We start from the raw sequence: 112,793 nt of genomic DNA on the forward strand, positions 1-112,793 counted from the left end.
TCGGGCTCCGCCTCGGCCTCCGCCTCGGGGCTGGACTCAGCCATGGCCGAGCTGTCGTTGTGGACCTTCACGTCCTGCTCGGGCTCCGCCTCGGCCTCCGCCTCGGGGCTGGACTCAGCCATGGCCGAGCTGTCGTTGTGGACCTTCACGTCCTGCTCGGGCTCCGCCTCGGCCACCGCCCGCGACGCGGACTCCGGGCCCGCCGCCGTCCGCTCCGCCTCGTCATCGCTGCCCGAGGGCGCCTGCCAATCGTCGGACTGCTGCGACACGTCATCTTCATGCTGCTGATCACCATCGGACGCGTCCTCGTCGTCCACACCAGCGAGAGCGTTGGCGAGCGCGGGAGCCTGCTCGGACCGGGACAGACCCGCACCGAATGCCGCGCCGTGAGCGCCCACCGTGAGGGCACAAGAGGTCAGGCCCGCCAGAAGCAGACCAGAGCCACGGATTTTCATGATGCTCCGTTCTTATGATCGACCCACTTGTCGTCATAGTCGGAACAACCAAGCCCTCAACGTCCACGCAACACCGGTAACTCACCGTTATGGCGGATCAAATAATCCAGTCCGCCGCGGGCCGTCGAAGGGCGGCCGACAGCGACCAACGAAGACCAACGACGACTGCCCGGCTACTGGGAAGACGTGTGCTGTGGAGTACGGACCGCGTACCGTTCCCGGCGATGCCGTTGTGCGGGAGGGGCGAGCATAGGACGCGGGTGGGGTTGGCTGGGCATCGCCGTGGGCGCGGCCGCGGTGCTGGGGCTGCTGGCGATACCCAACGGCGGCGGTGGGGGCTACGGGTACGGCGGCGCCTTATGCGCGTCGGTGATCGGGGGTCCGGATGGTGATCAGCCCATCGTCCACCCCGTGGGCGGGGTCGACGAGGCGGACACCAGGGAGGGCATCCGCACCGCCCTGCTGGATTGCGAACGCCGCCGCGGCAGCCGCCTCGGCTGGGCCCTGGCGGTGGCCACCCCCACGGCCATGCTTCTCGGCGGCCTCCTGGCCACCCGCCTGCCCCGGGGCCGCCGGGCGGCGGAGCCGGGCTACCGCTGATCCACGGCTTCCGTTTCCGTTCGCACCGCGTGGAGGGCGGAGCGGTACCGGCCCCGGGCGATGCCCTCTTGGCTGCGCGACGAACCCCGACATGTGAACTGTCAGCCGATGAGTCCCCGGCCGAAGGGGTGCCGTCCTCGCTCCGACTCAGGTCACTGGATTCCGGTGGCTCCGGTCACCATGCGTTGATGACCGGCGCGTCGGGTTCGTGCTGCCGCCAGCCTCATTGATGCGCGCGAGCCGGTCCGCGGCGGCGATGCCGCGCAGGGACGCGACCTTGCCGTTGCTGACTTCGAACGCCACGGCGCCCACGATCCGGTCGTCGACCGCGTCACTCGTAGTGACGAATGGAGCTGCTGTCCTGTCCCGCGGAGAAGTTCCGTCGTTTGGACTACTCCATCCAGACCACTTGTCGCGTTTGCTCCGGGCTCAAGACGGCTAAGCGTCGGCACAGCGGGCGCTGTTGATCAATGGGCACGAATGCAGGGCGGCAGACAGCCCGAACGGTCTCGACGCAGGTGAGTCGCGTAGGAGGAGCCGATGGGTCCGGTACACCGCAGGTACACGAATGCCTGCTTGGTCGTCGCCGCTGTCATCGCGGCAGGCGGCGTGGATGTGGGCGCTGCGCGCGCACATGAGGTCTGGGGCCATGCGCAGGCCGCACGGTCCGCACAGAGGCTGGCTGATGCGGTGCACCAGGTAGGTGTAGCAAGTACGGGCAGCCGGAAAGTTCAGGAGAAGCGACGCCCCGTACCTGCAGCAGCTCTCTACACCACACGCACTGTGCGTCAGCCCTCGCGTTGGATTACCCCTGCCGCATCCAAGACGCGGCAGGCTTCACCCAGGTCGGCTGTGCGAACGGGTTACACGCGGACTGCGCAGACTGTGATTCGCATCGGAAAGTGGTCTCGGGTGGTGAAGAAGGGAGGCCAGGGGCTTGTCAATGGGTGCCAGTACGCCGTGCTGTGGGCTGGACCTATGCCGGGTGCCGATACTCGCGGTACGGCGGTCCTGGTTGGCCATAACTACTGTGGATTTGAGCGGTTTGCCACGGTGCCGGTGGGCACGGCCGTCACGGTGACGGGCCCGACCTCCGTGGCGGAATACCGGGTTTACGGACACCGGGTCATCAACCGGCAGGGCGGATCCGGTGCGGGCCTATATGACGGCGATTTGACCTTGCAGTCCTGCTTGGGCCGCAGCACTGGTTTTTCCTACCTCAAGCGCATCGCTTGATGTCTAGCAGGGATGAGAAGAGGGTTCCGCAGAAAACGGTTTGTCGAGCTGATGCGCAAGGAGCTGGCGTTTCGGTGAGCTTGGCCGCGCAGTCGGTGGGGGCTTCTGGGTGACTTCGCTGTTTCACGCGAAGCTGCATGCGAATCGACCTGACCTGCAGGAATCCCACGCCGCGTACGTCGAGGGCTACACCGACAAGAAGCTTCGAAGGGTCGGTCTCGGTGACCAACTCCGCCCACGACTGATCAGAACGGGCGCGTAACGACCCGTCACCAGCTCGTGAGCCAAGCGGCATTGAGGCGCTGAGAGACCCAAGGGGTGTCAGTGCCGTGCGTCAGAATGGTCCACGCGGCCACGGCCCCTCCGGAAACGGCGGGGCCTCCTGGTCCTAACGCAGGCCCATGGCCTCCTCCGGAAACGGCGGCGGCCCCCACGACTTTGGCCACGGAACGTCGGTTCCGACTCTCGCCGACCGGGCCGCCGCGCTGCAGCGGCTCGGTTACGCGCCGACCACGGGCGAGGAGTGGGCATGGACGGAGGCCGGCGATGCCCCCGGCGATCCCGCTTCGCCGGTCACTTTGATCGCTGCCACGCGGGTGCGGCTGCTTGAGGGGGACGCATGAACGCCGTCCTCAATCTGCACGGTGGTCCGTGGGCGTGGCTGCTGCCCCTGGCCGGCGCCGTCGCCGCTCTGGCGGTGGTGGTCTGGGCTGTGGGGCGGCTGCGTAAGTCGTCGTGGCTGTCGGGGATCGGTCCGCAAGCCGTGGTCGCCCTGGGCGGCGTGGCGGTCAGTGTGCATGGCCTGTGGGGTTTTGCCACGCAGACCAGCGCGCTGCCTGCGTCGCTGGCGGTGGCGTTCATCGCGGTGTTCGACGCCGCGGAAATGACGCTGCTGGTCATGATGTACCGCGCCGCCGACCCCGAGAAGGGCTGGACGCGGGAGCTCCGGCTGATGCACCGCACTGCGTGGATGCTGGTGTCCTTCTCCGCGGCGATGAACGCGGTGCACGCCCCGAACTGGTGGGCCCGCCCCGTGCTGGCCGCGGTGCCGGCGCTGGCAGCGTGGCTGATCGAGCTTCAGCTCCGCAGCAAGCTGCACCACGTCAAGCCCGGTCAGGACGACGAGAGCGGGCGGCCGGGTCCGGCCCGGCTGGTGGCGCTGCTGTGGCAGCACGCCTGGGCGGAACTGTTCGCCCTGCTCGGTCTGGACGCGCGCACGTCGTCGTCCGCGATCGCGCGGGCGGCCATGGTGCAGCGGGCGGCGCTGCGCGTCTACCGGCTGCGCCTGGCTCTGGCCGCGGGCAAGACCCGCCGGGTGCGCCGCTGGCGCCGCAAAGCCCAAAAGGCCCTGGACCGGGCGGACGTGGCCACCGACCGTGAGCAGGCCCTCGCGCTGGTGCGCCGCCTGGCTGCGCTGACCCGCGTGGACGAGGTCGCCAACCTCGACTACGGCACGCCTGCCGCTGTCCTAGCCCTGATCGAGGACCTCGCGGTGACACCGGCTGTGGAACGCCAGGAGGCATCCACGCTGACGGCCCAGGCCGAGGATGCGCGGCAGCGCGCGGAAGCCGCGCGGCAGGAGGCTGAGACCGCGCGGCAGCGCGCGGCAGAGGAACTGGCTGCCGCGCGGGAGGGGCTGGAAGGGGTTCGTCGGGAGCAGGCCGCCTTGCTGGAGCAGGGTGAGGATGCGACTGGGCGCGCGGCTGCTGCGCGGCAGCACGAGGAAGCTGCGCGGCAGCGCGCGGAGGATGCGCGGCAGGATGAGCAGGCCGCGCGGCAGCGCGCGGAAGGCCTCATCCAGCAGGCTCAACAGCAGGTTGGCGCCAAGCGTCAGCAGCTCGATGCGCTCACCGTCCAGGCTCAGCAGGCGCGGGCCGCCTACCAGTCCCACGCGGAGGCGTTGCAGCAGCTCAATGGCCAGATCACCGAGGCCCGGACGCTGTATGAGCGGCTGTGCGGCGACCTCGCCGGCCTCCGCCCGCAGGCCCCCGAGGGCGCCCTGGAGGGTGGGGAGACGGTCTGGAAGTCGCCTGCCAAGCAGGACGGCTGGACCTACTACCTCCACGCTCTGACCGCCCCTGGCGGGCAGGAGCCCACCGCCGCGGAACTAGCCGAGCGGTTCGGGGTGGACCCCGGAAACGCGCGGAACTGGCTGCGGGACTTCCGCGCCGCGCGCGCCGCGCAACTTGCCGCGCAGCCGCGCAGCCTGACCACCGCCTGACGCCATGAGCAGCATCCCTGTCTACCGATGGCGCCTGGCACCGGACGGCTTAGCCACACGCCGCCAACTCCGCGCGCAAGGACTCCGGCCTGGCGGTCAGGACGTAGTGGCCCAGGTCGAACGCCTGCGGCGGCGGCGCGGCCCCTTGGTCGCCTACCTCTACTCGATCGAGCACGCCAAGCCCGTCCGGCCGATGACGCCCGCGAAATGGGCGGCCCTGGCCAAGGCAAACGCCGCTCGCCGCAGTTGCCCCGAGTGCCTGCGGGATGCCGGATACGTCATCCCGGCCTCGCTCGGCGTGTGCGGCCCCTGCGCCTACTCCGAAGAACAGCGCGCCGCATAAGCCCTGTTGGCAGGCCCGGCCAATCGCCTCCTACAGCCCCGGCCGGGCCCTACTCCACTAGAGGAGTGCTCTCAGCATGACGGAACTCAGCACCGAGCCGGTAGCCGTCGAGGCTGCCCCGACCACTCCGCCCCCGCCGCCCGACCGCATGCCCGCCGCGGTCAAGGACGTGAAGGAGGTGGAGCACACGCCCGGCGGCTGGCCGGTCGTTCCCCTCGCTCTGACCGGGGCGAACAGCACCGTTAGTGCGGTCGCCGCCGCATCCCTGGCCGGCGGCCCGATCGCCGCCATGGTCGCCGCAACCGGCGCCGTGGTCCTGGGCACGTTCACCGCAACCCGCTCCCGCAAGCCCAACCCGCACCGCGAGGCACGACGGGCCGCCGCGCGCGCCGCCGGCCACAACGCCGCCCGTAACGCGGCCCTACGCCGCGGTGGCACGGGAGCAGGCAGCAGCCGTAGCGCAGGTGGCCGTTCGGGCAGCTCTCGCGCCGGTCGCAGCGGTGGCCGATCCGGCAGCGTGCCGGGCCAGCACCGCCGCGGCACCGGCCCGGCCGCACGCCACAGCAGCACCGCCACCAGCGGGAAGACCAGTAGGAAGGCTGGTCAGGGCTTCTCCAAACACGCGGCCGGCAGCGCGGGGAAGAGTGCTGGCCGGATCGGTCAGATAAGGGGTTTGCGAGCGTCGCAGCAGGGCGCGGCCGGGTCGCGTGCCGATCGGCGGGCACACACCACGGCGGCCCGCCGCGCGGTCGCCGACGCCCGCCGCAACGCCAAAGCCGCAGCTGGCAACAGCCGGTTGGGAAAGCGCAGGAACGGCGCAGGCAGCCGGGCCGCTCCACAACCTGTGGACCCGGCCGGTGTAGGCGGGCCGAAGGTCGCCGCCCGCCAGGGCGTCCTTTCTGTCCTTCGTTCTGAGCAGTTCCGGGCCGACGAGGCACGCCACGGCACGGAAGACCCGACGCCGGACCAGCCCGGCATCCGCATCTACGCCCCACCGGTCTACCGCCACCACTGGGACGGAGCCCGCTGGTCCAAACGCCACGGGGACACCCCCACCGCCGCCTACGCCTGCACCTGCACCTGCACCTGCACCTGCGGACAGACCGGCACCGCCACCGACCCCCGAGCCGTCGCCGCCCTGGTCACCGAGTACGACGCCCACAAATCCGCCTGCACCGGAACCCCCGCAACGCTCCCCGAAAGGAGGAACGCCGCATGACCCCCACCATCGACGGGGCCGCGCTGCTCAACGAGGTGGAAGCCTTCCACCGCCGCTTCAACGTCTTCCCCACCGAAGCCGCCTACGTGGCGGTCGCACTGTGGGACGCACATGCGCACCTGCTCGACTGCTTCGACTCCACGCCCCGTCTGGCCTTCCTGTCCCCGGAGCCGGGATCAGGCAAGTCCCGCGCGCTGGAGATCGTGGAAACCCTCACCCCTCGCGCTGAGGCCACCGTGAACGCTTCCCCCAACGCCCTGTTCCGGCTGGTGGAGGCAGCGGAGGGACGACCGACGCTTCTCTTCGACGAGATCGACACCGTGTTCGGCCCCAAGGCGGGGGACAACGAACCCGTCCGCGGTTTCCTCAACTCCGGTTACCGGCGCATCGGAACCATGCTGCGCTGTGTGGGCGACGGGGCGAACCAGAGCGTGCAGCGGTTCTCCTCGTTCTGCGCTGTCGCCATGGCCGGGCTCGGCTCGCTGCCGGACACGATCCTGACCCGTTCCGTCATCATCCGCATGCGCAAGCGCGCCCCGAACGAGCGCGTGGAGCCCTACCGGCAGAGGCTCAATGAACGCGAAGGCCACGTTCTGCGAGACCGCCTCGCCGAGTGGGCCGACAGCGTCCGCGAGCAGGTCACCGGGGCCTGGCCCGACCTCCCCGAAGGCGTCACCGACCGACCTGCGGACGTGTGGGAGCCCCTGCTCGCCGTCGCGGACGCCGCCGGGGGCGAGTGGCCGGCACGAGCGCGCACGGCCTGCCTGGAGCTGGTCAACGCCGCCCACGACAACGACGAAGCCTCGCTCGGGGTGCGGCTGCTGACCGACCTGCGCGACAAGGTGTTCTGCGGCGCGGACCGCATGCCCACCGCCGTCATCCTGGAAATGCTGCTCGCCCTGGACGACGCCCCGTGGGGCGACGTGGACGACAAGCCGCTGAACTCGCGGATGCTGTCCAAGCTGCTCGGGCAGTACGTCACCCCCGCCAACAAGCCCATCAAGCCGCGCGGCATCCGCACCCCGTCTGGCACCCCCAAGGGCTACTACGCGGAAGACCTCTCCGACGCCTGGCTCCGCTACTGCCCCCGCCCCCTCAGAAATCCGCAACATCCGCAACACCGCAGGTCAGCGGGGGTGAATCTGTGGCGGATAGCCCCTTCGCGATCCGCCACAGCCCCGCGGAAACCGCCACACCGCTCTTCCGCGTGGCCGGCTGACCCCGTCCGCCCGATAGGTGCCGCCACACCGTGCGTGTGGCGGCACCTATCCGCAACAGAACCGCTATCCGCCACAAAAGCAAGCCGCTGACCTGCAATGTTGCGGCGTGGCGGATGTTGCGGATTCCCCAGAAGAGAGACCGAGACAAGGAGTCGCACCTTGGCCCGCCCCCAGATGCTCAAGCTCCCCGAAGTCCTCGAAGAGATCGGCATGAGCCGAGCCGCCTTCTACCGCATGCGCGCACGCGGCAAGGCCCCCAAGCTCATCAAGCTCCCCAACGGGCAGATCCGGTGCCGTCGCAGCGACCTCGACGCCTGGTGGGATCACTGCGAGCTGAGCGCTGCCTGACCTGTCAGCACCTGCGGGCCCGCCGGGAATCCGGCGGGCCCCTGTTCATGGAGGAACATGTCCCTCACCTACGACGCACGCCTTTACGCCATCGAAGTACGCCGCGAGCGGCCCAAGCCGTATCGAGTGCGCTGGTTGGTCGGGAAGCGGAAGCACTCCAAGAGCTACCAACTCAAGGCTCAAGCCGACGGACGCCGATCCGAACTGATGGCGGCCGTCCGCCGCGGTGAGCAGTTCGACGAGGACACAGGCCTTCCAGTCTCCGAGCTGCGCGCGGCGCAAGGCGCCGTCACCTGGTACGAGCACAGCCAGTCCTACGTCGAGCGCAAATGGGCAGTGGCGCCGGCCAAGTCACGCAAGAACTACGCGGATGCCTTGGCATCCATCACGCCGGTTCTGGTGAAGTCGACCGCCGGCCGTCCAGACGCGCGAGTCTTGCGCACGGCGCTTTACGGCTGGGCGTACAACAAGAACCGCTGGAGTGAGGAACAGCCTGCCGAGATTGCTGCGGCCCTGCGCTGGCTCGCCAAGAACTCACTGCCTGTCTCCGCCCTGGAAGACCCGGCCACCGTCCGCCTAGCCCTGGATGCCCTCGCTCTCAAGCTGGACGGCACTCCTGCGGCTCCCCGCACCGCTCGACGCAAGCGAGCCTGTCTGAGTGACGTGCTCGGCATGGCAGTGGAAGCCCAGTACTTCACCGCTCCGGTCAATCCGCTCACGACCGTGAAATGGACCGCCCCGAAGTCGGTGGAGGAAGTCGACCCTCAGAGCGTCGCCAATCCGCGCCAGGTCCGTGCGCTGCTCAAGGGTGTGCGGGAGCAGGGGACGCGTGGTGAGCACCTGGAAGCGTTCTTCGGCTGCCTTTACTACGCCGCGATGCGGCCAGCCGAGGCAGCAGCACTCGCTCTGCCCCAGTGCCACTTGCCCGAGACCGGCTGGGGAACGCTGACACTGCGCCAAGGGATCGTGCGCGCTGGCACGGGTTGGACCGACGACGGCCGGGCCCATGAGGACCGCCATCTGAAAGCGCGCGCGAAGAGGGACTCCCGCCCCGTTCCGATCCCCCCACACTTCGTTCAAATCCTGCGCCAGCATATCCAGCGGTACGGGACCGCCCCGGACGGCCGGCTCTTCCGGACCAACCGCAACGGGGTGCTCCAGGAGACCGGTTACGGCGAGGTGTGGGCGAGATCGCGGCAAGAAGTACTCGGCCCGGCTGAGGCAGCCTCGCTCCTGGCCCGCCGCCCATATGATCTTCGCCACGCGGGGGTATCCCTCTGGCTCAGCTCGGGGGTGGACCCAATGGAGTGCGCGCGGAGAGCCGGTCACAGCATCGCGGTGCTCTTCCGGGTGTACGCCAAGGTGCTGGCACAGACCCAGCACCGAGCAAACGAGCGGATCGAGGCTGCGCTGAAAGAGTGGGGCTAGCCGTGGGCTAGCCGGGCCCGTCCCCTGGGGGACACGCGCTGATCAGGGTTGGGATTTCCGCGTGACGAGGTGAGACAAGTCGCCACTTTTCGGGCCCGATCGAACAACGGCGTCGGATAACGAAGAGACCCCCTCCGCTCTGCGTTTCCGCAGTTCGGAGGGGGTCTTTCCCAGAGTGGCGGCGCCAGGATTCGAACCTGGGAAGGCTGAGCCGGCAGATTTACAGTCTGCTCCCTTTGGCCGCTCGGGCACACCGCCTTGGGATGCCGCCGGTCGTACCGCTTTTCGGCGGTGCTCTCCGGCAACGACGTAAACAATACCCGATGGCGAGGGGTGCTCCGCCACCCTGTTGATCGGCGGTCGGCACGCCCCAGGATGGCTAGGCTGGAGCGGATGCGACCCGCGGCCCGCAGGCCGGGATCGGCGGCCTCCCCCACGCCCGCCGGCACGCATCCGATACACACCCCGATACAAGGAGCCACAGGACATGGCCGACTCCAGTTTCGACATCGTCTCGAAGGTCGAGCGGCAGGAGGTCGACAACGCCCTCAACCAGACCGCCAAGGAGATCTCGCAGCGCTACGACTTCAAGGGCGTGGGTGCCTCGATCTCGTGGTCCGGTGAAAAGATCCTCATGGAGGCGAACTCCGAGGACCGGGTGAAGGCAGTCCTCGACGTCTTCCAGTCCAAGCTGATCAAGCGCGGCATCTCGCTGAAGGCCCTGGACGCGGGCGAGCCGCAGCTGTCCGGCAAGGAGTACAAGCTCTTCGCGTCGATCCAGGAGGGCATCTCCCAGGACAACGCGAAGAAGGTCGCCAAGCTCATCCGCGACGAGGGGCCCAAGGGCGTGAAGGCCCAGGTCCAGGGCGAGGAGCTGCGCGTCAGCTCCAAGAGCCGCGACGACCTCCAGACCGTGATCGCGCTGCTGAAGGGCCAGGACTTCGACTTCGCGCTCCAGTTCGTGAACTACCGGTAGGACAGAGAGAACAGAGAGAAGGGTGGGCACCTGCGCGGTGCCCACCCTCTTCCCACTCGGCCGCGTTTCCCCTCAGTCGCGTGAGTTGCGGGAGAAGATGCGGTAGGCGATCAGCAGCACGAGCGAGCCGCCGATCGCGGCGACCCAGGTGGCGCCGTCGAAGAGTTGTCGGCTGATCGGGTGGTGCAGCCAGCGGGCGGAGATCCAGCCGCCGAGGAACGCACCGGCGACTCCGATGAGGGTCGTGACGATGAAGCCGCCCGGGTCGCGCCCCGGCAGTAGGAGCTTCGCTATGGCGCCGGCCAGGAGCCCCAGGATGATCCAGCTGATGATGCCCATGCTCTGAACCTGCCCTTCCACGCCGTGCCTGCACTGTCCCGGTGCTTCCCGTTGGGTTCGGACAGGCTGTGCTGGTGCGCCCGCAGGCAGCGCGTCGTTCTGTCGTGCTGGTCACGTGTTGTGATCGTGCCTACCACACGCGTGTTCCTCCCGCGCCAGGAGCGCGTCGTGGAGGAGGACGCCCCGGCCGTATCCCGCGGTTGCACCGTTCAGCCGCCATCACGCCGGTCAGTAGGGTTCGGACCATGACTCGGCCCGCTGCCCCGTCCCCGCCCGAGCTGCGGCGCACCCTCGGAGTCGGGGACGCCGTGGTCATCGGGCTCGGCTCGATGATCGGGGCCGGGATCTTCGCCGCCCTGGGGCCGGCGGCCCGCGCGGCGGGCTCCGGGCTGCTCCTCGGGCTCGCGGTCGCCGCCGTGGTGGCCTACTGCAACGCCGCCTCCTCGGCACGGCTGGCCGCCCGGTACCCGGCCTCCGGCGGCACGTACGTGTACGGGCGTGAACGACTCGGCATGTTCTGGGGCCATCTGGCGGGCTGGGCGTTCATCGTCGGCAAGACGGCCTCCTGTGCGGCGATGGCCCTCACCGTGGGCGCGTACGTCTGGCCCGGGCAGGCGCACGCGGTGACGGTCGCGGCCGTGGTGGGGCTGACCGCGGTGAACTACGGCGGCGTGCAGAAGTCCGCCTGGCTGACGCGTGTGATCGTGGCGGTCGTGCTGGCGGTCCTCGCCGCCGTGGTCGTGGTGTGCCTGGGGTCCGGTGCCGCTGCCGCCGACCGGGCGGCCGTCGGCGGCTCCGTCGGCGCCGGGGGCGTCCTTCAGGCGGCCGGGCTGCTGTTCTTCGCCTTCGCCGGGTACGCGCGGATCGCGACCCTCGGCGAGGAGGTGCGGGATCCCGCGCGCACCATTCCGCGCGCGATCCCGCTCGCCCTGGGCATCACCCTGGCCGTCTACGTGTGCGTGGCGGTGGCCGCGCTCAGTGTGCTGGGGCCGGACGGGCTGGGCCGCGCGGGGGCACCGCTGGCCGACGCGGTGCGGGCGGCCGGGGTGCCGGGGCTGGTCCCGGTGGTACGGACCGGTGCCGCCGTGGCCGCGCTGGGATCGCTGCTCGCCCTGGTCCTGGGCGTCTCCCGGACCACGCTGGCGATGGCCCGGGACCGGCATCTGCCCGGTGTGCTGGCCGCCGTGCACCCCCGTTTCCGGGTGCCGCACCGGGCGGAGCTGGCCGTGGGCGCGGTGGTCGCGGTGCTGGCCGCGACGGTCGACGTCCGGGGCGCGATCGGCTTCTCCTCCTTCGGCGTCCTGGCGTACTACGCGGTCGCCAACGCCTCCGCCTGGACCCTCGATCCCGCTCCCGCCCGGCGCGCGGTGCCGGCGCTGGGCCTCCTCGGGTGCCTGACGCTGGCGTTCGCCCTGCCGTGGTTCTCGGTGGCCGTGGGGAGCGGGGTGCTGGCGGCGGGCATGGCCTCGTACGGCGTACGGCGGTGGTGGGCGGCGCGATAGCCCTCGGGTCGCCCGTCGCGCCCTGTCCGTCAGCGCGTCGCGAACGGCTGGTTCGTGGGAACGATCTCCCGGCCCAGCGGGAACAGGGCGACCGGAATCATCTTGAGGTTGGCGATGGCGAACGGAATGCCGATGATCGTGACGGCCAGCGCGATGGCGACGGCGATGTGCTCGAGCGCCAGCCACCAGCCCGCGAGGATCAGCCACAGGACGTTGCCGATGAGGGAGGGGGCACCCGCGCCGCGGCGCTCGACCGTGGTGTATCCGAAGGGCCACAGGGCGTAGACGGCGATGCGGAACGCCGCGATGCCGAACGGGATGCCGATGATCGTGATGCACAGCAGCACGCCCGCGAGGAAGTAGCCGAGGAACAGCCAGAAGCCGCTCAGGACCAGCCAAATGACGTTGAGGATTGTCTTCACCGGTGACGACCTGCCATCTGCTCGAGTCGGGCGATGCGCTCCGCCATCGGGGGATGCGTGGAGAACATCTTCGACAGTCCCTGGCCGGGGCGGAACGGGTTCGCGATCATCATGTGGCTCGCGGTCTCGATGCGCGGCTCCGGGGGCAGCGGGAGTTGCTGGGTCCCCATCTCCAGTTTGCGCAAGGCACTGGCGAGGGCAAGTGGGTCGCCGGTGAGCCGGGCGCCGGACGCGTCCGCCTCGTACTCCCTGGAGCGGCTGATGGCCAGTTGGATGAGGGAGGCGGCGAGCGGGCCGAGGATCATGATCAGGAGCATGCCGATCAGGCCGGGGCCCTCGTCGTCGTCGGAGCGGCCGACCGGGATCAGCCAGGCGAAGTTGACCAGGAACATGATCACGGACGCCAGGGCGCCGGCGACGGAGGAGATGAGGATGTCGCGGTTGTAGACGTGGCTGAGCTCGTGGCCGATGACGCCGCGCAGCTCGCGCTCGTCGAGGATGCGCAGGATGCCCTCCGTGCAGCACACGGCGGCGTTGCGCGGGTTGCGGCCGGTGGCGAAGGCGTTGGGTGCCTCGGTCGGTGAGATGTACAGGCGGGGCATGGGCTGGCGGGCCTGGGTGGAGAGGTCGCGGACCATGCGGTACAGGGCCGGGGCCTCGAACTCGCTGACCGGGCGGGCCCGCATGGCACGCAGCGCCAGCTTGTCGCTGTTCCAGTAGGCGTACGCGTTGGTGCCGAGGGCGATGAGGACCGCGACGACCAGGCCCGTTCGGCCGAAGAAACTGCCGATGAGGATGATGAGTGCGGACAGTCCCCCCAGGAGGACTGCGGTCCTGAGCCCGTTGTGCCGGCGGTGCACGGTACGCCCTCCAAGTGGTGCGGCAGGGGAACCCTTCGCTTCACTGCGCTTCGACTCCACCGGTGCCGTGTGGCGTCACGTCCAGTGGACCCTTCCGAACTGGTCAACGCCAGGCGGGGGCCACGGGTTCCCTGGTCCGTGCGACGGCGCGCGGGCCGTCCGGGTGAGTGGGGCGCCGGTCGGCACGCGCGCGTGAGGCCGCGCCGCGCCACGCGCGCGTGGCGGGGCGCGGGTGCTCAGAACAGGCCGGTGCCGGCGAAGCGGAGCACCAGTTGGGGTGCTCCGGAGAGGGCCGCGCCGAGGACGGCGGTCAGGGCGAGGGCGGCGGTGAGCGGGGCCGGGACGCGGTGCCGGACGGGTTCGCCCTCGGGCGCGCGGAACAGCAGGGCCGCCCACTGGAGGTAGTAGAACAGCGCGATGACGACGTTGACGGCCATGACGACGGCGAGCCAGCCGAGTCCGGCGTCGACGGCCGCGGAGAACACGGTGACCTTGGCGAACAGCCCGATGACGCCCGGGGGGAGGCCGGCCAGGCAGAGCAGGAAGAAGGCCAGCACCAGGGCGGTCAGCGGGTTCGTGGCGTACAGGCCGCGGTAGTCGCTGACGCGGTTGCGTTCCTTGGTACGGCCCACGAGCGCGGCCACGGCGAAGGCGCCGATGTTCACGGCGGCGTACATGAGCGCGTAGGCGACCGTGGATCCGATCGACTTCTGCGGGTCCCTGGAGTAGCCCGCGGCGGCGATCGGCACCAGGAGGTAGCCGGCCTGGCCGACGGAGGACCAGGCGAGCAGCCGTACCGCGCTGTACGCGCGCGTGGCCTGCTGGCGCAGGGCGCCGACGTTGCCGACGGTCATGGTGAGGGCGGCGAGCGCGGCCAGCGCGGGACCCCAGGCGCCGGAGTACGACGGGAGGGCGACGACGGTGACGAGGATCAGCCCGGTGAAGCCGACGGCCTTGCCGACGACCGACAGATAGGCGGCGACCGGCAGGGGGGCGCCCACGTAGGTGTCGGGCACCCAGAAGTGGAAGGGGACGGCCGCGGTCTTGAAGGCGAAGCCGACGAGGGTGAGGACGACGCCGGTCTGGGCGAGCGTCTGGAACTGGCCGTCGACGTGCTGAACGCGTTCGGCGATCCGGGTGAGGTACAGGGTGCCGGTGGTGGCGTAGACGAAGCTGACGCCGAGCAGGCTGACGGCGGTGGCGGTGACCGAGGACAGGAAGAACTTGAGGGCCGCGTCGGAGGACCTGCGGTCGCCGTGCCTAAGGCCGACGAGGGCGAAGGCGGGCAGGGAGGCGACCTCCAGGGCGACGACGAGGGTCGCCAGGTCGCGTGCGGCGGGCAGGAGCGCGGCGCCGGCGGCGGAGGCCAGCAGCAGGAACCAGAACTCCCCTTCGGGCAGTGTCCTGCGCCCGTCCTTCAGTGCGGTGACCGACAGCAGCGCGGTCAGGAGGGCGCCACCGAGGACGAGGAACTGGATGACGAGGGTGAACCGGTCGGCGGTGTAGCTGCAGACGTCGGGGTGGCCGGTCTGGCAGAACGTGGCGCGGTCGCCGTCGAGGAGCGGCAGGAGCAGCAGCGCGGCGGCGGCGAGTCCGGCGACGGAGAGCCACCCGAGGAGGGGCTTGCGCGCCTGAGGCACGAAGAGGTCGGCGACGAGGACCACGAGGGCGATCACCGCGGTGAGGGTGGGCGGCGCGACGGCGAGCCAGTCGACGGACTGGACCATCGACTCGGCCGCCGTCTGGGCCAGGGCGCTCATCGGGTGCCTCCTGCGAGGAGCTGCTGCACGGCCGGGTCGGTGAGCCCGAGCAGGGCCTTCGGCCAGAGTCCGGCGAGGACGGTGAGGGCGACGAGCGGGGTCCAGGCCGCGAACTCGTAGCCCCGGACGTCGGCGAGCCGCGGCGCCTGCCGCGGTACGGCGCCCATGCAGACGCGGCGGACCACGACGAGCATGTACGCGGCGGTCAGCAGGGTGCCGAAGGCGCCGATCGCCATGAAGGTGAGGAAGGCGGGCCGGCTGAGGCCGGCGGCCGGCTGGAACGAGCCGAACAGGGCGAGCATCTCGCCCCAGAACCCGGCGAGGCCCGGCAGGCCGAGGGAGGCGACGGCGCCGAAGGCGATGAGTGCGCCGAGACGCGGGGCCTTTCCGTACAGCGCGGCGCCGGACTTCTCGGCCAGGGCGTCGAGGTCGGTGGTGCCGGTGCGGTCCTTGAGCGCGCCGACGAGGAAGAACAGCAGGCCGGTGATGAGGCCGTGGGCGATGTTGGCGAAGAGAGCGCCGTTGACGCCGGTGGGGGTCATGGTGGCGATGCCGAGCAGGACGAAGCCCATGTGGCCGACCGAGGAGTAGGCGATGAGCCGCTTGAGGTCGCCCTTCGCACCCTGCCTGACGAGGGCGAGGCAGGCCAGGGATCCGTAGATGATCCCGACGACGGCGAGGGCGGCCAGATAGGGCGCGAACGTGTGGAAGCCGTCGGGTGCGATCGGCAGCAGGATGCGGACGAAGCCGTACGTCCCCATCTTCAGCAGGACGCCGGCGAGGAGCACCGAGCCGACGGTCGGGGCGGCGGTGTGCGCGTCCGGCAGCCAGCTGTGCAGCGGCCACATCGGTGTCTTGACCGCGAGTCCGAGACCGATCGCCAGAACGGCGATGACCTGCACGGACGCGGTCAGTGACCGGCCGTTGTCAGTGGCGAGTGCCACCATGTCGAACGTGCCCGCCCTGAGCCCGACGAGGAGCAGGCCGAGCAGCATGACGACCGAGCCGAGCAGCGTGTAGAGGATGAACCGCCAGGCGGCGGCCCGACGGCCCTCGCCGCCCCAGCGGGCGATGAGGAAGTACATCGGGATGAGGACCGTCTCGAACGCGAGGAAGAACAGCAGCAGATCGAGGACGGCGAAGGTCGCGAGGGTGCCGGACTCGAGGAGGAGCAGCAGCGCGACGAAGGCCTTCGGGGTGGGACCCGCGGGCGGCTTGAAGTAGGAGTACAGCGCGCAGAGGAAGGTCAGCAGCGCGGTCAGCACGACGAGGGGGAGGGAAATGCCGTCGACGCCGAGGTGGATGCGCACATGGAGTGCGGGGATCCAGCTGATGTCGGTCGTGGCCTGCATCCTCGACGGGTGGGCGTGGTCGAAGCCGAGCGCGAGGACGATCGCCGCGGCGAGGATCACGCCGGTGACGGTCACGCCGTGCCGGAGGACGGCCTGCTCGGGTGACTTCCCCTTCAGCCCGGGCGGCGCGGGCAGGAGGGCGGCGAGCGCCCCGAGGAGCGGGCCGGCGACGAGGAACGCCAGAAGGAACTGCATCACGGACTCGTTGATATCGATCACGCCTGCTCACGCTCCCGTGGCGACAAGGACGGCAGCGACCGCCAGGACGACGGTGCCGGCGAGCAGCGCGCTCACATAGGTCTGCACATTGCCGGTCTGGGCGCGCCGTACGACGGCCCCGAGCAGTCGGGGTGCGGCGCCGGCGCCGCGTACGTAGGTCTCGACGACCTCCCGGTCGAGGAACCGGACGAGGCTCGCTCCGGCCAGCACCGGCCGGACGAACAGGGCCGCGTACACGGCGTCGAGGTGGAAGCCGACGGCCGCGTGCCGGTGCAGCGGTCCGAGCAGCAGCCGTCCGGGGTCGGCGAGTCCGGCGCCCTCGGGGTGGGCGGCGAGCGCGGTGGCGTGCTGCCAGGCGCCGTAGGTGACGATGCCGCCGACCAGGGCCACCCCCGTGCCGAGCACGGAGGTGATGAGCGTGGGGGTCAGGTCCCGGCCGTCGAACCATCCGGGCAGGACGCGGAAGGCGAGGCCGCCGAAGGCGAGGGAGGGGAGGGCGAGCACCCAGAGCACCGCGTTCATGACGAGGGGCTGCCGGCCGTGGTCGGGGGCCTCGGCGCCCCGGCCGCGGAAGGCCAGCAGCCACAGGCGCATGGCGTAGGCGCCGGTGAGCAGGGCCGTGAGGAGGCCGGCCACGAGGACGGTCCAGCCCGCCGCCACGGGGGCATGGCTGGTGTTCCCGGTGGCGACGTGCTCCGCGGCGCCGAGGACGGACTCCTTGGAGAAGAAGCCGCTGAACGGGGGGATCGCGGCGAGCGCGAGGAGCGCCACGGTCATCGTCCAGTAGGCGTCCGGGACGCGGGCCCGCAGGTTGCTCATGCGGGACATGGCGGCCAGCGAGTTGGTGCCGGCGGCGTGGATGATCACGCCGGCCGCGAGGAACAGCAGCGCCTTGAAGGCGCCGTGCGACAGGAGGTGGAAGACGGCCGCGCCGCGGTCGCCGACGGCGAGCGCGCCGGTCATGTAGCCGAGCTGGCCGGTCGTCGAGTAGGCGAGGACGCGTTTGATGTCGTCCTGGGCGAGGGCGGCGAGCGCCGAGCCGGCCATCGTCACGGCGGCCATGACGGCGAGGACGACCATCGCGGCCGAGGAGGCCTGGAAGACGGGGAGGAGCCGGGCGACGAAGTAGACACCGGCGGCGACCATCGTCGCGGCGTGGATCAGCGCGGAGACGGGCGTCGGGCCCGCCATGGCGTCGGGGAGCCAGGTGTGCAGCGGGAACTGCGCGGACTTGCCCGCCACGCCGGCGAGGAGCAGCAGCCCGATCAGGGTCGGGTGGTGCAGTCCGCCGCTCGCGACGGTGCCGAGGACCTGGGTGATCCGGAAGGACCCGGCGTCGGCGCCGAGCGCGAACAGGCCGATCAGGAAGGGCACGTCGCCGAGCTTGGTGACCAGGAAGGCCTTGAGGGAGGCGGCGCGGGCCTGAGGGGTCTCCCAGTAGTGGCCGACCAGGAAGTAGGAGCAGATGCCCATGACCTCCCAGCCGACCAGCAGGACGATCAGGTCGCCCGAGTAGACGACGAGCAGCATCGCGGAGGTGAACAGGGAGACGAGCGCGGCGTACGAGGGGTAGCGCGGGTCCTCGCGCAGGTAGCCCATGGAGTAGATCTGCACGCAGGTGGCGACCACGCCGACCAGGACGGCGACGAGCGCGGCGAAGCCGTCGATGTGCAGGGCGAGCTCGATGGGCACCGAGCCGGTGGGGGTGAGCTCGGTGGCGGCGTCTACGGCCCGGCCGCCGCCCTGGTCCGCGGCGACCAGCACGGCCAGGACCAGGGAGGCCAGGGGCGGCAGTACGGCGAGCGGGCGGACGAAGCCGGGCGCGGTGCGGCCGAGCAGCAGACCGGCCACGGCGCCGAGGAACGGAAGGAGGGGAACGAGGACGGCGAGGGTGGTCGTGGTCACGCGGTGGCCTCAGCCTTCTCAGCGGCCTGAGCGGTCGCGGCGGCGCTGTGGGGGCCGTCGTCGGAGTCGTCGGGGCCCTCGGCGGAGTCGCGGAGCCGGTCGATGTCCGAGGTGCCGCGGTTGCGGTGGACGGCGAGGACGATCGCCAGGCCGATGCCGATCTCGGCGGCGGCGATGGCGATGGTGAACAGGGTCAGGGCCTGACCGGAGTGCAGGGTCTCGATCGCGGCCCTGCTGAGCCAGACGTCGAAGGCGACCAGGTTGAGGTTGACGGCGTTGAGCATGAGCTCGACGGACATCAGGACCAGGATCGCGTTGCGGCGGGCGAGGACGCCGTACAGGCCGGTGCAGAACAGGAGGGCGGAGAGCACGGCGGGATAGGCGAGGTGCATCAGCGGACACCTTCCTTCGCGCCCGGGCCGCCGTGGGCCCCCGGGGCCCGGGGCGCGGCGGCCTGGGGGGCGGCGGCTGCCTTCGCCTTGCGGGACAGGACGATCGCGCCGACCAGCGCGGCCAGGAGCAGGACGGAGAGGGCCTCGAAGGGCAGGACCCAGTTCTGGAACAGGCTCTCGCCGGTGGCCCTGGTCGATCCGGCGGCGGCGCCGTCCAGGTCGACCCAGGTGGTGCGGAAGGCGTCGACGACCACCCAGACCAGGGCGGCCGCGGCGGCGACGGCCACGGTCAGGGCGGCCCAGCGGTTGCCGGAGTCGGCGTCCGGGGAGCGGCCGATGGGGGCCTTGGTGAGCATCAGTCCGAACAGGAGGAGGACGACGACGGAACCCACGTAGATGAGGACCTGCACCCAGGCGATGAACTCGGCGGTGAGCAGCAGGTACTCCACGGCGATGCCGCCGAGGGCCACCACCAGCCACAGGGCGGCGTGCACGAGCTGCCGGGTGGTGACGGTGACGAGGGCGGCGCCGAAGGTGACCAGGCCGACGAGAAGGAAGGCGATCTCGACGCCGGTCGGGGAGAGGAAGCCGTGGCTTGCGGCGGCGATGCTCACGCGTCCTCCCCCTCCCGCGGTTCGGCCTGCGCGGCCGCCAGCTTCTCGGCGGTCTTGCGGGCGGCGGCGATCTCCTTGGGTTCCTCCGCGCCGGGATCGAGGGCGGGCGGCGCGGGCACGGTCCACATCCACTCGCGCAGCTTGTCGCGCTCGTGGGTCAGCTCGCGGATGTCGGTCTCGGCGTACTCGAACTCCGGGGACCAGAACAGAGCGTCGAAAGGACAGACCTCGATGCAGATACCGCAGTACATGCACAGGGAGAAGTCGATGGCGAAGCGGTCGAGGACGTTGCGGCTGCGGTCGCGGCCGCCGGGAACCGCCGCGGGGACCGTCTCCTTGTGGGAGTCGATGTAGATGCACCAGTCCGGGCACTCGCGGGCGCACAGCATGCAGACGGTGCAGTTCTCCTCGAACAGGCCGATGACGCCGCGGGTGCGGGGCGGCAGGTCGGGCTGGACGTTGGGGTACTGCTCGGTGACGGTCTTCTTCGTCATCGTGCGGAGGGTGACGGCCAGGCCCTTGGCCAGGCCGCTGCCGGGGATGGGGGCCATGGCTACTGGATCACCACCTTGACGATGCCGGTGAGGGCGATCTGGGCGAGGGAGAGGGGGACGAGCAGGGTCCAGGAGAGTTTCTGGAGCTGGTCCTCGCGCAGGCGGGGGTAGGTGACCCGCAGCCAGATGACGACGAAGGCGAGGATCGCGGCCTTCAGCAGGGTCCACAGCCAGCCGAGGCCGTCGGCGCCCCAGGGGCCGTGCCAGCCGCCCAGGAAGAGGACGGTGGTCAGTCCGCACAGGACGACGATCCCGGCGTACTCGGCGAGGAGGAACAGGGCGAAGCGCAGCCCGGTGTACTCGGTGTACGCGCCGAAGATGATCTCCGAGTCGGCGACGGGCATGTCGAACGGCGGGCGTTGCAGTTCGGCGAGGCCGGCGACGAAGAAGACGATCGCGCCGACGATCTGCCAGGGCAGCCACCACCAGTGGAAGGCGTGGACGATGCCGGGCAGGGAGACCGTTCCGGCCGCCATCGCCACGGAGGCGGCGGTGAGCAGCATCGGCAGCTCGTAGGCGAGGAGCTGGGCGGCGGTGCGCAGGCCGCCGAGGAGGGAGAACTTGTTGGCGGAGGCCCAGCCGGCCATGAGCGAGCCGAGCACGCCGACGGCCATCACCGCGAGCACGAAGAAGATGCCCGCGTCGAGGACCTGGCCGACGGCTCCCTCACCGGGGCCGATCGGGATGGCGAGCAGCACGAGGAGGTAGGGCAGCAGGGCCACGGCGGGGGCGAGCTGGAAGACCCGGCGGTCGGCACCGGCCGGGACCACATCCTCCTTCTGTGCGAACTTCACGCCGTCCGCGATGAGTTGGGCCCAGCCGTGGAAGCCGCCGGCGTACATGGGGCCGAGGCGGCCCTGCATGTGCGCCATCACCTTGTGCTCGGTCTGCCCCACGATCAGGGGGAAGGTCAGGAACACCACGAAGACGACGACCAGTCGCAGGGCGACATCGACGACACCGTTCACCGCGGGCCTCCTTCCGGTTCGTCGGACGTGGCGGGGGGTTCGGTGGCGTCGGGTTCGTCGTCCTCGGACCTCGGCGCGGACTCGTCGAACGCCGGACGGGCGTGGTGCCAGGGGGCGTCCGAACTGCGCGGCGCCGCCGACGGCTTCGGGCTCGCCGCGTCCCGCCGGCCGGCGTCTTCAGGCGCGCCCTCGGCGGGCGGCCCGGCTTCCGGAGCCGCCTGCGGCGTGGTCGCGGCGCGCTCGGCTGCCGTCACGTCGGCCTGCCCGGGCGCACCCTCGTCGCGGCGAGCCGCCTGACTTGCCGAGCCCTCGCTCGCGCTGCGTGTCCGCCGGGGCCGGGCGGCGGGAGCCGCGGGCTGCTCGGGGCCGGGAGCCGCAGGAGTCGTGGCCGCCCGGTCGGCGGAGCCCTCAGCGGGCGCCGTCGCACCCTCGTCGCGGCCGGCCACCTGACTCGCCGAGCCCCCGCTCGCGCTGCGTGTCCGGCGGGGCCGGGCGGCGGGAGCCGTGGGCTGCTCGGGGCCGGGAGCCGTGGGGGATGTGGCCGCCCGGCCGGCGGAGCCCTCCGCCGCCGTGCGCGTTCGGCGGGCCGGGCGGTCGCTCGCAGGCCGGGCCGCGCCCCGCGCCGGGCGGGACGGGGCGGGCGGGAGCTGGCCCTTCTGGGGGCCCCACTCGTTGGGGTCGGGCACGCCCGGCGGCAGTATCTGGCGGCGCTTGGGCCCGCCGTGGGCGGCACCCGCCGCGGGCTCCCCGGGTTCCTTGGCACCGGGCCACGCCTTGGCGACGCGGGCCGCGAGGACAAAGTCCTTGCGCAGGGGGTGGCCCTCAAAGGTCTCGGGCAGGAGGAGGTGGTCCAGGGCGGGGTGGTCCCGGAAGGAGACGCCGAACATCTCGTGCGTCTCCCGCTCGTGCCAGGCCGCGCCGGCGTAGACGTCCACCGCGGTCGGCAGGACCGGCGCCTCGTGCGGGACCGTCGTACGCACCAGTAGGCGCCGGACCGGGGCGAGGGCGACGACGTGGGCCGAGACGCGGAATCCCGTGCCCGGCTCGTCGACGGCGCTCAGCCAGTCGAAGTACGTGCAGCCCAGCTCGTCGCGGGCGGTCAGCAGCGCGGAGATCCAGGTGTCCGGCGGCACGTCCACCGTCAGGACCGCGTAGGCCTCCTCCGCCGTCGCCCCGGTCCCGAACAGTTCCTCGACGGGCGCGGGCAGCCAGCCGGCCCCACTCATCGCGGGTCCCCCTCGCCGGTGGCCGCGCCGGCCGGCGGCCGCACGAGGCCGCTCTGCAGCGCCGCCGTCGAAGGACGGGCCGTCCCGGTCGCGTACCGCTCCCCCAGCGACTCGTGCGCGATCTTCTCCTGGAGCTTCAGGATGCCCTGGAGCAGCGCCTCGGGGCGGGGCGGGCAGCCGGGGACGTAGACGTCCACCGGGATGATCTGGTCGACGCCCTTGGTGACGGAGTACGAGTCCCAGTACGGGCCGCCGCAGTTGGAGCAGGCGCCGAAGGAGATGACGTACTTGGGCTCGGGCATCTGCTCGTACAGCCGCCTGATCGCCGGGGCCATCTTGTCCGTGACCGTGCCGGACACCACCATCAGGTCGGCCTGGCGGGGCCCGGGCGCGAACGGGATGACGCCGAGGCGGATGAAGTCGTGCCGGGCCATCGACGCGGCGATGAACTCGATCGCGCAGCAGGCGAGGCCGAAGTTGAAGACCCAGAGCGAGTAGCGCCGGCCCCAGTTCAGGACGACCTTCATCGGCTCCGGGGCGAGCCGGGCGAGCGTGCCCAGCCGCTTCGGCTCCGGCAGCGGTACCGGTTCGGGGGTGATGGGGGTCACGTCCATGTCAGGACGCCCTTCTTGTATGCGTACAGCAGGCCCACGGTGAGGAAGCCGAGGAAGATGAACATCTCCACGAGCGTCGTCGCGCCGTAGCCGGGGGCGGCGAAGACCGTCGCCCAGGGGAACAGGAAGATCGAGTCGACGGCGAAGATCACGTACAGGAACGCGTAGACGTAGTAGCGGACCTGGGTGTGTGCCCAGCCCTCGCCGACGGGGTCGACACCGCACTCGTACGTCAGCAGTTTCTCCGGGGTGGGGACCACCGGGCGCAGCAGGCGTCCCGCGCCGAAGGCGACGGCGACGAACAGCACGCCGACGACGGCGAGCACGCCGACGACCGAGTAGGACTGGAAGTAGTCCGCCGCGACGACGGCGGTCGACCCCCGCAACGTCTCCCGCACCGTCCGTTCCTCACTCCCTGGCCCTGGCGGACCTGTTTTCCCGGCCCCGTACGGCCCCGTACTGTTCGGCTGTTCGACGATCTGTACGCACGGGAGTCTAGGCCCTGATAAAGGACGGGTAAGCAGCCCGTCACACCGTGGGACGCGAAGGTGGGGTTTTCCCCAGTGTCCGAGGGCGGCCCACCTCATGGCGCCGACGGCCGCCGCACGGCACGCTGGCCCCTATGACCGCTCGCATCCCCGCCGCCGATCCGGCGGCAGCCGGCGCCGAGGACCGGCTGCCCCCAGCCCGTTTCGCCTACGACCTGCCCACCTGGAGGGAGATCACGCATCTCCTGGTGAATCTGCCGGTGTCGCTGCTCGGCTTCGTCTATGTGGTGACGGTGCTCCTGACCGGCAGCGCGCTGACGCTCAACGTGATCGGCTTCCCGCTGCTGGCGCTGGGGCTTGCGGGCTCGCGTCTGCTGGGCCGGCTGGAGCGGGCTCGGGCGCGGGCGCTGCTCGGGGTGCGGATCGACGAACCGAGCCCGCTGTCCCTGCACGGTTCGAAGGGGCTGGTCGGCCGGATGTGGATGGCGTTGAAGGACCCGGTGGGCTGGCGCTCGGCGCTGTACCACTTCATACGGCTGCCCTGGGGTGTGTTCACCTTCGCGCTCACGCTGACCTCGCTCTTCGTGCTCTGGCCGGTGCTGCCCTTCCTCGCGCGGGGCCTGGCGAACGTGGACCGGGCGATGGTGCGCGGCCTGCTGTCGCCGTCCGACGAGCTGGAGCGGAGGATCGCCGAGCTGGAGTCGGACCGGGGGATCGTGGTCGACACGGCCGCCGCGGATCTGCGGCGCATCGAGCGGGACCTGCACGACGGGGCGCAGGCCCGGCTGGTCAATCTGGCCATGGGTCTGGGCCTGGCCAAGGAGAAGCTGCTGGAGGGCCAGTCGGACGAGCATGTGGCCGCGATGGTCGAGGAGGCGCACGGCGAGGTGAAGCTCGCGCTCCAGGAACTGCGCGACCTGGCCCGCGGTATCCATCCCGCCGTGCTGACCGACCGCGGCCTGGACGCGGCCCTGTCGTCGGTGGCCTCGCGGTGCACGGTGCCGGTGCGGGTGACGGTCGACCTGGAGTCGCGTCCGGCCGCGGCCATCGAGGGCATCGCCTACTTCACGGTCTCCGAGCTGCTCCAGAACGTGAGCAAGCACAGCGGGGCGCGGTCCGCCTCCGTGGAGGTGTGGCGGACCGACGACCGACTGCTGATCCAGGTGTGGGACGACGGCCGCGGCGGCGCCCGGCTGGACGGCGGGACGGGCATGCGCGGTCTGGCCGAGCGGCTGGACGCGGTCGACGGCCTGTTCGTCGTCGAGTCGCCGCCGGGCGGTCCGACGACCGTCACGGCGGAGCTGCCGTGGCGGGACCGTACGGACGGCGCCGGTCCCGCCGGGTCCGGCGTGGCCGCCTCCGGCAGGGGCGCCACCGGCACGAGGTAGGGAAAACCCCCCGCCCAGGACGCCGACGTGCTCCATGGTCCCACCGCCCGCGGCCGAGCACGCTGGATGTACGGCGGGACAGCCGCAGGAAGCACGGACGAGGAGACGGGACGACGCCGATGGCCACCCAGTACCGATCGCAGGACGCACCGGGGTACGGGCCCTACAGCGCGGGCGGATTCCACGACGGTGGCACCCGCCGGGAACGGCACCTGCTGCCGGCCGGGCTGCGGGCGCCGTTCGAGGCCCGCAGTTGGCGCGAGTTCGGGTACGTGCTGCTCAACCTGCCGATCGGCATCATGCTGTTCACGTACGCGGTGACCATGGTGTCGCTGAGCGCGGGCCTGCTGGTGACGTTCCTCGGTGTCCCGGTGCTGGCGGCGGCGCTGGCCGGCTGCCGCCTGTTCGGCGTGCTGGAGCGGGCGCGGGCACGCCGTCTGCTCGGCCTGGAGGTGGCCGAGCCGCAGCCGCTGCGGGCGAAGCGGCGGGGCCTGATGGCCTGGACGGGGGCCCTGCTGAAGAGCGGCACCTCCTGGCGGGCCCTGCTCTACGCGGTCCTGCACTTCCCGTGGGCGGTCTTCTCCTTCTCGGTCTCGCTGGTCTTCTGGACGCTGGGCTGGAGCCTGCTGACGTATCCGCTGTGGTTCTGGGTGTTCCCGATGTGGGCCGGTCAGGGCGGGATCCAGCTCTACGGCGACGGCCAGCACGGCATCTACCTCGACAACCCGTTCGAGATCACGGTGACCGCGCTGGTGGGGCTGCTGTTCACGCTGGCCACGCCGTGGATCGTGCGGGCTCTGACGATGGTGGACCGGGTGCTGGTGTACGGGCTGCTGGGGCCGTCGCGGCTGTCGGCGCGGGTGGTGGAGCTGGAGTCGGACCGGGGGGTCGTGGTCGACACGGCCGCCGCGGATCTGCGGCGCATCGAGCGGGACCTGCACGACGGGGCGCAGGCCCGGCTGGTCGCGCTGGCGATGGATCTGGGGCTGGCGAAGGAGAAGCTGGCGGAGGATCCGCGGGCGGCGGCGCGGATGGTGGACGAGGCGCACGGCGAGGTGAAGACCGCGTTGCAGGAGTTGCGGGACCTGGCGCGGGGGATCCACCCGGCGGTGCTGACGGACCGCGGCCTGGACGCGGCCCTGTCCGCGGTCGCCTCGCGCTGCACGGTGCCGGTGCGGGTGGAGGTCGATCTGGCCGAACGGCCGGCGGCGGCCATCGAGGGGATCGCCTACTTCACGGTCTCCGAGCTGCTCCAGAACATCAGCAAGCACAGCGGGGCACGGTCCGCCTCGGTGGACGTCTGGCGGGCGGAGGACCGGCTGATGCTCCAGGTCGAGGACGACGGGGTCGGGAACGCGGACGTGTCGAAGGGGTCGGGCCTCGCCGGGCTGGCCGAGCGACTGGACGCGGTGGACGGGATCCTGCTCGTGGACTCGCCGGCCGGGGGCCCCACCCGGGTGACGGCGGAGCTTCCCTGGCGGCGCTGAGCGCGCCCGGCGTCTTCTGACGGCGGCCTGCCGCCGCGGCCACACCGGTCGCGGCGGCAGGCCGAAACGTGTGGTCACCCCTCCCACTTGCCCTGGCCTGGGCGCGGCACGATCCGAATACTGGAATGCTGGACCGTGTCGCACGGAGGGCCGTGGGGCGAGGCTGTGGGGGGCCGAGAAACGTGGAGGACAGGGTGCGAGTGGTCATCGCCGAGGATTCAGTGCTGCTCAGGGAGGGCCTGACCCGGCTGCTGACCGACCGCGGACACGAGGTCGTGGCGGGTGTCGGGGACGCCCAGGCGCTGATCAAGACCATCGCGGAGCTGCACGACCAGCAGGCGCTGCCGGACGTCGTCGTGGCGGACGTGCGCATGCCGCCGACGCACACCGACGAAGGGGTCCGGGCCGCGGTGCAGCTGCGCAAGGCGCACCCGGCGCTGGGCGTGCTCGTGCTCTCGCAGTACGTGGAGGAGCGGTACGCCACCGAGCTGCTGGCCGGTTCCAGCCGCGGGGTGGGCTATCTGCTCAAGGACCGCGTGGCCGAGGTGCGCGAGTTCGTGGACGCGGTGGTGCGGGTGGCCGAGGGCGGTACGGCCCTGGACCCGGAGGTCGTCGCCCAGCTGCTCGGCCGCAGCCGCAAGCAGGACGTGCTGGCCGGGCTCACCCCGCGGGAGCGGGAGGTGCTGGGGCTGATGGCCGAGGGGCGGACGAACTCGGCGATCGCCCGGCAGCTGGTGGTGAGCGACGGCGCGGTCGAGAAGCACGTCAGCAACATCTTCCTCAAGCTCGGACTGTCCCAAAGTGACGGGGATCACCGGCGTGTTCTGGCCGTGCTCACCTATCTGAACTCGTGATCGTCGACACTGTTTCGGACCGTGCGAACCGTCTCATCTGTCCGTCCGGCATGCGAACGATGCAGGGAAGGCGACCCTCACGGTCGTAGGGTTGAAGCCGGGGAAAGGTCTTCGGGAAGGCCGCTCCCACACAGCCGCCTCGAAGGAGGTCCAGTTCAGTGACCAGCCAGGTCAGCAGTCCAGCGGAGCAGGCCGACGGAACTGTCGTAGGAGAGCAACGCAGGGCGGCCGGGACGAAGGACGTCCGCCGCTTGGACCGGGTGATCATCCGGTTCGCGGGTGACTCGGGTGACGGTATGCAGCTCACCGGTGACCGCTTCACCTCGGAGACGGCGTCGTTCGGGAACGACCTGTCCACGCTGCCGAACTTCCCGGCCGAGATCCGGGCCCCCGCAGGCACCCTGCCGGGCGTGTCGTCCTTCCAGCTGCATTTCGCGGACCACGACATCCTCACTCCCGGGGACGCGCCGAACGTGCTGGTGGCGATGAACCCGGCGGCGCTGAAGGCGAACGTCGGCGACCTGCCGCGCGGTGCGGAGATCATCGTCAACACCGACGAGTTCACCAAGCGCGCGATGCAGAAGGTCGGCTACGCCGCCTCCCCGCTGGAGGACGGCTCGCTGGACGGCTACCACCTGCATCCGGTGCCGCTGACCACGCTGACGGTCGAGGCCCTCAAGGAGTTCGACCTGTCCCGCAAGGAGGCCGAGCGCAGCAAGAACATGTTCGCGCTGGGCCTGCTGTCGTGGATGTACCACCGGCCGACGGAGGGCACGGAGAAGTTCCTGCGGACGAAGTTCGCCCGGAAGCCGGACATCGCGGCGGCGAACGTGGCGGCGTTCCGCGCGGGCTGGAACTTCGGTGAGACGACGGAGGACTTCGCGGTCTCCTACGAGGTGGCCCCGGCCGCCAAGGCCTTCCCCGTCGGCACGTACCGCAACATCTCGGGGAACCTGGCCCTGGCCTACGGTCTGGTGGCGGCGTCCCGTCAGGCGGACCTGCCGCTGTTCCTGGGCTCGTACCCGATCACCCCGGCCTCGGACATCCTGCACGAGCTGTCCAAGCACAAGAACTTCGGTGTGCGGACCTTCCAGGCCGAGGACGAGATCGCCGGCATCGGCGCCGCACTCGGGGCCGCCTTCGGCGGGTCCCTCGCCGTCACCACCACCTCCGGCCCCGGCGTGGCCCTGAAGTCGGAGACGATCGGTCTCGCGGTGTCGCTGGAGCTGCCGCTGGTGGTGGTGGACATCCAGCGCGGCGGCCCGTCCACCGGCCTGCCGACCAAGACCGAGCAGGCCGACCTGTTGCAGGCCATGTACGGCCGCAACGGCGAGGCACCGGTCCCGGTCGTCGCCCCCCGCACCCCGGCGGACTGCTTCGACGCCGCCCTGGAGGCGGCCCGGATCGCGCTGACCTACCGCACCCCGGTGTTCCTGCTCTCCGACGGCTACCTCGCCAACGGCTCCGAACCCTGGCGCATCCCGGACCTGGACGAACTGCCGGAGCTGAGCGTGCAGTTCGCGCAGGGCCCCAACCACACGCTGGACGACGGCACCGAGGTGTTCTGGCCGTACAAGCGCGACGCCGAGACCCTGGCCCGCCCGTGGGCGATCCCGGGCACGCCGGGCCTGGAGCACCGGGTCGGCGGCATCGAGAAGCAGGACGGCACCGGCAACATCTCCTACGACCCCGCCAACCACGACTTCATGGTCCGCACCCGGCAGGCCAAGGTCGACGGCATCGAGGTCCCCGACATCGAGGTCGACGACCCGGACGGGGCGCGCACCCTCGTCCTGGGCTGGGGCTCGACCTACGGGCCGATCACGGCGGCGGTGCGCCGGCTGCGCGCGGCCGGGGAGTCCATCGCGCAGGCCCACCTGCGCCACCTCAACCCCTTCCCGAAGAACCTCGGCGCGGTCCTGCAGCGTTACGACAAGGTGGTGATCCCCGAGATGAACCTCGGCCAGCTCGCGACCCTCGTGCGGGCGAAGTACCTGGTGGACGCGCACTCGTACAACCAGGTCAACGGCATGCCGTTCAAGGCGGAACAGCTCGCCACGGCTCTCAAGGAGGCCATCGATGGCTGAGACGTCCACGGAAGGCACGGGCACGGCCGAGGCGCTCTCCCTGGTGCCGAAGGCCCAGGCCCGGCAGTCCATGAAGGACTTCAAGTCCGACCAGGAAGTGCGCTGGTGCCCCGGCTGCGGCGACTACGCGATCCTGGCGGCCGTCCAGGGCTTCATGCCCGAGCTGGGGCTGGCCAGGGAGAACGTCGTCTTCGTCTCCGGCATCGGCTGCTCCTCCCGCTTCCCGTACTACATGAACACCTACGGGATGCACTCCATCCACGGCCGCGCCCCCGCCATCGCCACCGGCCTGGCCACCTCGCGGCGCGACCTGAGCGTGTGGGTCGTCACCGGTGACGGCGACGCGCTGTCCATCGGCGGCAACCACCTCATCCACGCCCTGCGCCGCAACGTCAACCTCAAGATCCTGCTGTTCAACAACCGGATCTACGGTCTGACCAAGGGCCAGTACAGCCCCACCTCCGAGATCGGCAAGATCACCAAGTCGACGCCGATGGGCTCCCTCGACGCCCCCTTCAACCCGGTCTCCCTCGCGATCGGCGCCGAGGCGTCCTTCGTCGCGCGCACCATCGACTCCGACCGCAAACACCTCACCGAGGTGCTGCGCCAGGCCGCCGCCCACCCCGGCACGGCGCTGATCGAGATCTACCAGAACTGCAACATCTTCAACGACGGCGCCTTCGAGGCCCTCAAGGACCGGCAGCAGGCCCAGGAGGCCGTGATCCGCCTGGAGCACGGGCAGCCGATCCGTTTCGGCGCGGACCGCGAACGCGGTGTCGTCCGGGACGCGCGCACCGGTGACCTGTCCGTCGTGGACGTCACCCCGGACAACGAGTCCGAGATCCTCGTCCACGACGCCCACGCGGCCTCCCCCACCACGGCGTTCGCGCTGTCCCGGCTGGCCGACCCCGACACCCTCCACCACACCCCGATCGGCGTCCTCCGGTCCGTCGACCGCCCGGTCTACGACACCGCGATGGCCGATCAGCTGGACGAGGCGATCGAGCAGCGGGGCAAGGGCGACCTGGCCGCACTGCTGGCCGGCGGGGACACCTGGACGGTCGTCGGCTGAGCGGCCCACTCCGTCTCACGAGGCCCGGGTCCGTGCGGCCCGGGCCTCGTCGTCGCGCCCGGGGCTGAGCGGCACCGGGGAAGTACCGGGGAGGACACCGGGGAAACCGTCACCCGCCCGTCATGACCGTTTGGCCATACGGACATGACAGGCGAGGGCGCGTGGCGCTACCTTCTTTGATGCCCGTCGCACGGCACGCGGCCGGCACGAAGGAGGAACAAGTGAGCGAGAAGCCGAGGGGTGAACGGCGCACAGGACTGCTGAACGGCATCGCCGCCTACGGGATGTGGGGCCTCGTCCCCATGTTCTGGCCGCTGCTCAAACCCTCCGGGGCGATCGAGATCCTCGCCCACCGCATGGTGTGGTCCCTCGCCTTCGTGGCCGTCGCCCTGCTCGTCGTACGCCGCTGGGCCTGGGCCGGTGAACTGCTGCGCCAGCCGCGCCGGCTGGCCCTCGTCGTGATCGCCGCCGCCGTGATCACCGTCAACTGGGGCGTCTACATCTGGTCCGTCAACAGCGGGCACGTGGTGGAGGCCTCCCTCGGCTACTTCATCAACCCGCTGGTCACCATCGCGATGGGCGTGCTGCTCCTCAAGGAGCGGCTGCGGCCCGTGCAGTGGGCGGCGGTCGGCACCGGCGCCGCCGCCGTCGTCGTGCTCACCGTCGGGTACGGCCGCCCGCCGTGGATCTCCCTCTGCCTCGCCTTCTCCTTCGCCACCTACGGCCTGGTGAAGAAGAAGGTCAACCTCGGCGGCGTCGAGTCGCTGGCCGCCGAGACCGCGGTACAGTTCCTGCCCGCCCTGGGCTACCTGCTGTGGCTGGGCACGCACGGCACCTCGACGTTCGCCGCCGAGGGCGCCGGGCACGCCGCCCTGCTCGCCTCCACCGGCATCGTCACCGCGCTGCCGCTGGTCTGCTTCGGCGCGGCCGCGATACGGGTGCCGCTGTCCACCCTGGGCCTGCTGCAGTACATGGCCCCGGTCTTCCAGTTCCTGCTCGGCGTCGCCTACTTCCACGAGTCCATGCCGGCCGAGCGCTGGGCCGGCTTCGCCCTGGTCTGGCTGGCCCTGACCATGCTGACCTGGGACGGGCTGCGCACCGCCCGGCGGGCGGCACAGCTCAGGGCCCGGCTCGCCGCCGCCCCCAGGACCGCGGCGACGGCGCAGGCCGACCCGGTGGACGCATAGCCGCTGCCGCGGACGTGCCGCGGGCGGCGCGTCGGACCCCGGCCCGCTAGGGCCTGCCGGGATGGCCCGCGTCGGGCGTGCGCGGGGTGCGGGCGCGGTGGGCTCGCACCTTCTCCCGGTTGCCGCAGTGCTCCATCGCGCACCAGCGCCGCCGGCCCGGACGTGAGGTGTCGACGAACAGCAGGTAGCAGTCGTGGGCACCGCATTCGCGGACGCGGTCGGCGTACGGACCGGTGAACAGGTCGACCGCGTCCCGGGCCACCGTCGACAGCAGCCGCGTGCCGGTGGCGCCTGGCGCCCAGATCCGGGTGCCGGCCGGGGTGAGCCGGGAGACGAGGGACGGTTCGGCCGCCGTCTCGTTGACCGTGGCCACGTGGCCCGGCTGGAGCGGACGGCCGTGCGCGCGGTCGGCGGTGAGCAGGAAGAGGGCGTCGCGGAAGCCGCGGGCGCGCTCCACCTCGTCCTCGCCGACCGTCAGTTCCAGCCCCGGGGCGAGCCTGCTGCGACCGGCCCAGGCGACCAGGTCGGCGGGGCCGTGCAGCATCTCGTAGCGGGCGAAGGCGCCCGGGCCGCCCGTCGTCAGCAACTCCAGGCACAGCGCCCCCGGATCGAAGCGGTAGGGCTTTCCGTCGTGCGAGACGAGCGTCAGACCGGTGGTGGATTTCCGCGTTTCCCTGGCACGCGCACTCATGTAACCACTATAACTGGTTACATGACTCGGACACCCACGGGCTCCGCGCCCGCCCCGCTGCACTGGAAGCTCGTCGTCGACGCCGCCGACCCGCACGCGCAGGCCGACTTCTGGGCCGCCGCGCTGCACTACGAGGTGGAGGACAACAGCGCGTTGGTCGAGCGGCTGGTGGAGCTGGGGGCGCTGCCGGGCGAGGCCACGGTCGAGTTCCACGGCCGCCCGGCCTTCCGGGACCTGATCGGCGTACGGCACCCGGACGACCCGTACGACAAGGAGCGCGGCACCGGTCTGGGGAGGCGGCTGCTGTTCCAGCGGGTGCCGGAGGCCAGGTCCGGCAAGAACCGGCTCCACCTCGACCTGCACCCCGGTGAGGGCCGGCGCGCGGACGAGGTGCAGCGGCTGAAGGACCTCGGGGCACGGGTGCTGCGGCACGTACGGGAGCCCGCCGGGGAGTGGACGGTGCTGGAGGACCCGGAGGGCAACGTGTTCTGCGTGGCGTAGGGCGCCGGTCAGCCTGTGGGCGGCGGTGTCGCGGTGCGGGCCCGCCGGGCCAGGCGGTCCATGCGGGCGCGGGCGGACTCCAGTTGTTCGATGTCGTCGGCGGCCGGGCCGTCCTCGGCGGCGAGTTCGGCCCACAGGTCGATCAGCTCGCGGCCGAGCCGCAGGCCCTGCTCGGGGTCGCGGACCGCGCGCCAGGCGGCCGAGGCGCTCTGCACGTCGCCGTAGGCCGCATCCGTGTCCCGGGCACGGTGGCGGATGCGGGCGAGGGCGAGGGAGATGCCGAAGGAACGGAGCGGATCGCCCGCCAGGTAGGCGATGTAGGCGGTGAGTTCGCGCACCCGCAGCACCTCGGGATGCTCCGGGCCGAGCGTGCCGGACGCGTCCGCGACCGTGCGTTCGGCCAGGGTCGCCGCTTCCTCGATCCGGCCCTCCTTCACGGCCTCGTTGACGCGCGCCAGGGGTTCGGCGAACAGGACGACGCCCGCTTCCCCGGCCGCGGTCCTGGGATCCTCCCCGAGCACCGCCTCCGCCACCGCGTCGAACCCCCGGGCGGGGGTGGGCTTGGGGTCGGGTTCGAGCGGGTCGGGTGCAGCGCGGTCAGGTGCGGCCCGGTCAGGTACAGCCCGGTCGGGCACAGCTCGGTCAGGTGCGGCCCGGTCGGGCGCGAGCGGATCAGGTGCAGCCCCGTCGGGTACGGCCCGGTCGGGGTCCGTGCCCGGGTGTGGGTGCGCCGGGTGCGCGTGCTGGGGTGGGTGGGAGGTCGCGGCTGCCCCGGGGACGGCGGGCGCACAGGCCTGGCAGCCGGACGCCGGGTCCTGATCGGCGGGCGCGAGGTCCCGGTCGGCAGACACGGGGATCCGATCAGCAGGCCCCGAGGCCCGGTCGGCAGACACGAGAGCCCGGTCGGCAGACACGGGGATCCGATCAGCAGGCCCCGGGGCCCGGTCGGCAGACACGAGGGCCCGGTCGGCAGACACGGGGATCTGATCGGCGGGCGTGAGGTCCTGGTCGGCGGGCGTGGGCCGTTCCGGTTGCGGGTTCGGGTCGGCCGGGCTTGCGTCCATCGCCGGGGGCGGGCCGAACACCCCTGTGGGGGCGACGGCCGTGCCGAAGGGCGTGTCGCTCGGCAGTTCCGGCGACGCCGGCGAGGCGAACGCCGGTGCCGCCCCGGTGGACGGCGCCTGCGGCTCGGGAACCGCCCGCAACGGGAAGGTGGGCGCGTTCCCGGCATGCGGGGTCCTGTCAGCCGCCCGGGGCTCGCGAGGCGGTTCCGCGAGCTGCTTCAGGACGTGCGTCACCCTGTCGTCCTCCGGCCGCGCGGCCGGGCCCGGTCCGGGTACGCCGGCCGGCGGGTCCGGCGGTGCCGTGCGCAGGGGCTCCGCCGCGAACGCGCTGGAGCCGTCGGTGCGGACCTGGAGGGGGACGACGTAGCCGATGCGCTCGTCGGTGACCGTGGCGAGGACGGGGTGGCCGCAGGTGAGGGCGATGCGGTGGAGGTGGTCCAGGACGGCCTGCTGGACCTCCTCACCGGGAGCCGGGTGGACCGGTACGCCGCCGACCGAGGCCCCGGCGCCGTCCGCCGGCACATGGACGGCGACCGGCGTCGCCACGGGTGCCGCCGGCTGCGCGGCGCGCTCGTGTTCCCGCTTCTTCCCGCGGCTCAGTCGAGACATCGGCTCCCTCACTCGGACGAGTGTGCCATCCGGTCGTTCGCGTCCATTCGAGTCTCTCCGCCCGCCTGCCCTGCCCGCGTCACCACGACGTCACAGACTCGCACCAGGAACCGTGCTCCTGTGACGCGGGTAACGTTTCGCGGGCGAGGATCGCCGGGATGGCGCGGAAGGGGGACGGAAATGCGAACAAACGCACGACAGGGACCGGAGATCTGGGTCCGCGGACCGGTGCCCGACACCCGCGCCGAGCCCGACGGGTGGGAGGACAGGCTTGAGCGGCCCGCAGGCCGGTCCGTCACGCCCCGCCGGTTCTCCTGGCTGGCCACCCACGGCGGCGCGGGCACGACCACGCTCGCGGTCGTCTACGGGGGTCATGACTGCGGACGCGCCTGGCCGGAGCCCGGCGCCCCCACGTCGGTCCTGCTGGTCGCCAGGACCCACGCGGCCGGGCTGGACGCCGTTACCCGGGCCCTGGAGGTGTTCCGCAGGGGCGAGGCGCCCGCCGGGCTCGACCTGGACGCCGTGGTGCTCGTCGCGGACGCGCCGGGACGGCTGCCGCGGCGGCTCGCCCAGCGGGTGAAGCCGATCGAGGCCGTGATCGACGTCTACCGCGTCCCGTGGACGGAGGCCTGGCGGGTGGGCGACCTGAGCGGGGCGCCGCCGCGGGAGAGCGAACCACTGGCCCGTCTCACCGGGGTGGGGAGGACCCGCGCGGGCGACCCCTGACCCCCTGGCGCGGGCAGCCCCTAGGCCGTGATGTCCTTCGCCGTGAACCGCGCCCACGCCGCCGAGCCGAACACCGCCGCGTACAGGGCCTGCAACTCCAGGTTCTTCAGCAGGCCGTCCCAGTAGACCGGCTCGCGCATGAGGTCGGCGAAGGACAGCCAGTAGTGGGGGAAGAGGTACGGCTGGATCGCGTGCAGCTGGGGGATCTGGTCCACGATCTGAACGGTGATCAGCAGGCCCACGGTCGTGGCCATCGCCGCGATCCCGCTGTTGGTCAGCGTCGAGACGAACAGGCCGAGTGCGGCGAGGCCGATCAGGGAAGCGGCGACGACGAGGGCGATCAGCACCGCCCGGCCCAGTCCGTCGGCGAAGCTGATCCGCGTGCCGGAGATGGTCGTCAGATCGCCCAGGGGGAACAGCAACGCGCCCACGAGGAGCGCCGAGACGGCGACCACGAGGGTGGCGACCAGGCAGAAGGCCATCGTCGTGGCGTACTTGGCGAGCAGCAGGCGGGTGCGGCCGGCGGGGGCGACCAGCAGATAGCGCAGGGTGCCCGCGTTCGCCTCCCCGGCGACGGCGTCACCCGCGATCACGCCCACGGCCATCGGCAGGAAGAACGGCAGGGTGGCGGCCAGTGCGGTGAAGACCAGGAACAGTCCGTTGTTGGTGACCTGCGCGATGAACGCCGGTCCCTCGCCGCCCCCGCCGCCGACCGACGAACCGTCCCGCGTCTCGATCCTGACGGCCACCCCGACCAGGACCGGCACACCGGCCAGCACGCCCAGCAGCGCGAGAGTGCGCCAGCGCCGGAAGGTGGTCACCAGCTCGCTGCGCAGCAGTCCGAAGGTCCACAGCGGACCGGGGGCGCGGACGGCCCCGTCCGCGGTCCGCCCCGGCGAGACCTCAGCCCGCGACATCGAAACCCTCCCCCGTGAGTGCCACGAACGCGTCCTCCAGCGAGGCCCGTTCGACCCCGAAGCCGCGGACGCGCACGCCCGCCGTCACCAGCGCGGCGTTCACGTCGGCGAGGTCGCGCTCCGGGGGGTCGCCGGTCACCCGGCCCTCGCCCACGACGACGTCGCCGGCGCCCTGCTCCTTCAGCACGCGGGCCGCCTCCCCCGTGTCGGGCGTGGTCACCACCAGCCGGCCGCGCGCTCCCGCGGCCAGCTCCGCCACGGCGCCCTGGGTGATCAGCCGCCCCTGCGCCATGACCGCCGCATGGCTGCACACCTGCTCGATCTCGTCCAGCAGATGGGAGGAGAGGAACACGGTCGTCCCGTCGGACGCCAACTCCCGGACCAGGGAGCGGATCTCCCGCATGCCCTGCGGGTCGAGACCGTTGGTCGGCTCGTCCAGGACGAGCAGTCTGCGCGGCTGGAGCAGCGCGGCGGCCAGGCCCAGACGCTGTTTCATGCCCAGGGAGTAGGCCTTGGCCTTCTTGCCCGCCGCGGCCGTCAGGCCCACCCGGTCCAGGGCGGCCGCGACCCGGCGGCGCCGGGTGCGGGGGTCGGCGGTCGGGTCGGCGGCGTCGTAGCGCAGCAGATTGTCCCGGCCGGAGAGGAAGCCGTACAGGGCCGGGCCCTCGATGAGCGCGCCGACGTGTGGGAGCACGGTGCGCGAGGACCGGGGCATGGGGCGCCCCAGTACCCGCGCCGTGCCGGACGTGGGCTCGATGAGTCCCATCAGCATGCGGATGGTGGTGGTCTTGCCCGAGCCGTTCGGGCCGAGGAAGCCGAAGACGCTGCCCGCCGGGACGGTCAGGTCGAGGCCGTCGACGGCGAGCTGTCCGCCGCGGTAGCGCTTGGTGAGCCCCCGCGTCTGGATGACGCCGTCGTCCTCTTCGTCCATCGGCTCCCCCGATCCCTCGTGCCCGTCGGTCCTTACTTCCCGGCGTTCGCCGCCTTCACCAGCGTGTCCTTGGTGACGGCACCGACGTACACCTTGCCGTTGTCCGTGATCAGGGCGTTGACCAGGCGGGTGGAGAAGACCGTGCCCTTGCCGAACGTGCCGCTGACCTGGTCGCCGAGCGAGTCGAGGAACCCGCTCAGGTCGCCCTTGCCGGCGGACGACGGGACGCCGCCCTTGGTGCCGGTGTCGAACACGGCGATGGAGTTCCAGCCCTTGCCGAGGACCTTCGGACCGTTCTCGGCCAGGCCCTTCTCCTGCGTACCGGGCTCGTGGAACGGGCGGCCCGGGCCGGTCTTCCGCCCGCTGTCCTTTCCGGCGTCCTTCCTGGCGGCCTTGTCCGCGTCCTTCCCCTCGGTGATCTTCGCGCCCTTGGGCGGGGTGAAGTCGAAGGTCGAGGCGGCCGGCTTGGCGAAGCTGATCCGGGTGAAGCCCGCGTCCAGCACGGCGGCGCCGCCGCTCGCCGGGGTGAGCGTGAACTTCAGCGGCAGCCCGGTCTTGGCGTCCACCGCGATGCTGATCACGCCGACCGTGGTGCCGGAGGCGTGCTTCGGCTCGATGACCAGCCTGTAGGCGTCGCGTCCGGCGACCTGCGCGGTGCCGTCGACCTTCACCGAGGTGGTGTCGTCGACCGACTTCAGGGCCTCGTCGGCGAAGTTCTTGGGCGTGGCGGGGGCCTCGCCCCGGTGCTTGCCGGCGCTGTCGCCCGCGGTGCTGTGGAAGACCTCGTTCGACTTGCTGTCGTAGCCCCAGACGTCCTTGCCGTTGTGGATGAGGCTGTACTCGGCGGCGCTCTCGATCAGCGAGACCTTCTGCCGGTCCTCGCCGTCGGACGCGACGCGCAGGGTGTGCGTGCCGGAGGCCAGCTCGGGCAGCTTTGACGCCGGGTCAGCCGACGAACCGTCACCACCCCTGGCCGCGCCGGAGGCCAGGCCGCTCTCCAGGCCGCCGAGGTTCGGCAGGCCGAGGTCCGTGCTGACCTTGACGGTGCCGGACAGGTGCTGGACGTCCGACTGGGCGATTTTCTCTATGAGTTGCTGTGCGCTGATCTTCGGCAGGTCGGGGTCGCCGGACGCGGCGAGTGCCGGGACGAGCCCGATGGTCGCCGCCGCCACCCCCACCACCGTGACCGGGACGACGTAGCGCGCGGCCTTGCGGCGCCCCGCGCGCAGGTCGTCGGCTTCGGATCCGTTCGGTGCCATGTGTGCCCTACCTCCGTCTTCGGCGGCGGCTGTCCTTCTGCACGGGGATGTCACCCTCAGCCGCCATTCTCACCCAGATCGGTGAGGAGTGGTGTGTGGTCCGTGGTGTCCATCTGACCAAATCGGCCGGGTGAAAGCGTCAGACCGCGGAGCCAACTCCGTGTACGCCTGCGGTATGACACGCGAAGGGCGACGCCTCCCCCACCCCGTAGGGGTCAGGGTGGAGAGCGCCGCTCGAAGGGGCCGCCCGGCGGGGGCCGCCCGGCGGGGGTGTCCGGCGGGGGTGTCCGGCGGGGGTGTCCGGTGAGGTCGCGGAGCCGGACAGGCGTCAGCCGGCCCGGTGCACCACCGCGTCGCAGAGCTGGAGCAGCGCGGCCTTCGCGTCGCACTCCCGCAGCGGCGCCAGCGCGGCCCGCGCCTCCTCGGCGTAGCGCACGGTGTCCCGGCGGGCCTGCTCCAGTGCCGGGTGCACCCGCAGCGCCGCCAGCGCCTGAGCGTGCCGCGCGTCGTCGGTCAGGTCGGAGTCCAGCAGCTCGCACAGGGCGGTGTCCTCGGGCAGCCCCAGCCGGGCCGCGCGCTCGCGCAGCCGCAGCACCGGCAGCGTGGCGATGCCCTCGCGCAGATCGGTGCCGGGCGTCTTGCCCGACTCACGCGAGTCGGAGGCGATGTCCAGGACGTCGTCCGCCAGCTGGAAGGCGACGCCCAGCCGCTCGCCGTACTGCGTCAGCACGTCCACGACCGTCTCGTCGGCGCCGGACATCATCGCGCCGAACCGGCACGACACCGCCACCAGCGATCCGGTCTTGCCGCCCAGCACGTCCAGGTAGTGGTCGACCGGGTCCCGGCCGTCCTGCGGCCCGGCGGTCTCCAGGATCTGCCCGGTGACCAGCCGCTCGAACGCCACGGCCTGCACCCGCACGGCCTCCGGGCCGAGATCGGCGAGGATCTGCGAGGCCCGGGCGAACAGGAAGTCGCCGGTCAGGACCGCGACGGAGTTGCCCCAGCGGGTGTTGGCGCTGGCCACCCCGCGGCGCACGGCGGCCTCGTCCATCACGTCGTCGTGATAGAGGGTCGCCAGGTGGGTCAGCTCCACCACCACGGCCGACGGCACGATCCCCGGCGCGTACCGGTCCCCGAACTGGGACGCGAGCATCACGAGCAGCGGCCGGAACCGCTTCCCACCAGCCCTGACGAGGTGCTGGGCGGCCCCCGTGATGAACGGGACCTCACTCTTGGTGGCTTCGAGCAGCCCTTCCTCGACAGCCGCCAATCCGGCCTGGACATCGGCTTCGAGAGCCTGGTCCCGCACGGTCAGCCCGAATGGCCCGACGACGGTCACGAGGGGTCTCCTGTCTGCTGGTGTCTGCTGGGATTACACGGTTTGTCGATAGGTCGCTGCCCTCACTCAAGTCAGCGTATCCGGTCACGTTTCGATCACCGATATCGCCCACCTATACGGGTCAGGCCACATCACCCGACGTGACCACCGTCACGCACCCGCCCCACGGCTCCCTCCGCGCTCACCCATGCGGTCCGATTTGCCCCTATTAGGGTTTCAATTCTCTTTAGTGGTAATTGCCCGTCAGGCGCCCACCCCGTGAGTTGGGTCACGCCGCCCTCCGTTCACGCCACCCCTCGCACTCCTTCACATTCCCTTTACGCACAGCCGAGTTGAACCCTGGCAGCCACAAAGGATCAAGCACCACATACACGCCGGACCAAGGTCAAATAGGGCGATGTGTGATTCCGGCACTTGTTCGGGACATCTGGTCTCGCATACGTTCCCGGCCATCGGGCGGAACGCCGAATCCTGCCGCCGCCCGTAACCCCAACGACCGAACGAACCATGGCAGGAGCGGGGGACCCAGGTAAGTCGCCGGGCCGGGCTCGTACGTCCTACGTCGTACGCCGCGCCGGAACGGCTCGGGGTGAAGCCGCGCCCTTCGGGGCGCGGCCGGGCACCTCCCCGCCCGAACCCGACAGCTCACCTCGCAGGCGACGGAGAGGAACACCCCCATGCCTGCAAACGGCCAGCGCCGCTCCACCCGTACCGCCCGCCTCGTTCGCGCCCTCGCCGTCACCGGCACCGGCGCAGCAGTCCTCGCCGTGCCGCTGCTCGGCGCGACGACCGCGTCCGCCGCGACCCCGGTCTCGTCCAACGCGACCACCCTCAAGACGGCCTCGAACCTCGGCTACCCGAACAACCTCGACGGCTGGATCCGGGCCTCCCTCCAGGTCATGGCCGAGAAGGGCATCCCGGGCTCCTACAACGGCATCTACCGCAACATCATCCGCGAGTCCTCCGGCAACCCGCGGGCCATCAACCTCTGGGACTCCAACGCGGCCAAGGGCATCCCGTCCAAGGGCCTGCTCCAGGTCATCGACCCGACCTTCAGGGCCTACCACGTGAACGGCACGTCGTGGGACATCTACGACCCGGTCGCCAACATCACGGCCGCCTGCAACTACGCGGCCAAGCGGTACGGCACGATGGACAACGTCTACAGCGCCTACTGACAGGTCCGCTGCCGGCCCACACACCGGCTAGCCAAGCAATCGTTCGAGGACGACGGCGATGCCGTCGTCCTCGTTCGACGTCGTGACCTCGTCGGCCACCGCCTTGAGCTCGGGGTGGGCGTTGGCCATGGCGACCCCCCGGGCGGCCCACCGGAACATCGGGATGTCGTTGGGCATGTCGCCGAAGGCGAGGGCGCTCTCGCGGCCCAGTCCCAGGTGTTCGGCGGCCAGCGCCAGTCCGGTCGCCTTGGTGATGCCGCAGGGTTGGAGTTCGACGGTCCCGGGTCCCGACATGGTGACGGTGGCGAGGGAGCCCACCGCACCGCGGGCCGCCGCCGCCAGCTCGTCGTCGGACAGCACCGGGTGGCGCAGCAGCACCTTGCTGATGGGCGCGCGCCACAGGTCGTCGCGCCGTTCGACCCGTACGGCGGGCAGCGCCGGGTGCGGCATGAGATACCCCGGCTCGATGAGCGTGAGCCCCTCGGCCCCGTCCTGGTCGACCGCGGCGTACACCTCCCCCACCTCCGCCTCGATCTTGCCGAGCGCGGTCTCGGCCTGTTCCCGGTCCAGGGTGACCGACCACAGCAGGCGGTCGCTGCCGGCGTCGTAGAGCTGTGCGCCCTGACCGCACACCGCGAGTCCCGTGGTGCCGAGGACGCCGAGCAGTTCCCGCACCCTCGGCGCCGGCCGTCCGGTCACCACGAGGTGCCGGGCACCGGCGGCCGCCGCCCTCGCGAGCGCGGTGAGGGACCGCTCGGAGACGGTGTCGTCGCCGCGCAGCAGCGTTCCGTCCAGGTCGGTGGCGATGAGGTCGAATGCGAGGGCGGCCATGATCAGAGAATACGGATGCCCCGGCCCGCCGACTCGACCGGAGCCGGACCACCGCGGTGGTCACCGTTTTCCCGGCTCCGTCCCCTCCAACTCCCTTACTGATGAGGGCGCTTGAGCGTGACCGGCGAGGTGGCGCTCGGCCGTGCGTCGCCGCGGGCCGGCCGGCCGGCCGTCGTGCCGCCGCGGCGGTTGGTCCGCCACAGCTGATAGAGGTGCCGGGCGCCCGGCCGCACGAAGCGCGCGAGCATCGTGACGAACGGCAACGGGTCGTCCCCCGCGAACCAGGCCAGCTCCGTGCCGCTCGCCCTCGCCGGCGCGTGCGGCGTCGTGTAGCCGCTGCGACGGTAGGCGAGGAGGGCGGGCAGGTCGATGTTCTCCACGACGTACCGGTGGCCGGCGCGCTGCCCGCCCTCCGGAACGGGGCGGCCGGTCAGGTCGAGGTGCATGGCCCGTACGACGTCCACGCCCGCCCCGCTCTCGAAGAGCCGGAACTGCGCGCCCATCCGCGGATTGAAGTCGAGGAGCTTGTACTGCCCGTCGCGCCGGTCGAAACGCAGGTCGAGGTCGACGATGCCGGTGAAGCCGATCTGCTTGATGAACCGTGCGGCGAGGTCGGCGAGTTCCGGGTTGTCGACGACGTACGCGTTCGCCGTCATACCCGCGTGCGGCGGCCAGGAGCGGACCTTGACACCGGTGAACATCGCCAGCGGGCTGGAGTTCCGGTCGAAGTAGGCGTGCACGATCCAGTCCTCGGCCTCCTCCCGCGGCAGGTACTCCTGGAGGATCACGCCGGGCCGCTCGCCCCAGTCGCGGGCCAGGGCCAGCAGGCCTTCGCGGGTGTTGATCCTCGTGGTGCCGTTCACCGCGGGGCTGCTGCGCCGCACGAACGCCTCGCGGTTCTTGGCCACCACCGGGAAGCGGGTCTTCTCGGCGAACGCCACGATGTCGTCGTACGACTGCGGGAAGGCGGCCGCGGGGCTCGGGATGCCGTGTTCCACGCACAGTTCGTGCAGGCCCTGCTTGCTGGCCAGACGGCGCGGCAGGCAGGGGGCGACGGGCGGGAAGAGGAAGGGGCCCCGGAGCGCGTCCTGGTGCTCGGCGATCAGGACCGCGGCCTCCTCGTCGGTGGGCACCAGGACGGTGGGCCGGCCGATGCGGCGGCCGATCCGCAGCAGGCCCTCCACCAGACGGTCCGCGCCCTCGGTGCCCCTGGTCGGCCAGACGAACGCGCGTTTGAGATAACGGGAGGAGGCCGCCGGCGTGTAGGCGTCCTCGGTGATCGCGTACATGGGCACGCCCAGGCGGCCGAGGCTGCGGATCGCGCCCACCCCGCCGTGGTGCAGCGGGTAGTCGCCGAACTTCACGATCAGGCCGGGGACCTCACGGTCGGCCCGGAAAGGCACACTGACGGCATTCCTGGCCACGGGTCCCCCCACGTGTCCCCCCTATGGAGCGGACCCACCCCGTCCGCGTCCTCAGAGGACGCTAAGCCGGAATTACCCCCTCCCACAAGACCAATTCGGGCATTGCAAACTCTTTAGGCCCTGCCCAAGACATGGGACGCCCCCGTAACGTGTGGCCCGATCACATGGAATTCGGGAAAGGAAGGCAGCACCCATGCCCCCCTTCGAGGTCCCCGAGGGCGACCCCTTCGGTCCGCACAACCTTCCCTACGGCGTCTTCTCCCGCGCCGGGTCGACGGAGAGGACCGTGGGCGTCCGGCTCGGCGACCACGTGCTCGACGCGGGGGCGGCGGCGCGGGCGCTCGGTACTCCCCACGCCGGCCTGCTCGCGCAGCCGAACCTGAACCCGCTGCTGGCCGCGGGCCGCGCCGCGTGGTCCGACGTGCGGCGCGCGCTGACCTCGTGGCTGACGGAGCCGGCCCACCGGGAGACCGTCGCCCCCTTCCTGCACCCGCTGTCCTCGGTGACCCTGCACCTCCCCTTCGAGGTCGCGGACTACGTGGACTTCTACGCCTCGGAGAACCACGCCCGGAACGTGGGCCGGATCTTCCGCCCGGACGCCGAGGACTCGCTGACTCCCAACTGGAAGCACCTGCCGATCGGCTACCACGGCCGCTCCGGCACGGTGGTGGTCTCCGGCACGGACGTGGTGCGCCCGTCGGGCCAGCGGAAGGCCCCCACGGACCCCGCGCCGGTGTTCGGCCCCTCGGTCCGGCTGGACATCGAGGCGGAGGTCGGCTTCGTGGTGGGCGTGCCCTCGCGGCTCGGACAGCCGGTCGCGCTCGGTGACTTCCGCGAGCACGTCTTCGGGCTGTGCCTCCTGAACGACTGGTCGGCGCGCGACATCCAGGCCTGGGAGTACGTCCCGCTCGGGCCGTTCCTCGGCAAGTCCTTCGCCACGTCGGTGTCGGCGTGGATCACTCCGCTGGACGCGCTGGAGGAGGCGCGGGTGGCCCCGCCGCGGCGCACGCACCCGCTGCTGCCCTACCTCGACGACTCCGCGGACGAGCCCGGCGGTTACGACCTGCGGATCTCCGTCGCGATCAACGGCCATGTGGTGTCCGAGCCGCCCTTCTCCACCATGTACTGGACGGCCGCGCAGCAGCTCGCCCACATGACGGTCAACGGCGCCTCCCTGCGCACGGGCGACCTGTACGGCTCGGGCACGGTGAGCGGATCGTCCGAGCGTGAGCGCGGCTCGCTGCTCGAGCTGACCTGGAACGGCCAAGAGCCCCTGGAACTCCCGGACGGCAAGCGGGCGTTCCTGGAGGACGGCGACGTGGTGACGCTCTCGGCCTGGGCGCCGGGCGCGGACGGCGCCCGGGTGGGGCTCGGGGAGGTGACGGGGCGGGTCGTGTCGGGCTGAGTCAAGGTCCTGCGGCCCTTGCCTCGCAGGGAAATTGATGGTCGCGGACCCTGACTCCCGGTGTCCGCGGCCGTCATACTGGCGGCAGGCCGTGCGCGCTCCACGCGCCGGCCGGCCGCACAGCACGCATCACCGCACGACCCCGACACCCGCCCACCTCCGACGAGGATCCGGAGTCCGAGGCATGACCGCCTGCCTGCTCCTGCTGAGCGCCGTCGCGCTGACGCTCGCCGTGCCGGTTCCCCGCACACTGGCCCGGGCGTGGTGGCCCGAACGGGAGCCCGTCGTCGCGCTGTGGGTGTGGCAGTGCCTGGTCGCCACCGTCCTGTTGTGCTGCCTCGCGGGGCTCGTGCTGGGCACCGCGGCCGTCTTCGGCACGGTCCACGACCGGGTCTTCGCCCCCGCGCCGCCGGCCGTGACGGCCGCCTACGACCTGTCGGTGGCACCCGTCTGGGCCGCCGGCCTCACCCTGCTGCTGGCCGGCGGCGCCGCCTGGACCACCGCGATGCTCGCCCGCGAGTTCGTCGAGGCCCGCCGCCGGCGCGGCCTGACCCGCGCGCATCTGCGCGAACGCGCCCCCGATCTGCCGGCGGGCCTTCCGGCGGCCCGCGGACCGCTGCTGGTGCTGGAGGACGAGTACCCCGACGCCTGGTGGATGCCCGGTCATCCGCCCCAGCTCGTCGTCACCACCGGCGCGCTGCACCGGCTCACCGGTCACCAGCTCGACGCCGTCCTCGCGCACGAACGCGGCCACGCCCGCGCGCGCCACGACTGGCTGCTGCACCTGTCGACCGCGCTGGCGACCGGCTTCCCGCACGTCCCGCTGTTCGCGCAGTTCTGCGAGCAGACCCACCGCCTGGTCGAGCTGGCCGCCGACGACACGGCCTCCCGCCGCCACGGCCACCTCACCACGGCCCTCGCCCTGATCGAGCTCAACCAGCACCGCGGGGTACTGTCCTGCGCCTCCAGCAACCGCCTGCTGAGCGAGCGGGTGGACCGTCTGCTGAAGCCCCCGCCGCGGCTGGCCCGCAGGCGCCGTGCGCTGGCCACCGCGGTGGCGGCCCTGGTGCCGCTGCTCCCGCTCCTGATCACGTTCGCCCCGGGCCTGACGGCGCTGGGCTGAACGGCGGGCCCGTCCGCACCGGCGCCGTGACCGGTGCGGCCCCGCTACATCCAGTCCTCCGGTTCCGGCTCGGGCAGGTCCTCCACGGGTTCCGGTTCGTCCGCTCCGGGCATCCCCGTCCCGGCCGCGGAGCCGTCGGACGGCCCGGCCAGCGACTCCAGCACCGCGAGCACGCCTTCCCCGTACGTCGCCAGTTTCTTCTCGCCGACGCCGCCGACCGTGCCGAGCTGTGTCACCGACGTCGGCCAGATCGTGACGATCTCCCGGAGCGTGGCGTCGTGGAAGATGACGTACGCCGGGACGCCCTGCTCGCGGGCCTGTTCGGCGCGCCAGGCGCGCAGAGCCTCGAAGGCGGGGAGCAGATCCTCGGGCAGCTCGGCCGCCGCCGCCTTCGGCTTGCGGTCGTCCCGGGTGCCCGAAGCCCGCGCGGCGGCGGCCGGCTTCTTCGGCTCCTTGCGCAGCGGCACCTCCCGCTCGCCGCGCAGCACCGCCCCGCTGCCGTCGGTCAGCACCAGCGTGCCGTACTCGCCCTCGACCGCGAGCAGTCCCTGCGCCAGCAACTGCCGTACCGCACCCCGCCATTCGCCCTCGGCGAGCTCGTCGCCGATGCCGAACACGGACAGCTGGTCGTGGTCGAACTGGATCACCTTGCCGGTGCGCTTGCCGAGCAGGATGTCGATGATCTGGCCCGCGCCGAACTTCTGCCCCCGCTCCCGCTTCAGCCGCACCACCGTCGACAGCACCTTCTGGGCCGCGACCGTGCCGTCCCACGTCTCGGGCGGGGTCAGGCAGGTGTCGCAGTTGCCGCAGCCGGCCGGGCCCGGTTCCTGGCCGAAGTAGGCGAGGAGCTGGCCGCGGCGGCACCGGGCCGTCTCGCACAGGGCGAGCATCGCGTCCAGGTGGGACTGGGCCCGGCGGCGAAAGGCCTCGTCTCCCTCACCGGACTGGATCAGCTTGCGCTGCTGTACGACGTCGTTCAGGCCGTAGGCCATCCAGGCCGTCGACGGCAGGCCGTCCCGGCCCGCGCGGCCCGTCTCCTGGTAGTAGCCCTCCACCGACTTGGGCAGGTCGAGGTGGGCGACGAACCGGACGTCGGGCTTGTCGATGCCCATGCCGAAGGCGATGGTGGCGACCACGACCAGGCCGTCCTCGCGCAGGAAGCGGGACTGGTGCGCCGCGCGGGTGCCCGCGTCCAGGCCGGCGTGGTACGGCACGGCCTCGACGCCGTTGCGGGTGAGGAACTCGGCCGTCTTCTCCACCGAGTTGCGCGACAGGCAGTACACGATGCCCGCGTCGCCCGGGTGCTCCTGGCGCAGGAAGGTCAGCAGCTGCTTCTTGGCGTCGGCCTTGGGCACGATCCGGTACTGGATGTTCGGCCGGTCGAAGCTGGCCACGAAATGCCGGGCCCGCGGCATGCCCAGCCGCTGGGTGATCTCCTGGTGTGTGGCGTGGGTGGCCGTCGCGGTGAGCGCGATCCGCGGCACGTCCGGCCAGCGCTCGCCCAGCAGGGACAGCGCCAGGTAGTCGGGGCGGAAGTCGTGGCCCCACTGGGACACGCAGTGCGCCTCGTCGATGGCGAAGACGGAGATCTTGCCGCGGGAGAGCAGGTCGAGCGTGGCGTCCAGGCGCAGCCGCTCCGGTGCCAGGTAGAGCAGGTCGAGCTCGCCGGCCAGGAACTCCGCCTCGACCACCCGGCGCTCGTCGAAGTCCTGCGTGGAGTTCACGAACCCGGCGCGCACGCCCAGCGCCCGCAGCGCGTCCACCTGGTCCTGCATCAGCGCGATGAGCGGCGACACCACGATGCCGGTACCCGGTCTGACCAGGGACGGAAGCTGGTAGCACAGCGACTTGCCGCCACCGGTGGGCATGAGCACGACGGCGTCGCCGCCCGCCACCACATGCTCGACGACCGCTTCCTGCTCACCCCGGAATTCCTCGTACCCGAAGACCCGGCGCAACGTCGCGAGCGCCTCGCTCTCCGTCACTGCCATGCCGGTGACACCACCCGTCGCGCCCATCGCTTCGTCCCCCACACCTCGCTCCACAACCACTGCCTCCACGATAGGGGTCCGCACGGACAGCCCCACAGTTGTCCACAGGCCGGCCCCAGCCCCCGGTCAACGGCACGACCATCGTTCACACGTACGCGGGAACCCCGCCCGTCGCCGGCCGACGATGTGAACACACTGGCGAGACTGCCTCCCGTGGAAGCCCGACGAACGCGGTCCATCCGCCCTCAGGGGGGACCGGCCAGATGACCTGGACCGCATCCCGAACCTGCCGGCACATACCCAGCTGATCGACGCGAGTCTGGTCTTTCCGTGCCCGCACTCGGTCTTTCACGAGCGCGCGATGAGCTTCTTCGGCCGGCAGCTCGGCAGCGCCGCGCCACCCGAGCTCGAGGTGCTCTGCAGGTTCACCGTCGACATCGACCGGCAGAACAGACCCGAACCGGACGTGGTCGTTCCCCGAAGGGACGCCCTGGGCAGCCACGACCAGACCCGAGTCCCCGCGGCCGCTGTCGTACTGACCGTCGAGGTCGTCGGACCGGACTCCGTCTCCCGGGACCGCGAGACCAAGCCGCTCAAGTACGCGCGGGCGAAGATCCCCCACTACTGGCGGGTCGAGAACGAGCACGGCCGCGCCGCCGTGCATGCCTTCGAGCTGGAACCCACGACCGGCACCTACACCGGCGTCGGCATCTTCAGGGAGCGGATGAAGGTGGACGCCCCGTTCTCCGTGGACCTGGACCTCACCGGGATCAGGACGCGCCACGGCAAGGGCAGGTAGGTCCGGACACGGCGGAACGCGGTGGCCCGGTCCCGCCAGGGGGCCGGGCCACCGCGTTCCGGAGGTGGTTCAGCGCACGAACACTCCCGCCTGGTTCGCCAGGTCCAGGAAGTACTGCGGGGCCACGCCGAGGACCACCGTGACCGCCACGCCCACGCCGATCGCGGTCATCGTGAGCGGGGACGGCACCGCCACCGTCGGGCCCTCCGGGTGCGGCTCGCTGAAGAACATCAGCACGATGACGCGGATGTAGAAGAAGGCCGCGATCGCCGACGAGATCACACCGATGACGACCAGCGGCACCGCGCCGCCCTCGGCCGCCGCCTTGAACACCGCGAACTTCCCGGCGAAGCCGGAGGTCAGCGGAATGCCCGCGAAGGCCAGCAGGAACACCGCGAACACGGCCGCCACCAGCGGGGAACGCCGGCCGAGCCCCGCCCACTTGGACAGGTGCGTCGCCTCGCCGCCCGCGTCGCGCACCAGCGTGACCACGGCGAACGCGCCGATGGTCACGAAGGAGTACGCGGCCAGGTAGAACAGGACGGACGAGACGCCGTCCTTCGAGGTCGCGATGACACCGGCGAGGATGAAGCCCGCGTGGGCGATCGACGAGTACGCGAGCAGCCGCTTGATGTCGGTCTGGGTGATCGCGACGATCGCGCCGCCCAGCATGGTGACGATCGCGACGCCCCACATGACCGGCCGCCAGTCCCAGCGCATCCCCGGCAGGACGACGTACAGCAGCCGCAGCAGCGCGCCGAAGGCCGCCACCTTGGTCGCCGCCGCCATGAACCCGGTGACCGGGGTCGGGGCGCCCTGGTAGACGTCCGGCGTCCACATGTGGAACGGAACCGCGCCCACCTTGAACAGCAGGCCCATCACGATCATCGCGGCGCCGATGAGCAGCAGCGCGTCGTTGCCCATGGTGTTGGCGAGCGCCGGGTCCATGCTCGGCACCTTGCCGTCGACGACCTGCGCGATCGTGGCGTACGACACCGAGCCCGCGTACCCGTACAGCAGCGCGATGCCGAACAGGGTGAACGCGGAGGCGAAGGCGCCCAGCAGGAAGTACTTGACCGCGGACTCCTGCGACATGAGCCGCTTGCGGCGGGCCAGCGCGCACAGGAGGTACAGCGGCAGGGAGAAGACCTCCAGGGCCACGAACAGGGTCAGCAGGTCGTTGGCCGAGGGGAACACCAGCATGCCGGCGACCGCGAACAGCAGGAGGGGGAAGACCTCGGTGGTGGTGAAACCGGCCTTGACCGCGGCCTTCTCGCTCTCGCTGCCCGGTACGGCCGCCGCCTGCGCGGCGAAGGAGTCGACGCGGTTGCCGTGCGCCGCCGGATCCAGTCGCCGTTCGGCGAAGGTGAACAGGGCGACCAGGCTCGCCAGCAGGATCGTGCCCTGGAGGAAGAGCGAGGGTCCGTCGACGGAGATGGCCCCCATGGCCGCGATGTGCGCCTTCGTGGTGCCGTACCCGTCCGCCGCGAGCGCGACGACCGCGGCGAACGCGGCGGCGAGCGCGACGACGGACACGAACACCTGCGCGTAGTAGCGCGACCGGCGCGGGACGAACGCCTCGATGAGCATTCCGACGATCGCCGCGCCCACGACGATCAGGGTGGGCGACAACTGCCCGTATTCGATCTTCGGCGCCCCGATCTTCGAGATCGGGTCGGCCGCGGTTGTCCACAGGCTGTGGACGGCTGCTCCGCTCACTTGGCCGCCTCCACTGCGGGCTTCGGGTCGGTCTTGTGTACGTCGGACATGGTCTGCTTGACCGCCGGGTTGACGATGTCTGTGACAGGCTTCGGATAGACGCCCAGGAAGATCAGCAGCACCACCAGCGGGGCCACGACCACCAGTTCCCGCACCCGCAGGTCCGGCATCGCCGAGACCTCCGGCTTGACGGGGCCGGTCATCGTCCGCTGGTACAGGACGAGCGTGTACAGGGCGGCGAGCACGATGCCGAAGGTGGCGACGATGCCGATCGCCGGGTGGCGCGTGAACGTGCCGACCAGGACCAGGAACTCACTGACGAAGGGCGCGAGCCCCGGCAGGGACAGGGTGGCGAGGCCGCCGATCAGGAACGTGCCGGCGAGCACCGGAGCGACCTTCTGCACACCGCCGTAGTCGGAGATGAGCCGCGAGCCGCGCCGGGAGATCAGGAAGCCGGCGATCAGCATGAGCACGGCCGTCGACAGTCCGTGGTTGACCATGTAGAGCGTCGCCCCGGACTGGCCCTGGCTGGTCATCGCGAAGATGCCCATGATGATGAAGCCGAAGTGCGAGATCGACGCGTACGCGATCAGGCGCTTGATGTCCCGCTGGCCCACCGCGAGCAGCGCCCCGTAGATGATGCTGATCACGGCGAGGACGAGGATGGTCGGCGTCGCCCACTTGCTCGCCTCCGGGAACAGCTGGAGGCAGAAGCGGAGCATCGCGAAGGTGCCCACCTTGTCGACGACCGCGGTGATGAGGACGGCGACCGGCGCGGTCGACTCCTGCATCGCGTTGGGCAGCCAGGTGTGCAGCGGCCACAGCGGCGCCTTCACCGCGAAGGCGAAGAAGAAACCGAGGAACAGCCAGCGTTCGACGTCGGTCGCCATGTGCAGCGAGCCGCTCGCACGGGCCTGCGCGATCTCGGTGAGCGAGAAGCTCCCGGTGACCACGTACAGCCCGATCACCGCGGCCAGCATGATCAGACCGCCGGTCAGGTTGTAGAGGAGGAACTTCACCGCCGCGTACGACCGTTGGGTCGACGCCGTCTCCTCGCCCCGCGCCCCGGTGGCGGCAGACCGGTACGAGCCGTGGGCACGGTCCCCGAAGCCGCCGATGAGGAAGTACATCGGGATCAGCATGGCTTCGAAGAAGATGTAGAAGAGGAAGACGTCGGTGGCCTCGAACGAGATGATCACCATCGCCTCGACGGCAAGCATCAGAGCGAAGTAGCCCTGAGTGGGCCGCCACCGCTTACTGCCTGTCTCCTGCGGGTCGGCGTCGTGCCAGCCGGCCAGGATCACGAACGGGATGAGCAGGGCGGTCAGCCCGATCAGCGCCACCCCGATGCCGTCCACGCCCAGTTCGTACCGGACGCCGAAGGACGCGATCCAGGCGTGGGACTCGGTGAGCTGGTAACGGGCGCCGCCCGGGTCGAAGCGGATCAGGACGGTGACGGCCAGCGCGAGCGTGGCCAGCGAGGCGACCAGCGCGAGCCACTTCGCGGCGGTGCGCCGGGCGGCCGGCACGGCCGCCGTGGCGACGGCCCCGAGGGCCGGGAGCACCGCCGTCGCTGTCAGCAGAGGAAAGGACATCGGTATCAGACCGCCCTCATCAGCAGGGTCGCGGCGACCAGGAGTGCCGCACCGCCGAACATCGAGACCGCGTAGGAGCGCGCGAAGCCGTTCTGGAGCCGGCGCATCCGCCCGGACAGGCCGCCGACCGAGGCCGCCGTGCCGTTGACGACTCCGTCGACCAGGGTGTGGTCGACGTACACCAGGGACCGCGTGAGGTGCTCACCGCCGCGGACCAGGACGACGTGGTTGAAGTCGTCCTGGAGCAGGTCCCGCCGGGCTGCCCGGGTGAGCAGCGACCCGCGCGGGGCGACGGCCGGGACCGGCTTGCGGCCGTACTGGGCCCAGGCGAGGGCCACGCCGACGACCAGGCACACCATCGTCGCGCCGGTGACCGTCCACGCGCTCAGCGGCGAGTTGCCCTCGCTGTGCCCGGTGACCGGCTCCAGCCAGTGCAGGAAGCGGTCGCCGATGCTGAAGAACGCGCCGCCCAGTACCGAGCCGACCGCCAGCACGATCATCGGGATCGTCATGGCCCTGGGCGACTCGTGCGGGTGCGGCTCGTTGCCGTTCTCGTCGGGCTGCCAGCGCTTCTCGCCGAAGAACGTCATCAGCATCACGCGCGTCATGTAGAACGCCGTGATGGCCGCGCCCAGCAGGGCCGCGCCGCCGAGGATCCAGCCCTCGGCGCCGCCCTTGGCGAAGGCCGCCTCGATGATCTTGTCCTTGGAGAAGAAGCCGGACAGGCCCGGGAACCCGATGATGGCGAGGTAGCCGAGGCCGAAGGTGACGAAGGTGATGGGCATGTACGAGCGCAGCCCGCCGTACCTGCGCATGTCCACCTCGTCGTTCATGCCGTGCATGACCGAACCGGCGCCGAGGAACAGCCCGGCCTTGAAGAAGCCGTGCGTCACCAGGTGCATGATCGCGAAGACGTAGCCGATGGGGCCGAGGCCCGCGGCCAGCACCATGTAGCCGATCTGCGACATGGTCGAGCCGGCCAGCGCCTTCTTGATGTCGTCCTTCGCGCAACCGACGATCGCACCGAAGAGGAGCGTGACCGCGCCGACGACGGTGACCACGAGTTGGGCATTCGGCGCCGCGTTGAAGATCGCCGCGGAGCGGACGATGAGGTAGACGCCCGCCGTCACCATGGTCGCGGCGTGGATGAGGGCCGAGACCGGGGTCGGGCCCTCCATCGCGTCGCCGAGCCAGGACTGCAGCGGCACCTGGGCGGACTTGCCGCAGGCGGCGAGCAGCAGCATCAGCGCGATGGCGGTGAGCTTGCCCTCGGAGGCGTCGCCGACGTGGCTGAACACCGGTCCGAAGGCGAAGCTGCCGAACGTCACGAACATCAGCATGATCGCGATGGACAGGCCCATGTCGCCGACCCGGTTGACCAGGAAGGCCTTCTTCGCCGCGGTCGCCGCGCTGGGCTTGTGCTGCCAGAAGCCGATCAGCAGGTAGGAGGCGAGACCGACGCCCTCCCAGCCGACGTACAGCAGCAGGTAGTTGTCGGCGAGGACGAGCAGCAGCATCGCCGCGAGGAACAGGTTGAGGTAGCCGAAGAAGCGGCGGCGCCGCTCGTCGTGCTCCATGTAGGCGACCGAGTACAGGTGGATCAGCGAGCCGACGCCGGTGATCAGCAGGACGAACGTCATCGACAGCTGGTCCAGCCGGAACGTGACGTCCGCCTGGAATCCGGCCACCGGGATCCAGCTGAACAGGTGCTGGGTCAGGGTCCGGTGGTCGGCGCTTCTGCCGAGCAGATCGGCGAAGAGGACCAGGCCGATCACGAAGGAGGCGGCCGCGAGCAGGGTGCCGAGCCAGTGGCCGACGGCGTCGAGTCGCCGGCCGCCGACCAGGAGGACGGCCGCTCCGAGCAGGGGCGCCGCGATCAGCAGCGCAATCAGGTTCTCCACGATTCTTCCGACCCCTTACAGCTTCATCAGGCTGGCGTCGTCGACCGAGGCCGAGTGGCGGGAACGGAACACCGACACGATGATCGCGAGCCCGACCACGACCTCCGCCGCGGCGACGACCATCGTGAAGAACGCGATGATCTGGCCGTCGAGGTTGCCGTGCATCCGGGAGAAGGTGACGAGCGTGAGGTTGCAGGCGTTCAGCATCAGCTCGATGCACATGAAGACCACGATGGCGTTGCGCCGGATCAGTACGCCGGTGGCGCCGATCGTGAACAACAGGGCGGCGAGATAGAGGTAGTTCACGGGGTTCACTTCGACGCCTCCTCGGACTGCTTGAAGGCCGTCGGCTCGATCGCGGTGCGCTCCAGGCGTTCCGCGGCGCGCTGCTCCAGGGCCTTGAGGTCGTTGAGGGCCTCGGCCGAGACGTCACGGATCTGCCCGCGCTCGCGCAGCGTCTTGCTGACGGTGAGCTCGGACGGGGTGCCGTCGGGCAGCAGTCCGGCGATGTCCACGGCGTTGTGCCGGGCGTAGACGCCGGGCGCCGGCAGCGGCGGTACGTGCGTACCCTCACGCACGCGCTGCTCGGACAGCTCGCGCTGGGTCCTGGCCCGCTCGGTGCGCTCCCGATGGGTGAGCACCATGGCGCCGACGGTGGCCGTGATCAGCAGGGCGCCGGTGAGTTCGAAGGCGAAGACGTACCGGGTGAACAGGAGGGAGGCCAGACCCTCCACGTTGCCGCCCGCGTTGGCCCTGCCGATGCCGTTGAACTCCTTCAGGGAGGCGTTGGCGATGCCGGCGACGAGCAGGATGCCGAAGCCGAGCCCACACAACAGGGCCAGCCAGCGCTGGCCCTTGATGGTCTCCTTCAGGGAGTCCGCCGCGGTCACGCCGACGAGCATCACCACGAACAGGAACAGCATCATGATCGCGCCGGTGTAGACGACGATCTGCACGATGCCCAGGAAGTAGGCGCCGTTGGTGAGGTAGAACACCGCCAGGACGATCATGGTGGCGGCCAGGCACAGCGCGCTGTGCACGGCCCGCTTCATGAAGACGGTGCACAGGGCACCGATCACCGCGACGGTGCCGAGCACCCAGAACTGGAAGGCCTCTCCGGTGGAGGTGGAGTAGGCGGCGAGCTGCGCGCTCATGTGTCAGCCCCCTGTTCCTCGGGCTTCTCACCCTTGGAGACGGCGACCTGGCGCACCGTGCCCGGCGCGGCCTCCGTCACCAGGCCCCGGTAGTAGTCCTGCTCGTCCGTCCCCGGGTAGAGGGCGTGCGGTGTGTCGACCATGCCCTCTTCGAGACCGGCGAGCAGCTGCTCCTTGGTGTAGATGAGGTTGGCGCGGCTGGAGTCGGCGAGTTCGAACTCGTTGGTCATCGTCAGCGCGCGCGTGGGGCACGCCTCGATGCACAGGCCGCACAGGATGCAGCGGGCGTAGTTGATCTGGTACACGCGCCCGTACCGCTCGCCCGGCGAGTAGCGCTCCTCGTCGGTGTTGTCGGCGCCTTCCACGTAGATGGCGTCGGCGGGGCACGCCCAGGCGCACAGCTCGCAGCCGACGCACTTCTCCAGGCCGTCCGGATGGCGGTTGAGCTGGTGCCGTCCGTGGAAGCGCGGAGCCGTGGTCTTCTGCTGCTCCGGGTACTGCTCCGTCAGCCGCTTCTTGAACATGGCCTTGAAGGTCACGCCGAAGCCGGCCACGGGGTTCAGGAAACCGGGTTTGGTCTCCTTGGGCTCCTCAGCCATCGGACGCCTCCTTTCCATCCCGAGGTCCGTCACTGGCAGTGTCCGACCCGCCACTGACAATCAACTCCCCTTCGCGGCGCGAGCGGCGCCGCGGCACCGGCGGCAGTTCCTGCCCCGGCAGCGGCGGTACGGGGAATCCGCCGGCCATCGCGTCGAAGGCGGCCGGCCCGGCCTCGGGCTTCTCCGCGTCCTTCGCCCGCTCGCGGAACATGTCGGCGACGAAGGACAGGATCAGCACCGTCAGCACCGCACCGGCGACGTAGAGGGCAATGTCGGTGAAGCCGTAGTTCTGGTTCCGCAGCACCCGGACGGTCGCGACGAGCATCAGCCAGACCACGGAGGCCGGGATGAGGACCTTCCAGCCGAGCTTCATCAGCTGGTCGTAGCGGACCCGCGGGAGCGTGCCACGCAGCCAGATGAAGAAGAACAGCAGCAACTGGACCTTGATCACGAACCAGAGCAGCGGCCACCAACCGTGGTTGGCGCCCTCCCAGAAGGTGCTGATCGGCCAAGGGGCCCGCCAGCCGCCCAGGAAGAGCGTGGTCGACACCGCGGAGACCGTCACCATGTTCACGTACTCGGCGAGCATGAACATCGCGAACTTGATCGACGAGTACTCGGTGTTGAAGCCGCCGACCAGGTCGCCCTCGGACTCCGGCATGTCGAACGGCGCGCGGTTGGTCTCCCCGACCATCGTGACGATGTAGAGGATGAACGAGACCGGCAGCAGCAGGATGTACCAGCGGTCGTGCTGCTGCTCGACGATCGTCGACGTGGACATCGAGCCCGAGTACAGGAAGACCGAGGCGAACGCGGCACCCATGGCGATCTCGTAGGAGATCATCTGCGCGCAGGACCGCAGGCCGCCCAGGAGCGGGTAGGTCGATCCGGAGCTCCAGCCCGCCAGCACGATGCCGTAGATGCCGACGGAGGCGACCGCGAGGATGTACAGCATCGCGATCGGCAGGTCGGTCAGCTGCATCGCGGTGCGGTGGCCGAAGATCGAGACCTCGTTGTTCGCCGGTCCGAAGGGGATCACGGCGATCGCCATGAACGCCGGGATGGCCGCGACGATCGGCGCGAGGACGTAGACCACCTTGTCCGCGCGCTTGACGACGACGTCCTCCTTGAGCATCAGCTTCACGCCGTCGGCGAGCGACTGGAGCATGCCCCAGGGCCCGTTCCGGTTGGGGCCGATGCGCAGCTGCATCCAGGCGACGACCTTGCGCTCCCAGACGATGGAGAACAGCACGGTCACCATCAGGAAGGCGAAGCAGAACACCGCCTTGACGACGACCAGCCACCAGGGATCGGTGCCGAACATCGACAGGTTCTCAGCGGCGAGGTACGGGCTCATGCCTCCACCTCCTTGGGGGCCTCGGTCGAGGACGTCGCCGGGCCGATGCGGACGAGGGAGCCGGGCAGCGCCCCGGTGTCGGAGGCGACGCCCCCGCCGACGGAGTTCAGCGGGAGCCACACCACCCGGTCGGGCATCTCGGTGATCTCCAGCGGGAGTTCGACCGTTCCGGCCGGACCGGTCACGGCGAGCACGGCGGAGTCCGCGACGCCCGCCTCGGCGGCCGTGGCGGCCGACACGCGCGCGCGTGCGGCGTGCCGGGTTCCGGCGAGCGCCTCGTCGCCCTCCTGGAGGGCACCCTGGTCGAGCAGCAGCCGGTGCCCCGCGAGCACGGCCTCCCCGGCGGCCGGCCGCGGTGCCGGGCCCGCGCTGCCTTCCGGGTCGGTGGCGCGCGGCCCGGTCCAGGCACCCAGCCGGTCCAGCTCGGCGCGCACGGTCCGCACGTCCGGCAGACCCAGGTGGACGTCCATGGCGTCGGCCAGCATCTGGAGCACGCGCGCGTCGGTGGGCGCCAGGGTGCGGGTCATCTGGTCGGGCTTGAGCGCGGCCTCGAAGGAGCGGACCCTGCCCTCCCAGTTGAGGAAGGAACCGGCCTTCTCGGCGACGGCGGCGACGGGCAGGACCACGTCCGCATGTGCGGTGACCTCGCTGGGCCGCAGCTCCAGCGACACCACGAAGCCCGCCTCGGACAGGGCCGCACGCGCGCGTGCCGGATCGGGCAGGTCGGCGACCTCCACACCGGCGACGAGCAGGGCCTGGAGCTGGCCCGCCGCCACGGCCTCGATGATCTGTCCGGTGTCGCGGCCGTAGCGGTGCGGGAGCTCGGCGACGCCCCAGAGCGCGGCGACCTCCTCCCGCGCGCGCGGGTCGGTGGCCGGGCGCCCGCCCGGCAGCAGCGACGGCAGCGCGCCGGCCTCGACGGCGCCGCGCTCACCGGCCCGGCGCGGCATCCACACCAGCTGTGCGCCGGTCGCGGCGGCGGCCCGTACGGCGGCGGTCGGGCCGCCGGCGACCGAGGCGAGCCGCTCGCCGACGACGATGACCGCGCCCTCGGCCCGCAGGGCCTCGGCGGCCCGGGTGCCGTCGTCCTCCAGTCCGACGCCGCCGGCCAGCGCGTCCAGCCACTCGTTCTCAGTGCCTGGCGCGGCCGGCAGCAGGGTGCCGCCCGTCTTCTCCAGGCCCCGGGTGGCGTGCGCGGCCAGAGAGAACACCTTCTGCCCGTGCCCCCGCCAGGCCTTGCGCAGCCGGAGGAAGACGCCGGGCGCCTCCTCCTCGGACTCGAGCCCGACGAGCAGCACGGCGGGCGCCTTCTCCAGCGCGGTGTACGTGACACCGCCGCCGTCGAGGTCCCGGCCCCGGCCGGCGATCCGGGAGGCTAGGAAGTCGGCCTCCTCGCCGCTGTGCACGCGCGCGCGGAAGTCGATGTCGTTGGTGTCGAGCGCAACGCGCGCGAACTTGCTGTACGCGTAGGCGTCCTCGACGGTGAGCCGGCCGCCGGTGAGGACACCGGTCCGCCCGCGCGAGGCGAGCAGGCCCTGGGCGGCGATCTCCAGCGCCTCCGGCCAGGACGCCGGCACCAGCTCGCCCTCGGGGTTGCGCACCAGCGGTGTGGTCAGCCGGTCCTTCAGCTGCGCGTACCGGAACGCGAAGCGCCCCTTGTCGCAGATCCACTCCTCGTTGACCTCGGGGTCGTTGGCGGCGAGCCGCCGCATGACCTTGCCGCGCCGGTGGTCGGTGCGGGTGGCGCAGCCGCCCGAGCAGTGCTCGCACACCGACGGCGAGGAGACCAGGTCGAAGGGGCGGGAGCGGAAGCGGTACGCCGCCGAGGTGAGCGCCCCGACGGGGCAGATCTGGATGGTGTTGCCGGAGAAGTACGACTCGAAGGGGTCGCCCTCGCCGGTGCCGACCTGCTGGAGCGCGCCCCGCTCGATCAGCTCGATCATCGGGTCGCCGGCGATCTGGTTCGAGAACCGGGTGCAGCGGGCGCACAGCACGCACCGCTCCCGGTCGAGCAGCACCTGCGTGGAGATCGCCACGGGCTTCTCGTAGGTCCGCTTCTTCCCTTCGAAGCGGGACTCGGCGTTGCCGTGCGACATGGCCTGGTTCTGCAGCGGGCACTCGCCGCCCTTGTCGCAGACCGGGCAGTCCAGCGGGTGGTTGATGAGCAGCAGCTCCATCACACCGTGCTGGGCCTTCTCGGCGACCGGAGAGGTGAGCTGGGTCCTGACGACCATCCCGTCCGTGCAGGTGATCGTGCAGGAGGCCATCGGCTTGCGCTGGCCCTCGACCTCCACGATGCACTGGCGGCAGGCGCCGGCCGGGTCGAGCAGGGGGTGGTCGCAGAACCGGGGGATCTCGATGCCGAGCTGTTCGGCGGCCCGGATGACCAGGGTGCCCTTGGGCACGCTGATCTCGGCTCCGTCGATCGTCAGCGTCACGAGATCGTCCGGCGGGACCGCCGCCTCTCCCCCGCCCGCGGGAGCGTTGGTGGTCACGGTCATGGGTTCACCTCCGTGCGATCGGCCCAGGCCGTGGACTTGGCCGGGTCGAAGGGGCAGCCCCGGCCCGTGATGTGCTGCTCGTACTCCTCGCGGAAGAACTTCAGGGAGGAGAAGATCGGGGAGGCGGCACCGTCACCGAGGGCGCAGAAGGACTTGCCGTTGATGTTGTCGGCGATGTCGTTCAGCTTGTCGAGGTCGGACATCGCGCCCTTGCCGGCCTCGATGTCCCGCATCAACTGCACCAGCCAGTACGTTCCTTCACGGCACGGCGTGCACTTGCCGCAGGACTCGTGGGCGTAGAACTCGGTCCACCGGGTCACCGCCCGCACCACGCACGTCGTCTCGTCGAAGCACTGGAGGGCCTTGGTGCCGAGCATCGAGCCCGCGGCGCCCACGCCCTCGTAGTCGAGCGGCACGTCGAGGTGCTCGTCGGTGAACATCGGCGTGGAGGAGCCGCCCGGCGTCCAGAACTTCAGCCGGTGCCCGGGCCGCATGCCGCCGCTCATGTCGAGCAGCTGACGCAGTGTGATGCCGAGTGGGGCCTCGTACTGGCCGGGGTTCGCGACATGGCCGCTGAGCGAGTAGAGCGTGAAGCCGGGGGACTTCTCGCTGCCCATCGACCTGAACCAGTCCTTGCCGTGGTGCAGGATCGCGGGAACCGACGCGATGGACTCGACGTTGTTCACCACAGTGGGGCACGCGTAGAGGCCGGCGACGGCCGGGAAGGGAGGACGCAGCCGCGGTTGGCCACGGCGGCCCTCGAGCGAGTCCAGCAGCGCGGTCTCCTCACCGCAGATGTACGCGCCGGCGCCGGCGTGCACGGTGAGGTCGAGGTCGAGGCCGCTGCCCAGGACGTTCTTGCCGAGGTAGCCGGCCTCGTAGGCCTCGCGCACGGCCGCGTGCAACCGCCGCAGTACGGGGACGACTTCGCCCCGCAGGTAGATGAAGGCATGCGACGACCTGATGGCGTAGCACGCGATGACGATGCCCTCGATGAGGCTGTGCGGGTTCGCGAAGAGGAGCGGGATGTCCTTGCAGGTCCCGGGCTCCGATTCGTCGGCGTTGACAACGAGATAGTGCGGCTTGCCATCGCCCTGGGGAATGAACTGCCACTTCATTCCCGTGGGGAACCCGGCGCCGCCGCGGCCGCGCAGACCGGATTCCTTGACGTACGCGATCACGTCGTCCGGCGACATGGCGAGCGCATTGCGGAGTCCCTCGTACCCCTCGTGCCTCCGGTAGACGTCCAGCGTCCAGGACCTGTCCTCGTCCCAGAAGGCCGACAGCACGGGTACGAGCAGCTTCTCGGGGCTGCTCTCGTCGATTTCCGGTGCCAAGGTCATCCCTCCCCCTCCTCTCCGACTGCGTCCTGCGGTGCGGCGTCCTGCGGTCCGCCGTCGCGGGGGTGGACCACGCGCGCGGGTGCGGCCTCTCCCCTGGCCAGGCGCAGGCCCACCAGCGAGGCGGGTCCGGCGCTGCCGCCGGACTCCGTCGCCCCTTCGCGCTCGTCGGGGAAGCCGGCCAGGATCCGGGCGGTCTCCTTGAACGTGCACAGGGGCGCGCCGCGCGTGGGCGTCACCGCCCGATCCGCGCGCAGGTCGTCGACCAGGCGCTTGACGGTCGCCGGGGTCTGGTTGTCGAAGAACTCCCAGTTGACCATCACGACCGGCGCGTAGTCGCAGGCCGCGTTGCACTCGATGTGCTCCAGGGTGACCTTGCCGTCGTCGGTGGTCTCGCCGTTGCCGACGCCGAGGTGCTCCTGGAGGGCCTCGAAGATGGCGTCGCCGCCCATCACGGCGCACAGGGTGTTGGTGCAGACCCCCACCTGGTAGTCGCCGGACGGCTTGCGCCGGTACATGGTGTAGAAGGTGGCGACGGCGGTGACCTCGGCCGTGGTCAGGCCGAGCACCTCCGCGCAGAACCGCATCCCGGTGCGCGTGACGTAGCCCTCCTCCGACTGCACCAGGTGCAGCAGCGGCAGCAGGGCGGACCGGGAGTCGGGGTAGCGGGCGACGATCTCGCGCGCGTCCCGCTCGAGCCGCGTGCGGACGTCGTCCGGGTAGTCGGGCGCGGGCAGTTCGGGCATGCCCAGGCTGACGCCCCGCTCCGAAGGACTGGTGGTCACCGGTCGACGCCTCCCATCACGGGGTCGATGGACGCGACGGCGACGATGACGTCGGCGACCTGGCCGCCCTCGCACATCGCCGCCATCGCCTGAAGGTTGGTGAAGGACGGGTCCCGGAAGTGGACCCGGTAGGGGCGGGTGCCTCCGTCGGAGACGACGTGCACCCCGAGTTCGCCCTTGGGCGACTCGACCGCCACGTACGCCTGTCCCGGCGGGACGCGGAAGCCCTCGGTGACCAGCTTGAAGTGGTGGATCAGGGCCTCCATGGAGGTGCCCATGATCTTCTTGATGTGGTCGAGGGAGTTACCCAGTCCGTCCGGTCCCAGGGCGAGCTGGGCGGGCCAGGCGATCTTCTTGTCGGCGACCATGACCGGGCCCGGCTCCAGCCGGTCCAGGCACTGCTCGATGATCCTGAGCGACTGGCGCATCTCCTCCAGGCGGATCAGGAAGCGGCCGTAGGAGTCGCAGGTGTCGGCGGTCGGGATGTCGAAGTCGTAGGTCTCGTAGCCGCAGTAGGGCTGGGTCTTGCGCAGGTCGTGCGGCAGGCCGGTGGAGCGCAGGATCGGGCCGGTGGCGCCGAGGGCCATGCAGCCGGCCAGGTCGAGGTAGCCGACGTCCTGCATCCGGGCCTTGAAGATGGGGTTCCCGGTGGCGAGCGCGTCGTACTCCGGGAGGTTCTTCGTCATCTTCTTCACGAACTCGCGGATCTGGTCCACCGCGCCGGGCGGCAGGTCCTGCGCGAGTCCGCCGGGCCGGATGTACGCGTGGTTCATCCTGAGGCCCGTGATGAGCTCGTAGAGGTCGAGAATCATTTCACGATCACGGAATCCGTAGATCATGATCGTGGTGGCGCCCAGCTCCATGCCGCCGGTGGCGATGCACACCAGGTGGGAGGAGAGCCGGTTCAGCTCCATCAGGAGCACCCGGATGATCTTGGCGCGCTCGGTGATCTGGTCCTCGATGCCGAGGAGTTTCTCGACGGCGAGGCAGTAGGCGGTCTCGTTGAAGAAGGACGTCAGGTAATCCATGCGCGTGACGAAGGTGGTGCCCTGCGTCCACGTGCGGAACTCGAGGTTCTTCTCGATGCCGGTGTGCAGATAGCCGATGCCGCAGCGGGCCTCGGTGACCGTCTCGCCGTCGATCTCCAGGATCAGCCGGAGCACGCCGTGGGTGGACGGGTGCTGGGGACCCATGTTGACGACGATGCGCTCGTCGTCGGCGCGGGCCGCGGACCGGGCGACCTCGTCCCAGTCGCCACCGGTGACCGTGTAGACCGTGCCCTCGGTGGTCTCGCGCGTCGAGGCGGACGAGGGGGTGTGCGTGCTCATGAGTACGACCTCCGCTGGTCCGGAGCCGGGATCTGGGCGCCCTTGTACTCGACGGGGATGCCGCCGAGGGGATAGTCCTTGCGCTGCGGATGGCCCTGCCAGTCGTCCGGCATCATGATCCGCGTCAGAGCCGGGTGGCCGTCGAAGACGATCCCGAAGAAGTCGTACGTCTCGCGCTCGTGCCAGTCGTTGGTCGGATAGACGGGGACCAGCGACGGGATGTGCGGGTCGGCGTCGGGGGCGCTGACCTCCAGGCGGACCAGCCGGTTGTGGGTGATCGAGCGCAGGTGGTACACGGCGTGCAGCTCGCGGCCCTTGTCCTGCGGGTAGTGGACACCGCTGACGCCGGTGCACAACTCGAAGCGCAGGGCGGGGTCGTCGCGCAGGGTGCGGGCGACGCGCACCAGGTGCTCGCGCTCGATGTGGAAGGTCAGTTCGTCGCGGTCGACGACCGTCTTCTCGATCGCGTTCTCCGGGAGGAGGCCCTGCTCCTCCAGTGCGCCCTCGAGTTCGTCGGCGATCTCGTCGAAGGCTCCGCCGGGGCCGCCGTAGGGGCGGCTCGCCGGGCCCGGGAGCCGGACCGAGCGGACCAGACCGCCGTAGCCGGAGGTGTCGCCGCCGTTGTTGGCGCCGAACATGCCGCGCTGGACGCGGATCTCCTCGCCGCCCTGGCCGCGCTGGCCGGGGAGGTTGTCGGCGGACAGGTCCTTCTCGGGGTTCACCCCGTTCGCGGACCCGTTCACGTCCTTGCCGTGTCCGTCGCTCATCGCAGCAGCCCCTTCATCTCGATCGTGGGCAGGGCCTTGAGCGCGGCCTCCTCCGCCTCGCGGGCGGCCTCCTCGGCGTTCACGCCGAGCTTGGTGGACTGGATCTTCTGGTGCAGCTTGAGGATCGCGTCCATCAGCATCTCGGGCCGGGGCGGACAGCCCGGCAGGTAGATGTCGACCGGCACGATGTGGTCGACGCCCTGGACGATCGCGTAGTTGTTGAACATGCCGCCCGAGGAGGCGCAGACGCCCATCGAGATCACCCACTTGGGGTTGGGCATCTGGTCGTAGACCTGCCGCAGGACCGGCGCCATCTTCTGGCTGACCCGGCCGGCCACGATCATCAGGTCCGCCTGGCGGGGCGAACCGCGGAAGACCTCCATGCCGAAGCGCGCCAGGTCGTAGCGGCCGGCGCCGGTGGTCATCATCTCGATCGCGCAGCAGGCGAGGCCGAAGGTGGCCGGAAAGACGGACGCCTTGCGCACCCAGCCCGCGGCCTGCTCGACGGTCGTCAGCAGGAAGCCGCTCGGCAGCTTTTCTTCGAGTCCCATGTCGTTAAAGGCCCCTCAGTCCCATTCCAGGCCGCCGCGCCGCCATACGTACGCGTACGCGACGAAGACGGTGAGCACGAAGAGCAGCATCTCCACGAGCCCGAATACACCCAGGGCGTCGAAGGTGACGGCCCACGGGTACAGGAAGACGATCTCGATGTCGAAGACGATGAAGAGCATCGCCGTCAGGTAGTACTTGATGGGGAAGCGCCCGCCGCCGGCCGGCGTGGGGGTCGGCTCGATACCGCACTCGTACGCCTCGAGTTTGGCGCGGTTGTACCGCTTCGGTCCGATCAGCGTGGCCATGACCACGGAGAAGATCGCAAAGCCTGCCCCGAGGGCTCCCAGTACGAGGATGGGCGCATACGCGTTCACCGCTCCTCGCTCCTCTCAGTCGGCACTGACTGCTGGCGGTCGCTGGGCCCACAGCCGCCTCACCGGCCCCCCGATCCCCGGCCCGTTCGACCAAGATCGAGAACATGTGAAGCAGGTCACAAGCCCAACTGCCTCGCATCCTATGCCCGACGCTCTGTGATCTGCGACACGGGGTATTGCATGGACTTTGTGATCTCCACCACCTGACGAACGATCATCAAGTCGGATGAGCGGTGATCTTCGCACGCGAAGCACCTGTGTGATCACTACTGGTCACATTTTACCTCGTATTTGCAGGTCGGAGGGGGTGTGCACTATCAGATGCACGGAGTCCGGCGCAAAGTGGCGAACGGTGTCAAGACCTTGATATGGGCCCTCTTTTCACACATCAGAGGGACGGCGGCGCGAGATGTGGACACGTTCACCCGCTCACAAGCCGAGCGGTGCGACACGGGAGGTCGCTCGGGCGCACTTTCACCAATGGGGCGCAAGTGACAAATGGGACCCGTGAGTCAGACCGCGCGTCAGCCGCGCGGACGCACCGCGGGGCGGTGACCGTTCCGTGACCTCCATCACGTCCATGAGAGAACTCTGAGAGTCGGGCTTGGCCAACGATCCACACGGATGGTAGGTCCAGAGCATTTCGGGCGTAACAGCGAAAGACCATGATCAAAGGCATGATCACGTCCGCCCGCAATGTCCGTTACGGCGTCAATAAGGAACCTCGGCACCGGGATTTACCCGCCCCGTTGAGCAAATGTGGCGCACCACACGTTTCTTGAAGATATGAAGGAGCCCCTGGTACCGGTTGTTCCCATGTCCCACACCGCTCACATACGCAGCCACCGGAAGCCCCGCCGTAGCGCGTCGAGAGTCGCGATGCGGGCCGGAGTGGCCGGCGGCGTCCTCGGCACGCTGGCAGTGGCCGGCTCGTCGGCCTCGGCGAACGCCGCCGAGCCGGTGACCCAGACCCTCGAACTCCCCACGCTGACCGCCGACCTGGCCGCCCAGGTGGCCCAGTCGGCGGACGCCACGGAGCAGGCCGCCGCCAACTACCGGCTCGGTGCCGAACGCGACGCGGCCGCCGCAAAGGCCGCGAAGCAGGCCAAGGCGGACCTTGCCGACGCCAAGAAGAAGGCGGAGGCCCGCAAGAAGGCCGCCGAGGCCGCCCGGAAGAGGGCCGCCGAGCGCGCGGCCGCCGAGCGCGCCTCGCGCACGACCGAGCGGCCCGCGCTCAGCGCCTCGGTGAGCGTGGGCAGCACCTCCACGAGCGTGTCCACGGCGACCGGTTCGGCCGCGGCGGTCATCTCGTTCGTCAAGGCCCAGGTCGGCAAGGCCTACGTCTCCGGCGCCACCGGCCCGTCCGCCTACGACTGCTCCGGCCTGGTGCAGACCGCCTTCAAGCAGGTCGGCATCAGCCTCCCGCGCGTCTCCCAGGACCAGTCGACCGCCGGCACCCAGGTGTCGCTGTCCAACCTCCAGCCGGGCGACATCCTCTACTGGGGCGGCGCGGGCAGCGCGTACCACGTGGGTGTCTACGTCGGTGACGGTATGTTCGTCGGTGCGCAGAACCCGTCCACGGGCGTCGTCGAGCGTCCGCTGTCCTACGACCCGCCGTCCGGCGCGGTCCGGGTGCTCTGAGGGCGCCCGCGCACTGCCGTGACGACTGAAGGGCCGCAGCCGCTCGGGGGCAGCGGCCCTTCAGTCCGTCACCGATTCGCCCGTTTCACCGGCTTCACCCGCTGACGCGAACGTTCACCCCCTATGACACGAACGTTCGTTCCCTGAGACGCGAACGGGGCCGGCTCGCCCACGAGCCGGCCCCGTTGTCGTCCCCGCGGGCGCTACGCCTTCGGGGCCACCTTGCTCAGACCGTTGATGATGCGGTCCATCGCGTCGCCGCCCGTCGGGTCGGTGAGGTTGGCCAGGAGCTTGAGGGTGAACTTCATCAGCAGCGGGTGGGTCAGCCCGCGCTGGGCGGCGATCTGCATGACCTTCGGGTTGCCGATGAGCTTCACGAAGGCGCGGCCCAGCGTGTAGTAGCCGCCGTAGGTGTCCTTCAGGACCCGCGGGTAGCGCCGCAGGGCGAGCTCGCGCTGCGCCGGGGTGGCCCGGGAGTGGGCCTGGACGATGACGTCGGCGGCGAGCTGGCCGGACTCCATCGCATAGGCGATGCCCTCGCCGTTGAACGGGTTGACCAGACCGCCCGCGTCGCCGACGAGCAGCAGGCCCCGCGTGTAGTGGGGCTGGCGGTTGAAGGCCATGGGCAGGGCGGCGCCGCGGATCGGTCCTGTCATGTTGTCCGGGGTGTAGCCCCAGTCCTCGGGCATCGACGCGCACCAGGCCTTGAGGACCTCGCGCCAGTCCAGCTCCTTGAAGGACTCGGAGGTGTTGAGCACGCCCAGGCCGACGTTGGAGGTGCCGTCGCCCATGCCGAAGATCCAGCCGTAGCCGGGCAGCAGCCGGTCCTGGGGGCCGCGCCGGTCCCACAGCTCCAGCCAGGACTCCAGGTAGTCGTCGTCGTGGCGCGGGCTGGTGAAGTACGTGCGCGCCGCGACGCCCATCGGGCGGTCCTCGCGGCGGTGCAGTCCCATCGCCAGGGACAGCCGGGTGGAGTTGCCGTCGGCGGCGACCACGAGCGGCGCGTGGAAGGTGACCTCGCGCTTTTCCTCACCCAGCTTGGCCCTGACCCCGGTGATGCGGCCGGTGCGGTCGTCGACGAGGGGCGCGGACACGTTGCAGCGCTCGAACAGCCGGGCGCCCGCCTTCTGCGCCTGCCGGGCGAGCTGCTCGTCGAAGTCGTCGCGCTTGCGCACGAGCCCGTAGTCGGGGAAGGAGGCGAGGTCGGGCCAGTCCAGCTGGAGGCGGACACCTCCGCCGATGATCCTCAGACCCTTGTTGCGCAGCCAGCCGGCCTCCTCGGAGATGTCGATGCCCATCGCGACGAGCTGCTTGACGGCGCGTGGGGTGAGACCGTCGCCACAGACCTTCTCCCTCGGGAACTCGGTCTTCTCCAGCAGGAGTACGTCGAGTCCGGCCCGGGCGAGGTGGTAGGCGGTGGTGGACCCGGCCGGCCCCGCGCCCACGACGATCACATCGGCGGTGTTCTCGGAGAGGGGCTCAGTCACGGACACGGCGGGATCTCCCCAAGGTTCGGAATCTGTGTGCCGACCGGCACTGGACATGGGCAGTCTATGCAGCAGAATTGATCACCCGGCTGAAGGGCTGCCCCGTGAACCGAGCTCTCCCCGTCGTACGACTGCGTGTCCCCACCGATGAGGACGCCGTCACCTGGCACCGGATCTTCGCCGACCCGGACGTGATGGAGTTCCAGGGCGGCCGTCCCGCCGAGCTGTCCGCCTACGAGGAGCTGACCGCCCGTCAGCGGCGGCACGACGCCGAACGCGGCTTCTGCCTGTGGACGATGCTCGACGAGTCCGGCCGGGTCATCGGCTTCACGGGTGCCCAGCCGTGGGAGCGGGACTGGGGCCCCACGGGCGAGATCGAGATCGGCTGGCGGCTCGGCCGCGAGCACTGGGGTCGCGGCTACGTCACGGCGGCCGCCCGGATGACCCTGGAACGGCTGCGCACGGCCGGCCTGACGAACGTGGTGGCCATGGTCGACGCCCGCAACCAGCGGTCCATCGCGGTCACCGAGCGCCTCGGCATGCGCCTGGCGGAGACCTTCGTGACGCCGATGTCGAAGCGGCAGGGCCACTGTTACCGGCTGGAGCTGTGACCACAACTGATTACCATGGGTAGTCAATTGTCACAGAAAGGCACCCCGCGCTTCCGGGTGGCACCCCTGGCCGGTTACCCTGCCGGTACCGCTGGGGGTGACGTCTGTGTACAGGACACCCGAGACACCCGAAGTGCGCGTGCCGCGCCTGGTCGGACTGATGGCCGTGGACGCGCGCGAGACCGCCCGGGCCCAGGGCCTGTTCCTCAACGCACCGGACCGCCCGGACTTCCTTCGCACGGTCGTCGACCACGTCGTCCGCCAGTACCCGCAGCCCGGCGCCGAGGTGCCGCGGGACTCCATCGTGTACGTGTGGTTCGACTTCGGCGCGGGCGAGGGCGGCGGAGGCGTCCGCGAGCCGCGCCTGACGCGACCGCCCACCGGCGGCCTCCAGCGCGAACTCGACGAACCGGGCGATCCGTACGCGGTCAGTCCCGTGTGACGGTCCGCGCGGCCGTCAGGCCTTGAACCCCCGGTGCAGGGACACGATCCCGCCGCTGAGGTTGCGCCAGGCCACCTTCGACCAGCCGGCCGTGCGCAGCAGCCCGGCCAGCGCGGGCTGGTCGGGCCAGGCCCGGATGGACTCGGCGAGGTAGACGTACGCGTCCGGGTTGGAGGACACCGCGCGCGCCACGGGCGGCAGGGCGCGCATCAGGTACTCGGTGTAGACGGTGCGGAACGGCGCCCAGGTGGGGTGGGAGAACTCGCAGATGACCACCCGGCCGCCGGGCCGGGTCACCCGGTACATCTCGCGCAGGGCCGTCTCGGTGTCCTGCACGTTGCGCAGCCCGAAGGAGATGGTGACGGCGTCGAAGGTGTCGTCCTTGAACGGCAGCCGCGTCGCGTCGCCCGCCGTGAACGGCAGCCACGTGTGCCGCCGCTTGCCGACCCGGAGCATCCCGAGCGAGAAGTCGCAGGGGACCACGTAGGCGCCGGCGCGGGTGAAGGGCAGCGAGGAGGTGGCCGTGCCGGCGGCGAGATCGAGGATCTTCTGCGCGGGCCGGGCATCGACCGCCCTGGCGACCTCCTTCCGCCACCGCCGGTCCTGCCCCAGGGACAGCACGTCGTTGGTCAGGTCGTACCGTTCCGCCACGTCGTCGAACATCGAGGCGACGTCGTACGGCTGCTTCTCCAGGGATGCACGGGTCACCGGCCCATTGTGGCAGGCGGGGGTGACGCCCGGCCGAAGTGCCCCGGCGGCGCGCCTTGCGATGGCAGGCTCGAAGACGCGGTTCCCGGACCCGGGGCCTCCTCTGCTCGGTCCGGGACCCCGCTGTGTTTGGATTCCCGGACGGACGTCACGAGGGCTGGTGCATGCGCAATGAGGAGTTTCCTGACGCCGGCGGCCGGGCTCGCCTGCCTGTTCGCCCTGGCCGCCACGGGCTGCTCCACGGCGTCCGGCGGCGCCTCGGACGGGGCGCCCGGATCCGGCACCTCGTACGCCCCGTACGTGAGCGCCACCACCGCCGCGGGCACCGACTCCGCGGGCTCGCCCGGCACGTACAACCTCGCCTTCGTCATCTCCGGCGGCGGTGAGTGCACACCGCGGTGGGACGGCGTGTCCGGGGCGGGCGACGCCGACGTGAGGTCCCGGATCGCGAAACTGAAGAAGTCGGGCGCCACGGTGCGCGTCTCCTTCGGCGGCGCCTCCGGCAAGGAGCTGGCGACGACCTGTGACAGCCCCTCCGCGCTGGCCGACGCGTACGGCAGGGCACTGGACGCGGCGGGCTCGACCCGGGCCGACTTCGACATCGAGGGCCGCACGTTGACCGACGCCGCCTCCGTCGACCTGCGCTCGCGGGCGATCGCGCGGCTTCAGAAGCAGCGTCCCGGCCTGGAGGTGTCCTTCACGCTGCCCGTCATGCCCTCCGGGCTGGACTCCCACGGCCTGGCCCTGCTGGAGTCCGCGAACGAGCACGACGTCCAGGTCGCGACCGTCAACCTCATGACCATGAACTACGCCGAGTCCTACACCGGCGACATGGGCGACTACGCCCTCGCCGCCGCGAAGGCCGCCCACACCCAGCTGAAGAAGGTCTTCGGCCTTTCGGACGCCGCCGCCTGGGAGGGCATGGCGCTCACCTCGATGATCGGCGCCAACGACATCGCCGGCGAGACCTTCACGCTCGAGGACGCGGCCCAGGTGCGCTCCTTCGCCGAGCAGAAGAGGATCGCCTGGGTGTCGATGTGGTCCACCTTCCGCGACCGGCAGTGCGTCAAGGGCGCCCCGTCCCGGGACGACGCGGCGACCGACTGCAGCGGAGTGCGGCAGAAACCGGGGGCGTTCGGTCGGGCGTTCGGCGGCTGAGGCCGGAGTTCGACGGCTGAGGCCGGAGTTCGGCGCCTGAGGGGGCGTTTGGGCGCTGAGGCGGGAGTCCGGCGGCGGAGACGGGTGCTCGGGCACCGAGGCGGGAATCCGACGGCTGAGACGGGTGCTCGGGCACCGAGGCCGGAATCCGACGGCTGAGACGAGTGCTCGGGCACCGAGGCGGGAGTCCGACGGCTGAGCCCGGCGACGGCCTCAGCGCCTGCGGTGCACCAGGCGCCCCGCGCACACCGTGGCGAGGCAGGCGCCGTCGTCGTCGAAGACGGCGAGGTCGGCACGGCCGCCCTCCACCAGCGCCGCCGGCCGGGGTCCGGCGAGGACGGCGACGTCGTTGCGGGCTGCGGCCTCCCGCACCCCGGACGCGTCCGCGTACCCGGCGAGCACGGCCGTCGCGCCGAGCTTGAGGACCGCGTGGACACGCTCGCGCGGACTCGGCGCGTCGGGCAGCGGTCCTTCGTGGACGCGCGCGGGCCCGAGCACGCCCGGCCAGCGCCGCACGCGCGCGTGCGGAAACCGCCGCTCCAGTTCGGTGAGCGTCCCCACGGCCGCGACCCGGGCGCCCTCGACGGCGACCGCACCGCCCTCGACGGGTTCCGCGTCCCAGCCGGCGCGGACCTCGTCGGCCGCGTGAATCGTCAGCACCGGTACCTCGTACCTCAGTTGGAGGTGAGCAGCTTCAGCTCGGGGTGGGCCGTCCCGCCCGCGATCGCCGTCGACGAGATGTGGGACATCACGCGGTCGTCGACCGGGTCGTTCGCCGGGTCGTCGTGGACGACGAGGTGCTCGTACGTCGTCGCCCGCTGCGCCGGAACCCGCCCCGCCTTCCGGATCAGCTCGATGATCTCCATCCGGTTGGACCGGTGCTTGGCGCCGGCCGACGACACGACGTTCTCCTCGAGCATGATCGAGCCCAGGTCGTCGGCGCCGTAGTGCAGGGTCAGTTGGCCGACCTCCTTGCCCGTGGTCAGCCAGGAGCCCTGGATGTGCATCACGTTGTCGAGGAAGAGGCGCGCGATGGCGATCATCCGCAGGTACTCGAAGAGGGTGGCCTGCGTACGGCCCTTCAGGTGGTTGTTCTCCGGCTGGTAGGTGTACGGGATGAACGCCCGGAAGCCGCCGGTGCGGTCCTGCACGTCACGGATCATCCGCAGGTGCTCGATCCGCTCGGCGTTGGTCTCACCGGTGCCCATGAGCATCGTCGAGGTGGACTCCACGCCCAGCCGGTGCGCGGTCTCCATGATCTCCAGCCAGCGCTCCCCGGACTCCTTCAGCGGGGCGATGGCCTTGCGCGGCCGCTCCGGCAGCAGTTCGGCGCCGGCGCCGGCGAAGGAGTCCAGGCCGGCCGCGTGGATGCGCGTGATGGCCTCCTCCACCGACACACCCGAGATCCGCGCCATGTGCTCCACCTCGGAGGCGCCCAGCGAGTGGATCACCAGCTGCGGGAAGGCCTCCTTGATGGCGCTGAAGTGCTTCTCGTAGTACTCGACGCCGTAGTCCGGGTGGTGGCCGCCCTGGAACATGATCTGCGTGCCGCCGAGTTCGACGGTCTCGGCGCAGCGCCGCAGGATGTCGTCGAGGTCGCGGGTCCACCCCTTGGCAGTGTCCTTGGGAGCGGCGTAGAAGGCGCAGAACCTGCACGCCGTGACGCACACGTTCGTGTAGTTGATGTTGCGCTCGATGATGTACGTCGCGATGTGCTCGGTGCCCGCGTACTTCCGGCGGCGCACGGCGTCGGCGGCGGCGCCCAGCGCGTGCAGCGGTGCGTCGCGGTAGAGGTCGAGGGCTTCCTCGGGGCTGATCCGTCCGCCCGCGGCGGCACGGTCGAGGACGGACTGAAGGTCGGCCTTCTCGGTCACCGGGCGTCCCTTTCGCAAGGTTCGTAAGGGGTTGTGGACGGACCGAACCAGCCTACGCCAGGCCTTTCACGGCGGGGCCCTCAGGTTGTGTACGCGCCGATCAGGACGCCGGTGAAGGCACCCGCGAGCAGGAACGGCCCGAACGCGATCGCCGTCTTGCGGCCGGCCCGCTGTACGACGACGAGCGCGCCGCCGTACAGCGCGCCGAACAGGAACCCGGCGAAGGTGCCCAGCATGACGGTGGGCCAGCCGTACCAGCCGAGGACGGCGCCCGCCCCGAGCGCCAGTTTCACGTCGCCGAACCCCATCCCGGCGGGGTTGACGAGGAACAGCACGAAGTAGCAGCCGCCGAGCGCGAGCGCGCCGTACAGCGCGGTCGGCCAGTGACCGGCGTGTCCGGGGACCAGGGCGGCCAGGCCGAGGAACGCGAGGGCGGCGCCCGCGAGAGGAAGGGTCAGCACGTCGGGCAGCCGCCGCACCCGCGCGTCGACCACCGCGAGCAGGACGCCGACCGGCGCGAGCACCAGCCAGACGACGAGTTCGGGCCGGGCACCGGTGGCGGCGGCGAGCGCGGCACAGACCAGGGCGGTACCGACGGCCGTCGACAGGGTGCGGGGGCCGTAGGGGGCGCTGTCGCGGGTTGGGGTGAGGGTGAGGGCCGGTGTGGCGGTGGGGGTGGGGCCCGGGGTGGCGGTGGGGGTGACAGCCGAGCCGTCGGCTGAGGCGGCGGCCGGGGCGTCGGCAGGAGCGGCAGCCGGACCGTCGGCAGGAGCGGCAGCAGGGCCGTCAAGACAGGCGACAGCTGAGCCATCGGCCGGGGCGGCGGGCGGATGGTCGGCAGCGGCCGCGGCGCACTGCCCGCACCGCCCGCGCCCCACCCAGCCCCGTATGGGATGCCCGTCCGGGCAGTGCTCCCGCCAGGCCTCCCCCGACGGCACGGAGAACCGGTACGCGGTCCGTGACAGCGACGCGCCCGCCACCGCGCCCCACAGCGCGGCGGCGGCGACCAGCGGCAGCCCGACCGGCGGCACGGCGCTCAGCCCGCCGCGGCGACGGCGCTGCGCCAGGCCGGCAGCAGTTCGTCGAGCAGGGCCTCGGTGCGCGGCGGCAGGCCACGCGCGCCGCCGCGGCCGACGAGGTCGGCGGCGAGCGCCTCGAGGCGGTCGGTGTCGCCGGTGGCGTGCGTGGCGCGCAGCAGCTCGTTCCACAGGCGCTCGTCGGCCGGGGCGGTGCGCAGCGCGGCGTCCAGCGCCTCGATCGCCTTCTGGGCGCGGTCCTTCTCCAGGTGGAAGGAGGACAGGGCGAGCCCGATGTCCGCGACGATGAGGGGCAGTTGGGCCTCGACGATCTCGTGGGTGAGCCACCGGTAGCGGCCCTCTGGGCGGTCGGCGAGCAGCGGTCCGCGCACCACCACCAGCGCGTCGGTGAGCAGCCGTCCGCGGACGGCCCGGCTCTGAGCGCCCTGGCCCTGCGTGGCCTCGTGGTACAGCGAGCGCAGCACGTCCAGGTCGGAGACGACGGCCTTGGCGAGGGTGAGCCTGCCGGCGTCGTCCGTACCCAGCCGGGGGGTGCCGTCGGGGTCGGTGCCGAGCCAGGAGCGCAGCCGCTCGACGAGCGCGTCCCGCACGTCGTCGGTGACCCCGCGCGGCCACAACGCGGAGGAGAGCACCCGCGGATGCACGCCCTCCCGATGCAGGAGCAGCAGCGCCAGCGCCTCGTGCAGCAACGCGCTGCGCTCGTCGTCCGGGGTGTCGAGGCCGATGATCTCGTACGGGCCCACGAGCCGCGCGTACACCGCGGGCCGCCCCTGCTCGCTGATGTCGACGAGGAACGGCGGGGTGGGCACCGGCCCGTCGGGCCCGCTCTCCGGGTCGGCCTCGACGAACAGCTCGACCACCGCCCGCTGTTCGGCCGACGGCAGCATCTGGGCGTCGAGTTCGAGTCCGAGCAGCGGGGCGAGCAGCCTGCCCTCGGCGGTGATCTCCATCTCCCAGGCGGCGCCGGGCAGTTCACCGGAGTCGGTGCCGACGAGGTAGCCGATGCCCAACCGGCTGGCGTCGGCGGCGAGTTCGGCGAGCCTGCGGGCGTCCTCGGCCGAGGGCTCGGCGGCCAGCAGCACCAGGTGCGGGGCCCAACGGGTGTGCTGGGCGGGCCCGGTGCGGCCGGTGAGGACGGAGTCGTGTCCGGCGGCGCCCAGTGCGCCGCGCCGCTGCCGCGTCTCGGCCTCCATGGTCTCCAGGAGCGCCTCGACGTCGTCGAGGTGGCGCAGCCGGCTGGGGGCGAGCGGGGTGAGGTCCTCGCCGAAGCCGACGAGAGTCACGGTCATGCGGTCCGACCAGCCGTTGGTGGCGAGTTCGGCGGCGACGGAGGCGAACACGGCGGCCCGGTCGGCGGCGCGGCCGCTCAGCGAGACGATGCCGGGCACGGCCTCCAGGTTGAGCAGCAGGCGGGAGTCGTCCATGGTGCCGAGGCTGACGAGCCCTGGGTAGGGGGCGGCGGTGTCGGCGTCCTCGTACTGCTCGGCGTCGGCGCGCGCCAGCATCCAGAACGTCTCGTCCTGCCCGGTCTGCCAGGGCGCCGGGGGCTTGCCGGCCGGCTGCGCGAGCTGGAGGTGCAGGTCGCCTCCGGTGAGCCAGGCGGCGTAGACGACGGGCAGCGGCCGGGACTCGGCGGCGAGGGCGGCGGCGAGTCCGCGCAGGGACCGGTCGAGCCGGCGTACGCCCTCGGGGTCGGCGCCCACCAGCAGCGCGTCCTGCACGTCCAGCGCGTCCCCGGTCGGCGTCGGCGGCTCCATGCCGCGCCGCCCGCCGACGGCACCGAGCGCCGACTGCCACAGCGCCTGCCGGCGCCGGTGGCCGAGTGCGCCGAGGAGGCCGGCGGCGAGGAGCGGGGCGGCGAGGAGGGCTTCGGGCAGCCCGAAGGAACGCCCGGCGGAGGCGGGGGTGGCGGCGGTGTCGCCACCGTGCTGCTGCCCCTGCCCGGCGTCGGGGGCGGGCCGCTGGGCGGGAACGGAGGCGTGGGAGCCACCGCCCTGCTCCTGCCCGCCACCCTGGGCGTGATCGCCCCCGCCCTGGGCGTGATCGCCGGTCTTGGCGTAGTCGTGGATCTGCTGCCGCACCTGCTCGGAGACGCCCGGCGCGCCGTCGGGCATCTCGACGAGCTCGCCGCCGTGCGCGTCCGCGGGCATCTCCATGATCCAGCCGGGCCGGATGAGGCTGGCCTCGGACAGCCGGGAGCCGTCGGGCTGGACCCGGTCCTTGTTGAGCTCGTAGATCTCCTTGTACCGGCGCCCGTCGCCGAGGTGCCGCTGGGCGATCTCCCAGAGGGAGTCGTGGTGGCGTCCCTCGGGCGGCTGGATCCGGTAGTACTTCGTGTCGCCCTGCTTGGCCTCCGCCTTCGCGGCGGCGCTCGCGGCCTGCTCGGCGACGGCCGCCGCGGTGTTCGCGGCCTGCTCCCGCTGCTGCCCGAACAGCCCGCCCGGCGTCTGCTGCGCGGCGGCGACGGTCCCCTTCTGGTTCCCCTCCAGGCTGTGCCCGAGCTGCGACAGACCCGGGGTGAGGCTGGCGGCCGTGGCACCGACGAGCAGCAGCGCGGCGACGAGCTGCCGCGCGAGCAGCTGGCTGGGTCCGGACCCGGGCACCCGCCCCGGCACCCCGACCCCGGAGAGCGCGGCTTTCATCTCCACGAGCACACAGGCGGTGAACTGCGCCCAGGCGAGCCAGACGACGACCGTCAGGATGTTCAGGAAGGTCTGGACGGTGATCTCCTGCTGGAGCCAGTCCAGGCTCGGCACGCCGTGCGGCAGCGGCCATCCGAACTGCACGGCCAGCGCCAGCGGTACGCCGACGAGCAGGACGAGCAGGGCCAGGAAGGCGAGGAACGCCTTCACGAAGTCCCCGACCGTGCGCCGCCGCACCCGCACCGGCTGCGGCGTCCGGTTCCTCGGGGCCGTCGAGCTTCCCGTCGGGCTTCCCGTCGAGCTTGAACTACGGCGTCGCGGCATGGCGGGTGTCCTGATGGTGTGTGAAGTGGGCGCGATATAGGGGGCGTACTGAGCCTACAGAGATCCTGGGGACGGGGGCGACACAGCTTCCGCCCGTCAACGTCGGACGCCCCCACGCCGTTCACAACAGCCACGCCACATCTCTCGGCTTCCCCCACAATCCCCCTCCGACCGCCCCGATCCTCCCCTGTCACCCCTGATAGCTTCGTTGTCCGCTGCACACGTCGTCGTCTTCCGGGGGAGAACCACCGTGGCCCGCCGCGCCCTACCCGCAACCGCCACCGCGCTCACCACCATCGCGACCGTCCTGCTCACCGCGTGCGGCGGGGGCGGGGACCCCAAGTCGGACGACATCAAGGGGGCGGACACCGCGACGGCTACGCCTACGGTGTCGGCATCTTCAGGTGCTGACGCGCAGCGCCCCGAGGTCACCATCCCGAGCAGCTTCCGGCTGACCTTCGAGAACTGGACGAGCGGCAGCCCCGACGAGCAGGCCGTCCTGAACGACGGCAAGGAGCAACTGCGAGCCGGTTACGCGGCGATCATCGCGAACGACCCGGACAGCAAGGCCCTCGCCTTCTACGACACCAGGGCGGGCCTCACCCAGGACCGTGAGTGGATCAAGTCGTACACGGGCAAGAACGTCACCGTCATCGGCGCGCTCCCCGTGTTCGACCCCAAGGTCTCACTCTTCGCGGAGAACACGAAGGCTCAACTCGCCTACTGCACGGATGAGACCAACGCCCGTACGAAGAACCGGGAAACGGGCAAGGTCGTGGGCAATCCCGCGGGCATAGACCCCAAGGTCGCGTACACCGTCACGATGCAGAAGAACGCACAGGGTGTGTGGCAGACCGTGTCCACCACATCGAAGAGGGGCGGCTGCTCCTGATGTCGCGGCCCATCGGCATCGTGGCTGCGGCTCTCGCATCGGCCGTGGCGGTCGCCCTCTCCTCCACCTCGGCCCAGGCCTTCGGCGAAGGTGACACCAAGAACGACGGCAAGAGCAGCTCCAAAGGTGACGTCGGCCGCGACGGAAGCCTGAAGGCTTCCGTCTCCCACATCCGGATCACTTATGTGAGCGGCAGAAACGGCGGGGGCAAGCAGGGCAACCTCGGTACGGTCGACCCAAACTGGAAACCCCCCGCCTGCTGGTACGAACCGGCCTTCACCCCGGCCGGGCTCAAGAAGTTCGTGGACTCGGACGGCGGGGGCGACGTCGGCATCCACGAGTCGTGGTTCGGCAAGGAACTGTGGACGGACCACTATCGCGACGGCAAGCGCGCGGACAACTTCGACCTCCACTCACCGACCAACAGCAGCGCCGAGGGCTACAAGGACTACAACCTCGGTAAGGACGGCTACTTCTGGCGTGGTGTCGCACCCGATCCCGCCGACTCGGCCTCCTGGGACTGCGGCCGCATCATGTTCTGGGCCGACGCGGGCAAACTCCCGAACGACCCGAACATCCCCACCCCCAAGACCCTCGCCGAGTACGCCTACGACAAGGTCAAGGTCCCCGAGACAGAGATCGAGCTCAAACCGCAGGCGAAGTCCACGGTGAACCTCCCGACCTGGGCCTGGCTGGACAAGGGCACCTTCAAGGAGGTCAAGGTCAGGGCCGACCTCCCGAACACGGGCCTGTGGGCGGAGACGACGGCCAAGCCGGTCGCCCTCCACCTGACCCCCGGCACGGAGGACGCCGAGACCTACCCGTCCTCCGGCAACTGCACGATCAACGACGACGGCTCGATCGGTACCCCGTACGCGAAGGGCAACGCGGACAGGACCCCGCCGTGCGGCATCAGATACCTCCGCGCCACGAACGGCCAGCCGTACCGCCTCAAGGCGTCCCTCACCTGGAAGATCACCTGGACGGGCTCCGACGGAAGCGGCGGCAACCTCCCCGACGGCACCTTCGAGACGACCCAGGACATGAACGTCCAGGAAATCCAGTCGATCAACCGCTGAGACACACCGGGGCCCGGGAGAGAAATCCCCAGCAATGATCCTTCGGAGGTACTTCAAGGAGCTAATGGAGGACGGCTCTCGGAACGTGCAGTTGCACACCTTGATCAACCCATGGCCCACCAAGTACCAGTTGGCTGCCTACGCCTACGTTGCCGAACAGTACGGCTACCGCTACACGGGGCCGGCCCCCTACTACTCCTCATCCGGGAGAAGCTTCCCCGTCTTCGGCTTCCGTCGTCTGCCCGATGCCGAGGAACGTGCTGCACGTACGCAGGTGCAGTACCCAAGCCCTCTTCCGAACGGACCGTTCCCGGGAATGCTGCCAGGGGGCGACGGCCTCACACCTCGCCCCGAGGTCCGGCAGGAAGTGGACCTTTTGCACGCCCGGATCCAAGTGGATCTCCTCGGCGGAATCGGCAAGAAGCGGCTCTGGCGACTGGCTCTCGCCGTTCCCCTCGGGCTCTTCCTGGCCTTGCTCATCAGAGGGGTTACTCCTACCTCGACGCTGCTCGCCGGCTGCCTTTCGGCGGCGTACCTCCTCTACTTGTGCGTGGTGCGCATTGCCACACGTCGTAGGCTGGCCAAGTATCAGAGGATGCTTCAGGTCGCTGGAATCAACCGGCCTCCCGCCAACAGCTGATCTCGACGGGGTTGCAGCCCGCGGACGCCGTAGAAGACGACGTGATCCACAAACGGCCAGCCGTATCCAGTCGGTCAAGCGCCGAACCACCCAGGTCGGACGCCACCCTCAGGCTGACCCGTCGCCAGTGTCCACGAACAGCTCCTCTGCGTTGGTGGCGTGGACGGCCCGCTGGGCCCAGACCTCGAGTTGGTCCAGGTCGGAGCAGGTCGTCACTCGATCGCGTGTGGAGTCCGATACGGGGATGCCACGCCAGCCGAGGATCCGGAGGACCATCGACGCACGCTCCTTCTCCACACCCTCCTCGCGGGCCTGTTCCCGTACCTTCTCGGCGACCTCGTGCCGGAAGAAGTAGTTGACCGGCATCATCAGCTCCTTCCAGATCTGCTTGGCCTGGACATCGACCAGGCACGACTCGACAAACTGCGCGAGCATTCCAGCGCTGTCGGTATCGGTGGTCGCCAGGGCTTCCGCCAGCGGTTTCAGTATGGCAGCGGCACCCGGCCCCTTACCATGCGTCATCGCCGAAAACGCCGCGAGAAAGACATCTCGCTGGGCCTCCGCCTCGTCGGCGATAAGCGGCACGTTCTCCGGGCTCAGCACCAGGGGCCGTACAGTGAGCGAGTGCCAGCCGGGCAGGCCCAGGCGGATCGGCCGCGTCGCCCAGCGTGCCGTGGATCTGCTCTGTGTCAGAACGATCAGCACCGGCTCCCAGCGGTACTTCGCGTACAAGTAGCTGAGGTAGTAGGCCCAGCTTCCGCGTTTGTCCTCGTCCCGCTTGCCCTGGGACTCGACGACCAGAAGGTACGTCCCTTCGTCCGTCTCCGCCCGCAGCAGCGTGTCCACGCGGCGCTCGACCGGCTCGATCTCCGTCAGGTCCGCGTTGAGTACCGCGAAGTCGCGCGGTTCGGGAATCGGGATGTGCAGTACACGCTGAAGCGTGCGGGTGAAACCCGCCGGATCCTTCTGGCCTGATGCAGACCTTCGTGCGACGAGCTGACCATCCGCCCTCCTTTCCATCCGATGTGATCAACGAGTTACGCCGCCAGCAGGTCACACCACACGTACTTGCCCCGGTTGCCCTCCCTGGACAGTGGCTGCCAGCCCCAAAGGTCGGCGCAGGCCCGGACCAGGGCGAGCCCGCGTCCCTCCTCCAGGTCGACGACCTGCTCCAGTGGCATCGGAGGCTCGGGCGGCGCGGGGTCGGTGTCCCACGCCCCGATCCGCAGTACGCCCACCGACCAGCGCACCCGCAGGGCGGCCGGCCCTTTGGTGTGCCGTACGGCGTTGGAGACCAGTTCCGTGGCCAGCAACTCGGCCGTGTCGATGAGGCGGATGAGGCCGTGCATCGTGAGGATCAGACGGAGGGTCCTACGGGAGATGGTCACGGCGCGGGCGTCGTTCGGGATGTACAGGGTGTACTCCCACGGTTCGTTTTCGGGCATGGGGCACTCCAGTGACGTGAGGCAGGGTAGGGATGGCGCCGCGGTGGCGGGCGGTGGCCTTGCCGCAACCGTCGTGGCAGGACGGAGCGGTGCGCTTCCGGGGCCCCGGACTGCCGCAGCGTGTGCGTCGCGTCACCGACGGTAGGGCATTAATTTCTGCCCCTGCAACCGATTGGCATAGTCTGACACCCGAACGCGGCTCGTACTGAGGGGCGTTGGAGACGGGAGGGAACATGGCACCAAGGAGCCATCCCACCGCGCGCCAGCGACGTCTGGGCACCGAACTACGCAGGTTGCGGGAATCCGCCGGCTTGAAGGCCCGCGATGTGGCAGCGTTCCTGAATTCGACCTCGGCTCAGGTGAGCCAGGTGGAGGCAGGCATCGCGGGCGTCAGCGAGGAGCGCATTCGTCGCCTGGCGTCCCATTACGCCTGCGCGGACGAGGTGTTGATCGACGCGCTGGTGGCGATGGGAGGCGAGCGCACGCGCGGCTGGTGGGACGAGTACCGCGCGGTACTTCCTCCCGTGTTCCTGGATGTCGCCGAGGCGGAGCATCACGCGGCGTTCCTGCGCGAAGTGGTCATCAGCCACGTCCCCGGACTCCTCCAAACCCGGGACTACGCACGTGCCGTCTTCGGTTACATGGTCCCGGAACTGCCCGAGAGCGAACTGGAACCTCGGGTCGAACACCGCATGAGGCGCCGGGCCGTGCTCAACCGCAAGCTCCCAACGCCGTACGAGACGACCGTGCACGAGGCGGCGCTCCGCATCCTGGTGTCCGATCGCGGGGTCGCCCGTTCTCAGCTCCTGCACATCCTGCAGGAGATCGAATGTGGACATACGACCGTGCGGGTCATCCCGTTCGCCAGAGAGGGCTTCGCCGGAGCCGGAATCGAGATGGTGTACGTGGGCGGCCCGCTCCCCCGCCTGGACACGGTTCTGCGCGATGCCCCGCACGGCACAGCCTTCATCGACGCCGAATCCCAGCTGACACGCTTCCGAGCCCTCCTCAATAGAGTGGAGAAGGCAGCTCTGGAGCCCGTGGCTTCCCGGGACTTCATCCACCACCTGACGAAGGAACTGTGAGGTGCCCGTATGGAGCAGGTCATCCGTTGGCAGAAGTCGTCGTTCTCCGGCGGGGGAGACGGCAACACCTGCGTGGAGATAGCGAACCTGCACACCCAGATAGCCGTCCGCGACTCAAAGGCCCCCGCCCGAGCCACCCTCTCCTTCCCGGCGGCAGCCTTCGCCACCTTCCTCGACTCGCTCAAAGCGGCGGCAGAAGAGGGGGTTTGAGCCTGCGGCGGCATCTGAAGAGGCTCCTGCGCGAAACGGAGCGGGACTCCAGAGATGCCGTTCCAGTCGACATCGACTTGTCGTACACGACAGAGGTCCCGTGGCCGTCACTCCGGAAGTTCGCGCAGTTCGCGTACCTTGCCGAGCAGTACGGCTACCGCTACGACGGGTTGGATCCGGACCTGCGAGAGTCCGGCACGCCCTTCTTCGTCTTCCGGCGCCTGCCGGACGAGCCTGAGCGGGCCGCGCGGATGAGGGAACGGTTTCCCGATGCCACCGAAGGCGGTCGGCTGCCCGGGATGCGTTCCTGGCCTGTGCCGGTGCTGACGCTGCCGGAGGCTCGGCGCGAGGTGAGGCTGCTGCACGCCAGGATCGCCGTCGACTACTACGGTGCGATCCGGCGGCAGCCGTTGCGGCCGGTGCTCATCGGCATTCCGCTCGTCGTTCTTCTCGCTCTGCTGGTGAACGGTGAGCTGTACGCCGCAGGACTGCGGGTCGGGGCCGGTACGGTCGCAGCTCTGCTGCTTGTGCTGGGGGCCTCCCGGATCTTCATGCGTCGGCGCATCGCGGCGTACCGGCGGTTGCTGTCAGAGTGAGAGCGTCTTCGCGATCTTGTCGGCCTGCTGCTCGGCCGGCTCGTCCAGGACCGCTTCCGTCCAGGAGACCAGCATCGTGAGCGCCGTCTCCATACCGTCCGGGCGGACGCCGTAGAACACCGTGTGGATCACCGGGCGTGGGCCGAAGAAGCCCTTCTTCTCGCCGATCAGGTTCTGCCGGATGCGGACGGCGTCGCCGAGCGGAAGCCGTACCTCGCGCACGTCCGGTTCGCCGAAGTCGTGACCGGACATGTGCTCGACCAGCAGGTCAAGGGTGATCTCAGGGAACGTCTCGTCGGGGTGGATGCCGTCGAGTTCCATGATGGCCGCCACCGTCTCGTGGCCGCTCAGGTACCAGCCGAAGGCGGCCAGCGGATCACGGGTGTGGCAGTCGGCGGCCGTGCGCTTCAGGTCCCGTGCCAGGCGGCGGGCGTCGCCCGTCTGGCCGTCCTGCGCGTACCGCACGGCGAGTTCCTCGGACTGGCTCTTGGCCCAGTAGTCCAGGTCCACGCTCCCGGCGACGGGGAAGGGCACCCAGTCCTCCGAGCACTCCAGGCCGAGGTTGGAAAGGTCGTCGGTCATGTTCTCGGTCAATCCGTCCAGGTGAAAGAGTCGGCGATCGCGTCGAAGAGTCCGGCCATCGCGTCCGCGATCGGCTCAAGTGGTGTGGAGAAGGTCAGCAGGAGGAACGCGGTGGTGGCGGGGACGGGGAGGTGGTACTCCACCGAGAGCGAGTTGTGCGGGGGCTCGGTGCCTTCCTCGTCCCGGTCCTGCGGTGTCAGCCTGCGGACTCGGACGGCGGGGCCCGAACTCAGCTCCTCGATGCTCACCGATCCCTCGCCTTCGTCGGCGAACCGCTGTGCCAGGGCTTCGAGCGGCAGCGGCTCGGGGTGCCGCGGTGGCGCCAGGGTGACCAGCAGCGAGGCGGGAATGGTGACGGGGCCGACCTCCTGGAGGCTGAGGTACAGCTCGATACCACCGCTGCGGTACGCCTTGGCGGTGCGGCGCCGCATGTCCCTGCGGAGTTCCTCCTTGAGGTGCGGCGCGTTGTCGATGCCGTCGAACTGGCGCTCCACGAGCGCGTCGATCGCCCTGTCCCGCTGCTCGGGCTCCAGGAGGATCCGGAACCACCCGTCGGGAAGCAGCAGCCGGTAGTCGCCCGGGGGAGCGGTCTCCTCGGTCTGGTTCATGCGGGTTGCTCCGTGGGGGTCTGAGTCGGTGCCGGTCGTTCCAGCCAGAGCCGGCTGCGTAGCTGGTGTGCGGCGTAGGGCACGGCCTGCAGGACGAGGCCGACCGCCCCTGCGAGGATCGCCGCCATTGCCGTCCGGGGGTGTATGTCCTCGATCCATAGGCCCTGGACGATGGAGAACCACGATCCGAACGCCATGATGGCGGTGGACGACAGTCCAGCAATGGTGCTGGGGAAGCGAGCCAACCCGCGTGCCGTACGGGCGGATTCAGGTCGCAGTTCGGGACCGAGTACGGATTGCTTGAGCAAGACGGCCTTCTCACTCAACCTGCGCTCGGAGGAGGTCAGTCCGGTGGCCCGGCGCAGCCTGGACCATCCGTCCGCGCCCATCTCGCCGCCGAACCAGACTCTCCACGGAAGCACGGCTCGCACTTGGTCGTGCGGGCCACACAGTTCTACGCCGAGGGGCTGACCTGCCCGGTCGCGCACGAGCACCAAAGAGGTCAGAGCGTGCGGACCGGTGAGCGGAAGCCAGTATTCCCGCCCGCCGAGGTCGCGCAGAACGAGATCGCGGTCCTGCACACGCAACTCCGTGTCCCGGCAGAACCTGACGGACGCTGCCGTCCCTTCCGCGGGCGCGGGTCGGATCCGCTCCCGTACGACGGGGACACACCGCCGCAGACGCAGCCGGGTCCACGCCCGCAGGGCCAGCCGCGCCACCGGGCCGACGAGGGCGGTGGCGGCCAGCAGCAGGATGGCCAAGGGTTCGGTCGTGTCCAACAACAGGACCACTGTGAAAAGAGCGAACCAGGCTGCTCCAGCCACGAGGCGAAGTCCCCAGTACCACAGGGGGAACGCAGTCCCAGGAGCGAGAGACTTTGCCCCACGTCGACGCGAACTTGGTGTCACCAGCGAGTTGTTCCTGTCCTTCACCACGTGAAGGGGAAGGCCCGCGGCCTTGAACAGTTCGGCCACACCCGTACGCTCGAGGACTTGTTGGCCATGAACGGTCCCCTTGGGGAGAACAGGCGACTCGGGCAGCCAGCTCTCGATGTCGAAGGAGCCGACCAGCGCACCATCTCGGCCCTGCAGCTGGACCTCTCCCCACGAGCCTTCGATCGTGGGCCCCATGCGTTCCATGTCGGCACCGGGGATGTCGAGAAAGACCGCACGCGTGATACCGCCGTCTCCGATCGGAAACCTCTGCCTGCGCGTGCGGGTCTGCAGTACAAGGTCACCGCCGTCCAGATAAAGCCGTGAGCGGTAGCACATTTCGAGGCCGGGCCCGCGTGAAGCCGCAGGCCTGAGTGCCGGTTCGCGGATCACGGGATGACCTTGTGGTAGAGATTCGTCACCGATCCGTAGGCGCCTTCGGCTCCCGCCGCAATTCCCGCGGCGGTCGCCCCAGTCCAGACGGTAGCCTGCCCCGAGAAGTTGCTCACCCCACGGACAACATCGGACATCTCCAGAGCCGCAGGTGACATGCTCTTGAGATCACTCGCGGCCTTGGCCAGATCGGGGTCCAGTGTGTTCAACGAACGCGGTGCAGCCATTTCACGGGCTCCTTCCCGCCAGGCCTGCTTGGAGAATGGGTTTCCGATCGACTTCATGCCGTCAACGGTATCCCGGTAGATGGCACTCGGCCTGAACCCCTCCTTAAGGTTGTTCCACGAAGGCAGCTTCCCCTTCGGCATGCTCGCCAGGGCGTTGGCCCCAGCCTTTCCGCGGAGCGCGCCCGGAATATTGCGGTTGACGAAGTTCCACGCCCTGTTCGTCTTCATGCCCGAGGCGATGGCCTGTTTGAACAGGTTGCTGCGGGCCACGACCTTGGTCCCGGTCGCCGCTCCCTTGGCGCCCGCCATCGCAGCCCGTCCGATACCGAACGTCGCAAGGCCCACGAAGTCGAGGAACACCGACATCCCGCTTCCCTCACCGCCCAGCCAGAGCACCAGGTCCGTGGCGAACGCAACGATGCTGAAGAACAGCGCCACCGCGTTCGCGACCGCGGCGATGGCCTGGCCGATGACGGGGATCCACCCGAGGGCGAGGGACAGCACACCTGCCCACAAGGCGATTCTTCCGGCGATTTTGGACAGTTTAGTGAGCCAGCCGGCATTCTCGTGGACCCAGTTCTTGAACTTGTCCTTGAAGCCGTCCTTCAGTCCGTCGCCTTCGATGACGTCGTGGATCGCCTCGGCGGCAGCCTTCGCAGCGCTGTCGCGGATCGCCTTCGCCGTCTGAAGGGCCTCCTTCGCCGCCTTCAGGCTGGAAGAGGCCTGCTCCTTGTGCCGGTTGTACTTCTTGGTGTCCGGATCATCCTTCGGAGTGTCGTCGGGCTGTCCGTCGAGGGAGCGCTGCGCCGAAGTGAGGTCGCCGTGGGCCTGCTCCGCGTCACCCAGCGCCTTGTCGGCCATCTGCTGGGCGCGATGCAGTTCGGAGGCGTACTCGTTGCTGCACACGTTCTCGCGCACCTGTGTGCCGAGGGCGGTGGCTGCCTCGTCGTACCGCTTGAAGGCCTTGCGCAGCTTGTCGCCCGCGCCTTTCGCCGATTCCTCGAACTCCTTGGCCGCCTTGCCCTGCCAGTTCTTGACGGAGCGCAGCGCCTTGATCTCGCGGGCCTCCTTCTCGATGGCCTCGGCGGTCTTGCGCAGCTGCCGGCCGAGCCTCGCGACCTCGTACGGGTCACCGGGGATCGGATCGGACGTCTCGTCCAGCACCGACCAGCGGTGAACGGCGGGCCGACTTGTCACTTCTTCGCGCCCTTCTTCCCGTCCTTGTCCGCGTTCCGGAGCGCTTCGGCGAGTTCGTGGTCGATCTTCTCGTACGACTCCGCCGCGGCCTTGGTGATGCCGTGCAGCGACTCCAGCTCCTCGGTGAGCTTTCGCCGGTGGATCTTCCAGTTGCTGTCGAACTTCGAGAAGGCGTCGAGGATCCGCTGTGAGCCGATCTCCGAGATGCCGAACCCTTTTGCCGGGTTGCCCCGTTCGGCGAAGGTGTCACGGATGCGCTTCAGTGCTCTGGAGCACTCCTTGATCCGGTCGATGTCCGCCTGCTGATCGCTCATGGATGCCGTCACCCCACCTCGTTCTTGGCCACCGCCCGGCCGTGGACCACCACGCTGCCGCCGTAGAACATGCCGGTGAAGACGGGTGAGTACGTCAGCTGGATCTCGACCTGGACCTGGTCGGCGTCGGCTGCCACGCAGTGGCTCGCGGCGATGTCGGTGCCCGTCATGCTCATCTCCCGGGCGAAGGCCTTCACGCGGGCGTCGCAGTTGCCGTAGTTGATCGGGGCGGGGCCGCCCTCGTCGTTGTAGAGGGCCTCGCGGTCGATGTCCTGGGCGGCGTAGCGGGCCGCCTGTTCCGCTATGTCCGCGGCGCGTTCGCGCTTGGAGATGGACAGGCCGCCGTCGATGACGAAGGCGGACAGGGCGAGGAAGACCAGGGCGAAGATGATGACCGCGCCGGCGCCCGAGCCACGGTCGGACATCCGGGAGCGACGGGCCTGCCACCAGGTCTGTCGGGCATGCCTCACGCCGACCTCCGGAACGGATCCAGCGGCGAGCTGAAGCTCGCGGACAGCCTCGTCGGGATGTTCAGGCCCAGCGACGCCAGGCCACGCACCTGGCAGCTGACCTCGACCGTGAACAGGGTGTCGGGGGCGAAGCCCGCGCTCGTCTGCACCACGGAGACCGGCCCCGAGCAGACGTCCGTCAGGTCCGCCTCCGCCGCCTTGCGCGCCTCGGACATGGCCGTCGCGTGGTCCTTCTGGATCGAGCCCGCGCGGGCCGCGTCCCGGGCCGCGCCGTCGACCGCGCCGCGGCCCTGGACGAGTTGGCCGAAGGCCACCAGGACCAGGATGAAGAGGATCATCACCGGGGCGAGGATCACGACCTCCACGGTGGACAGGCCGCTGTCGTCACGGGTGGACGGGAGAGACCTCCTGGAAGAGCGGTTCATCTAGTTCCCGCCCTCCCGCACGAACCTCTCCACCGGGCCGGACGACTGCGCGTGAACCGTGAGGTTCAGGCCCGGGAACACCGTCGGGATCCGCGCCGAGATCTCCACGCCCACGGTGTTCTGCTCCGGCTGGAGCATCTTCACGTCCGGTGACAGGACCAGCTGCGGGCCCAGTTGGCGGATGTAGGTGTCGACGGCGTTCCGCGCCTCGCCCCGCCAGGCGCCGGGCTGCTCGTCGGCCGTGGCGCGGGCCTTGCGGGCGCCGGCCTGGGCCGCCGCCTGGGCGACGTGGTCGGCGAAGAAGTACAGCGCGAACTGCACCGTCGCGAAGATCATGAAGAACAGTACGGGGGTGAGCAGCACGAACTCGATCGCGGTCATCCCGGAGTCGCCCCGGCCGGAGGCCGACTCCCGTACGGCCTCCGCCCGGCGGCGTGTCCACGTCCGCATGCGCTGCACCACGTCCCCGATCCCCGTTCGCCGTCAGTTCGCGGTCAGCAGGTACCGCTCTGATTGGCACCCTTGATGCAGTCGCCGACCTTGTTGGCGCCCTGGCTCAGTGCGGAGTTGATGATGGCGGCCACCACGCCCACGATCGCCACGACGACCGCGGAGATGATGACCCACTCGACCGCGGAGGCGCCACGGTCCAGTTCGCCGGAGCGGGCGCGCTGCACACGTCCGCCCAGGAAGGTGACCATGAAGTCCACGGCCGGGATCCCGGTGTGGAAGTCTCGTCCGTTCATGACAGTGGTTTCCTCTCGAATGCAGGGCAGTTGGCAGGGTTGTCAGGGTCGGCGGCTCATACCTGGAACACCCGCATGGCCGCCGGGTAGATCAGGAACACCAGGAAGCCCGCGCACAACAGCAGCTGGGCCACGAGCATCGACTGGGACTTCTCGCCCGCGCTGCCCTCGATCTCGGACATCTCGCGGTGGCGCATGGTCTCGGCGCGCGAGGCGAGCGACTCGCGCACCTTCGCGCCGTCGTCCGCGACCAGGGCCAGGGAGGCCGAAAGGTCCTTCAGCTCCTCCACGCCCAGTTCCTCGCCGAGCTGGCCGAGCGCCTGCCACTGGCTGATGCCGGTGATCCGGGCGTCGGCGAGCGCGTTGCGGATCCGCTGGTTCGCCCAGCCGTCGGACACCTCGGCCGCCGCCATCAGCGCCTCCGGCAGACCCCGGCCGCCGGCCAGGCTCATGGACACCAGGTCCAGATACGCGCCGATCACCCGGCGCAGGTCGCGGCGCTTGTCGGCCGCGTCCCGCCGGATCTCCAGATCGGGCAGGAAGAAGAACAGCGCCGCGCACAGCAGGGCCAGCCAGACCGGGATGACCGGGCTGCGGCCGAAGCCCAGCGTGTAGACCACGGCGAACAGCAGCGGGCCGAAGAACAGCCCCGCCACCGACAGCAGCACCTTCGTCGCCAGGAACCTCTCCCAGCTGCGCTCCAGCACGGCGAGATCGGCGCGCAGTGAGCGCTGCTCCCAGCCCTGCTGCACATAGAACTCGGCGACGCGCGCGCCGACCTGGGCGCGGAGCGTGCCGAAGCGGCCCGCCTCCTCCCGGGCCTGGTGCCGCGTCTCGTACGCCGCGCCCCGCGCCCGCATCGCGTCGATCCGCGCGACCTGCGCGACCGCGCTCCGCCGTGACGGCATCAGCGCGCGTACGAGGGCGTAGACACCGAGGCCGAGGACCGCTCCGACCACGACCGGCACCGTCAGGTTCACCGACGTACCCCTTCCTCCTGCTGGGCGGGCGTGCGCGGCCGTACGAACTGCACCGCCGTCTCGTCCCGCACCAGGAACCGTTCCGGCGTCTCGATCGTGGACAGCTTGCGCAGCCACCAGAAACCGAGTGCGAACAGACCGCAGACGAGCGCGAGGACCAACTGGCCGACCGGAGTGCCGTACGGCGACACGAAGTCGCGGTTGAAGATGGACAGTCCGAGCACGAAGGCGACGGAGACGGCGACGACGATCTGCACCGAGCGCCGGGTCGAGGCCCGCTGGGCCATCACGCGCTGGCGCATGTCGACCTCCTCGCGCGCCGACTTGGCCAGGGCGCCGAGGACCTGGCGCAGACCGGGCCCGCGCAGCCGGGCGTTGAGGATGAGGGCGGCGACGATGATGTCGGCGGAGGCGTCGTCGATCTCGTCGGCGAGCAGTTGCAGCGCCTCGGGCAGCGGAGTGCGGGCGCGCAACCGGTCGACCAGGGCGTCCAGATGGGGGCGCAGGACCGGGGCGGCGGCGCGCGCCGAGGCCGGGATGGCCTGCTCCAGGCCGACCGCGCCGGCGATCGTGTCGCGCAGCGACTCCGTCCAGGAGGCCAGGGCCTCCACCCGGCGCATCGCGGCCCGCTCCTCCGCCGCACCGCCGAAGAGGCGGTCCCAGAAGAAGACGAGGACACCGGCCGCGACGCCGGCGACCGCCCACCGGGTGAGCACGAGAACGGCCAGGCCGACGAGGGCGGCGAGGGAGCCGCGCCGCCCGGCGAAGCGGATCAGTTCGCTCGCCCGCTCGGCCGCCCTCTGCTTCTCGTGCTGGGGCTTGGCGGGCAGTCCGCGTACGGCGAGGACCAGCAGGGCGAGGCCGCCACCGACGGCCACGCCGGAACCGATCGAGTACAGGACGGTGGTGGAGAACAGGCCGCCCATGGAGCCGAGCGAGCCGAGTGCCACTGGGTGTCCGGTCACGCCGCTCACCCCCAGGATCCGTGGGGCTGGTAGCCGTACGCCATGAGGTCCTCCAGGCAGGCTATGGGCGCGTGCGGGACGACCCGGCCGTCGGGCGTCTCGGCGAACACCTCGCTGGACAGCACACGGCCGTCGACGCCGTTGACCTCGCGGACCGAGGTCACACTGCGCTGAAGCCGGCCGCCGCTCTGGAAGTTGTTGCGCCGCTGGATGAAGACGACGAAGTTCACCGCGCCCGCGATCAGCATCTGGCTGGCCTCGATGGGCAGCCGCTCCGTCGCCTGCAGCGCGTAGGTGGAGATGCGGTTGAAGACCTCGCTGGAGCTGTTGGCGTGGATCGTGGACAGCGAGCCGTCGTTACCCTGCGACATCGCGTTCAGCATGGTCACGATCTCGTCGCCGAGCACCTCGCCGACGATGACGCGGGAGGGGTTCATACGGAGGGACCGGCGCACCAGCTCGGCCATGGAAATGGTGCCCTGTCCCTCGGAGTTGGGCAGCCGTTCCTCGAATGCCACCGCGTTGGGGTGCAGTTCGGGGAAGGTGTCGAGGCCGAGCTCCAGCGCCCGCTCGACCGTGATGAGCCGCTCGTGCGGCGGGATCTCGTTGGCGAGGGCGCGCAGCAGCGTCGTCTTTCCGGCGTTCGTCGCGCCCGCGATCATGATGTTCTTGCGGGCGCGGACCGCGCAGGCGAGGAAGTGCCCGAGCTCCGGCGCGAGCGTGCCGTTGCCGACCAGGTCGGAGATGAACACCTTGCCCATCCGGGCCCGGCGGATGGACAGCGCGGGCCGGCGGGTCACGTCCATGACGGCCGACAGACGCGAACCGTCCGGCAGCCGCAGGTCGAGCTGCGGGTTGGCGGAGTCGAAGGGGCGGGACGACAGACCCGAGTAGGCGCCGAGCACCTGGATGAGCTCGATCAGCTCCTCGTCGGTCTCGGCGACCGGCTCGCCCTTGACCTCGCGCCCGTCGGCGTACCCGACGAACACCTGGTCGCAGCCGTTGATGTCGATGTTCTCGACCTGCGGGTCGTCGAGGAGGGGCTGGAGCCGGCCGACGCCGAACAGCGCCGCGTGCACGGCGGCCGCGTACTGCTCCTCGGTCTCGGCGTCCAGCGGCGTACGGCCCGCGTTGATCTCGGCGCGGGCGTACTCCTCCAGGATCTGCGCTATGACCGCGCGGGCGTACTGCCGCTCGTCCTCGCCGGACATCGGCGTGACGCCGTTGACCTGGTCGAGGCGGCGCTGCTCGGCGATGCGGTCACCGGCGTCCTGCCGGAACCGCTTGACCAGCTGGTGGTCGACAGCGGTCACCGCCCGGCCCCCGGCTGACCGTTCATCTGGCCCTGATGGGACTGCTCAGGGGCGGCTTGCCCGCCCTGGTACGCCCGCGGGGCCTGTGACGTCTGCTGCCCCTGCGGCGCCTGCTGCGCCTGGTGGGCCTGATGCGCCTGTGCGGACACGGCCCAGGCGGCGCCGTACTGCTGGTACAGGTCGGCGGTGACCTTGCGGGCCGAGCGGATCAGCAAGGACTTGTCGAGGCGGCCGCGCCTGCGCCCGGCCAACTGCTCGGAGCCCGCCGGGTCGTCGGCGATGGTGCCGACGACGCGCGCACCGGTCTGGGCGTGCACCAGCATGTCGTTGACCTGGCCGGAGACCTTGCCCGCGGTGTTCGGGTCGGCGACCAGGACCACGCCGATCACGGGGGTCGCCAGGCTCGCGGCGCCGCGCGGGCCGCCGTGCAGCTTCGCGGACAGCGCGGCGGCGCGGTCGCGGACGCGGGCGATGGACTCCGGCTCGGTGCGGGAGACCAGCAGGACGAGGGAGGCGTGCGGGAACAGTTCCACGGCGGGGGTGTCCCCGCTGATCCGGCCGCAGTCGGCGATGACGTCGGCGGGCGCGTTCGGGGAGTCGGCGAGGGAGGCGAAGGCGTGACCCAGGGTGGGCCACAGCCCGGCGAGGCCGGCCGCCTGCTCGGCGACGCCGAGTCCGACGAGGACCTCCAGGCCGCCGCTCAACGGCTGTACATGGTCCCACAGTTGGTCGGGCACGAGGCCGCGGCGCGCGGTCGCGGCGATGGACAGCATGCCGACGTTCGGGTTGAGCGGCCCGCCGTGTGCGGCGGCGCTGCGGTAGACGAGGTCGCCGCCGGCCGGGTCCGTCTCGGCGAGCAGCACGCGCCGCGGCCAGACGGCGCCCAGCGCGACGGCGGCGGTGGTGACGCCGGGCGAACCCTTGTCGGCGGCCAGTGCGATGAGGGCCATGGGTGCGCCGCCGTCCTCAGTTGCCGGGAACGACGACGACGGCGACGGAGCCCGCGGAGGCGGCCTGGGTCACTGCGGCGGCGTCGGACTGGTCGACGAGGAGGGTGAGCGACAGGTTGCCGGTGCTCACGGCGGCGTCGCTGTTGTCGCTCTTGGAGCTGACCCGCGCCTTGTCGACGAGGAGGTTGCCACCGGCGGACGAGCCCGCGGAGTCGCTGCTCCCGCCGGAACCGGAGCTGGAGGCGGCGGAGTTGTCGCCGACGCGGTAGACGGCGACGATGTCGCCGCTCTTGATGTCCGCCGGGTACTGCCCCTCCTTGAGGGCGACTCCGACGGAGGCCTTGCCGGCCGGAAGACTGCTCTTCGCGGCGAACATCTGGCCCATCACGACCGTGTCCTTGTAGATCGTGGACTTGGCCTTGAGGGTCTTCAGGGTGCCCAGCTGCGACCACCGGACGTAGTTGACGGAGTCGTCGGCGGCCACCATCACCGAGGTGACGTCGTTGGAGGTGACGGACTCTCCGGCCTGGATGTCGCGCGTCACCCTGACGACCTCGATCCGGTCCCCGGCCTGCAGCACGAGCATCGTGGCGCCCAGCGCACCCACCAGGATGAGCAGCACCGCCAGGGCCGCCAGGGCCGGTTTGCGCTCGCGAGGCGCCGTGGGAAGCCGGTCACCGACCGACGGCTGAGCCGGAGCCGCGGAACGTCCCGCACCCGCCCCCGTACGCTCCTGGATCTTCACGCAACCGCTCCCCGTACGCCCAAGATGTCGTCTGCCACGTTCTGCCAAGCTCTTTGCATGGGCTGCAAACCCGGACACTCCACCAGCGATCCGGGCGATGTCGCGAGTATCCGGCGCGGGGGCGAGTGTCAAGCCATCGCACGGTATCAGCCGCACATAAGCCCCTCAAGGTGAGTCAGGCCCCGTGGGAAACAGTCGACTTGCTGTTACCTGTCTGCAACGCACCGTCGATTCGGCTCGGTTGGCCACGGGCTTACCGGGCCCACCCGAGTGCGCGGCAGCAAATCCCCCACGGACCCGGCATACCGCACCACGAAACCCGACGGTCCCGCGACCATCAGGCACCCACGACCCCTGCACGAATTACTCACGAAGCCGCAGACCGGGCGGGCCGGCGCCGTGGCCCGCGAGGGCTTCACACGGAACTCACGCCGACCGTTCGCGCGAGATCGTCCGCCAGCTCGCACAGGGCGTCGGTGTACGCGAGGGCGCGCCAGGACGTCAGCAGGACGAGGCCCCATCCGGGGTCCGGGCAGATGCCGTAGGCGCACGTCTCCAGGATGGTGCCCGTGCCGTCCCGGTCGACGTCCTGGACGTAGGCGTGCCGGACACGGACGGCGGGGCCGGCCGGAAGCGTCCGCGGCTCGGCCTCGGGCGGGCGGAAGGAGCTGTCCGTCGGGGCGGCCAGGTAGCCGTGCAGCAGGTCGACGGTCACCGTGGGAAAGGTGTCGTCGGCGATCAGCGCGGACAGCTCGATGCGAGCCATCTCGCCGAGGTGCGGGTCAGGGACGTAGGAGAGCGCGGTGACCGGGGACCGGCCGCGCGAGTCGGCAGCGGCCTGGCGCAGTTCCTCGGCGAGCGCCTCGATCAACCCGCTGTTCCCACCGGGCCCGACGCGCTCACGCGCCGCGTCCAGGGCCCAGGCGCTCAGGTCCTCACCGCCGCGTATCGGCAGGGCGATGGCGTCCTGCGGTGCCCGCAGGTGCACCGTGGACGCGGCGAAGTCGGGCATCTCAAGCCATCCATTGCAGAGTGCGGGCGATGGAGTCGAAGAGCGTGACCAGTGCGTCCGCCAGCGGTTCCATCGGGGTGGAGAAGGACAGGAGCAGCCGCTGTCCGCTGTGCGGTACGGCGAGGTACAGGTCCAGGTGGGTCACGGACAGCTTGTTGCCGTCGGGATCGTCGGGGGCCGGTCGCCGGACGTAGCGGTGGCGTACGGCGGGTCCGGCGGGCAGGTCGGCCGCCGTCACGTCGGCGTCGCCGCTCGTCAGGGACAGGGCGATGTCGGACAGGTCCCCTGCCTCCACCCCCGGCGGCGGCTGGAGGACCGTGACGACCAGGCCGGCAGAGACCGGCACCTGCCCGATGACCTGGTTGACGAGGTACATCTCCACCCCGCCGTTCGCGTGCGCGGCCTCCGCCTGCGCCACCATCCGCTCGGCCAGCGCCGCCTTCAACTGCGGGGTGGCCTTGGTACGGCGCAGCCCGCGGTTGACCAGGTTGTCGATGCGGTGGGTCCAGCGGTCGGGGTCGAGGAGGATGCGCTCCCAGCCCTCCGGTACGGCGATGCGGTAGTCGGAGGGGGGTGCGACCGACGCCGACGCGCCACCGACCCCTTTCCCACCCATGCCTGGCTCCGCACTCATGACGCCACTCCGTCCTTCTGCCGGGACCGCCGGATCCGCCCCAGTGCCACAGCGCTCGCCGGAGCCAGCACCAGCACGGCTGCCGCCCCCAGGGCCACGGCGGTCTCGACGGTGTCGCCGATGTCGGACTTCGAACCGATGAAGGGGCCGTAACGCCCGGACGGATCGATCACCGCCGTCGTCCTGTCCCCTGCCCGGTCGGCGCAGTCCTCCCGATTGCGGAGCACCTTGTGCACGGAACCGTCGGGCAACCGGACGCGGCAGTACGTCTGACGTGCTCCATGCGCCCACTGGTGACTCGGAGCCGTGATGGTGACGGTCTGCTCCACTCCCCGCAGTTGCAGGTACCAGTCCTGGCTGGTGTGGGCGGCGACGAGGATCAGGACGTAGTACGCCGCCACCGTCAGCCACCTCAGAGCCAGTCCCCCACGGGATTCCCGGGTACCGAGCGCCGCGAGGACGACCCCGATCCCGCAGAGAACACCCGCCAACAAGGAGACCGCGCCGCCCAGCAGGCCGGCCAGCTCGGTGACCAGGAACCCGGCGACCGCCGCCAGGAGCAGCCGCAACCACGGCCACACGGCGATCCGCTGGGCCGGCCCCTCGTCCTCGCCGGGGCGTCGCGGATCGTCCTTGGCGCTGAACTCGGACAGGATGCCGCGCACCTTCCGCATCCCGCCCTCACCGGCGGCTGTGCGCCGCAGTTCCGGCAGCCCCATGCCGATCTCTTCCAGCGTCCGCTGCGCGTCCTCCGGCAGCTCGGCGAACAGGTCTTCGACCGTTCGCTCGTCGTCACTCGCCACGTGGTCCTTGCTCTCCTGGCTGGAATGGTCCGGCGTCCAGACCGGGTCATCCACCCGCGGGTACGTTCCAGCTCCAGTTGTAGAACGGCGTTCCGTTCGATCCGAGTAGGGGTATCTCCTTGATCCCGCTGAACAGGTCCGGCCCGGTGACCCACGGCTCCCCGGAGTCGGCGTGCGCCAGGTTGAGCCAGCCGGCGGCGAGCGGCAGGGTCTGACTGCCCATGTAGAGGGCCTGGCCGGAACGCGCCATGCTCTTGAACGTCGAGCCCGCGAGCTGGGACAGCTTCGGCGCGCCGTCGGCAACGAGGCTCTCCGCTCCGGGGAGTTTGCCCGCTGCGATCCGGATGTCGTCCGCGTACGCCTTGAAGTTCACCGACTCCTTGACGACCGACCGCATCCGCGGGAGGAGCTTTTCCGGCCCCTCGGCCAGCGCCTTCCCTATCTGGCCCGGCTTGATCCCGTTGAGCGCCTCGGCGAGTCCGCGGGCCGCCGACGGGTTCAGCCCGATCTCCCGGGCCAGCTGGACGTCCTTGACCGCGGAGGCTCCGCGTGCGGCGACGGACGCCTCCTTCGCCGCGGTGCCGAGCACCCGCCCGGCGCCGAACGACAGGACACCGATCGCGTCGAGCGCGACGTCCAGCCAGGTGCCCTTGCCGTCGAGGGCCGAGATGGTGTCGCAGACGAGCGCGATCACCGAAGCCACCAGCGCCAGCGCACCCAGTACCTCACCGAGTACAGGCACCCAGCTGAGAGCCAGGGCCAGCACCCCGAGGACGGCGGCGGCCACACCCGCCCAGTGCCCGATCTCGGCGACCCAGTCCTTCCAGTTGTCCCACCAGTGGTGCTTGGGGTCCTTCAGCCCGTCGTGGTCAATGGCGTCATGGATGGCGGTCCTGGCATACCCGGCCTGGGTGTTCCGGTAGGACAGCGCATGCCGGATCTCTTCCTTCGCGGCCTCCAGGTCGCCGTCGGCGGCCTTTTTCTGCCGCGTGAGCTTCTGATGGACGAGATGGTCGTCCTGGCAGGGGTCCTGCCGGCCGGAGTGCTGCGGGGAGAGCTGACGCTGATAGCTGCTGCTGTCGGCATCGGCGGTCCTGGCCTTCGCCAACGCCGTACGGACCAGGCTCTGCGCATACGCGAGGGCGGTGGCCCAGTCGACGTGACGCTGCTCGTCGGCCGGCTCGGAGCCCACCTTGGAGCCGAGGGCCTTGGCGGCGGCCGCGTACCGCTTGTGCGTCTTGCCGAGCAGCCCGACCGTGTCACCGGTCTTCTTCCGGAACTCCCGCCCGGCGTCGGAATCCCACCCGTTGCCGTCGACGAGGTTGTGCAGCTTCGTGGCCTGCTCCTCGATCAGAGCGGCCGTATCGGCGATGCGCTTGCCGAGCCGGGCCACTTCGTAAGGGTCGCCCGGAGTGAACTGCTTGTCGTCGTAGCGCGCGGTTTGCCAGTCGACGCCGGAGAATTCGTCGCTCACGCGCTCTTACCGCTGCCCTTGCCACCGTTCTTCGGCTGGGACTTCAACAGGGCCTGGGCGAGGTGCTGATCGAGCCCGTCGTACGCCTTCGCCGCCGCCCCGGCCGTCTTCCCGAGGAACTCCAGCCCTTCACACAACTGCTTGCGCTTCTTCTTCCAGTCGTCCGCGAAATTGCCGAGTGCGGAGGCGACATCTCCCGAGCCGATCTCGGATTCATAGGAGTGGACAAGGTCCCGAGCATGCTCGAAGTGCGACGTCAACTTGCCCACCGCCCGGCTGATCTCCTTCAACTCGGAGGTGGGCACGGCTATGTGATCCGCCACTACATCCCCCATTCACAAACTGCCCACGTGATCGCCACATTCCCATCATTCGGCCCACCTGCGCCGGGACGATCCCGCCCACTTTCATGGACGGCTATCACTGCAGCAACCAACGGAACGCAAAGTCGCGGTTCGGATCACGTGGTACGACCGGTGGTGGTTCGCCCTCGCCGAACGCCGAAAACACCCTTCACCTATCGTGGCGTCCCATGTGGCCAGGAGAGCAGCCGCCAGGGGGCGGGCAGAACCCTCAACAGCCGTCGTCCGGAGGGCAGTCGAACCCGTATCAGCAGCCCGGGTACCAGAGGACCGGTTACCAACAGCCGGGTTCCCAACAGCCCGGTTACCAGCAGCCGAGCCCTTCCCATCAGCAGCCCCCACCGTGGAACGCGCCGACCCTGCCGTCCGAGACGGCGGCACCGCGTCCTCCGGGCGGTGGCGGCCGCAACCGCACCCAGCTCATCGCCGTCCTGGCGGCAGGCGCGATCGTGATCGCCGCGGGCGTGACGGGCTACCTCCTGCTCGGCGGCGGCAAGGACGACGGGGTCGCCCCCGACCCGTCTCCTCAGCAGAGTTCGGCCGACCCGCGGGGCGTGGACACGGACGGCGACGCCGCCACCATCGAGGGCTGGAAGGTCGTGGTCAACCCGGCCGCGGGGATCAAGTTCGACGTTCCACCGGAGTGGGCCCTCCAGTCCACCGACTGGGTCACCTACGTCTCCGACGACAACGACCCGGACGACGAGCCCCTGGTCGCGATGCGCGCCCCCGCCTTCCTCAAGGAGCGGTGGTGCTCCTCGGACGACGACAAGAACGGCACCCTGGAGCACACGCCGCTGGCGGCGGCCGGCTCCCGGGGCAACAACGGTGCCAAGAGCACCGAGGAGATAGCCGGCGCCGACCCGAAGGCCTGGATATACGGGCAGTACACCCAGCCCGACAAGACCAAGGTGACGTCAGGCACCGTCGAACCGTTCACCACGAACTCCGGTCTCAAGGGCAGCCTCGGCACCGCCTGGTCCGCGGGCGTGCAGAAGTCGAAGAAGTGCACCACGGACGGCAAGGCGTGGACCTTCGCCTTCAAGAACGTCCAGGGAGACCTGACCTCCTGGTCGTTCTTCGGCGCGAAGGGCGTGCCGGACGAGGTACCCGACGCGACGGTTCGCAAGATCGCCGCCACGGTACGGACCTACGAGGCTCCGTCCGGCTGATAACCGCAGTCGGCTCGCTCCCTCGCGAACCGGGAGAGTTCCGGCCTCGCAGCAGATCCGTGACATCCGTGACCCTTTGCCCTGCCGAACAGGCAAACCGCCGCGCACATATGAAGCTCCACCTGGCCAACCCTTCGGCCGCATCGCTACTGTCAGTACGCTCGACTGAACTCATTCGTCACGGGGGTCCGCTGTGAAGCGCCGCACTTTGCCAGTTGCTACCGCGCTTGCCGCAACCGCATGCCTGCTGTTGACCGGCTGTGGAGGGGGTGATGGAGCCAAGGGTCAGGACAAGATCGCGGGAGCAGACTCAGCGGACGCCACCGCCTCTTCCTCGCCGAGTCCGTCGTCAGGCGGCGTGGACCGCCCCGACATGAAGCTTCCCGGCGATGTCAAGGAAACCTTCGAGGGCTGGAAGACGGGAGATGCCGCCAAGGACGCGGTGCTGGCCGATGCCGGTAGGGCTCAGACGGCGGTTACGTACGCCGTCACTCAAGGCGACCCCAACTCGCCAGCGCTGGCCTTCTACCAGGCGGGAACCGCGCTCCCCGGCAGCCAGGACTGGGTGAAGTCGATCGTAGACGCCGACCTCACCTACTCGGGGTCGGTTCGCTATTACGCCGTGAAGATCAGCCTGTTCGACAAGACGTCCGCCGGCGTTTCCTACTGTGCCGACGAAACCAAAGCGTTCAACAAGAACCGCAAGACCCAGAAGGTCGACAGAGTCCCGCCCACCAATGACTCCTACGTGCTGTACAGCACCCGTCTGGAGTTGAACAGCCACGGCGTGTGGCAGACCACGAAGCTCGAATCACAACGGGGGAACAAGGCGTGCACAGCCTGAGAGACAGGCGCGGATGGCTCGCCCTGGGCGCGACTGCCTGTGCGCTCGCGCTCGTGCCGGGCACGGCGTTCGGGTGGGGCACTCCCGGCAAGTCGAACGGCCAGAAGGCCACCACCAGCGGCTCCCGGGACGGCACCAGCATCGTCTCCAGGGTGACCTACAGCGGTTCCACCGCCGGAGCCAAGAGCAGCGGCATCGGCAACGTGGCCCCGGTGGGCGACTGGTCTCCCCCGGCCTGCTGGTACGAGCCCAGATCTGCCGAGGAGTTCGCGAAGTACGTAGAGGGCGTGTACAGCGACACCATCAACACGCCGGGGCAGCACAGCTACGCCAAGACCGCGGTCGGCATGTTCCGGGACGACTACAAGGACGGCACCTACAAGAACTACAACCTCGACAAGAAGGACAAGGGCAACTGGTGGGTGGCCGTCGTCGACGAGAACCGCTGGATGGAACCTGAGGCCCAGGCCTGCAACAAGCAGCCCTTCTGGGTGGTGAACGGAGACACACCACCAGTCGACAACGCGGTAACCCCGCAGATCCTCGCCGAACTCGCCTACAACCGCATTCAGTTACCGACCACGGAGGTCTCACTCGCCCCCGAGGCCACCACCAAGGTGAACCTGCCCACTTGGGCCTGGTTGGACAGCGCCAAGTTCAAGGACGTCTCGGTGACTGCCTCCCTGGCCGTCGGCGCACTGAACATACAGGCGACCACCACCGCGAGGCCCGTCTCCCTCAAGCTCGAACCGGGCACCTCCGACGCCGAGACCTACCCCCCTTCGGGCGAGTGCACGCTCAACGGCGACCACTCGATCGGTGAGCCCTACGCCAAGGGCAAGGCCAACCAGACCCCACCGTGCGGCATCAAGTACCTGCGGTCCTCGGGCGGCACAACCTACAGGCTGAAGGCAACCATCACCTGGCGAATCAACTGGACCGGCACGGGCGGAGCCGGGGGAGACCTCCCCGACGGCACCTTCGGCAACGAACAGGCCGTCACTGTCCAGGAGATCCAGGCCATCAATCGCTGATTCACCAGCGGGAGGAAACAGATCCCCCGCGCGCGAGCCCTTGGCAAGCGAGTCCTGCTCTCTCGTTCTATGTGGTCCTTCCGAGCTGCCTAGGCTGCTTCACGCAACCTGATGCTGTTCCTCAGTGAAGCGAAGGCTTCGCAGCAGGTCGGCCATGATCGGGGCGTAGCACTTCTGCCAGTGAGTCACCTGAGGTGTGGAGAAGGCCATCAGACACATGCGTCGTTGGCCTCCGCCTGCCGTTGGGACGGGGATCATCGTGTGGAACTGGGCCGTGAGCACCTCAGTCTCCTCACCGGTCGGGGAGAACGCAGGAGGAAGCAGGTAGCTGTGTCCCCCAGTGAGGACGGCAACCTGCCCGCACGGGCTATCGATCAGGGAACCGCTCCAGCCGCTTCCTCGGGTTGCCAGGACGCCTCGCAGAGTGCCCCGCGCCGCTACGGCAGCATCATCGCCGTAGCAGTAGTCCACGACTGCGACGGCAAGTGAGCCCAAGGAGACCTCACCCTCAAAGGAATGCAGGCAGTTGGCTGCATACACCGCACCAGAGTTTTTGAGAAACCGCGAAACCCTCTGTAGCCTCCGAGCCAATTCGGACAACGCCTCGGGATCGGTCGCTGCGGCGACAGACCCGTATGCTGCTCGGGCGTTCACCTCCGCCCAGGCCGCGTCAAAGTCCATGTCCAGTGACACTTCCTGAAACTCGGCCGGAACCGAAAAATCGACCCGCATCATCCCGCACCCCCTTCGTCGGAGCGGCGGTCCCGGCTTCCAGGAAGGGGCGGCGGCGGTGGGGGTCCCACCTGACCGGCCCGTTGTTGATCGTGGAGGTCCACCAGTCGCCGATTCCTCTCGTACCAGCGTTTCATCCACCTTGGAGTGAGGACAGCGGTCAGCCCCAATGGGAAGCCGAAGAGCGCCATGGCGAGGGCAGCACCTGGGCTCTCACGCAGCGTCCAAGCGAGGGCGAAGCACCCAACACTGAGCAGAGCAAGGACAACCGCGAACCCCACCACCCCGTTGGCCTCATATGCCGCGACCCCGCGTCGCTTCGCCGCTATATCGACGGCCGAGATCTGCCGCGTCGTCCCGGCTTGCGGAGCCATAGCAGTCCATTGCTGCAAAAGGGGACCTCCAGCGAGCAGTCGCTCTTTGGCCTGCTGTGCTCGTTGGCGAGCCACCGGGTTGTCATTCCTGACAAAGAGCAGGCGAATCGTGCTCTTACTCGACATCTCAGTCGCCTGAAGCGCTGCATGGCGTTGAAGGTACACGTCCGGGAAGGCTCTTTGCCTCGCCCCGAGAGTTGGCGAGACCAGTCACGCCGCTGGCCTCATTAAATGTGATCGTCTCATCGGCGCAGAAATGGACGCTGGTGCTGTACTGATAATCGCAACCCTTATAGGCGCCGGCCAGCCTCCCTGCGGAAAACCAGCAAGGGTGCGGTCGGGCGCAGCTCGTGCGCCCCACCGCACCCCGGTGACCCGAAGGTCACTTACCCCGCTGGCTCCGTGCCAGTTCCTCGTCCAGGTTTTCGTAGGCTTCCTTGGCCTTCGTCAGGAACTCGGAGAGGCCGTGGAGGCCGTGGATGGTCTTCACGGCGCCCTTGGCGAACTCCTTCATGGAGTCCTCGTAGGCTCCGGAGGCCTTCTGAGTGGTGAAGCCGTTGTCCACCAGCTGCTTGACCCGCTTCTCGACGGACTTGATCTTGTCCTCGAGGTGGTCCATGTCCTTGAGAAGGTCACTCGCGGCCTTCTCCATCTCCGAGTAAGTAAGGTCTGCACCCTTGTTGCCGGCCTTGCCCATGACGGCTCCCTCCCGTTTTGCTGCCGCAGGGACTTCCCCCGTGGCTCTGTGGCGCGGATGCGTCGACCGCATCGGCCGGCAGCCCTCGCCCGGCCGTCCGCATGCGCAAAGATCTTACGGGTGGGGCCCGTGGCGATACAGGGATGTCAGTTGGAGGAACCGTGAACCGGTGCACATCCCGTTGCGCCGGGGAACCGCCGGACGGCTAAGGTCACTTCGACTGTGTTCTGCGCTCCGGGGGTGGCCCGAGCACTGCGAGGAGGACGAGTGTGCGCCTGAGTCTGACCGTCGTCGACCCGCTCGGCGGCACCAGTGCCGACGTCGTACTCGACGCCGATCCGGAGTCGTCGGTCGGCGACGTCACCCGAGAGCTGGCCGAGCACCTCGGGCTCGGCGGCGGAGCGCAGATCATCTCCCTCGCGGGGCACCAGCAGGGGGCCGGGCACGGACCCGGCGGGGCCCCGCAGGCCTACGTCGACGGCTATCCCCTCGATCCCGGCGCCACCGTCGTCGGGTCACCGCTGCGCGAGGGCGCCGTCGTCAGCCTGCACGATCCCGCGGGCTGCCAGCTCGGAGAGCCCACCGGCATCGTCGAGTTCCGGGTGGCCGGCGGGCCCGGGGCCGGGGCCGTGCACCGGCTCGGTGTGGGGCGGTACGACATCGGCAGCGGGACCACCGCGCACCTGCGCCTCGACGACCCCGAACTCGCCGGCCGCGCGGCCACCTTGTCCATCGCCATCGACGGCACCTGCGAAGTCACCCTCCGCGGCGAGCACAGCACCGACGCCAAAGACTCAAAAGAGTCGGAAGGGTCCAGGGAATCCAAGGGCTCCAAGGGCTCCAAGGACAGTAAAGGCGGCAAGGGCAGTAAGGGCGGTCAGGGCAGCAACAGCGTCTCGGCGGAGAAGCGTCGCGAGGAGAAGGACGGCGTCCGGCTCGACGGTGAGGACTTCGACGGGGGCGACTGGCCCCTCGGCGCGCAGCTCGCGGTCGGCAACAGCCTGCTGGAGATCACCCGTTACGGCCCGCCGAACGCGGCCCTGAAGTGGTCGGACGACGGAGCCGGCCTCGACTACAACCGGCCTCCCCGGCTGCGCCCGGCCGAGCGCCAGACGCACTTCGCGCTGCCCAGTCCGCCCGGCGAGTACGAGGCACGCCCGCTGCCGTGGCTGATGGCGTTGACGCCGCTGGTGGGTGCCATCGTCTCGGTCGTGATCTTCGGCCGCTGGTACTACATGATCATGGCCCTGCTGAGCCCGCTGATACTCGTCGCCAACCACTTCATGGACAAGAAGCAGGGGCGCAAGTCCCATGCGAAGCAGGTCAAGGAGTACAAGGAGCACAAGGAGCGGATCGAGGAGGAGGCCCGGGAGGCGCTGCGCACGGAGCGGCTCGACCGAAGGAACGCCATCCCCGACCCGGCCGCCGTCCTCACCTTCGCCACCGGCCCCCGTACCCGGCTGTGGGAGCGCCGCCGCACCGACGCCGACCACCTGCTGATCCGTGTCGGCACCGGGCGGGTGCGCTCCGAGGTCGTCCTCGACGACCCCGAGCAGGACGAGCACAAGCGCCAGGTCACCTGGCGCATCGAGGACTCGCCGGTCGCGCTGCCGCTGAAGGACCTCGGCGTCGTCGGCATCGCCGGGCCCGGTGACTCCGCGCAGGCGCTGGGCAGATGGACCGTCGCGCAGACCGCGGTGCTGCACAGCCCCCTGGACGTGCAGTTCTACGTCCTCACCGAGAACGACGCGCACTCCCGCTGGGACTGGGTGCGCTGGCTGCCGCACTCCCGCCCCTCGAGCGGTCAGGACGTCAACGTACTGGTAGGGACCGACTCCGAGACCGTCGGCGCCCGCGTGGGTGAGCTGACCCAGTTGCTGGACGCCCGGCAGAAGGTGCTGAAGGAGAAGGGCAGCCGGAGTGACGGGCCGGCCTTCTCCGACCCCGACATCGTCGTGGTCTGGGACGGATCCCGGCGGCTGCGCTCACTGCCCGGGGTGGTGCGGCTGCTGCGCGAGGGGCCGGCCGTCTCCCTGTTCGCGATCTGCCTCGACGAGGAGGAGCGGTTCCTGCCGGGCGAGTGCCAGGCGGTCGTGCTGGCCGAACCGCGCCGTACCGACGACGACACCGGCGTCCCGGCTTCCGCCCCCCAGACCGCCGTCGGCGGCTTCCCCTCCTTCCAGGCCTGGCACCAGACGGCGCAGCCGGGAGAGCAGGCCACCGAGACAGCCCCCGAACTGCGGCTGCGCGTGGAGCAGACCGCTGCCCGGCGGCGGCGGGACGTGCGGCCCGACTTCGTCTCGCCGGCCTGGTGCGCACGGGTGTCCCGCTCCCTTTCGTCGCTGCGCGACATCAGCGGCGAGACCGAGGACTCCGCACTGCCGTCCGCCAGCCGGCTGCTCGACGTGCTGCAACTCGAGCCGCCCACGCGGGACGGGATCACCGCGCGCTGGCGGGCGGGCGGGCAGTCGACGATGGCGGTCATCGGCGAGTCGTACGACGGCCCGTTCGGCATCGACCTGCGGCGCGACGGCCCGCACGGTCTGATCGCCGGTACCACCGGTTCCGGAAAGTCGGAGCTGCTCCAGACCATCGTGGCGGCGCTCGCGGTGGCGAACACGCCCGAGAACATGACGTTCGTGCTCGTCGACTACAAGGGCGGCTCGGCGTTCAAGGACTGTGTGAAGCTGCCGCACACCGTCGGCATGGTCACCGACCTCGACGCGCACCTCGTCGAGCGTGCCCTGGAGTCGCTGGGGGCCGAGCTGAAGCGGCGCGAGCACATCCTCGCCGCCGCCGACGCCAAGGACATCGAGGACTACCAGGACCTGGTGCGCCGGGATCCGTCGCATGCGTCCGTGCCCCGACTGCTCATCGTCATCGACGAGTTCGCGTCCATGGTGCGCGACCTGCCGGACTTCGTCACCGGCCTGGTCAACATCGCCCAGCGCGGCCGCTCCCTCGGCATCCACCTGCTGCTGGCCACGCAGCGGCCCAGCGGTGTGGTCTCCCCCGAGATCCGCGCCAACACCAACCTGCGCATCGCGCTGCGCGTGACCGACGCCGGCGAGTCCACGGACGTCATCGACGCTCCCGAGGCCGGGCACATCTCCAAGAGCACACCGGGCCGTGCGTACGTCCGTCTGGGGCACGCCTCCCTGATCCCCTTCCAGTCCGGCCGTGTCGGCGGACGCCGGCCCGGCGCGGCCGACCCGCAGGCGCTGGCCCCCTGGGCGTCCCCGCTGAGCTGGGAGGGCCTGGGCCGCGCGGCGCTGCAGAAGCCCAAGTCCGAGGCGCGTGAGGACGACGAGATCACCGACCTGAAGGTGCTGGTGGACGCCGTGCGGGAGGCCAACCAGGTGCTCGGCGTCCCCGCCCAGCACTCCCCCTGGCTGCCTGCCCTGGAGGAGACCCTGCTCCTGGACGACATTCCGGCGGTGCGGGCCCAGGGTGCGCTGCCCGCCGCCCCGTACGGCATGGAGGATCTGCCCGCCGACCAGGCCCGCCGCCCGGTGGCCGTGGACTTCGCCACCTTCGGGCACCTGCTCGTGGGCGGCGCGCCGCGCACCGGCCGCTCGCAGCTGCTGCGCACCATCGCCGGCTCGCTGGCCCGGACGCACTCCTGCGCCGACGTCCACCTGTACGGCATCGACTGCGGCAACGGCGCCCTGAACGCGCTGACCCGGCTGCCGCACTGCGGCGCGGTCGTGGGACGCAACCAGGTGGAGCGAGTCGTCCGGCTCTTCACGCGGCTGACCGGCGAACTCAACCGGCGTCAGGACCTACTGGCCGAGAAGGGCTTCGCCGACATCGGCGAGCAGCGGGCCGCGGTCGCCGAGGACGAGCGGCTGCCGCACATCGTGCTGCTGCTCGACCGCTGGGAGGGCTGGCTGCCCACCCTGGGCGAGCACGACCACGGGGACCTGACCGACCAGGTCTTCGCGATGATGCGCGAGGGCGCGAGCGTGGGCCTGCACGTGGTGCTCACCGGTGACCGGCAGGTGCTGGCGGGACGGATCTCCTCCCTGACGGAGGACAAGTACGGTCTGCGGCTCGCGGACCGCGGCGACTTCTCGATGCTCGACATCAACGCCCGCAAGGTGCCCGAGGAGATCCCCCCGGGCCGGGCCTTCCGCGCCGAGACCGCCGCGGAGACGCAGTTCGCGCTGCTGTGCGAGGACACCACCGGTCAGGGACAGGCGGCCGCGCTGATCTCCATCGGCGACGCGGCGGCGGCCCGGGACGCGGACGTGCCGCGCTCCCGGCGGCCGTTCCGGGTGGACGTCCTGCCCAGCCGGATCTCCTTCGCGGACGCCTGGGCGATGCGCGACCCGGCCACGACGTCCTCGCCGCTGTGGGCTCTGGTGGGTGTCGGCGGTGACGAGCTCACCGCGTTCGGGCCCGATCTGGCCGAGGGCGTGCCGGCGTTCGTGATCGGCGGTCCGGCCAAGTCGGGCCGCAGCACGGTGCTGATGAACTTCGCGCGGTCCTACCTCGCCCAGGGCGTCCGTCTGGTCGTCGCGGCCCCGCGCCAGTCGCCGTTGCGCGAACTGGAGGGTAAGGAAGGCGTGTTGAAGGTCTTCACCGGCCGCGACATCGACGAGGACGAGCTGGAGGAGGCCGTCGGGCCGGCCACGCCCGAGCAGCCGATCGTCATCCTGGTCGACGACGCGGAGGTGCTGGACGACTGCGACGCGGAGGACGTCTTCAAGCGCATCGTCGAGCGCGGCGGCGAGGAGGGCCTGGCCGTCGTCATCGCCGGTGACGAGGAGGAGATCTGCGACGGCTTCTCCGGCTGGCAGGTCGACGCGAAGAAGGCCCGCCGCGGCATCCTGCTCTCCCCGCAGGACAGTTCCGCGGGCGACCTGATCGGTATCCGCACGACCCGCAGCATGGTCGGCGACCCGATCGCCCCGGGCAAGGGGATGCTCCACCTGGGCAGCGGTGAGCACATGACCGTGACGACGCCGGTGTAACGGGCGGCATGAGCGCGGGATCGGCGAAACCGAAGCGCCGGAAGGCCACGGCAGCGGCTCTGCACTACGAGCACCGGCGGGGACGGCCGGACGGAGCGGAGACGGACAGGAGTGACGGGTCGTGCGGAGCCGCGTGCCTGAGTGCGGTCGTGATGGCCGCGCTCCTGGTGCTTCCGGCCGTCGCGGCATACGCCTGGGGCGAGAAGGTGTGGGGTGGGCTCGCCCCCGCCTGGCCCGGCGGCGGTTACGGCTTCGCCGCCACGGTGGGCGCCATGGTGCCGCTCGCGCTGGCCGCGCTGATCGCCCCCTTGACCCGCATGGACTGGAGGAGGAGCAAGGCACGCACGCTCGGCTGGGCGGCCGCCGCGCTGCCAGGGCTGGTCTGGGGTGAGGCGATCGCCGTGGTGATCGCGGGCGTCATGCGGCCCAAGCACCGACGGGACTGGGACTCCGCCTGTTATGCCGAGGGCGGCACCTGCTGGATCCACGTGCGTTACCCGTTCATCTGGGCCGCCGGACTGGTCACGACGCTGACCATGTCGGCGATCCTGGTCGTCCTGATCGTCAAGTACGTGGTCAAGGACGACACAGCAGACGGCGAGAGCGACGACGCCCCTTCCCCCGCCGCTACTTGACCTTCGACAGCCGAGCCCGTGGGTTCCCCTCCGCCGAGCTGTCCGCCGCGTACGTGAGGTCGTCGCCGGCCGGGGTGAGGCGGACCGTGTGCGGGGCGGGGTCGCAGCCCGCGTGGTTGGTCTTCGCGCCCCGGGAGACGGTGACCAGCTGGGTGCTCGTCACCTGCTTCAGGGTGAGTACGTCGTCGCAGACGCCGCCGAGCTGGTCCGTCTGCCGGAGGGTGCCCAACTCCTCGCCCACGGCGGCCTGGTGGACGGTCAGCCGGAAGTCGCCGAGGGGCAGGGCGCCGTCGAGTGCGGTGCCCTGGCCCTCCCAGGTGCCGAGGTAGCGGGCGGGGACGGGGGAGGCGGTGGCGGTCGGCCCGGTGGAGTGGTGGTCGCCGCTCGCGGTGGCGGCCGGTGTCGACGCCCCGCCCGCGCCGTCGCCGCGGTCGGCCCGGAACGGGAACAGCCACAGCGAACCGACGGTCACCGCCGCCAGCGCGCCCGCGACCGCGAGGACCACGGTGCAGCTCAGGCGGCGGCCCCGGTCGCCCGCGCCGGGTGCCGCGCCGCCGGTCACGGTGAGGGAGAACCGGCCGGGACCGGAGGCCGGTGCGGTGGTCCCGTGCGGGGGTGCCTCCTCCGGGCCGGAGCGGGTGGGGGGCAGCGCGGCCTCCATGAGAGGTGGCGGGCCGAAGGCGCCGCCGGGTACGGCTTCCGCGGGTTTTTGGGGTGCACCGGTGGCGTCCGGGGCGGTGCCGGGTACCGAGGCCCTGCTGAACCCCAGCGGACCTGACGCCGGCTGAGGTGGCGCCTCCGCCTCCGTCGCCGTCGCCGTCGCCTCCAGGTTCAGCAGGGACACGGCGCTGCGGCTGACCTGTTCGACCAGGCGGGACGGGAGCCAGCCGGCCGCGACCAGGCGGGAGGCGCCCTCGGGGGCGAGGCGGCGGGCCACCTCGCCGGGGCCGGGCCGGACGCCGGGGTCCTTGGCCAGGCAGGCAGCGGCCAGGTCCCGCAGATCTCCTGCCAGGGTGCCCAGTTCGGGTTCCTCGTGGACGACCTGGTACAGGAGGGCCGCCGAGGAGTCGCCCCGGAACGGGGGCTCGCCCGTCGCGGCGTACACCAGCACCGCGCCCAGGGAGAAGACGTCGGCCGTGCCCGTGACGCCCTTGCCGAGGATCTGCTCGGGCGACATGTAGCCGGGCGAGCCGACCGAGACACCGGTCGAGGTCAGGGAGGCGGTGCCGTCGGTGGCACGGGCGATGCCGAAGTCGATCAGCAGCGGGCCGTCGAGCGTGAGCAGCACGTTGGACGGCTTCACGTCCCGGTGCACCAGGCCCAGTTCGTGCACCGCCGCCAGCGCCTCGGCCAGGCCTGCCCCCAGTACCCGTACGCAGTGTTCGGGCAGCGGGCCGGCGTCCGCGACCGCCGCGGCGAGGGAGGGGCCGGCCGCGTAGGCGGTGGCCACCCACGGCACCGGCGCCCCGGGGTCGGCGTCCAGGACCGGTGCGGTCCAGGCGCCGCCCACCCGGCGCGCGGCCTCGACCTCGCGGCGGAACCGGGCGCGGAACTCCCTGTCGAGCGCGAAGTGCGGGTGCACGATCTTCACCGCGACCGTGCGGCCGCCCGCGCTGCGGCCCAGATAGACACGGCCCATGCCGCCGGAGCCCAGCCGGCCGAGCAGCCGGTAGGGACCCACGGTGGCGGGCTCGTCGGCTTCCAGCGGCTGCATGGCGTGTCCCCTCCCCCGTACGCCTCACAGCAGGGTAGTGCGCTACCGCCGCAGCAGCTCCACCTTCACGTCCGCCGGGAAGCCGGTCGTCGGGCCGACGCGCCGGGCGAACTCGGCCACCGCGGCCACCTGCGGGTCGCCGAAGCTGAAGTCGAGGGTGGTGAAGTACTGCTCCAGGACCTCCTGGTCGAAGGCCTCCCAGCGGGCCGCCTGCTCGGCGGCCTTGCCGACCTCCTCCAGAGACAGGTCGCGGGAGGCCAGGAAGGCCTCGTGCACCTTGCGGGTGATGAGCGGCTCGCGCTCGGCGTAGTCGCGCCGCGCCGCCCAGATCGCGAAGACGAACGGCAGTCCCGTCCACTCCTTCCACAGCTGCCCGAGGTCGTGCACGTCGAGTCCGTAGCGCGGGCCGTCGTGGAGGTTCGCGCGCAGGGCGGCGTCGCCGATGAGCACCGCCGCCTCCGCCTCCTGCATCATCAGGCTCAGGTCGGGCGGGCAGGTGTAGTAGTCGGGGGTCACCCCGTAGCGCTCGGCCAAAAGCAGCTGGGCGAGGCGGACGGAGGTGCGGGAGGTCGACCCGAGGGCGACCCGGGCGCCGTCGAGCCGGTCCAGCGGGACCTGCGAGACGATCACGCACGACATCACCGGGCCGTCGCAGCCGACGGCGATGTCGGGGAAGGCGACCAGCTCGTCCGCGTGCTTGAGGAACTCGACGAGGGTGATCGGCCCGATGTCGAGTTCTCCCCGCACGAGCCGCTCGCTGAGCTTCTCCGGGGTGTCCTTCGTCAGCTCGAGGTCGAGGAGCGTGCCGGTTCTCGCGAGCCCCCAGTACAGGGGCAGGCAGTTGAGGAACTGGATGTGGCCGACGCGCGGCCGGTTGCGAGAATTGTCCACATCGGGAGGCTAGACCCTGCGGGCCGCGCTCCCCCCGCCGCCCCCACCGCCCCGGGGCCCCGATTGGCGCAGTCCCCGCCATCCTTCTGTGAGGCCCCGCCGATCCCCCTGCGTCAACCTCTCACCAGAACCTTCAAACATCCGAGTGAAGTGATCTTGACCTCTATTGCATTCGGCTGCCTACATGCTAGGCTCGCCAGCAAGTTGCAGTTTGGTTTCCCTTGCAGTACAGAGCCTGCGGAGCATGTGACCGCGGGCTCTGGTCGTTTTCAGACGTATGCAGTTGTGCGGCGATTTCGTTATCACACTTGCAGGTTCTGGAGCAGGGCGACCCTTTGAGCCCAAGGAGGGCTTATGGCTACCGGAACCGTGAAGTGGTTCAACGCCGAAAAGGGCTTTGGTTTCATCGCCCAGGAAGGCGGCGGCCCCGACGTCTTCGTCCACTACTCCGCAATCAACGCGACCGGTTTCCGCTCCCTCGAAGAGAACCAGCAGGTGAGCTTCGACGTCACTCAGGGTCCGAAGGGCCCGCAGGCGGAGAACGTCACCCCGGTCTGAGCGTTCTCGCGCAGTATCCGATCTGAGTGCAGTACCCAAGGAGCCCCGCGCCGTCCGGCGACGGGGCTCCTGCCTTTCCCGGCCAGGGTGGCCGAACCCCGACATACCGCCCGGTGAATTCCCGGCGAACTCTTTCCGGGGCATCGCCGGAATCGGACACTCCGGAAACGAATGCCGCGCCGCTCCCGGGAATGACCGGAGCGAGGCAAAGGCCGCGGCGGCCGTGCGGGGGCGCCGCGGCGGTCAGCCCCCTTGTGGACGCTATGCGTACAGCCCCTCGACCTCCCGCGCGAAGTCGCGCAGGATCGCCTCCCGGCGCAGCTTCATCGTCGGGGTCAGGTGCCCCGCCCGTTCCGTGAAGTCCACGGGCAGGACGGTGAAGCGGCGGATGGACTCGGGACGGGAGACGAGTTCGTTCGCCTCGTCCACGGCGCGTTGCAGGACCGCCGCCAAGTCCGGGTCGTCGACGAGGAGTTCCGCGGGGACGGGATGCCTTCCGTTCATCCGGCGCCAGTGGGTGACGCCTTCCATGTCCAGGGTGATCAGGGCGGAGACGTAGGGGCGGCGGTCGCCCAGCACCATGCACTGGGAGATCAGCGGGTGGGCGCGGAGCCAGTTCTCCAGGGGGGCCGGGGCGACGTTCTTGCCGCCCGCGGTGATCAGGACCTCCTTCTTGCGGCCCGTGATCGTCAGGTAGCCGTCGTCGTCCAGGCGGCCGATGTCGCCCGTCGGGAACCAGCCGTCGTGCGTCGCCGGCACCACCCCGCCCGCGTGCGGGTTCCAGTAGCCGCGGAGGATCTGGCCGCCGGCCAGCAGTACCTCGCCGTCCGCCGCGATGCGCACCCGTGTGCCGGGCAGCGGCCAGCCGACCGTGCCCAGGCGGGGTTTCTGCGGGGGCGTGACCGTGGCCGCGCCCGTCGACTCGGTCAGGCCGTAGCCCTCGTAGACCTCGACGCCGGCACCCTCGTAGAACGCGGCCAGGCGGCGGCCCAGCGGGGAGCCGCCGCAGATGAGGTACCGCAGGCGGCCACCGAGGGCGGCCCGGATGCGGCGGTAGAGGAGGGCGTCGTAGAAGGCACGGGCCGCCTTCAGGGCGCGGCTGGGACCGGGGCCGCTGCCGTGCCGGCGGGCCTCGACCGCCTCGCCGTAACGGCAGGCCACCTGGGCCGCGCGGTCGAAGGACACCACCCGGCCGCCGCGCTCGGCGGTGGCGCGCGCGTTGTTGTACACCTTCTCCAGCATGTACGGGATGGCCAGCAGGAACGTCGGCCGGAAGCCCGCCAGGTCCTCCAGCAGGTCCTCCGACTTCAGGCTCGGCGCGTGGCCCAGCCGGACGCCCGCGCGGACGCAGGCCACCGCGACCATGCGGCCGAAGACGTGGGAGAGGGGCAGGAAGAGCAGCGTCGAGGCCTCCTCCGACGTCCTCGCCTTGAAGGCCGGGTAGAGGACCTCGATGGCGTTGTCGACCTCCGCGAGGAAGTTGCCGTGGCTCAGCGCGCAGCCCTTGGGGCGGCCGGTCGTGCCCGAGGTGTAGACGAGGGTGGCGAGCGTGTCGGGCCCGAGGACGCCCCGGCGCACGTCGACCTCCTGGTCCGGGACGCCCGCGCCGCACTCCGCCAGGCGGTCGAGGTGGCCCCTCTCCATGACCCACACGTGGCGCAGGTCCAGCAGGCGCTCGCGCTCCGGGCCGAGGGCCGCGGCCTGCCGGACCGTCTCCGTCACCAGGACGACCGCGCCGGAGTCCTGGAGGATCGAGCGGGTCTGGAAGACGGAGGACGTCGGATAGACGGGGACCGTGACCAGACCGGCGGCCCAGGCGGCGAAGTCCAGGAGGGTCCACTCGTACCTGGTGCGCGCCATGACCGCGATCCGGTCGCCCGGCGCCAGGCCCTCCGCGATCAGGCCCTTGGCCATCGCCAGCACCTCGCCGGCGAACTGCGCGGCGGTCAGGTGCGTCCAGCCGCCGCCGGTGTCCCGGCGGCTGAGTACCCGGCGCTCGGGGTCCGCGCTCGCGTTCTCGAACGGCAGGTCGGCCAGCGAGCCGTGCGTCACCGGCGCCACCAGCGG

Annotated in this window: 103 protein-coding genes, 1 tRNA gene, 5 pseudogenes and 1 riboswitch (1 of these 110 cut by a window edge); of the genes and pseudogenes, 38 read left to right on the plus strand and 71 right to left on the minus strand. The window is 70.6% G+C overall.

Going from position 1 to position 112,793, the window contains the following annotated elements:
* Positions 1-455: pseudogene (locus ACIHCX_RS24905) on the minus strand (hypothetical protein); the annotation flags it as partial.
* A gap of 282 nt (positions 456-737) precedes the next feature.
* On the opposite strand from ACIHCX_RS24905, the gene ACIHCX_RS24910 reads away from it, so the two are divergent.
* Positions 738-1,055, plus strand: coding sequence for a hypothetical protein (locus ACIHCX_RS24910; RefSeq protein ID WP_400032996.1), 318 nt, complete (start codon positions 738-740; stop codon positions 1,053-1,055).
* Between the two features lie 175 nt (positions 1,056-1,230).
* On the opposite strand, the pseudogene ACIHCX_RS24915 reads toward ACIHCX_RS24910, so the two are convergent.
* Positions 1,231-1,382: pseudogene (locus ACIHCX_RS24915) on the minus strand (RNA polymerase subunit sigma-70); the annotation flags it as partial.
* A gap of 1,310 nt (positions 1,383-2,692) precedes the next feature.
* Here ACIHCX_RS24915 and ACIHCX_RS24920 point away from each other — a divergent pair.
* The 7 genes and pseudogenes from ACIHCX_RS24920 to ACIHCX_RS24950 all read left to right on the plus strand — a co-directional run bounded on the left by ACIHCX_RS24920 (position 2,693) and on the right by ACIHCX_RS24950 (position 9,070).
* Positions 2,693-2,914: a DUF6303 family protein gene (locus ACIHCX_RS24920; protein ID WP_400032998.1), complete on the plus strand. Its 222-nt coding sequence runs from the start codon at positions 2,693-2,695 to the stop codon at positions 2,912-2,914.
* Complete coding sequence (locus ACIHCX_RS24925) at positions 2,911-4,512, plus strand: hypothetical protein (RefSeq protein WP_400033000.1); 1,602 nt, start codon at positions 2,911-2,913, stop codon at positions 4,510-4,512. The genes ACIHCX_RS24920 and ACIHCX_RS24925 overlap by 4 nt, the downstream gene beginning before the upstream one ends.
* A 4-nt stretch (positions 4,513-4,516) precedes the next feature.
* Positions 4,517-4,855, plus strand: a complete 339-nt coding sequence (locus tag ACIHCX_RS24930) for an RRQRL motif-containing zinc-binding protein (RefSeq protein WP_400033002.1) — start codon at positions 4,517-4,519, stop codon at positions 4,853-4,855.
* Positions 4,856-4,931: 76 nt separating this feature from the next.
* On the plus strand, positions 4,932-6,074 hold the full coding sequence (locus ACIHCX_RS24935) for a hypothetical protein (protein ID WP_400033004.1): 1,143 nt from the start codon (positions 4,932-4,934) through the stop codon (positions 6,072-6,074).
* Positions 6,071-7,293 (plus strand): annotated as a pseudogene (locus ACIHCX_RS24940) (DUF3631 domain-containing protein). Before ACIHCX_RS24935 ends, ACIHCX_RS24940 begins: the two are co-directional and overlap by 4 nt.
* A 160-nt stretch (positions 7,294-7,453) precedes the next feature.
* Positions 7,454-7,642 (plus strand): helix-turn-helix transcriptional regulator, encoded by a 189-nt coding sequence (locus tag ACIHCX_RS24945; RefSeq protein WP_400033006.1) that lies wholly within the window; start codon positions 7,454-7,456, stop codon positions 7,640-7,642.
* A 57-nt stretch (positions 7,643-7,699) separates the two neighbouring features.
* On the plus strand, positions 7,700-9,070 hold the full coding sequence (locus tag ACIHCX_RS24950) for a site-specific integrase (RefSeq protein ID WP_400033008.1): 1,371 nt from the start codon (positions 7,700-7,702) through the stop codon (positions 9,068-9,070).
* Between the two features lie 176 nt (positions 9,071-9,246).
* On the opposite strand, the gene ACIHCX_RS24955 is transcribed toward ACIHCX_RS24950, so the two are convergent.
* Positions 9,247-9,328 (minus strand) — tRNA-Tyr (locus ACIHCX_RS24955).
* Between the two features lie 229 nt (positions 9,329-9,557).
* On the opposite strand from ACIHCX_RS24955, the gene ACIHCX_RS24960 reads away from it, so the two are divergent.
* The gene (locus tag ACIHCX_RS24960) at positions 9,558-10,046 is read left to right on the plus strand and encodes a YajQ family cyclic di-GMP-binding protein (RefSeq protein WP_400033010.1); all 489 of its coding nucleotides are present in this window, start codon (positions 9,558-9,560) and stop codon (positions 10,044-10,046) included.
* A gap of 72 nt (positions 10,047-10,118) precedes the next feature.
* Here the strand turns inward: ACIHCX_RS24960 and ACIHCX_RS24965 are convergent, their stop codons facing one another.
* Positions 10,119-10,385 (minus strand): GlsB/YeaQ/YmgE family stress response membrane protein, encoded by a 267-nt coding sequence (locus ACIHCX_RS24965; RefSeq protein WP_400033012.1) that lies wholly within the window; start codon positions 10,383-10,385, stop codon positions 10,119-10,121.
* Between the two features lie 245 nt (positions 10,386-10,630).
* Between ACIHCX_RS24965 and ACIHCX_RS24970 the strand changes: the two genes are divergently transcribed.
* Positions 10,631-11,887, plus strand: coding sequence for an APC family permease (locus ACIHCX_RS24970; protein WP_400033014.1), 1,257 nt, complete (start codon positions 10,631-10,633; stop codon positions 11,885-11,887).
* Positions 11,888-11,916: 29 nt separating this feature from the next.
* Here the strand turns inward: ACIHCX_RS24970 and ACIHCX_RS24975 are convergent, their stop codons facing one another.
* The 12 genes from ACIHCX_RS24975 to ACIHCX_RS25030 all read right to left on the minus strand — a co-directional run bounded on the left by ACIHCX_RS24975 (position 11,917) and on the right by ACIHCX_RS25030 (position 23,171).
* Positions 11,917-12,309 (minus strand): YccF domain-containing protein, encoded by a 393-nt coding sequence (locus ACIHCX_RS24975; protein ID WP_400033016.1) that lies wholly within the window; start codon positions 12,307-12,309, stop codon positions 11,917-11,919.
* On the minus strand, positions 12,306-13,169 hold the full coding sequence (htpX, locus tag ACIHCX_RS24980; RefSeq protein ID WP_400033018.1) for a zinc metalloprotease HtpX: 864 nt from the start codon (positions 13,167-13,169) through the stop codon (positions 12,306-12,308). The genes ACIHCX_RS24975 and htpX overlap by 4 nt, the downstream gene beginning before the upstream one ends.
* Before the next feature lie 236 nt (positions 13,170-13,405).
* Complete coding sequence (locus tag ACIHCX_RS24985) at positions 13,406-14,929, minus strand: NADH-quinone oxidoreductase subunit N (RefSeq protein WP_400033020.1); 1,524 nt, start codon at positions 14,927-14,929, stop codon at positions 13,406-13,408.
* Complete coding sequence (locus ACIHCX_RS24990) at positions 14,926-16,500, minus strand: NuoM family protein (RefSeq protein ID WP_400033022.1); 1,575 nt, start codon at positions 16,498-16,500, stop codon at positions 14,926-14,928. The genes ACIHCX_RS24985 and ACIHCX_RS24990 overlap by 4 nt, the downstream gene beginning before the upstream one ends.
* Before the next feature lie 6 nt (positions 16,501-16,506).
* On the minus strand, positions 16,507-18,405 hold the full coding sequence (locus ACIHCX_RS24995) for an NADH-quinone oxidoreductase subunit L (RefSeq protein WP_400033024.1): 1,899 nt from the start codon (positions 18,403-18,405) through the stop codon (positions 16,507-16,509).
* A complete protein-coding gene (nuoK, locus tag ACIHCX_RS25000; protein ID WP_400033026.1) occupies positions 18,402-18,797 on the minus strand; it encodes an NADH-quinone oxidoreductase subunit NuoK in 396 nt (131 codons plus the stop codon). The genes ACIHCX_RS24995 and nuoK (ACIHCX_RS25000) overlap by 4 nt, the downstream gene beginning before the upstream one ends.
* Positions 18,797-19,411 carry an NADH-quinone oxidoreductase subunit J gene (locus ACIHCX_RS25005; protein WP_400033028.1) on the minus strand — a complete coding sequence of 205 codons (615 nt, stop codon included), beginning with the start codon at positions 19,409-19,411 and terminating at the stop codon, positions 18,797-18,799. Before ACIHCX_RS25005 ends, nuoK (ACIHCX_RS25000) begins: the two co-directional genes overlap by 1 nt.
* Positions 19,408-19,962, minus strand: coding sequence for a NuoI/complex I 23 kDa subunit family protein (locus tag ACIHCX_RS25010; RefSeq protein ID WP_400033030.1), 555 nt, complete (start codon positions 19,960-19,962; stop codon positions 19,408-19,410). Before ACIHCX_RS25010 ends, ACIHCX_RS25005 begins: the two co-directional genes overlap by 4 nt.
* Positions 19,963-19,964: 2 nt before the next feature.
* Positions 19,965-20,933, minus strand: coding sequence for an NADH-quinone oxidoreductase subunit H (locus ACIHCX_RS25015; RefSeq protein ID WP_400033032.1), 969 nt, complete (start codon positions 20,931-20,933; stop codon positions 19,965-19,967).
* A complete protein-coding gene (locus tag ACIHCX_RS25020) occupies positions 20,930-22,159 on the minus strand; it encodes an NADH-quinone oxidoreductase subunit C (protein WP_400033034.1) in 1,230 nt (409 codons plus the stop codon). The genes ACIHCX_RS25015 and ACIHCX_RS25020 overlap by 4 nt, the downstream gene beginning before the upstream one ends.
* Positions 22,156-22,773, minus strand: a complete 618-nt coding sequence (locus ACIHCX_RS25025; protein WP_400033036.1) for an NADH-quinone oxidoreductase subunit B — start codon at positions 22,771-22,773, stop codon at positions 22,156-22,158. The genes ACIHCX_RS25020 and ACIHCX_RS25025 overlap by 4 nt, the downstream gene beginning before the upstream one ends.
* Positions 22,764-23,171, minus strand: coding sequence for an NADH-quinone oxidoreductase subunit A (locus tag ACIHCX_RS25030; protein ID WP_400033038.1), 408 nt, complete (start codon positions 23,169-23,171; stop codon positions 22,764-22,766). The genes ACIHCX_RS25025 and ACIHCX_RS25030 overlap by 10 nt, the downstream gene beginning before the upstream one ends.
* Before the next feature lie 224 nt (positions 23,172-23,395).
* On the opposite strand from ACIHCX_RS25030, the gene ACIHCX_RS25035 reads away from it, so the two are divergent.
* From ACIHCX_RS25035 to rarD, 6 genes are all read left to right on the plus strand, one after another.
* Positions 23,396-24,649, plus strand: coding sequence for a sensor histidine kinase (locus tag ACIHCX_RS25035; protein WP_400033040.1), 1,254 nt, complete (start codon positions 23,396-23,398; stop codon positions 24,647-24,649).
* A gap of 119 nt (positions 24,650-24,768) precedes the next feature.
* Positions 24,769-26,136, plus strand: coding sequence for a sensor histidine kinase (locus ACIHCX_RS25040; protein WP_400033042.1), 1,368 nt, complete (start codon positions 24,769-24,771; stop codon positions 26,134-26,136).
* 194 nt (positions 26,137-26,330) lie between these two features.
* Entirely contained in the window at positions 26,331-26,990 is a 660-nt protein-coding gene (locus tag ACIHCX_RS25045; protein WP_376546073.1) for a LuxR C-terminal-related transcriptional regulator, read from the plus strand.
* A 158-nt stretch (positions 26,991-27,148) separates the two neighbouring features.
* Positions 27,149-29,077: a 2-oxoacid:acceptor oxidoreductase subunit alpha gene (locus ACIHCX_RS25050; RefSeq protein WP_400033044.1), complete on the plus strand. Its 1,929-nt coding sequence runs from the start codon at positions 27,149-27,151 to the stop codon at positions 29,075-29,077.
* Positions 29,070-30,149 carry a 2-oxoacid:ferredoxin oxidoreductase subunit beta gene (locus ACIHCX_RS25055; RefSeq protein ID WP_400033046.1) on the plus strand — a complete coding sequence of 360 codons (1,080 nt, stop codon included), beginning with the start codon at positions 29,070-29,072 and terminating at the stop codon, positions 30,147-30,149. The genes ACIHCX_RS25050 and ACIHCX_RS25055 overlap by 8 nt, the downstream gene beginning before the upstream one ends.
* Positions 30,150-30,328: 179 nt before the next feature.
* Entirely contained in the window at positions 30,329-31,336 is a 1,008-nt protein-coding gene (gene rarD, locus ACIHCX_RS25060; protein ID WP_400033048.1) for an EamA family transporter RarD, read from the plus strand.
* A 46-nt stretch (positions 31,337-31,382) separates the two neighbouring features.
* On the opposite strand, the gene ACIHCX_RS25065 is transcribed toward rarD, so the two are convergent.
* Positions 31,383-32,027, minus strand: coding sequence for a CGNR zinc finger domain-containing protein (locus ACIHCX_RS25065; RefSeq protein WP_400033050.1), 645 nt, complete (start codon positions 32,025-32,027; stop codon positions 31,383-31,385).
* A 21-nt stretch (positions 32,028-32,048) separates the two neighbouring features.
* Between ACIHCX_RS25065 and ACIHCX_RS25070 the strand changes: the two genes are divergently transcribed.
* Positions 32,049-32,528 carry a VOC family protein gene (locus ACIHCX_RS25070; RefSeq protein WP_400033052.1) on the plus strand — a complete coding sequence of 160 codons (480 nt, stop codon included), beginning with the start codon at positions 32,049-32,051 and terminating at the stop codon, positions 32,526-32,528.
* Between the two features lie 8 nt (positions 32,529-32,536).
* Here the strand turns inward: ACIHCX_RS25070 and ACIHCX_RS25075 are convergent, their stop codons facing one another.
* Positions 32,537-34,201, minus strand: coding sequence for a tetratricopeptide repeat protein (locus ACIHCX_RS25075; protein WP_400033054.1), 1,665 nt, complete (start codon positions 34,199-34,201; stop codon positions 32,537-32,539).
* A gap of 180 nt (positions 34,202-34,381) precedes the next feature.
* On the opposite strand from ACIHCX_RS25075, the gene ACIHCX_RS25080 reads away from it, so the two are divergent.
* Complete coding sequence (locus ACIHCX_RS25080) at positions 34,382-34,927, plus strand: DUF6668 family protein (protein WP_400033056.1); 546 nt, start codon at positions 34,382-34,384, stop codon at positions 34,925-34,927.
* Positions 34,928-34,947: 20 nt separating this feature from the next.
* Here the strand turns inward: ACIHCX_RS25080 and ACIHCX_RS25085 are convergent, their stop codons facing one another.
* From ACIHCX_RS25085 to ACIHCX_RS25100, 4 genes are all read right to left on the minus strand, one after another.
* Positions 34,948-35,844: an ABC transporter permease gene (locus ACIHCX_RS25085; RefSeq protein WP_400033058.1), complete on the minus strand. Its 897-nt coding sequence runs from the start codon at positions 35,842-35,844 to the stop codon at positions 34,948-34,950.
* The gene (locus ACIHCX_RS25090) at positions 35,831-36,775 is read right to left on the minus strand and encodes an ABC transporter ATP-binding protein (protein ID WP_400033060.1); all 945 of its coding nucleotides are present in this window, start codon (positions 36,773-36,775) and stop codon (positions 35,831-35,833) included. The genes ACIHCX_RS25085 and ACIHCX_RS25090 overlap by 14 nt, the downstream gene beginning before the upstream one ends.
* A 32-nt stretch (positions 36,776-36,807) precedes the next feature.
* Entirely contained in the window at positions 36,808-38,034 is a 1,227-nt protein-coding gene (locus tag ACIHCX_RS25095; protein WP_400033062.1) for an outer membrane lipoprotein carrier protein LolA, read from the minus strand.
* 328 nt (positions 38,035-38,362) lie between these two features.
* Positions 38,363-39,373: a polyprenyl synthetase family protein gene (locus ACIHCX_RS25100; RefSeq protein WP_400033064.1), complete on the minus strand. Its 1,011-nt coding sequence runs from the start codon at positions 39,371-39,373 to the stop codon at positions 38,363-38,365.
* A gap of 484 nt (positions 39,374-39,857) precedes the next feature.
* Positions 39,858-40,045, plus strand: a riboswitch (cyclic di-AMP (ydaO/yuaA leader).
* 5 nt (positions 40,046-40,050) lie between these two features.
* On the opposite strand from ACIHCX_RS25100, the gene ACIHCX_RS25105 reads away from it, so the two are divergent.
* Positions 40,051-40,551, plus strand: coding sequence for a transglycosylase SLT domain-containing protein (locus tag ACIHCX_RS25105; RefSeq protein ID WP_400033066.1), 501 nt, complete (start codon positions 40,051-40,053; stop codon positions 40,549-40,551).
* 27 nt (positions 40,552-40,578) lie between these two features.
* Here the strand turns inward: ACIHCX_RS25105 and ACIHCX_RS25110 are convergent, their stop codons facing one another.
* Positions 40,579-41,382 carry an HAD family hydrolase gene (locus ACIHCX_RS25110; protein WP_400033068.1) on the minus strand — a complete coding sequence of 268 codons (804 nt, stop codon included), beginning with the start codon at positions 41,380-41,382 and terminating at the stop codon, positions 40,579-40,581.
* A 95-nt stretch (positions 41,383-41,477) separates the two neighbouring features.
* A complete protein-coding gene (locus tag ACIHCX_RS25115) occupies positions 41,478-42,785 on the minus strand; it encodes an ATP-grasp domain-containing protein (protein ID WP_400033070.1) in 1,308 nt (435 codons plus the stop codon).
* A 214-nt stretch (positions 42,786-42,999) separates the two neighbouring features.
* On the opposite strand from ACIHCX_RS25115, the gene fahA reads away from it, so the two are divergent.
* Together fahA and ACIHCX_RS25125 are read left to right on the plus strand one after the other, a co-directional pair.
* Positions 43,000-44,211: a fumarylacetoacetase gene (fahA, locus tag ACIHCX_RS25120; protein ID WP_400033072.1), complete on the plus strand. Its 1,212-nt coding sequence runs from the start codon at positions 43,000-43,002 to the stop codon at positions 44,209-44,211.
* A 184-nt stretch (positions 44,212-44,395) separates the two neighbouring features.
* Entirely contained in the window at positions 44,396-45,334 is a 939-nt protein-coding gene (locus ACIHCX_RS25125) for a M56 family metallopeptidase (protein WP_400033074.1), read from the plus strand.
* A 44-nt stretch (positions 45,335-45,378) separates the two neighbouring features.
* On the opposite strand, the gene recQ is transcribed toward ACIHCX_RS25125, so the two are convergent.
* A complete protein-coding gene (recQ, locus tag ACIHCX_RS25130) occupies positions 45,379-47,352 on the minus strand; it encodes a DNA helicase RecQ (RefSeq protein ID WP_400033307.1) in 1,974 nt (657 codons plus the stop codon).
* Between the two features lie 212 nt (positions 47,353-47,564).
* Between recQ and ACIHCX_RS25135 the strand changes: the two are divergent.
* Positions 47,565-48,124: pseudogene (locus ACIHCX_RS25135) on the plus strand (Uma2 family endonuclease); the annotation flags it as partial.
* 69 nt (positions 48,125-48,193) lie between these two features.
* Here ACIHCX_RS25135 and nuoN read toward each other — a convergent pair.
* The 14 genes from nuoN to ACIHCX_RS25205 are packed head-to-tail and all read right to left on the minus strand — an operon-like array spanning position 48,194 to position 64,096.
* A complete protein-coding gene (nuoN, locus tag ACIHCX_RS25140) occupies positions 48,194-49,843 on the minus strand; it encodes an NADH-quinone oxidoreductase subunit NuoN (RefSeq protein WP_400033076.1) in 1,650 nt (549 codons plus the stop codon).
* Positions 49,840-51,438 (minus strand): NADH-quinone oxidoreductase subunit M, encoded by a 1,599-nt coding sequence (locus ACIHCX_RS25145; RefSeq protein ID WP_400033078.1) that lies wholly within the window; start codon positions 51,436-51,438, stop codon positions 49,840-49,842. Before ACIHCX_RS25145 ends, nuoN begins: the two co-directional genes overlap by 4 nt.
* A 5-nt stretch (positions 51,439-51,443) precedes the next feature.
* On the minus strand, positions 51,444-53,339 hold the full coding sequence (gene nuoL / locus ACIHCX_RS25150) for an NADH-quinone oxidoreductase subunit L (protein WP_400033080.1): 1,896 nt from the start codon (positions 53,337-53,339) through the stop codon (positions 51,444-51,446).
* Positions 53,340-53,354: 15 nt separating this feature from the next.
* The gene (gene nuoK, locus ACIHCX_RS25155) at positions 53,355-53,654 is read right to left on the minus strand and encodes an NADH-quinone oxidoreductase subunit NuoK (protein WP_400033082.1); all 300 of its coding nucleotides are present in this window, start codon (positions 53,652-53,654) and stop codon (positions 53,355-53,357) included.
* Positions 53,651-54,493, minus strand: a complete 843-nt coding sequence (locus tag ACIHCX_RS25160; RefSeq protein WP_400033084.1) for an NADH-quinone oxidoreductase subunit J — start codon at positions 54,491-54,493, stop codon at positions 53,651-53,653. Before ACIHCX_RS25160 ends, nuoK (ACIHCX_RS25155) begins: the two co-directional genes overlap by 4 nt.
* Positions 54,490-55,092: an NADH-quinone oxidoreductase subunit NuoI gene (gene nuoI, locus ACIHCX_RS25165; RefSeq protein ID WP_400033086.1), complete on the minus strand. Its 603-nt coding sequence runs from the start codon at positions 55,090-55,092 to the stop codon at positions 54,490-54,492. Before nuoI ends, ACIHCX_RS25160 begins: the two co-directional genes overlap by 4 nt.
* Positions 55,085-56,449, minus strand: a complete 1,365-nt coding sequence (gene nuoH, locus ACIHCX_RS25170) for an NADH-quinone oxidoreductase subunit NuoH (RefSeq protein WP_400033088.1) — start codon at positions 56,447-56,449, stop codon at positions 55,085-55,087. Before nuoH ends, nuoI begins: the two co-directional genes overlap by 8 nt.
* Positions 56,446-58,950, minus strand: a complete 2,505-nt coding sequence (locus ACIHCX_RS25175) for an NADH-quinone oxidoreductase subunit G (RefSeq protein ID WP_400033090.1) — start codon at positions 58,948-58,950, stop codon at positions 56,446-56,448. The genes nuoH and ACIHCX_RS25175 overlap by 4 nt, the downstream gene beginning before the upstream one ends.
* Complete coding sequence (gene nuoF / locus ACIHCX_RS25180; protein WP_400033092.1) at positions 58,947-60,293, minus strand: NADH-quinone oxidoreductase subunit NuoF; 1,347 nt, start codon at positions 60,291-60,293, stop codon at positions 58,947-58,949. The genes ACIHCX_RS25175 and nuoF overlap by 4 nt, the downstream gene beginning before the upstream one ends.
* Positions 60,290-61,075 (minus strand): NADH-quinone oxidoreductase subunit NuoE, encoded by a 786-nt coding sequence (gene nuoE / locus ACIHCX_RS25185; protein ID WP_400033094.1) that lies wholly within the window; start codon positions 61,073-61,075, stop codon positions 60,290-60,292. The genes nuoF and nuoE overlap by 4 nt, the downstream gene beginning before the upstream one ends.
* Positions 61,072-62,403, minus strand: coding sequence for an NADH-quinone oxidoreductase subunit D (locus ACIHCX_RS25190; protein WP_400033096.1), 1,332 nt, complete (start codon positions 62,401-62,403; stop codon positions 61,072-61,074). The genes nuoE and ACIHCX_RS25190 overlap by 4 nt, the downstream gene beginning before the upstream one ends.
* Positions 62,400-63,170, minus strand: coding sequence for an NADH-quinone oxidoreductase subunit C (locus ACIHCX_RS25195; protein WP_400033098.1), 771 nt, complete (start codon positions 63,168-63,170; stop codon positions 62,400-62,402). Before ACIHCX_RS25195 ends, ACIHCX_RS25190 begins: the two co-directional genes overlap by 4 nt.
* Complete coding sequence (locus ACIHCX_RS25200) at positions 63,167-63,721, minus strand: NADH-quinone oxidoreductase subunit B family protein (RefSeq protein WP_009190037.1); 555 nt, start codon at positions 63,719-63,721, stop codon at positions 63,167-63,169. The genes ACIHCX_RS25195 and ACIHCX_RS25200 overlap by 4 nt, the downstream gene beginning before the upstream one ends.
* Positions 63,722-63,736: 15 nt before the next feature.
* Positions 63,737-64,096 carry an NADH-quinone oxidoreductase subunit A gene (locus ACIHCX_RS25205; RefSeq protein ID WP_007383963.1) on the minus strand — a complete coding sequence of 120 codons (360 nt, stop codon included), beginning with the start codon at positions 64,094-64,096 and terminating at the stop codon, positions 63,737-63,739.
* 816 nt (positions 64,097-64,912) lie between these two features.
* On the opposite strand from ACIHCX_RS25205, the gene ACIHCX_RS25210 reads away from it, so the two are divergent.
* On the plus strand, positions 64,913-65,737 hold the full coding sequence (locus ACIHCX_RS25210; protein WP_400033101.1) for a C40 family peptidase: 825 nt from the start codon (positions 64,913-64,915) through the stop codon (positions 65,735-65,737).
* Between the two features lie 203 nt (positions 65,738-65,940).
* On the opposite strand, the gene ACIHCX_RS25215 is transcribed toward ACIHCX_RS25210, so the two are convergent.
* Positions 65,941-67,281, minus strand: a complete 1,341-nt coding sequence (locus ACIHCX_RS25215; RefSeq protein ID WP_400033103.1) for a geranylgeranyl reductase family protein — start codon at positions 67,279-67,281, stop codon at positions 65,941-65,943.
* Between the two features lie 47 nt (positions 67,282-67,328).
* On the opposite strand from ACIHCX_RS25215, the gene ACIHCX_RS25220 reads away from it, so the two are divergent.
* Positions 67,329-67,835, plus strand: a complete 507-nt coding sequence (locus ACIHCX_RS25220; RefSeq protein WP_400033105.1) for a GNAT family N-acetyltransferase — start codon at positions 67,329-67,331, stop codon at positions 67,833-67,835.
* Between the two features lie 106 nt (positions 67,836-67,941).
* Positions 67,942-68,277 carry a PASTA domain-containing protein gene (locus ACIHCX_RS25225; protein WP_400033107.1) on the plus strand — a complete coding sequence of 112 codons (336 nt, stop codon included), beginning with the start codon at positions 67,942-67,944 and terminating at the stop codon, positions 68,275-68,277.
* 15 nt (positions 68,278-68,292) lie between these two features.
* Here the strand turns inward: ACIHCX_RS25225 and ACIHCX_RS25230 are convergent, their stop codons facing one another.
* Positions 68,293-68,985, minus strand: coding sequence for a demethylmenaquinone methyltransferase (locus tag ACIHCX_RS25230; protein WP_400033109.1), 693 nt, complete (start codon positions 68,983-68,985; stop codon positions 68,293-68,295).
* A gap of 171 nt (positions 68,986-69,156) precedes the next feature.
* Here ACIHCX_RS25230 and ACIHCX_RS25235 point away from each other — a divergent pair, with 171 nt between their 5' ends.
* Positions 69,157-70,143, plus strand: a complete 987-nt coding sequence (locus tag ACIHCX_RS25235) for a chitinase (RefSeq protein ID WP_400033111.1) — start codon at positions 69,157-69,159, stop codon at positions 70,141-70,143.
* 213 nt (positions 70,144-70,356) lie between these two features.
* On the opposite strand, the gene ACIHCX_RS25240 is transcribed toward ACIHCX_RS25235, so the two are convergent.
* The 4 genes from ACIHCX_RS25240 to ACIHCX_RS25255 form a co-directional block, all read right to left on the minus strand.
* Positions 70,357-70,803, minus strand: a complete 447-nt coding sequence (locus ACIHCX_RS25240; RefSeq protein WP_400033113.1) for an imidazolonepropionase-like domain-containing protein — start codon at positions 70,801-70,803, stop codon at positions 70,357-70,359.
* Positions 70,804-70,817: 14 nt separating this feature from the next.
* Complete coding sequence (gene mqnC, locus ACIHCX_RS25245) at positions 70,818-72,017, minus strand: cyclic dehypoxanthinyl futalosine synthase (RefSeq protein WP_400033115.1); 1,200 nt, start codon at positions 72,015-72,017, stop codon at positions 70,818-70,820.
* A gap of 80 nt (positions 72,018-72,097) precedes the next feature.
* On the minus strand, positions 72,098-73,048 hold the full coding sequence (locus tag ACIHCX_RS25250) for a prepilin peptidase (RefSeq protein ID WP_400033117.1): 951 nt from the start codon (positions 73,046-73,048) through the stop codon (positions 72,098-72,100).
* A gap of 5 nt (positions 73,049-73,053) precedes the next feature.
* On the minus strand, positions 73,054-76,020 hold the full coding sequence (locus ACIHCX_RS25255; RefSeq protein ID WP_400033119.1) for a BTAD domain-containing putative transcriptional regulator: 2,967 nt from the start codon (positions 76,018-76,020) through the stop codon (positions 73,054-73,056).
* 208 nt (positions 76,021-76,228) lie between these two features.
* Here ACIHCX_RS25255 and ACIHCX_RS25260 point away from each other — a divergent pair, with 208 nt between their 5' ends.
* The 3 genes from ACIHCX_RS25260 to ACIHCX_RS25270 are packed head-to-tail and all read left to right on the plus strand — an operon-like array spanning position 76,229 to position 78,631.
* On the plus strand, positions 76,229-76,912 hold the full coding sequence (locus ACIHCX_RS25260; RefSeq protein WP_400033121.1) for a hypothetical protein: 684 nt from the start codon (positions 76,229-76,231) through the stop codon (positions 76,910-76,912).
* Positions 76,912-77,991 (plus strand): hypothetical protein, encoded by a 1,080-nt coding sequence (locus ACIHCX_RS25265; RefSeq protein ID WP_400033309.1) that lies wholly within the window; start codon positions 76,912-76,914, stop codon positions 77,989-77,991. The genes ACIHCX_RS25260 and ACIHCX_RS25265 overlap by 1 nt, the downstream gene beginning before the upstream one ends.
* 34 nt (positions 77,992-78,025) lie before the next feature.
* Complete coding sequence (locus ACIHCX_RS25270) at positions 78,026-78,631, plus strand: hypothetical protein (RefSeq protein ID WP_400033123.1); 606 nt, start codon at positions 78,026-78,028, stop codon at positions 78,629-78,631.
* Between the two features lie 108 nt (positions 78,632-78,739).
* Here the strand turns inward: ACIHCX_RS25270 and ACIHCX_RS25275 are convergent.
* Together ACIHCX_RS25275 and ACIHCX_RS25280 are read right to left on the minus strand one after the other, a co-directional pair.
* A pseudogene (locus tag ACIHCX_RS25275) lies at positions 78,740-79,635 on the minus strand (hypothetical protein).
* A 33-nt stretch (positions 79,636-79,668) separates the two neighbouring features.
* Entirely contained in the window at positions 79,669-80,076 is a 408-nt protein-coding gene (locus ACIHCX_RS25280) for an ATP-binding protein (protein ID WP_400033125.1), read from the minus strand.
* 233 nt (positions 80,077-80,309) lie between these two features.
* Here ACIHCX_RS25280 and ACIHCX_RS25285 point away from each other — a divergent pair, with 233 nt between their 5' ends.
* From ACIHCX_RS25285 to ACIHCX_RS25295, 3 genes are read left to right on the plus strand one after another with little or no spacing between them, the layout of a single operon-like run.
* Positions 80,310-81,161, plus strand: a complete 852-nt coding sequence (locus ACIHCX_RS25285; RefSeq protein WP_400033126.1) for a helix-turn-helix domain-containing protein — start codon at positions 80,310-80,312, stop codon at positions 81,159-81,161.
* A gap of 9 nt (positions 81,162-81,170) precedes the next feature.
* Positions 81,171-81,371 (plus strand): DUF397 domain-containing protein, encoded by a 201-nt coding sequence (locus ACIHCX_RS25290; RefSeq protein ID WP_400033128.1) that lies wholly within the window; start codon positions 81,171-81,173, stop codon positions 81,369-81,371.
* On the plus strand, positions 81,368-81,967 hold the full coding sequence (locus tag ACIHCX_RS25295; RefSeq protein WP_400033130.1) for a hypothetical protein: 600 nt from the start codon (positions 81,368-81,370) through the stop codon (positions 81,965-81,967). Before ACIHCX_RS25290 ends, ACIHCX_RS25295 begins: the two co-directional genes overlap by 4 nt.
* Here the strand turns inward: ACIHCX_RS25295 and ACIHCX_RS25300 are convergent.
* The 19 genes from ACIHCX_RS25300 to ACIHCX_RS25390 all read right to left on the minus strand — a co-directional run bounded on the left by ACIHCX_RS25300 (position 81,959) and on the right by ACIHCX_RS25390 (position 97,060).
* Entirely contained in the window at positions 81,959-82,549 is a 591-nt protein-coding gene (locus ACIHCX_RS25300; protein ID WP_400033132.1) for a hypothetical protein, read from the minus strand. The genes ACIHCX_RS25295 and ACIHCX_RS25300 overlap by 9 nt on opposite strands.
* An 8-nt stretch (positions 82,550-82,557) precedes the next feature.
* On the minus strand, positions 82,558-83,157 hold the full coding sequence (locus tag ACIHCX_RS25305; RefSeq protein WP_400033134.1) for a hypothetical protein: 600 nt from the start codon (positions 83,155-83,157) through the stop codon (positions 82,558-82,560).
* Positions 83,154-84,482 (minus strand): hypothetical protein, encoded by a 1,329-nt coding sequence (locus tag ACIHCX_RS25310; protein ID WP_400033136.1) that lies wholly within the window; start codon positions 84,480-84,482, stop codon positions 83,154-83,156. The genes ACIHCX_RS25305 and ACIHCX_RS25310 overlap by 4 nt, the downstream gene beginning before the upstream one ends.
* The gene (locus ACIHCX_RS25315) at positions 84,479-85,873 is read right to left on the minus strand and encodes a putative T7SS-secreted protein (RefSeq protein WP_400033138.1); all 1,395 of its coding nucleotides are present in this window, start codon (positions 85,871-85,873) and stop codon (positions 84,479-84,481) included. Before ACIHCX_RS25315 ends, ACIHCX_RS25310 begins: the two co-directional genes overlap by 4 nt.
* A 29-nt stretch (positions 85,874-85,902) precedes the next feature.
* Positions 85,903-86,220 carry a hypothetical protein gene (locus ACIHCX_RS25320; RefSeq protein ID WP_400033140.1) on the minus strand — a complete coding sequence of 106 codons (318 nt, stop codon included), beginning with the start codon at positions 86,218-86,220 and terminating at the stop codon, positions 85,903-85,905.
* An 8-nt stretch (positions 86,221-86,228) separates the two neighbouring features.
* On the minus strand, positions 86,229-86,645 hold the full coding sequence (locus ACIHCX_RS25325; protein ID WP_400033311.1) for a pilus assembly protein TadG-related protein: 417 nt from the start codon (positions 86,643-86,645) through the stop codon (positions 86,229-86,231).
* Between the two features lie 41 nt (positions 86,646-86,686).
* On the minus strand, positions 86,687-87,115 hold the full coding sequence (locus tag ACIHCX_RS25330) for a TadE/TadG family type IV pilus assembly protein (RefSeq protein WP_400033142.1): 429 nt from the start codon (positions 87,113-87,115) through the stop codon (positions 86,687-86,689).
* Positions 87,116-87,565: a TadE family protein gene (locus tag ACIHCX_RS25335; RefSeq protein ID WP_400033144.1), complete on the minus strand. Its 450-nt coding sequence runs from the start codon at positions 87,563-87,565 to the stop codon at positions 87,116-87,118.
* A 44-nt stretch (positions 87,566-87,609) separates the two neighbouring features.
* Positions 87,610-87,861, minus strand: a complete 252-nt coding sequence (locus ACIHCX_RS25340) for a hypothetical protein (protein WP_400033146.1) — start codon at positions 87,859-87,861, stop codon at positions 87,610-87,612.
* Between the two features lie 56 nt (positions 87,862-87,917).
* Positions 87,918-88,841, minus strand: coding sequence for a type II secretion system F family protein (locus ACIHCX_RS25345; protein WP_400033148.1), 924 nt, complete (start codon positions 88,839-88,841; stop codon positions 87,918-87,920).
* Positions 88,838-89,767 (minus strand): type II secretion system F family protein, encoded by a 930-nt coding sequence (locus ACIHCX_RS25350; protein WP_400033313.1) that lies wholly within the window; start codon positions 89,765-89,767, stop codon positions 88,838-88,840. The genes ACIHCX_RS25345 and ACIHCX_RS25350 overlap by 4 nt, the downstream gene beginning before the upstream one ends.
* A 44-nt stretch (positions 89,768-89,811) precedes the next feature.
* Complete coding sequence (locus ACIHCX_RS25355; protein WP_400033150.1) at positions 89,812-91,119, minus strand: CpaF family protein; 1,308 nt, start codon at positions 91,117-91,119, stop codon at positions 89,812-89,814.
* A complete protein-coding gene (locus tag ACIHCX_RS25360) occupies positions 91,116-92,069 on the minus strand; it encodes a hypothetical protein (RefSeq protein WP_400033152.1) in 954 nt (317 codons plus the stop codon). Before ACIHCX_RS25360 ends, ACIHCX_RS25355 begins: the two co-directional genes overlap by 4 nt.
* A gap of 16 nt (positions 92,070-92,085) precedes the next feature.
* Complete coding sequence (locus ACIHCX_RS25365) at positions 92,086-92,814, minus strand: hypothetical protein (RefSeq protein WP_400033154.1); 729 nt, start codon at positions 92,812-92,814, stop codon at positions 92,086-92,088.
* A 415-nt stretch (positions 92,815-93,229) separates the two neighbouring features.
* Positions 93,230-93,826 (minus strand): hypothetical protein, encoded by a 597-nt coding sequence (locus tag ACIHCX_RS25370; protein WP_400033156.1) that lies wholly within the window; start codon positions 93,824-93,826, stop codon positions 93,230-93,232.
* Position 93,827: 1 nt separating this feature from the next.
* On the minus strand, positions 93,828-94,460 hold the full coding sequence (locus tag ACIHCX_RS25375) for a hypothetical protein (RefSeq protein ID WP_400033158.1): 633 nt from the start codon (positions 94,458-94,460) through the stop codon (positions 93,828-93,830).
* On the minus strand, positions 94,457-95,317 hold the full coding sequence (locus ACIHCX_RS25380; protein ID WP_400033160.1) for a hypothetical protein: 861 nt from the start codon (positions 95,315-95,317) through the stop codon (positions 94,457-94,459). The genes ACIHCX_RS25375 and ACIHCX_RS25380 overlap by 4 nt, the downstream gene beginning before the upstream one ends.
* Positions 95,310-96,737 (minus strand): hypothetical protein, encoded by a 1,428-nt coding sequence (locus ACIHCX_RS25385; RefSeq protein WP_400033162.1) that lies wholly within the window; start codon positions 96,735-96,737, stop codon positions 95,310-95,312. Before ACIHCX_RS25385 ends, ACIHCX_RS25380 begins: the two co-directional genes overlap by 8 nt.
* Entirely contained in the window at positions 96,734-97,060 is a 327-nt protein-coding gene (locus ACIHCX_RS25390) for a hypothetical protein (RefSeq protein WP_400033164.1), read from the minus strand. The genes ACIHCX_RS25385 and ACIHCX_RS25390 overlap by 4 nt, the downstream gene beginning before the upstream one ends.
* A 209-nt stretch (positions 97,061-97,269) precedes the next feature.
* On the opposite strand from ACIHCX_RS25390, the gene ACIHCX_RS25395 reads away from it, so the two are divergent.
* From ACIHCX_RS25395 to ACIHCX_RS25405, 3 genes are all read left to right on the plus strand, one after another.
* The gene (locus tag ACIHCX_RS25395) at positions 97,270-98,271 is read left to right on the plus strand and encodes a hypothetical protein (RefSeq protein WP_400033166.1); all 1,002 of its coding nucleotides are present in this window, start codon (positions 97,270-97,272) and stop codon (positions 98,269-98,271) included.
* 193 nt (positions 98,272-98,464) lie between these two features.
* Positions 98,465-99,115, plus strand: coding sequence for a hypothetical protein (locus ACIHCX_RS25400; RefSeq protein ID WP_400033168.1), 651 nt, complete (start codon positions 98,465-98,467; stop codon positions 99,113-99,115).
* On the plus strand, positions 99,103-100,149 hold the full coding sequence (locus ACIHCX_RS25405; protein WP_400033170.1) for a hypothetical protein: 1,047 nt from the start codon (positions 99,103-99,105) through the stop codon (positions 100,147-100,149). The genes ACIHCX_RS25400 and ACIHCX_RS25405 overlap by 13 nt, the downstream gene beginning before the upstream one ends.
* Positions 100,150-100,248: 99 nt before the next feature.
* Here the strand turns inward: ACIHCX_RS25405 and ACIHCX_RS25410 are convergent, their stop codons facing one another.
* Both ACIHCX_RS25410 and ACIHCX_RS25415 read right to left on the minus strand, forming a co-directional pair.
* Entirely contained in the window at positions 100,249-100,884 is a 636-nt protein-coding gene (locus ACIHCX_RS25410; protein ID WP_400033172.1) for a hypothetical protein, read from the minus strand.
* Positions 100,885-101,637: 753 nt separating this feature from the next.
* Entirely contained in the window at positions 101,638-101,952 is a 315-nt protein-coding gene (locus tag ACIHCX_RS25415) for a WXG100 family type VII secretion target (RefSeq protein ID WP_400033174.1), read from the minus strand.
* A gap of 269 nt (positions 101,953-102,221) precedes the next feature.
* Between ACIHCX_RS25415 and ACIHCX_RS25420 the strand changes: the two genes are divergently transcribed.
* On the plus strand, positions 102,222-106,928 hold the full coding sequence (locus ACIHCX_RS25420) for an FtsK/SpoIIIE domain-containing protein (RefSeq protein WP_400033176.1): 4,707 nt from the start codon (positions 102,222-102,224) through the stop codon (positions 106,926-106,928).
* A 152-nt stretch (positions 106,929-107,080) separates the two neighbouring features.
* Positions 107,081-107,563 (plus strand): hypothetical protein, encoded by a 483-nt coding sequence (locus ACIHCX_RS25425; RefSeq protein ID WP_400033178.1) that lies wholly within the window; start codon positions 107,081-107,083, stop codon positions 107,561-107,563.
* Here ACIHCX_RS25425 and ACIHCX_RS25430 read toward each other — a convergent pair.
* The gene (locus ACIHCX_RS25430) at positions 107,556-109,277 is read right to left on the minus strand and encodes a protein kinase (protein WP_400033180.1); all 1,722 of its coding nucleotides are present in this window, start codon (positions 109,275-109,277) and stop codon (positions 107,556-107,558) included. The two genes, ACIHCX_RS25425 and ACIHCX_RS25430, sit on opposite strands and share 8 nt — an antisense overlap.
* A gap of 42 nt (positions 109,278-109,319) precedes the next feature.
* Positions 109,320-110,168, minus strand: a complete 849-nt coding sequence (locus ACIHCX_RS25435) for a menaquinone biosynthetic enzyme MqnA/MqnD family protein (RefSeq protein WP_400033182.1) — start codon at positions 110,166-110,168, stop codon at positions 109,320-109,322.
* A gap of 354 nt (positions 110,169-110,522) precedes the next feature.
* On the opposite strand from ACIHCX_RS25435, the gene ACIHCX_RS25440 reads away from it, so the two are divergent.
* Positions 110,523-110,726: a cold-shock protein gene (locus ACIHCX_RS25440; protein WP_004984723.1), complete on the plus strand. Its 204-nt coding sequence runs from the start codon at positions 110,523-110,525 to the stop codon at positions 110,724-110,726.
* Between the two features lie 261 nt (positions 110,727-110,987).
* Here the strand turns inward: ACIHCX_RS25440 and ACIHCX_RS25445 are convergent, their stop codons facing one another.
* On the minus strand, positions 110,988-112,793 hold the 3' portion of the coding sequence (locus tag ACIHCX_RS25445) for an AMP-dependent synthetase/ligase (protein WP_400033184.1). Its footprint extends 147 nt past the window's final position; 1,806 of the gene's 1,953 nt are visible here — the last part of the coding sequence; its start codon lies beyond the right edge, outside the window; it ends in the stop codon at positions 110,988-110,990.

The organism is Streptomyces sp. NPDC052043 (assembly GCF_044548235.1).
Lineage (GTDB): Bacteria > Actinomycetota > Actinomycetes > Streptomycetales > Streptomycetaceae > Streptomyces.

Coding starts and splice junctions, on each gene's coding strand:
- ACIHCX_RS24920 (WP_400032998.1), top strand. CDS start 2,693: ATGGCCTCCTCCGGAAACGGCGGCGGCCCCCACGACTTTGGCCACGGA.
- ACIHCX_RS24925 (WP_400033000.1), top strand. CDS start 2,911: ATGAACGCCGTCCTCAATCTGCACGGTGGTCCGTGGGCGTGGCTGCTG.
- ACIHCX_RS24930 (WP_400033002.1), top strand. CDS start 4,517: ATGAGCAGCATCCCTGTCTACCGATGGCGCCTGGCACCGGACGGCTTA.
- ACIHCX_RS24935 (WP_400033004.1), top strand. CDS start 4,932: ATGACGGAACTCAGCACCGAGCCGGTAGCCGTCGAGGCTGCCCCGACC.
- ACIHCX_RS24950 (WP_400033008.1), top strand. CDS start 7,700: ATGTCCCTCACCTACGACGCACGCCTTTACGCCATCGAAGTACGCCGC.
- ACIHCX_RS24960 (WP_400033010.1), top strand. CDS start 9,558: ATGGCCGACTCCAGTTTCGACATCGTCTCGAAGGTCGAGCGGCAGGAG.
- ACIHCX_RS24965 (WP_400033012.1), bottom strand. CDS start 10,385: ATGGGCATCATCAGCTGGATCATCCTGGGGCTCCTGGCCGGCGCCATA.
- ACIHCX_RS24970 (WP_400033014.1), top strand. CDS start 10,631: ATGACTCGGCCCGCTGCCCCGTCCCCGCCCGAGCTGCGGCGCACCCTC.
- ACIHCX_RS24985 (WP_400033020.1), bottom strand. CDS start 14,929: ATGAGCGCCCTGGCCCAGACGGCGGCCGAGTCGATGGTCCAGTCCGTC.
- nuoK (WP_400033026.1), bottom strand. CDS start 18,797: ATGCACCTCGCCTATCCCGCCGTGCTCTCCGCCCTCCTGTTCTGCACC.
- ACIHCX_RS25010 (WP_400033030.1), bottom strand. CDS start 19,962: ATGGCCCCCATCCCCGGCAGCGGCCTGGCCAAGGGCCTGGCCGTCACC.
- ACIHCX_RS25020 (WP_400033034.1), bottom strand. CDS start 22,159: ATGAGTGGGGCCGGCTGGCTGCCCGCGCCCGTCGAGGAACTGTTCGGG.
- ACIHCX_RS25025 (WP_400033036.1), bottom strand. CDS start 22,773: ATGGACGTGACCCCCATCACCCCCGAACCGGTACCGCTGCCGGAGCCG.
- ACIHCX_RS25035 (WP_400033040.1), top strand. CDS start 23,396: ATGACCGCTCGCATCCCCGCCGCCGATCCGGCGGCAGCCGGCGCCGAG.
- ACIHCX_RS25040 (WP_400033042.1), top strand. CDS start 24,769: ATGGCCACCCAGTACCGATCGCAGGACGCACCGGGGTACGGGCCCTAC.
- ACIHCX_RS25055 (WP_400033046.1), top strand. CDS start 29,070: ATGGCTGAGACGTCCACGGAAGGCACGGGCACGGCCGAGGCGCTCTCC.
- rarD (WP_400033048.1), top strand. CDS start 30,329: ATGCCCGTCGCACGGCACGCGGCCGGCACGAAGGAGGAACAAGTGAGC.
- ACIHCX_RS25065 (WP_400033050.1), bottom strand. CDS start 32,027: ATGAGTGCGCGTGCCAGGGAAACGCGGAAATCCACCACCGGTCTGACG.
- ACIHCX_RS25070 (WP_400033052.1), top strand. CDS start 32,049: ATGACTCGGACACCCACGGGCTCCGCGCCCGCCCCGCTGCACTGGAAG.
- ACIHCX_RS25075 (WP_400033054.1), bottom strand. CDS start 34,201: ATGTCTCGACTGAGCCGCGGGAAGAAGCGGGAACACGAGCGCGCCGCG.
- ACIHCX_RS25080 (WP_400033056.1), top strand. CDS start 34,382: ATGCGAACAAACGCACGACAGGGACCGGAGATCTGGGTCCGCGGACCG.
- ACIHCX_RS25085 (WP_400033058.1), bottom strand. CDS start 35,844: ATGTCGCGGGCTGAGGTCTCGCCGGGGCGGACCGCGGACGGGGCCGTC.
- ACIHCX_RS25090 (WP_400033060.1), bottom strand. CDS start 36,775: ATGGACGAAGAGGACGACGGCGTCATCCAGACGCGGGGGCTCACCAAG.
- ACIHCX_RS25095 (WP_400033062.1), bottom strand. CDS start 38,034: ATGGCACCGAACGGATCCGAAGCCGACGACCTGCGCGCGGGGCGCCGC.
- ACIHCX_RS25105 (WP_400033066.1), top strand. CDS start 40,051: ATGCCTGCAAACGGCCAGCGCCGCTCCACCCGTACCGCCCGCCTCGTT.
- ACIHCX_RS25110 (WP_400033068.1), bottom strand. CDS start 41,382: ATGGCCGCCCTCGCATTCGACCTCATCGCCACCGACCTGGACGGAACG.
- fahA (WP_400033072.1), top strand. CDS start 43,000: ATGCCCCCCTTCGAGGTCCCCGAGGGCGACCCCTTCGGTCCGCACAAC.
- ACIHCX_RS25125 (WP_400033074.1), top strand. CDS start 44,396: ATGACCGCCTGCCTGCTCCTGCTGAGCGCCGTCGCGCTGACGCTCGCC.
- recQ (WP_400033307.1), bottom strand. CDS start 47,352: ATGGGCGCGACGGGTGGTGTCACCGGCATGGCAGTGACGGAGAGCGAG.
- ACIHCX_RS25145 (WP_400033078.1), bottom strand. CDS start 51,438: ATGTCCTTTCCTCTGCTGACAGCGACGGCGGTGCTCCCGGCCCTCGGG.
- ACIHCX_RS25160 (WP_400033084.1), bottom strand. CDS start 54,493: ATGAGCGCGCAGCTCGCCGCCTACTCCACCTCCACCGGAGAGGCCTTC.
- nuoI (WP_400033086.1), bottom strand. CDS start 55,092: ATGGCTGAGGAGCCCAAGGAGACCAAACCCGGTTTCCTGAACCCCGTG.
- nuoH (WP_400033088.1), bottom strand. CDS start 56,449: ATGAGCCCGTACCTCGCCGCTGAGAACCTGTCGATGTTCGGCACCGAT.
- ACIHCX_RS25175 (WP_400033090.1), bottom strand. CDS start 58,950: ATGACCGTGACCACCAACGCTCCCGCGGGCGGGGGAGAGGCGGCGGTC.
- nuoF (WP_400033092.1), bottom strand. CDS start 60,293: ATGACCTTGGCACCGGAAATCGACGAGAGCAGCCCCGAGAAGCTGCTC.
- ACIHCX_RS25190 (WP_400033096.1), bottom strand. CDS start 62,403: ATGAGCACGCACACCCCCTCGTCCGCCTCGACGCGCGAGACCACCGAG.
- ACIHCX_RS25195 (WP_400033098.1), bottom strand. CDS start 63,170: ATGAGCGACGGACACGGCAAGGACGTGAACGGGTCCGCGAACGGGGTG.
- ACIHCX_RS25200 (WP_009190037.1), bottom strand. CDS start 63,721: ATGGGACTCGAAGAAAAGCTGCCGAGCGGCTTCCTGCTGACGACCGTC.
- ACIHCX_RS25210 (WP_400033101.1), top strand. CDS start 64,913: ATGTCCCACACCGCTCACATACGCAGCCACCGGAAGCCCCGCCGTAGC.
- ACIHCX_RS25215 (WP_400033103.1), bottom strand. CDS start 67,281: ATGTCCAGTGCCGGTCGGCACACAGATTCCGAACCTTGGGGAGATCCC.
- ACIHCX_RS25235 (WP_400033111.1), top strand. CDS start 69,157: ATGAGGAGTTTCCTGACGCCGGCGGCCGGGCTCGCCTGCCTGTTCGCC.
- ACIHCX_RS25255 (WP_400033119.1), bottom strand. CDS start 76,020: ATGCCGCGACGCCGTAGTTCAAGCTCGACGGGAAGCCCGACGGGAAGC.
- ACIHCX_RS25265 (WP_400033309.1), top strand. CDS start 76,912: ATGTCGCGGCCCATCGGCATCGTGGCTGCGGCTCTCGCATCGGCCGTG.
- ACIHCX_RS25270 (WP_400033123.1), top strand. CDS start 78,026: ATGATCCTTCGGAGGTACTTCAAGGAGCTAATGGAGGACGGCTCTCGG.
- ACIHCX_RS25280 (WP_400033125.1), bottom strand. CDS start 80,076: ATGCCCGAAAACGAACCGTGGGAGTACACCCTGTACATCCCGAACGAC.
- ACIHCX_RS25285 (WP_400033126.1), top strand. CDS start 80,310: ATGGCACCAAGGAGCCATCCCACCGCGCGCCAGCGACGTCTGGGCACC.
- ACIHCX_RS25290 (WP_400033128.1), top strand. CDS start 81,171: ATGGAGCAGGTCATCCGTTGGCAGAAGTCGTCGTTCTCCGGCGGGGGA.
- ACIHCX_RS25300 (WP_400033132.1), bottom strand. CDS start 82,549: ATGACCGACGACCTTTCCAACCTCGGCCTGGAGTGCTCGGAGGACTGG.
- ACIHCX_RS25305 (WP_400033134.1), bottom strand. CDS start 83,157: ATGAACCAGACCGAGGAGACCGCTCCCCCGGGCGACTACCGGCTGCTG.
- ACIHCX_RS25320 (WP_400033140.1), bottom strand. CDS start 86,220: ATGAGCGATCAGCAGGCGGACATCGACCGGATCAAGGAGTGCTCCAGA.
- ACIHCX_RS25325 (WP_400033311.1), bottom strand. CDS start 86,645: ATGTCCGACCGTGGCTCGGGCGCCGGCGCGGTCATCATCTTCGCCCTG.
- ACIHCX_RS25330 (WP_400033142.1), bottom strand. CDS start 87,115: ATGAACCGCTCTTCCAGGAGGTCTCTCCCGTCCACCCGTGACGACAGC.
- ACIHCX_RS25335 (WP_400033144.1), bottom strand. CDS start 87,565: ATGCGGACGTGGACACGCCGCCGGGCGGAGGCCGTACGGGAGTCGGCC.
- ACIHCX_RS25340 (WP_400033146.1), bottom strand. CDS start 87,861: ATGAACGGACGAGACTTCCACACCGGGATCCCGGCCGTGGACTTCATG.
- ACIHCX_RS25350 (WP_400033313.1), bottom strand. CDS start 89,767: ATGGGCGGCCTGTTCTCCACCACCGTCCTGTACTCGATCGGTTCCGGC.
- ACIHCX_RS25360 (WP_400033152.1), bottom strand. CDS start 92,069: ATGGCCCTCATCGCACTGGCCGCCGACAAGGGTTCGCCCGGCGTCACC.
- ACIHCX_RS25370 (WP_400033156.1), bottom strand. CDS start 93,826: ATGCCCGACTTCGCCGCGTCCACGGTGCACCTGCGGGCACCGCAGGAC.
- ACIHCX_RS25375 (WP_400033158.1), bottom strand. CDS start 94,460: ATGAGTGCGGAGCCAGGCATGGGTGGGAAAGGGGTCGGTGGCGCGTCG.
- ACIHCX_RS25395 (WP_400033166.1), top strand. CDS start 97,270: ATGTGGCCAGGAGAGCAGCCGCCAGGGGGCGGGCAGAACCCTCAACAG.
- ACIHCX_RS25410 (WP_400033172.1), bottom strand. CDS start 100,884: ATGATGCGGGTCGATTTTTCGGTTCCGGCCGAGTTTCAGGAAGTGTCA.
- ACIHCX_RS25415 (WP_400033174.1), bottom strand. CDS start 101,952: ATGGGCAAGGCCGGCAACAAGGGTGCAGACCTTACTTACTCGGAGATG.
- ACIHCX_RS25425 (WP_400033178.1), top strand. CDS start 107,081: ATGGCCGCGCTCCTGGTGCTTCCGGCCGTCGCGGCATACGCCTGGGGC.
- ACIHCX_RS25430 (WP_400033180.1), bottom strand. CDS start 109,277: ATGCAGCCGCTGGAAGCCGACGAGCCCGCCACCGTGGGTCCCTACCGG.
- ACIHCX_RS25440 (WP_004984723.1), top strand. CDS start 110,523: ATGGCTACCGGAACCGTGAAGTGGTTCAACGCCGAAAAGGGCTTTGGT.